The organism is uncultured Roseobacter sp. (assembly GCF_947499265.1).
In the GTDB taxonomy this organism is placed as follows: domain Bacteria; phylum Pseudomonadota; class Alphaproteobacteria; order Rhodobacterales; family Rhodobacteraceae; genus Roseobacter.
The window spans coordinates 504214-599337 of sequence record NZ_CANMNK010000004.1 but is presented as its reverse complement, the minus strand read 5'-3'; the positions used below and the strand labels follow the sequence as shown (position 1 = coordinate 599337).

The 95124-nt window shown below is 57.9% G+C and carries 95 protein-coding genes and 1 tRNA gene; 47 read left to right on the top strand and 49 right to left on the bottom strand.

Features of this window, described 5'->3' with window-relative positions:
• Nucleotides 1–164 precede the first annotated feature (164 nt).
• Nucleotides 165–1184: a LacI family DNA-binding transcriptional regulator gene (locus Q1A63_RS14005; protein ID WP_298972593.1), complete on the bottom strand. Its 1020-nt coding sequence runs from the start codon at nucleotides 1182–1184 to the stop codon at nucleotides 165–167.
• Nucleotides 1185–1219: 35 nt separating this feature from the next.
• Here Q1A63_RS14005 and Q1A63_RS25675 point away from each other — a divergent pair, with 35 nt between their 5' ends.
• The 8 genes from Q1A63_RS25675 to Q1A63_RS13965 are packed head-to-tail and all read left to right on the top strand — an operon-like array spanning nucleotide 1220 to nucleotide 7512.
• The gene (locus Q1A63_RS25675) at nucleotides 1220–1756 is read left to right on the top strand and encodes a TRAP transporter large permease subunit (RefSeq protein WP_366524359.1); all 537 of its coding nucleotides are present in this window, start codon (nucleotides 1220–1222) and stop codon (nucleotides 1754–1756) included.
• 11 nt (nucleotides 1757–1767) lie between these two features.
• The gene (gene hisD / locus Q1A63_RS13995; protein ID WP_298972590.1) at nucleotides 1768–3075 is read left to right on the top strand and encodes a histidinol dehydrogenase; all 1308 of its coding nucleotides are present in this window, start codon (nucleotides 1768–1770) and stop codon (nucleotides 3073–3075) included.
• 6 nt (nucleotides 3076–3081) lie between these two features.
• Nucleotides 3082–3834 (top strand): SDR family oxidoreductase, encoded by a 753-nt coding sequence (locus Q1A63_RS13990; RefSeq protein ID WP_298972588.1) that lies wholly within the window; start codon nucleotides 3082–3084, stop codon nucleotides 3832–3834.
• A complete protein-coding gene (locus tag Q1A63_RS13985; protein ID WP_298972586.1) occupies nucleotides 3831–4847 on the top strand; it encodes an alcohol dehydrogenase catalytic domain-containing protein in 1017 nt (338 codons plus the stop codon). The genes Q1A63_RS13990 and Q1A63_RS13985 overlap by 4 nt, the downstream gene beginning before the upstream one ends.
• Before the next feature lie 41 nt (nucleotides 4848–4888).
• Complete coding sequence (locus Q1A63_RS13980) at nucleotides 4889–5293, top strand: universal stress protein (protein WP_298972584.1); 405 nt, start codon at nucleotides 4889–4891, stop codon at nucleotides 5291–5293.
• Nucleotides 5294–5346: 53 nt separating this feature from the next.
• Complete coding sequence (gene comD, locus Q1A63_RS13975; protein WP_298972582.1) at nucleotides 5347–5853, top strand: sulfopyruvate decarboxylase subunit alpha; 507 nt, start codon at nucleotides 5347–5349, stop codon at nucleotides 5851–5853.
• Entirely contained in the window at nucleotides 5850–6404 is a 555-nt protein-coding gene (gene comE, locus Q1A63_RS13970) for a sulfopyruvate decarboxylase subunit beta (RefSeq protein ID WP_298972580.1), read from the top strand. Before comD ends, comE begins: the two co-directional genes overlap by 4 nt.
• Before the next feature lie 4 nt (nucleotides 6405–6408).
• A complete protein-coding gene (locus Q1A63_RS13965) occupies nucleotides 6409–7512 on the top strand; it encodes an alpha-hydroxy acid oxidase (RefSeq protein WP_298972578.1) in 1104 nt (367 codons plus the stop codon).
• A 9-nt stretch (nucleotides 7513–7521) separates the two neighbouring features.
• Here Q1A63_RS13965 and Q1A63_RS13960 read toward each other — a convergent pair whose 3' ends face one another.
• Together Q1A63_RS13960 and Q1A63_RS13955 are read right to left on the bottom strand one after the other, a co-directional pair.
• A complete protein-coding gene (locus tag Q1A63_RS13960) occupies nucleotides 7522–8202 on the bottom strand; it encodes an SGNH/GDSL hydrolase family protein (protein WP_298972575.1) in 681 nt (226 codons plus the stop codon).
• A 326-nt stretch (nucleotides 8203–8528) separates the two neighbouring features.
• Nucleotides 8529–9521, bottom strand: coding sequence for an AraC family transcriptional regulator (locus Q1A63_RS13955; RefSeq protein WP_298972573.1), 993 nt, complete (start codon nucleotides 9519–9521; stop codon nucleotides 8529–8531).
• Nucleotides 9522–9674: 153 nt separating this feature from the next.
• On the opposite strand from Q1A63_RS13955, the gene Q1A63_RS13950 reads away from it, so the two are divergent.
• The 6 genes from Q1A63_RS13950 (at nucleotide 9675) to Q1A63_RS13925 (ending at nucleotide 15712) form a co-directional block, all read left to right on the top strand.
• Nucleotides 9675–10115: a cupin domain-containing protein gene (locus tag Q1A63_RS13950; protein ID WP_298972570.1), complete on the top strand. Its 441-nt coding sequence runs from the start codon at nucleotides 9675–9677 to the stop codon at nucleotides 10113–10115.
• Between the two features lie 16 nt (nucleotides 10116–10131).
• A complete protein-coding gene (locus Q1A63_RS13945; protein WP_299632097.1) occupies nucleotides 10132–11619 on the top strand; it encodes an NAD(P)/FAD-dependent oxidoreductase in 1488 nt (495 codons plus the stop codon).
• A 42-nt stretch (nucleotides 11620–11661) separates the two neighbouring features.
• Nucleotides 11662–12288, top strand: a complete 627-nt coding sequence (locus Q1A63_RS13940; protein ID WP_298972565.1) for a hypothetical protein — start codon at nucleotides 11662–11664, stop codon at nucleotides 12286–12288.
• 22 nt (nucleotides 12289–12310) lie between these two features.
• The gene (locus Q1A63_RS13935) at nucleotides 12311–12760 is read left to right on the top strand and encodes a cupin domain-containing protein (RefSeq protein ID WP_298972564.1); all 450 of its coding nucleotides are present in this window, start codon (nucleotides 12311–12313) and stop codon (nucleotides 12758–12760) included.
• A gap of 168 nt (nucleotides 12761–12928) precedes the next feature.
• Complete coding sequence (locus Q1A63_RS13930; RefSeq protein ID WP_298972562.1) at nucleotides 12929–13885, top strand: TAXI family TRAP transporter solute-binding subunit; 957 nt, start codon at nucleotides 12929–12931, stop codon at nucleotides 13883–13885.
• 51 nt (nucleotides 13886–13936) lie between these two features.
• Entirely contained in the window at nucleotides 13937–15712 is a 1776-nt protein-coding gene (locus Q1A63_RS13925; protein ID WP_298972560.1) for a TRAP transporter fused permease subunit, read from the top strand.
• Nucleotides 15713–15790: 78 nt separating this feature from the next.
• On the opposite strand, the gene Q1A63_RS13920 is transcribed toward Q1A63_RS13925, so the two are convergent.
• Nucleotides 15791–16669, bottom strand: coding sequence for a PfkB family carbohydrate kinase (locus Q1A63_RS13920; protein WP_299632096.1), 879 nt, complete (start codon nucleotides 16667–16669; stop codon nucleotides 15791–15793).
• 112 nt (nucleotides 16670–16781) lie between these two features.
• Between Q1A63_RS13920 and Q1A63_RS13915 the strand changes: the two genes are divergently transcribed.
• The 8 genes from Q1A63_RS13915 (at nucleotide 16782) to Q1A63_RS13880 (ending at nucleotide 24712) form a co-directional block, all read left to right on the top strand.
• Nucleotides 16782–17672 (top strand): dihydrodipicolinate synthase family protein, encoded by an 891-nt coding sequence (locus tag Q1A63_RS13915; RefSeq protein WP_366524361.1) that lies wholly within the window; start codon nucleotides 16782–16784, stop codon nucleotides 17670–17672.
• Nucleotides 17669–18340: a GntR family transcriptional regulator gene (locus tag Q1A63_RS13910; protein WP_298972555.1), complete on the top strand. Its 672-nt coding sequence runs from the start codon at nucleotides 17669–17671 to the stop codon at nucleotides 18338–18340. Before Q1A63_RS13915 ends, Q1A63_RS13910 begins: the two co-directional genes overlap by 4 nt.
• 66 nt (nucleotides 18341–18406) lie before the next feature.
• A complete protein-coding gene (dctP, locus tag Q1A63_RS13905) occupies nucleotides 18407–19396 on the top strand; it encodes a TRAP transporter substrate-binding protein DctP (RefSeq protein ID WP_298972635.1) in 990 nt (329 codons plus the stop codon).
• Nucleotides 19397–19485: 89 nt separating this feature from the next.
• Nucleotides 19486–20049: a TRAP transporter small permease subunit gene (locus tag Q1A63_RS13900; RefSeq protein ID WP_298972552.1), complete on the top strand. Its 564-nt coding sequence runs from the start codon at nucleotides 19486–19488 to the stop codon at nucleotides 20047–20049.
• The gene (locus Q1A63_RS13895) at nucleotides 20046–21341 is read left to right on the top strand and encodes a TRAP transporter large permease (RefSeq protein WP_298972550.1); all 1296 of its coding nucleotides are present in this window, start codon (nucleotides 20046–20048) and stop codon (nucleotides 21339–21341) included. Before Q1A63_RS13900 ends, Q1A63_RS13895 begins: the two co-directional genes overlap by 4 nt.
• A gap of 199 nt (nucleotides 21342–21540) precedes the next feature.
• Nucleotides 21541–22956 carry a sulfotransferase family 2 domain-containing protein gene (locus Q1A63_RS13890; RefSeq protein ID WP_298972549.1) on the top strand — a complete coding sequence of 472 codons (1416 nt, stop codon included), beginning with the start codon at nucleotides 21541–21543 and terminating at the stop codon, nucleotides 22954–22956.
• Nucleotides 22957–22973: 17 nt separating this feature from the next.
• Nucleotides 22974–23876 carry a hypothetical protein gene (locus Q1A63_RS13885; protein ID WP_298972548.1) on the top strand — a complete coding sequence of 301 codons (903 nt, stop codon included), beginning with the start codon at nucleotides 22974–22976 and terminating at the stop codon, nucleotides 23874–23876.
• Nucleotides 23873–24712 carry a sulfotransferase gene (locus Q1A63_RS13880; protein ID WP_298972547.1) on the top strand — a complete coding sequence of 280 codons (840 nt, stop codon included), beginning with the start codon at nucleotides 23873–23875 and terminating at the stop codon, nucleotides 24710–24712. Before Q1A63_RS13885 ends, Q1A63_RS13880 begins: the two co-directional genes overlap by 4 nt.
• A 74-nt stretch (nucleotides 24713–24786) precedes the next feature.
• On the opposite strand, the gene Q1A63_RS13875 is transcribed toward Q1A63_RS13880, so the two are convergent.
• The gene (locus Q1A63_RS13875) at nucleotides 24787–25779 is read right to left on the bottom strand and encodes an aldo/keto reductase (protein WP_298972546.1); all 993 of its coding nucleotides are present in this window, start codon (nucleotides 25777–25779) and stop codon (nucleotides 24787–24789) included.
• Nucleotides 25780–25863: 84 nt separating this feature from the next.
• Here Q1A63_RS13875 and Q1A63_RS13870 point away from each other — a divergent pair, with 84 nt between their 5' ends.
• Both Q1A63_RS13870 and Q1A63_RS13865 read left to right on the top strand, forming a co-directional pair.
• Nucleotides 25864–26691 (top strand): LysR family transcriptional regulator, encoded by an 828-nt coding sequence (locus tag Q1A63_RS13870; protein WP_298972545.1) that lies wholly within the window; start codon nucleotides 25864–25866, stop codon nucleotides 26689–26691.
• A 181-nt stretch (nucleotides 26692–26872) separates the two neighbouring features.
• The gene (locus Q1A63_RS13865; RefSeq protein ID WP_298972543.1) at nucleotides 26873–27490 is read left to right on the top strand and encodes a methyl-accepting chemotaxis protein; all 618 of its coding nucleotides are present in this window, start codon (nucleotides 26873–26875) and stop codon (nucleotides 27488–27490) included.
• 139 nt (nucleotides 27491–27629) lie between these two features.
• Here Q1A63_RS13865 and Q1A63_RS13860 read toward each other — a convergent pair whose 3' ends face one another.
• From Q1A63_RS13860 to Q1A63_RS13815, 10 genes are all read right to left on the bottom strand, one after another.
• Entirely contained in the window at nucleotides 27630–28313 is a 684-nt protein-coding gene (locus tag Q1A63_RS13860) for an FCD domain-containing protein (protein WP_298972541.1), read from the bottom strand.
• Nucleotides 28310–29044, bottom strand: a complete 735-nt coding sequence (locus Q1A63_RS13855) for a DUF1028 domain-containing protein (RefSeq protein ID WP_298972539.1) — start codon at nucleotides 29042–29044, stop codon at nucleotides 28310–28312. The genes Q1A63_RS13860 and Q1A63_RS13855 overlap by 4 nt, the downstream gene beginning before the upstream one ends.
• Nucleotides 29041–30828, bottom strand: a complete 1788-nt coding sequence (locus Q1A63_RS13850) for a gamma-glutamyltransferase family protein (RefSeq protein ID WP_298972537.1) — start codon at nucleotides 30826–30828, stop codon at nucleotides 29041–29043. Before Q1A63_RS13850 ends, Q1A63_RS13855 begins: the two co-directional genes overlap by 4 nt.
• A gap of 10 nt (nucleotides 30829–30838) precedes the next feature.
• The gene (locus tag Q1A63_RS13845) at nucleotides 30839–31705 is read right to left on the bottom strand and encodes an ABC transporter permease (protein ID WP_298972536.1); all 867 of its coding nucleotides are present in this window, start codon (nucleotides 31703–31705) and stop codon (nucleotides 30839–30841) included.
• On the bottom strand, nucleotides 31705–32649 hold the full coding sequence (locus Q1A63_RS13840) for an ABC transporter permease (RefSeq protein WP_298972533.1): 945 nt from the start codon (nucleotides 32647–32649) through the stop codon (nucleotides 31705–31707). The genes Q1A63_RS13845 and Q1A63_RS13840 overlap by 1 nt, the downstream gene beginning before the upstream one ends.
• A 56-nt stretch (nucleotides 32650–32705) precedes the next feature.
• Nucleotides 32706–34211 carry an ABC transporter substrate-binding protein gene (locus tag Q1A63_RS13835; RefSeq protein ID WP_299632095.1) on the bottom strand — a complete coding sequence of 502 codons (1506 nt, stop codon included), beginning with the start codon at nucleotides 34209–34211 and terminating at the stop codon, nucleotides 32706–32708.
• Nucleotides 34211–35317 (bottom strand): dipeptide ABC transporter ATP-binding protein, encoded by a 1107-nt coding sequence (locus Q1A63_RS13830; RefSeq protein ID WP_298972529.1) that lies wholly within the window; start codon nucleotides 35315–35317, stop codon nucleotides 34211–34213. The genes Q1A63_RS13835 and Q1A63_RS13830 overlap by 1 nt, the downstream gene beginning before the upstream one ends.
• Complete coding sequence (locus Q1A63_RS13825; protein WP_298972527.1) at nucleotides 35314–36333, bottom strand: ABC transporter ATP-binding protein; 1020 nt, start codon at nucleotides 36331–36333, stop codon at nucleotides 35314–35316. Before Q1A63_RS13825 ends, Q1A63_RS13830 begins: the two co-directional genes overlap by 4 nt.
• 209 nt (nucleotides 36334–36542) lie before the next feature.
• Nucleotides 36543–36881: a hypothetical protein gene (locus tag Q1A63_RS13820; RefSeq protein ID WP_299632094.1), complete on the bottom strand. Its 339-nt coding sequence runs from the start codon at nucleotides 36879–36881 to the stop codon at nucleotides 36543–36545.
• A 2-nt stretch (nucleotides 36882–36883) separates the two neighbouring features.
• On the bottom strand, nucleotides 36884–37123 hold the full coding sequence (locus tag Q1A63_RS13815) for an Lrp/AsnC ligand binding domain-containing protein (protein ID WP_298972522.1): 240 nt from the start codon (nucleotides 37121–37123) through the stop codon (nucleotides 36884–36886).
• A gap of 139 nt (nucleotides 37124–37262) precedes the next feature.
• On the opposite strand from Q1A63_RS13815, the gene hisB reads away from it, so the two are divergent.
• Both hisB and hisH read left to right on the top strand, forming a co-directional pair.
• Nucleotides 37263–37850 carry an imidazoleglycerol-phosphate dehydratase HisB gene (hisB, locus tag Q1A63_RS13810; protein ID WP_298972521.1) on the top strand — a complete coding sequence of 196 codons (588 nt, stop codon included), beginning with the start codon at nucleotides 37263–37265 and terminating at the stop codon, nucleotides 37848–37850.
• 1 nt (nucleotide 37851) lies between these two features.
• On the top strand, nucleotides 37852–38490 hold the full coding sequence (gene hisH, locus Q1A63_RS13805) for an imidazole glycerol phosphate synthase subunit HisH (RefSeq protein WP_298972520.1): 639 nt from the start codon (nucleotides 37852–37854) through the stop codon (nucleotides 38488–38490).
• A 30-nt stretch (nucleotides 38491–38520) separates the two neighbouring features.
• Here the strand turns inward: hisH and Q1A63_RS13800 are convergent, their stop codons facing one another.
• Both Q1A63_RS13800 and Q1A63_RS13795 read right to left on the bottom strand, forming a co-directional pair.
• Nucleotides 38521–38922, bottom strand: a complete 402-nt coding sequence (locus Q1A63_RS13800) for a hypothetical protein (RefSeq protein WP_298972518.1) — start codon at nucleotides 38920–38922, stop codon at nucleotides 38521–38523.
• 226 nt (nucleotides 38923–39148) lie between these two features.
• Entirely contained in the window at nucleotides 39149–39535 is a 387-nt protein-coding gene (locus tag Q1A63_RS13795) for a DUF2147 domain-containing protein (protein WP_298972632.1), read from the bottom strand.
• Nucleotides 39536–39673: 138 nt separating this feature from the next.
• Here Q1A63_RS13795 and hisA point away from each other — a divergent pair, with 138 nt between their 5' ends.
• The 4 genes from hisA to Q1A63_RS13775 are packed head-to-tail and all read left to right on the top strand — an operon-like array spanning nucleotide 39674 to nucleotide 41964.
• A complete protein-coding gene (gene hisA, locus Q1A63_RS13790) occupies nucleotides 39674–40396 on the top strand; it encodes a 1-(5-phosphoribosyl)-5-[(5-phosphoribosylamino)methylideneamino]imidazole-4-carboxamide isomerase (protein WP_298972516.1) in 723 nt (240 codons plus the stop codon).
• Between the two features lie 5 nt (nucleotides 40397–40401).
• The gene (locus Q1A63_RS13785; protein WP_298972513.1) at nucleotides 40402–40890 is read left to right on the top strand and encodes a DUF2867 domain-containing protein; all 489 of its coding nucleotides are present in this window, start codon (nucleotides 40402–40404) and stop codon (nucleotides 40888–40890) included.
• 7 nt (nucleotides 40891–40897) lie between these two features.
• Nucleotides 40898–41659: an imidazole glycerol phosphate synthase subunit HisF gene (gene hisF / locus Q1A63_RS13780; RefSeq protein WP_298972511.1), complete on the top strand. Its 762-nt coding sequence runs from the start codon at nucleotides 40898–40900 to the stop codon at nucleotides 41657–41659.
• Nucleotides 41656–41964: a phosphoribosyl-ATP diphosphatase gene (locus Q1A63_RS13775; RefSeq protein ID WP_298972508.1), complete on the top strand. Its 309-nt coding sequence runs from the start codon at nucleotides 41656–41658 to the stop codon at nucleotides 41962–41964. Before hisF ends, Q1A63_RS13775 begins: the two co-directional genes overlap by 4 nt.
• On the opposite strand, the gene Q1A63_RS13770 is transcribed toward Q1A63_RS13775, so the two are convergent.
• The 3 genes from Q1A63_RS13770 to rlmB all read right to left on the bottom strand — a co-directional run bounded on the left by Q1A63_RS13770 (nucleotide 41961) and on the right by rlmB (nucleotide 43763).
• Nucleotides 41961–42428: a CoA-binding protein gene (locus Q1A63_RS13770; protein WP_298972505.1), complete on the bottom strand. Its 468-nt coding sequence runs from the start codon at nucleotides 42426–42428 to the stop codon at nucleotides 41961–41963. The genes Q1A63_RS13775 and Q1A63_RS13770 overlap by 4 nt on opposite strands.
• Before the next feature lie 218 nt (nucleotides 42429–42646).
• Nucleotides 42647–42961 (bottom strand): hypothetical protein, encoded by a 315-nt coding sequence (locus tag Q1A63_RS13765; protein WP_298972502.1) that lies wholly within the window; start codon nucleotides 42959–42961, stop codon nucleotides 42647–42649.
• A gap of 10 nt (nucleotides 42962–42971) precedes the next feature.
• Nucleotides 42972–43763 (bottom strand): 23S rRNA (guanosine(2251)-2'-O)-methyltransferase RlmB, encoded by a 792-nt coding sequence (gene rlmB / locus Q1A63_RS13760; protein ID WP_298972499.1) that lies wholly within the window; start codon nucleotides 43761–43763, stop codon nucleotides 42972–42974.
• A 110-nt stretch (nucleotides 43764–43873) separates the two neighbouring features.
• Here rlmB and Q1A63_RS13755 point away from each other — a divergent pair.
• Both Q1A63_RS13755 and Q1A63_RS13750 read left to right on the top strand, forming a co-directional pair.
• Nucleotides 43874–43957, top strand: a tRNA-Tyr gene (locus tag Q1A63_RS13755).
• Nucleotides 43958–44050: 93 nt separating this feature from the next.
• Entirely contained in the window at nucleotides 44051–45691 is a 1641-nt protein-coding gene (locus tag Q1A63_RS13750; RefSeq protein WP_299632092.1) for a tyrosine-type recombinase/integrase, read from the top strand.
• 54 nt (nucleotides 45692–45745) lie between these two features.
• Here Q1A63_RS13750 and Q1A63_RS13745 read toward each other — a convergent pair whose 3' ends face one another.
• The 3 genes from Q1A63_RS13745 to Q1A63_RS13735 all read right to left on the bottom strand — a co-directional run bounded on the left by Q1A63_RS13745 (nucleotide 45746) and on the right by Q1A63_RS13735 (nucleotide 48240).
• Complete coding sequence (locus Q1A63_RS13745) at nucleotides 45746–46975, bottom strand: three-Cys-motif partner protein TcmP (RefSeq protein ID WP_299632091.1); 1230 nt, start codon at nucleotides 46973–46975, stop codon at nucleotides 45746–45748.
• Nucleotides 46976–46985: 10 nt separating this feature from the next.
• Entirely contained in the window at nucleotides 46986–47765 is a 780-nt protein-coding gene (locus Q1A63_RS13740; RefSeq protein ID WP_299632090.1) for a DUF5131 family protein, read from the bottom strand.
• 73 nt (nucleotides 47766–47838) lie between these two features.
• Complete coding sequence (locus Q1A63_RS13735) at nucleotides 47839–48240, bottom strand: helix-turn-helix transcriptional regulator (protein ID WP_299632089.1); 402 nt, start codon at nucleotides 48238–48240, stop codon at nucleotides 47839–47841.
• A 175-nt stretch (nucleotides 48241–48415) separates the two neighbouring features.
• Between Q1A63_RS13735 and Q1A63_RS13730 the strand changes: the two genes are divergently transcribed.
• From Q1A63_RS13730 to Q1A63_RS13720, 3 genes are read left to right on the top strand one after another with little or no spacing between them, the layout of a single operon-like run.
• Complete coding sequence (locus Q1A63_RS13730) at nucleotides 48416–48619, top strand: hypothetical protein (RefSeq protein WP_299632088.1); 204 nt, start codon at nucleotides 48416–48418, stop codon at nucleotides 48617–48619.
• Nucleotides 48612–48932 carry a hypothetical protein gene (locus tag Q1A63_RS13725; RefSeq protein ID WP_299632087.1) on the top strand — a complete coding sequence of 107 codons (321 nt, stop codon included), beginning with the start codon at nucleotides 48612–48614 and terminating at the stop codon, nucleotides 48930–48932. Before Q1A63_RS13730 ends, Q1A63_RS13725 begins: the two co-directional genes overlap by 8 nt.
• Nucleotides 48929–49741, top strand: a complete 813-nt coding sequence (locus tag Q1A63_RS13720) for a heparin lyase I family protein (RefSeq protein ID WP_299632086.1) — start codon at nucleotides 48929–48931, stop codon at nucleotides 49739–49741. Before Q1A63_RS13725 ends, Q1A63_RS13720 begins: the two co-directional genes overlap by 4 nt.
• Nucleotides 49742–50200: 459 nt before the next feature.
• Here Q1A63_RS13720 and Q1A63_RS13715 read toward each other — a convergent pair whose 3' ends face one another.
• Nucleotides 50201–50389 carry a hypothetical protein gene (locus tag Q1A63_RS13715; RefSeq protein WP_299632085.1) on the bottom strand — a complete coding sequence of 63 codons (189 nt, stop codon included), beginning with the start codon at nucleotides 50387–50389 and terminating at the stop codon, nucleotides 50201–50203.
• A gap of 366 nt (nucleotides 50390–50755) precedes the next feature.
• On the opposite strand from Q1A63_RS13715, the gene Q1A63_RS13710 reads away from it, so the two are divergent.
• Nucleotides 50756–52060, top strand: a complete 1305-nt coding sequence (locus Q1A63_RS13710) for a hypothetical protein (RefSeq protein WP_299632084.1) — start codon at nucleotides 50756–50758, stop codon at nucleotides 52058–52060.
• A gap of 180 nt (nucleotides 52061–52240) precedes the next feature.
• A complete protein-coding gene (locus Q1A63_RS13705; RefSeq protein WP_366524358.1) occupies nucleotides 52241–53200 on the top strand; it encodes an SOS response-associated peptidase in 960 nt (319 codons plus the stop codon).
• Here Q1A63_RS13705 and Q1A63_RS13700 read toward each other — a convergent pair.
• Nucleotides 53197–53988 carry an abortive infection family protein gene (locus tag Q1A63_RS13700; RefSeq protein ID WP_299632083.1) on the bottom strand — a complete coding sequence of 264 codons (792 nt, stop codon included), beginning with the start codon at nucleotides 53986–53988 and terminating at the stop codon, nucleotides 53197–53199. The two genes, Q1A63_RS13705 and Q1A63_RS13700, sit on opposite strands and share 4 nt — an antisense overlap.
• A 260-nt stretch (nucleotides 53989–54248) precedes the next feature.
• The gene (locus Q1A63_RS13695; RefSeq protein ID WP_299632082.1) at nucleotides 54249–54821 is read right to left on the bottom strand and encodes a recombinase family protein; all 573 of its coding nucleotides are present in this window, start codon (nucleotides 54819–54821) and stop codon (nucleotides 54249–54251) included.
• Between the two features lie 307 nt (nucleotides 54822–55128).
• On the opposite strand from Q1A63_RS13695, the gene Q1A63_RS13690 reads away from it, so the two are divergent.
• Nucleotides 55129–58821, top strand: coding sequence for an SIR2 family protein (locus Q1A63_RS13690; protein ID WP_299632081.1), 3693 nt, complete (start codon nucleotides 55129–55131; stop codon nucleotides 58819–58821).
• A 345-nt stretch (nucleotides 58822–59166) separates the two neighbouring features.
• Here Q1A63_RS13690 and Q1A63_RS13685 read toward each other — a convergent pair whose 3' ends face one another.
• Nucleotides 59167–59838, bottom strand: a complete 672-nt coding sequence (locus Q1A63_RS13685; protein ID WP_299632080.1) for a hypothetical protein — start codon at nucleotides 59836–59838, stop codon at nucleotides 59167–59169.
• A gap of 366 nt (nucleotides 59839–60204) precedes the next feature.
• Between Q1A63_RS13685 and Q1A63_RS13680 the strand changes: the two genes are divergently transcribed.
• The 4 genes from Q1A63_RS13680 (at nucleotide 60205) to Q1A63_RS13665 (ending at nucleotide 63242) form a co-directional block, all read left to right on the top strand.
• Entirely contained in the window at nucleotides 60205–60954 is a 750-nt protein-coding gene (locus Q1A63_RS13680) for an RNA ligase family protein (RefSeq protein WP_299632079.1), read from the top strand.
• Nucleotides 60947–62095: an AAA family ATPase gene (locus Q1A63_RS13675; RefSeq protein ID WP_299632078.1), complete on the top strand. Its 1149-nt coding sequence runs from the start codon at nucleotides 60947–60949 to the stop codon at nucleotides 62093–62095. The genes Q1A63_RS13680 and Q1A63_RS13675 overlap by 8 nt, the downstream gene beginning before the upstream one ends.
• A gap of 76 nt (nucleotides 62096–62171) precedes the next feature.
• Complete coding sequence (locus Q1A63_RS13670) at nucleotides 62172–62543, top strand: hypothetical protein (RefSeq protein WP_299632077.1); 372 nt, start codon at nucleotides 62172–62174, stop codon at nucleotides 62541–62543.
• A 288-nt stretch (nucleotides 62544–62831) separates the two neighbouring features.
• Nucleotides 62832–63242, top strand: coding sequence for a hypothetical protein (locus Q1A63_RS13665; protein WP_299632076.1), 411 nt, complete (start codon nucleotides 62832–62834; stop codon nucleotides 63240–63242).
• A 74-nt stretch (nucleotides 63243–63316) separates the two neighbouring features.
• On the opposite strand, the gene Q1A63_RS13660 is transcribed toward Q1A63_RS13665, so the two are convergent.
• The 9 genes from Q1A63_RS13660 to Q1A63_RS13620 all read right to left on the bottom strand — a co-directional run bounded on the left by Q1A63_RS13660 (nucleotide 63317) and on the right by Q1A63_RS13620 (nucleotide 73723).
• The gene (locus Q1A63_RS13660) at nucleotides 63317–64846 is read right to left on the bottom strand and encodes a hypothetical protein (RefSeq protein ID WP_299632075.1); all 1530 of its coding nucleotides are present in this window, start codon (nucleotides 64844–64846) and stop codon (nucleotides 63317–63319) included.
• Nucleotides 64833–65159, bottom strand: a complete 327-nt coding sequence (locus tag Q1A63_RS13655) for a hypothetical protein (RefSeq protein WP_299632074.1) — start codon at nucleotides 65157–65159, stop codon at nucleotides 64833–64835. The genes Q1A63_RS13660 and Q1A63_RS13655 overlap by 14 nt, the downstream gene beginning before the upstream one ends.
• 862 nt (nucleotides 65160–66021) lie before the next feature.
• Entirely contained in the window at nucleotides 66022–67272 is a 1251-nt protein-coding gene (gene otnK / locus Q1A63_RS13650) for a 3-oxo-tetronate kinase (RefSeq protein WP_298972630.1), read from the bottom strand.
• Complete coding sequence (gene ltnD / locus Q1A63_RS13645) at nucleotides 67272–68168, bottom strand: L-threonate dehydrogenase (protein ID WP_298972496.1); 897 nt, start codon at nucleotides 68166–68168, stop codon at nucleotides 67272–67274. Before ltnD ends, otnK begins: the two co-directional genes overlap by 1 nt.
• A gap of 21 nt (nucleotides 68169–68189) precedes the next feature.
• Entirely contained in the window at nucleotides 68190–69131 is a 942-nt protein-coding gene (locus tag Q1A63_RS13640; RefSeq protein WP_298972495.1) for an SMP-30/gluconolactonase/LRE family protein, read from the bottom strand.
• Between the two features lies 1 nt (nucleotide 69132).
• Entirely contained in the window at nucleotides 69133–70086 is a 954-nt protein-coding gene (locus Q1A63_RS13635; protein WP_299632071.1) for an ABC transporter permease, read from the bottom strand.
• Nucleotides 70083–71048, bottom strand: a complete 966-nt coding sequence (locus Q1A63_RS13630) for an ABC transporter permease (protein WP_299632068.1) — start codon at nucleotides 71046–71048, stop codon at nucleotides 70083–70085. Before Q1A63_RS13630 ends, Q1A63_RS13635 begins: the two co-directional genes overlap by 4 nt.
• Nucleotides 71041–72570 (bottom strand): sugar ABC transporter ATP-binding protein, encoded by a 1530-nt coding sequence (locus tag Q1A63_RS13625; protein WP_299632066.1) that lies wholly within the window; start codon nucleotides 72568–72570, stop codon nucleotides 71041–71043. The genes Q1A63_RS13630 and Q1A63_RS13625 overlap by 8 nt, the downstream gene beginning before the upstream one ends.
• Nucleotides 72571–72643: 73 nt before the next feature.
• Nucleotides 72644–73723 (bottom strand): sugar ABC transporter substrate-binding protein, encoded by a 1080-nt coding sequence (locus tag Q1A63_RS13620; protein WP_299632064.1) that lies wholly within the window; start codon nucleotides 73721–73723, stop codon nucleotides 72644–72646.
• Between the two features lie 148 nt (nucleotides 73724–73871).
• On the opposite strand from Q1A63_RS13620, the gene Q1A63_RS13615 reads away from it, so the two are divergent.
• On the top strand, nucleotides 73872–74876 hold the full coding sequence (locus tag Q1A63_RS13615; RefSeq protein ID WP_299632062.1) for a LacI family DNA-binding transcriptional regulator: 1005 nt from the start codon (nucleotides 73872–73874) through the stop codon (nucleotides 74874–74876).
• Nucleotides 74877–75652: 776 nt separating this feature from the next.
• On the opposite strand, the gene Q1A63_RS13610 is transcribed toward Q1A63_RS13615, so the two are convergent.
• The 10 genes from Q1A63_RS13610 to Q1A63_RS13565 form a co-directional block, all read right to left on the bottom strand.
• Entirely contained in the window at nucleotides 75653–76096 is a 444-nt protein-coding gene (locus Q1A63_RS13610) for a hypothetical protein (RefSeq protein ID WP_298972486.1), read from the bottom strand.
• A complete protein-coding gene (gene rpoD / locus Q1A63_RS13605; protein WP_298972483.1) occupies nucleotides 76093–78075 on the bottom strand; it encodes an RNA polymerase sigma factor RpoD in 1983 nt (660 codons plus the stop codon). Before rpoD ends, Q1A63_RS13610 begins: the two co-directional genes overlap by 4 nt.
• 123 nt (nucleotides 78076–78198) lie before the next feature.
• Nucleotides 78199–80157: a DNA primase gene (gene dnaG, locus Q1A63_RS13600; RefSeq protein ID WP_298972481.1), complete on the bottom strand. Its 1959-nt coding sequence runs from the start codon at nucleotides 80155–80157 to the stop codon at nucleotides 78199–78201.
• 111 nt (nucleotides 80158–80268) lie between these two features.
• Nucleotides 80269–80592 carry a hypothetical protein gene (locus tag Q1A63_RS13595; RefSeq protein ID WP_299632059.1) on the bottom strand — a complete coding sequence of 108 codons (324 nt, stop codon included), beginning with the start codon at nucleotides 80590–80592 and terminating at the stop codon, nucleotides 80269–80271.
• Nucleotides 80593–80626: 34 nt separating this feature from the next.
• Nucleotides 80627–81172: a sarcosine oxidase subunit gamma gene (locus Q1A63_RS13590; protein WP_299632057.1), complete on the bottom strand. Its 546-nt coding sequence runs from the start codon at nucleotides 81170–81172 to the stop codon at nucleotides 80627–80629.
• Nucleotides 81165–84107: a sarcosine oxidase subunit alpha family protein gene (locus tag Q1A63_RS13585; protein ID WP_299632055.1), complete on the bottom strand. Its 2943-nt coding sequence runs from the start codon at nucleotides 84105–84107 to the stop codon at nucleotides 81165–81167. Before Q1A63_RS13585 ends, Q1A63_RS13590 begins: the two co-directional genes overlap by 8 nt.
• Entirely contained in the window at nucleotides 84104–84376 is a 273-nt protein-coding gene (locus Q1A63_RS13580; RefSeq protein ID WP_299632053.1) for a sarcosine oxidase subunit delta, read from the bottom strand. Before Q1A63_RS13580 ends, Q1A63_RS13585 begins: the two co-directional genes overlap by 4 nt.
• 65 nt (nucleotides 84377–84441) lie before the next feature.
• Nucleotides 84442–85695 (bottom strand): sarcosine oxidase subunit beta family protein, encoded by a 1254-nt coding sequence (locus Q1A63_RS13575; RefSeq protein WP_299632051.1) that lies wholly within the window; start codon nucleotides 85693–85695, stop codon nucleotides 84442–84444.
• Nucleotides 85696–85792: 97 nt separating this feature from the next.
• Nucleotides 85793–86374, bottom strand: a complete 582-nt coding sequence (locus Q1A63_RS13570) for a DUF6151 family protein (protein ID WP_298972464.1) — start codon at nucleotides 86372–86374, stop codon at nucleotides 85793–85795.
• Nucleotides 86375–86465: 91 nt separating this feature from the next.
• The gene (locus Q1A63_RS13565) at nucleotides 86466–87851 is read right to left on the bottom strand and encodes a Glu/Leu/Phe/Val dehydrogenase (protein ID WP_298972628.1); all 1386 of its coding nucleotides are present in this window, start codon (nucleotides 87849–87851) and stop codon (nucleotides 86466–86468) included.
• 370 nt (nucleotides 87852–88221) lie between these two features.
• Between Q1A63_RS13565 and Q1A63_RS13560 the strand changes: the two genes are divergently transcribed.
• The 3 genes from Q1A63_RS13560 to Q1A63_RS13550 are packed head-to-tail and all read left to right on the top strand — an operon-like array spanning nucleotide 88222 to nucleotide 91060.
• On the top strand, nucleotides 88222–89964 hold the full coding sequence (locus Q1A63_RS13560; RefSeq protein ID WP_299632049.1) for a pilus assembly protein TadG-related protein: 1743 nt from the start codon (nucleotides 88222–88224) through the stop codon (nucleotides 89962–89964).
• Nucleotides 89961–90497 carry a TadE/TadG family type IV pilus assembly protein gene (locus Q1A63_RS13555; protein ID WP_298972460.1) on the top strand — a complete coding sequence of 179 codons (537 nt, stop codon included), beginning with the start codon at nucleotides 89961–89963 and terminating at the stop codon, nucleotides 90495–90497. Before Q1A63_RS13560 ends, Q1A63_RS13555 begins: the two co-directional genes overlap by 4 nt.
• Complete coding sequence (locus tag Q1A63_RS13550; RefSeq protein ID WP_298972457.1) at nucleotides 90494–91060, top strand: hypothetical protein; 567 nt, start codon at nucleotides 90494–90496, stop codon at nucleotides 91058–91060. Before Q1A63_RS13555 ends, Q1A63_RS13550 begins: the two co-directional genes overlap by 4 nt.
• Before the next feature lie 13 nt (nucleotides 91061–91073).
• On the opposite strand, the gene Q1A63_RS13545 is transcribed toward Q1A63_RS13550, so the two are convergent.
• Together Q1A63_RS13545 and Q1A63_RS13540 are read right to left on the bottom strand one after the other, a co-directional pair.
• The gene (locus Q1A63_RS13545) at nucleotides 91074–91562 is read right to left on the bottom strand and encodes a hypothetical protein (protein WP_298972454.1); all 489 of its coding nucleotides are present in this window, start codon (nucleotides 91560–91562) and stop codon (nucleotides 91074–91076) included.
• A gap of 84 nt (nucleotides 91563–91646) precedes the next feature.
• Nucleotides 91647–92777: a DUF2235 domain-containing protein gene (locus Q1A63_RS13540; protein WP_298972451.1), complete on the bottom strand. Its 1131-nt coding sequence runs from the start codon at nucleotides 92775–92777 to the stop codon at nucleotides 91647–91649.
• 113 nt (nucleotides 92778–92890) lie between these two features.
• Here Q1A63_RS13540 and Q1A63_RS13535 point away from each other — a divergent pair, with 113 nt between their 5' ends.
• The gene (locus Q1A63_RS13535; protein WP_298972449.1) at nucleotides 92891–93607 is read left to right on the top strand and encodes a hypothetical protein; all 717 of its coding nucleotides are present in this window, start codon (nucleotides 92891–92893) and stop codon (nucleotides 93605–93607) included.
• Nucleotides 93608–93610: 3 nt separating this feature from the next.
• Here Q1A63_RS13535 and der read toward each other — a convergent pair whose 3' ends face one another.
• Nucleotides 93611–95089, bottom strand: coding sequence for a ribosome biogenesis GTPase Der (gene der, locus Q1A63_RS13530; RefSeq protein WP_298972446.1), 1479 nt, complete (start codon nucleotides 95087–95089; stop codon nucleotides 93611–93613).
• Nucleotides 95090–95124: the final 35 nt, after the last annotated feature.

Below are 95124 nucleotides of genomic sequence, written 5' to 3'. Positions count from 1 at the left end.
CCCCTCAAGGTTCACCTCCATCACCTGCAAAGGCTCCCCCGCAGCAACCGCAACCGCAGCTCGCGTTCTCATCATAACAATGGCTCCTCACGTGTTCATTCTGCCCGTCTCAGAGAACGGTCATAGGCTGTGTTGTCAAGCAAAAGCCAAGGCACTGCTCAACCTCAGGCGGGAGGCGGGGCCAGAGAGCCGCGGTGAATGAATTCCGTGTTCAGTTCCACGCTATCAACCTCGGGCGCGCCACTGAGGCGATCCAACAACACGCGGGCCGCCACGCGCCCCATTTCGATCTGGGGCACACGGACCGTCGCAAGCGGCGGCGTCACCACGGACGCCAGCCCGATATCATCGAACCCCACCAGCGAGACGCGGCCGGGCACATCAACACTCAGATCGCGCGCACGCATCAACGCACCCGCGGCCAGCACGTCATTCCCGCATATGATCGCTGTGGGCGCGGGGTTGGTGCGCATGATTTCCGCGAATGCTTCGGCACCATATTCAATGCGGTATTTTGCTTCCATCACCTGCAATAACTGGGCCCCCTGCCCGAAATCCGCGATTGCCGCCTGAACACCGTCGTACCGATCCTGCGCCCGGTCGTTGCCTTGGCGCAGACCACAGATCATCGAAATACGCCTGTGCCCTTCCGCCAGTATCCGCGAGGTCGCATCATAGGCGGCCTGCCGGTTGTCAAAGCCGACAAAAGTGCGCGCCGGGTCCTGCCTGAAACACCACGACAGCACATGCGGCACGCCGCGTTTTTTCAGAAAATCCTGCGTCGCCTGCGGACGCGCGCTGCCGATCAGGAGCAAGCCATCAGCACCATGCCCGACCAGCGCTTTGATCTGGCGCAACTCATGTTCGGGGTCATACCCGGTGCTCGCCACCAGCAGATTGACACCAGCCTCCGAAAGCACTTCCTGGAACGCCTGTACGCCGCTGGCAAACATCGCATTTGCCATGCTGGGGATGATCGCGCCCACGGTGTTCGTGCGGCTGAGCGCCAATACCCGCCCGCCAAAATGCGGTGTGTAGCCCAGCGCATCAATTGCCGCTTCAATCTTCTCGCGCGTGGGTTTTGAAACCTTGTCAGGATCGTTGAGCGCCCGCGAAATACTCGCGGTGGAAACGCCCGCCATGCGCGCGACATCTTCGAGAGTTGGAGCGGTGCTCTTGTTCATCTGCAAAATATATCGCCCCTTTGGCTCAAAGGCTCGTGCTTTCTTTAAGGCCAGTTTTCGCATGGCAATCCCCGCAGATCGTAAGCGCTTGCAAGAATCAATGTAAGCGCTTACACGACTTTAACGACCCCCATTTTCTGAATCGAATCCGTGGTCAGTTTCCAAACCTGATAGGGAATGACAATGCACAACACAGACTGCCAATTTTGGTCACACCGGCTGCCTTGCTTTCGGTGTTTTGCAAAGGCTGCTGCGGGCGCTTTCTGGCACGCGCGCTTTTTGCCAGGTGCAATTCGTGCCTGACCTGCGGACCGATCTTGAAACCTTCTGCAAATGAGGTCCGCATGACCGATTTCCAGTTCCGCATCACGAAGGTCACCGGATTGGGTGCGGGCACAATCGTACCGCCGCTTGGCCTGAACCGCGTTGTGATAACTGGTCTTACAGACACATCGCTTCTGAAGATTGCCAGCCGGGCCGTCCCGTTTGTAATCTTCTTATCACTGACTGTGCTGATGATTGCCGATGTAACGACTGTTTCACCACTTCTTCCAGACGACATCTATGAATAGGAACCTCTTCAATGGCTCGTGAGTACCTCAAAAAAGCTGCCAAAACGGCGATGACAGACGCCGGTGACGTGCGTGAAACCGTGCAAAACATCCTCAACGACATTGAGGCCGGCGGCGATGCTGCCGCGCTGAAATACGCTGAAAAATTCGATAATTACCAAGGCAGCATTATCCTCAACGAGGAGGAAATCGCAGCCGCCTCGGTCTTGGTGTCGCAAAAGCTCAAAGACGATATCGCCTTTGCCCATGACAATGTGCGCAGGTTTGCCGAGACCCAGAAATCGACCATGAGCGACGTAGAACTTGAAGTGGTTCCAGGCCTGATCGCAGGGCAAAAAGCGATCCCCTGTCGCGCTGCGGGATGCTACGTGCCGGGGGGACGCTACAGCCACATCGCCAGCGCCATCATGACCGTGACCACCGCCAAGGTGGCCGGATGCCAGCATATCACCGCCTGCTCACCGCCTCGCCCCGGCGTCGGGATCAACCCCGCCATCATCTACGCCGCCAATCTCTGCGGCGCGGATAATATCCTGTCGATGGGCGGCGTGCAGGGCGTTGCGGCCATGACCTTTGGTCTCTTTGGCCTGCCCAAGGCAGATATTCTCGTCGGCCCCGGCAACCAATTCGTGGCCGAGGCCAAGCGCATCCTCTTTGGCCGCGTCGGCATCGACATGATCGCGGGGCCTACCGACAGCCTGATCCTCGCCGACAAGGACGCCGATCCCTTCATCGCGGCCACGGACCTCGTAGGTCAAGCGGAGCATGGCTATAATTCGCCAGTCTGGTTGGTGACGGACAGCCGCGCGCTGGCTGAAAAAGTGATGGAAATCGTACCGGGGCTGATCGCAGATTTGCCGGAACTGAACCGCGCCAATGCCGAAGCCGCCTGGCGCGACTATGCCGAAGTCATTGTTTGCGCGGACCGCGAAGAAATGGCCGCCTGCTCAGACGACTATGCCCCCGAACACCTGACCGTGCAGGCCGCGGATCTGCCCTGGTGGCTGGAGCGGCTGCAGTGCTACGGCTCACTGTTTCTCGGCGAAGAAACCACCGTGGCCTTCGGCGACAAGGCATCCGGCACCAACCACGTGCTGCCCACCTCGCAATCGGCGAAATATACCGGTGGCCTGTCGGTGCATAAATACATGAAAATCGTCACCTGGCAGCGCGCAACGCGCGAGGGGTCGAAACCGATTGCCGAGGCCACCGCGCGCATCTCCCGTCTTGAGGGCATGGAGGGTCACGCACGCTCAGCAGATGCGCGGCTGCACAAATACTTCCCGAAAGAGAACTTTGACCTTTCCGCCAATGATTGACGTGACATGAACCAGCTCTTTGATGTGACGGGTAAAACCGTTTGCGTGACCGGTGCCAGCAGTGGCCTTGGTCGGCAGGCCGCGAGCCTGCTGGCCCGGGCCGGGGCTCGCGTCATCGGGCTGGCGCGGCGCGCCGACGCCCTGGCGGCCTGGCGCGAAAACACGCCCGGCGAGACGGCGAGCCTGACGGCGGACCTCTCCGACCGCGACAGCTTGCAGGACATCGCACGCGACGCGGCGCAACCCTTCGGGGCCATCGATATTCTGATCAATGCCGCGGGGATCAATACCCGTCAAAGCGCGGATGATGTGACCGATGCAGGCTGGGATGTGACGCTGAACCTCAACCTCGCGGCCCCGTTCTTTCTGGCGCAGGCCATGGTGCCCGCGATGAAGAAAAACGGTTGGGGTCGGATCGTCAACTTTGCGTCGCTTCAGTCGCGCCGTGCTTTTCCCGGCGGCATCAGCTACGGTGCTTCCAAGGGGGGTGTTGAGCAGATGACGCGCGCCATGGCCGAGGCCTGGTCACGGGATGGCATTACCGCCAACGCACTGGCGCCGGGGTTTTTCCGCACCGAGCTGACGGGGCCGGTTTTTGCCGATCCGGTGCTGGCGCAACGCAATGCCGATCAAACCTGCATTGGCCGCAATGGCGAACCTGTCGACCTGGATGGCCCGCTGATGTTCTTCTGCTCTGGCGCCTCGGCCTATGTGACCGGGCAAACCCTGTTTGTGGATGGAGGCTTCACCGCCAAATGAAGGCATTGATCTACACCGACGTCGAGGTCTTGACCTACATGGACCGCCCGATGCCTGAACCACAGGATGGCGAGGCGCTGGTGCGCATCATGTCCTCCGGCATCTGCGGCTCCGATATGCATGCTTACCTGGGACATGACGCTCGCCGCCCCGCCCCGCTGACGCTTGGTCACGAGGCCGCAGGCGTGATCGTGGGCGGGCCTGAGGATGGGCGCCGCGTGACAATCAACCCGCTGGTGGCCTGCCAGACCTGTGACTTCTGCAGGACGTTGCGCGAAAACCTCTGCCCCAATCGCCAGATCATCTCGATGATGCCGCGCGAAGGGGCCTTTGCGGATTATGTCGCAATGCCAGTGCGCAATCTGGTCACGGTGCCCGATCACGTGACCCTGTCTCAGGCCGCGCTTGCCGAACCCATTGCCTGCGGCTGGCACGCGGTACGGCTAGGCCGTGCCGTTCTGGGGGGGGATCTGTCGGGCATGCGCTGTGCCGTCATCGGTGGCGGTGCCATTGGCGTTGGTGCCGCCTTATCGCTTTATGCACAGGGTGCGCGCGACATCACAGTGATCGAGCCCAATGCGGTGCGGCGTGAACGGCTTGCCGATGTTGCCGGTTTTGACACCTGCGCCCCGGGGGGTGATGGCATGCCCGCAGATGGCAGCGTCGACATGGTGATCGATGGCGTGGGCTATGCCGCGACGCGGGAAACCTGCAGCGCTTTGGCGCGCGCGGGCGGCGTGATCGCGCATATCGGTCTGGGCGAAGCCACCGGGGGATTGGATGTCCGACGCATGACGCTGCAGGAGATCACCTTCATCGGCACCTACACCTATACCGCCGCAGATTTCGAGGCGACGGCAGCGGCCATCTTTGATGGCAATCTCGGGGCCCTCGATTGGGTGGAAGAGCGCCCGCTTTCCGAAGGCCACCGCGCCTTCAAGGACATTCGGGCAGGCTTGGTTGCAGCGCCCAAGATCATTCTCACACCGGATCACACGACCGCCGGACCCTAGGCCAGATCAGCCGGGGCCGCGCAGACAGGAAAGGACCTGACATGCACAAGAAAATCATCGTTTCACTCGCTCTGGATCACGGTATCAGCGCAGAAGCGCTGGCCATGGCGCGCCACCTGCGCGGTGAAGACGGCGAGATCATCGCGGTTCACGTTTATGAAACCCCACCCGGCATGGCGAATGCCTATTTGCCTGAAGACGCTGTTAAAAACGCCTTTCAGACCGCAAAAACCAAGCTGGAAGAAAAAGTCGCCGAAGCGGGCGATGTGGATGCCGTTATTCTGCAAGGGCACCCGGGTCGCGCCATCGTCGACTATGCCACAGAAATCGATGCGGATTGCATCATCATGGGCTCCCACAAGCCTGGTCTGAGCGACTACTTCCTGGGCTCAACGTCATCCCGGGTCGTGCGTCACGCGCCATGTTCAGTTTATGTGATGCGTTAAATACCACCTGTAAAATACTGAATTATAATACTTTCACCACAAGGAGTGCCTAGGTGTCCATCAATACCAGAATCGTGGATGACTTCGTTGCCAATGGCATCGAATTTGTCACCACAGTGCCATGCAAACAGCTGGCTGGCGTCATCGATGAAATCGAGGCGCGCGAGGAGATTTACCATATCCCCTCCAACAAGGAAGACGAGGGCATGGGGCTCTGCGCCGGGGCATTCATGGGGGGCAAGCGGCCTGCGATCATCATGCAGAACACCGCCATCGGCGTGACCATCAACACGCTGGCGACCCTGACCCAATTCTACCGCATGCCGTTGCCGATGCTGATTTCCTACCGGGGGGAGCTGCGCGAACCCGTGGCCTGTCAGGTGGAAATGGCCGTTCACACCAAGGCGCTGCTGCAACAGATGCTGATCCCCACCTACCACTTCCACAAGGAGTCGGATGCGGAGGAGTTGGACGCGATCCTGAAATACACCTTTATGTGCAACAAACCTGTGGCGATCCTTACGGATGCGTCTTTCTGGGGAGGCTACGGCGACCAATGATCCGTTCTGAAATCCTGCGCGACATCGCGCCAATCCTGCGTGACCACCTGGTTGTCTGTAACATCGGCCTGCCCAGCCAAGAGCTGCATATGATCGACGATCAGCCGACGAACTTTTACATGCTCGGCACCATGGGACTGTCGTCCTCCATCGGTCTGGGCGTGGCTCTGGCACAAGACAAAACCGTCATTTCCATCGACGGGGACGGCTCCGTTCTGACCAACCTCGGCACCCTGCCGACGATCGCGAATAACGTGGCCGACAACTACATCCTGCTGATCATCGACAATGGTAGCTATGGATCCACGGGAGACCAGCCCACCTATGCGGGCAAGAAAACCAAGCTGGAGAATGTCGCTTCAGCCTGTGGCTGCGAGAATGTCGTGACCTGCGACGCGAAAGACACTGGTAAAGCCTTGCAAGCGGCCATCGACAGTAAAAAGATGACCGTGATTGTCAGCAAATGCGAGAGCGGCAATATCAAGCTGCCGGTTATCACGATGGACCCCGTTGTGATCCGCGACCGCTTCATGAAGTCCGTTCAGGCCTGAGGTTTTGGGCGCAAGCGCCATCCATTCCTACAGCGACGCCCGGCGCCTCGCGCGTCGGCGTCTGCCATGGATGGTCTTCGATTATATCGACGGGGCCGCCGGCGAAGGCGTTGCAGAAGCGCGCAACCTGGCGGCCCTGCGCGAGATCGAATTGCAGCCACGGGTATTGGTCAATGTCAAAGATCGCGATTTGACGGTGCCGGTCTTCGATCATGCCGGGCACGTCCCTTTCGGGATCAGCCCGATGGGCATGTGCAATCTGTCAGGCCCCGGTGCCGATCTGATGTTCGCGCGGATGGCCGCAAAACACCAGGTCCCGCATGGCGTGTCGACCGTGGCGTCGACCACCATGGAGGAGATCATAGAGGAAGCCAACGGACACGCGTGGTTTCAGCTCTATTTCAGCGGTGATGGCAGCGGCACAAAGAAACTGGTGGAGCGCGCCAAGGCTGCGGGTTACCGCACGCTGGTCATGACCCTGGACGTGCCCGAGGTCGGACGTCGCCCGCGCGAGCTACGCCGCGGGTTCAAGATGCCATTCCGGATTGGTCCGATGCAGTTCGTTGACTTTGCGCTGCATCCGCGCTGGTCCATTTCAAGCCTGCTGGCGGGCGCACCGGATCTGGCGAATTTCAAGAAAGACGGCTTTGATTTTGACCGAACAGAAAGCCGTGCGCTGGCGGATTGGGATTTTCTCAAGCAGTTACGCGACAGTTGGGATGGCAATCTCGTGGCCAAAGGCGTGACCGATGTTGAAGACGCCAAGCGTTTGAAAGCCGAAGGGGTCGATGCCATTCAAGTGTCCAGCCACGGAGGGCGCCAGTTAGATGCTGCACCCCCACCGATCCTTGCCTTGGCCCGTATTCGCGCCGCGTTGGGCGCAGATTACCCGTTGTTCTACGATACCGGTCTGCGCTCTGGCGAGGATGTGGTCAAAGCCTACGCGATGGGTGCCAGCTTTGTATTTTTCGGGCGCGCCTTACAATTTGCCATTGCGGCAGGTGGCGAAGCGGGTTTGGCACAATATTGGCAGCTCATCACCGAAGAGATCAGCCTGACACTGGCACAGATGGGGCAAGTCGCCCTGCCCCGAAACGGAATTCTGTAGCGCCTGAGCTTATCGTGCGATGATGTTCGCGACACGCATCGCAATTGCACGGCTTGCCTTCTGAGAAGGGTGAATCCGATCCCCCGAATGGTACGACCGGTCACCGTAGGGCACGAGATCCTGCAGCGATACAAAATGCACGCCAGGGTCCGCCTTGGCCATCCGCGAAATACGGCTTTCCAACTCATTTCCCTCTTCACGGCAATGCTCGATGATCGAGCCCACACCTGGGCTGCGCAGATAGCCTACATAAATCACCTGCGCGCCGGTTTGCCGCATTTTTTTGACCATGCGGGCAATCTCACCGCTGCTGCCGTCTGCGCTGATCATGCGGTTCATCTTGCTGTCGCAGCGTGAGCATCCACAACCAAGCCAAAGGTCATTGCCGCCACCGTTAAGAACGACCCAGTCCCAATTTCCAGGTGCGTATTGCTTGGAAATGCTGAGACCCATCGCACCCGTAATTGGCAGGTGGTAGAGCACCCGTGCACCAACGACGGAGCGGTCAATGACCGGTTCGTTCAGGATTTGCTCGATGTTGTCCGAAATACCGCGATCATTGCCTGCATGCCAGGCCATCATGGAATCGCCCATCGCCAGAATGCGAGGAGACTGATCGTGTGGCACATATTCCCCACATCCAACCAGCACGAACATCAAAGCGTACAGTTTAAACAGCAAAAATCTCATTTTTACATCACCCACAGTGTTACCAACAAACATTCGAGCCGTCCGAATGTCCCCCAAGCCTCAAAATAAGGAAGCTCCCTTCAAAACTCGTTAACGCGCCGCAGATTCCTTCGGAAACCGCGCGTTGGGCAGGTGAAAATTACACGCAAGGCTTTGATTTCATTTTACTTTGAAGACCTGTGAGGTTCACAAAACCGACATCCGCACGGCAGTGTGATGGCAGCAATGGAAGCAATGGAAGCAATGGAAGCAATGGAAGCATTCAACTTGATGCACCGACCGACGCCAGACCCCGTCAAAACGCCCAAACCGCCAATTCAGGAAAATCAATTCATCTGGCTGGGCGAAACACCAAAGCGGGATTTGTAGTCGGCCGAAAAACGACCCAGATGGGAAAAACCATTGGCAAACGCGACACTCATAACACTGGGCTTGTCGCGCTGAACGGTCAGTTGGTAATGCGCCGCATCCAATCGCGCGTTTTTCAACACCCGCATCGGGGTCTGCCCCAAAACCCGTTGGAACCCTTTTTGCAGCGTTCGCACATTCATGCCCGCGTTTTGCGCGATGTCGTTCAACGTGATCGGCTCGGCCAGATTGGCATGAATAAATTCCACCGCAGCCCGGATCCCTTTTGGCATCGCCCGCCCGTCTGAGCGCTCGATAATATGCGAAATGTTGCTGCGTTGAAGCGTCAGGAGCGCAAGTGCCAGGTCATATTCCACGCGCATTTCCACGCCGCCGATGCCATTTGCAAGCAGTTGCCCGTGTTCGACGGCCCGGGCGCAGGACAAGAGCATGTGCTTGATCTGCGCCCCACCCGGTTTTGTCAGATCGACCTCCGCATCAAAGCGGATCGGCCCCGGCAAAGCTGTGCCAACAAGCCCGCGCGCGACCTCCGTCAAGTGCCGCTTGTCGATCTGCAAAATCAACTTTCGGCAATCAGCGCGCCAATCCATGTGGGTTTCACGATCCGGGTTGAGGATCGTTGCGGTGTTACGCGTGGCACAAACCTCCGATCCGCGGTGACGGACCCGTGCCCGCCCCGACAGCGGAATCTGCAGAAGGTAAAACGACCCCAACATGCCCGGATCAATGGTCACATCCGCGCCGTATTGCAGATAGTTGATCGATACATGACGGCCTGCGGCGTGGTTGTGATGCACATTCAGGGACGCGTTACGGGGCTGCGCCACCTCCAGCCGGTGATCGCAGAATTTTTGCGCCACCCGGTGGCGCGCCTCCTCCAGATCGCCGGTCCGCATGAGCGGGTGGTTGGGCAAATACTCCTGCCCAGCCGTCTGTGCGGTGTCTGTCATGGTTCCTCGCATTAAGGTTAGCAGCCTAGAGAGACGCCAATTTATTTCAAGCCTAAAGCATCTCCACCCAACAAAGGTTCGTTTTTTGGACAATCGAATCGCGCATTTCGACGCAAACTACCCGGATAATCCAAGAACGGGGAGATTCGGGTGATGGACAAAGGTGTGACCAAGGCCGCCGAGGGGCTTGAGGGACATAAATGGAATGTTGTGGGGCAAACCTATGTGCCCAAGCTGCTTAGCCATGACGCATTTGTCTGGCACGCGACGCTGCCCGCCGACACATTTGTGCCGCCGCATATTCACCCGACGCAGGACGAATGGATTGTCGTTCTGGAAGGCGCGCTCGACATCGAATTCCTCGGTGATCTTCATACTGCCGGTCCGGGCGATACCGTGCGCATGCCCAAAGGTGTCGCGCATGGTATCTTCAACCGCTCCGGCGCGGAGGCGAAATGCGTGTTTGGCGTCGCCCCGGCGCGCAAGCTCTTTGACCTCTTCATCCAACTCGACGGCGTGACAGATCCCGGCGAACTGGTGCGATTATCGGCCTTGCATGAGGTGGATTTCCTGCCGCCCCCGGACGCCGCGTGAAGGGGGAGGTCAAATGATGCCCGTCAGGAAAAAGGTCGCCGTGATCGGCGGCGGGGTCAGTGGTTTGGCCGCAGCCAAGGTATTTGACGCACAAGGCCACCGCGTCTTCGGGTTCGAACGCAGCCACGATTTTGGCGGGGTCTGGGAAGTGTCACGGTCCTACCCGGACGTGCAAACCCAATCGCCAAAGGATCTTTATTGCTACACCGATCATCCCATGCCTGAAAGCTATCCGGAATGGCCAAAGGGGCCGCAGGTGCACGCCTATCTGCATTCCTATGCCGCCAAGCATAAAATCGCCCGATTGTTTCGGCTGAACACCCGCATCCAGACCATGGCGCGACGGGCGGACGGGCAGCCCGGTTGGACGCTGACCATCGAGGCCGCTGGCAAGACATGGACCGAAGACTTTGATTTCGTATCTGTCTGCACCGGCCAGTTTTCGGAAAAGAACATCATCACCCACCCCGGTCAGGACGCCTTTGTCGCCCGTGGCGGTCAGGTGCTGCATTCCTCCGAATACACCGACCCGGGGCTGGTCGCGGGCAAGGATGTGGTTGTGCTGGGCGGGTCGAAATCCGCCACGGATATTGCAGTCAATGCCGTCAACAGCGGCGCGAAATCCGTCCGGCTGGTGTATTTGGAGAACGTCTGGCGGGTGCCCTATTACGTCGGCGGAATCAATTTCAAGAACCTGCTCTACATGCGCGCGCAGGAACAGCAATTCAATCAATGGGGCAAGAGCCCGCTGCAGCGGGTGATTGCCGCGGCTCTCAAACCGCTGGTCTGGGCCAATTTTCGCGGGCTGGAGACGCTGCTGAAACTGCAACTGGGGCTGAAAAAGCATAATATGGTCCCCAAGACCCCGATTGAGAAAGAGGTGTCCTGCTCTGTGCCGATTGTGACGCCGGGGCTGTTTGAGTGTTTGAACGCGGGGACCATCGTGCCCACCCTCGGCACCTTTGAAAGCTACGAGGACGCCGGTCTGAAGCTCAGCACCGGCGATGTGGTGCCCTGCGACATCGCTATCCTGGCCGTGGGCTGGAAACTCGGTGTGCCATATCTGCCGCAGGCGTATCAGGACAAGCTGATCGAGGCGGATGGCCAGTACCGGGTCTACCGCCTGGCCGTGAACCCCGATCTGCCGGACATGGGGTTTGTCGGGTTCAATTCCAGTTTTTGCACCGTGCTCTCAGCGGAAATGATCGCCAATTGGCTTGTGCGCTATGCGGACGGGCAATTGGCGCGGCAGCCCACGCCACAGGAGATGAATGAGAACATCGACATGATGCTGAATTGGAAACGCTCCGAGCGACCGGCGGCCCGGATCTATGGCGGTCTGTGTTCAGCGCCCTTTCATTTCAAGCATTTCGATGAGTTGCTGGCAGACATGGGCGCCACCCGGAGAAAGCGCGCCAACCCACTGGCGGAGCAATTCTCCTATCCGAATGCGGCGGCCTACGGCAGTTTTCTCGCCTCCACGCCGCAATACGAGGTGACCTGACCCAACACCCAAAACCCGAGAACACCCCAAAAGGAGAATACCATGGCCCGCGTCAAAATCTGGTCAACCGATCAAACCGACGACCCCATTATTCAGGAAATCTTTGCCTGGGTGACCGAGATGGAAGGCGATGTGCCAAACCATTTCAATGTGGAGATGAACTTCCCCGAATACCTCAAGGCAAAGCTGGGATCGACCAAAGTGCTGTGGCAGATGGGAGAGCTATCCTTGCCGGAAATCCAGCACGTGGGCATTCTGGTCTCCAAGGCGAACAAATGCCCCTATTGCACCGCCGCCTTTTGCACCATTCTGAACTACGGATTGGGCACCGAGGATGATTACGTGCGCGACCTCGCAGCGCAGGGGATCGATGTGGTGAATCCGGGGCGCCTGCGCACGATCCTGGAATTTGCACTCAAATCCAATCACAGTGGCGCGGATGTCACGGAGGCCGACATTGATGGGTTGCGTGCTGTTGGGCTGACCGACAAGGGAATCGTGCAACTGGTTCACCTGGTCAGCGACTTTGGCTCTTACAACCGCTTAAATCTGGCTCTGCAAACGGATTACGACTATCAGGACAAATGGCGCGAAGCCGCCTTCAACTGGAAGAACGACGGAAGCGCGCCAGCGGGAGACAATACCCGCGGCGTCCGGGTGCAAGCCTGAATTTTCGAACAAGGAGGACAAAATGAAAGATCTTGAAAAAGGCATTACCGAAAACGGCGTGGGCTATGCTGAAACCACATGGAATATCCTGGGCCAGACCTATTACCCCAAAGCCATATGCGAGAGCACCTTTGCCTTTGAAACCAATTCGGCGCCGGGCGATTTCGTGCCCGTACACATTCATCCGGGCCAGGATGAATTCATTCTGGTGCAGGAAGGCGAGCTTGACCTGAAGCTCGACGGCGTGTGGAGCAAGGCCCGCGAGGGCGACATTGTGCGTATGCCGCGCGGCATCCCGCACGGGTATTTCAACAAGTCGGACAAGCCCTGTCGCGCGCTCTTCTGGGTGTCCCCGATGGGCAAATTGAAAGACCTTTTCGAGGAATTGCACGACCTCACGGATGTGGAGAAAGTGGTGAAAATCTCGGCTGACCATGACGTGGACTTCCTGCCGCCTGAGGCCAACGACTGAGGTCGCTGCTTCAGGGGCATGCAAGTTGTCGATGCGGGTCGGGAGATCCGCCCTGCCCGCATTTCATCGCTCTGCGCCCAAATCACGCGCTCCATCTGCCATCGCATCAAATCTTGCGCTTTTTCGCTCGAAAGAGGATGTTCCCCCCATAGTGCAGGGAGAAGAGACATGACATTTCTGAAATCCATCAGCGTGATTGCCGCCACGGCCATTGCAATTGGCACGGCGGCCACCGCTGAAACGCGGGTCACCTACAAATCGGCCAAGGCCGGATCCTCCTATTACCAGATGGCCGTCCAACTGGCCGAAGCCATGAAAGCCGGAACGGGCGGCGATGTTTCGGTCACTGTGGAGGAAAGCCAGGGGTCGGTTCAGAACGTAATGGAGGTTCGGGCGCGCGGGGGCGATTACGTCTTCACCACCCCGCCCGCACTGATCGGACTGGCGCAGGACGGCAAGGCAATGTTCGAGGGCAAATCCGATCCGTCCTTCGGCGAGATCCGGGCGCTTTTCCCGATCCCCTCCCTGACCATGCATTTTGTCATGTCCGAGGCCAGCGGTGTGAAAAGCTTTGCCGATATGGAAGGCAAAACCATCCTGTTGGGCAGCGGTTCGTTTGGCGCGCGGGAGGGGGCGAAATATCTGGGGCTCTTTGGTCTGGAGGATAAAGTCACGCTGGCGGATTCCGAACTGTCCAACGCTGTGAACGCCCTGAAAAACGGCCAGATCGACGGGTTCGTCACCGCAGGGTCCTACCCTGCCCCGAATGTCATCGAGGCCGCCGCCTCAACGGGTGTGACCGTGATGTCGCTTGATGCTGATCAGATCGCCCTGACCAAACGCACCCGGCTGACAATCCCGGCAGGCACCTACGCGGGGCAGTCGCAGGACATCACCACAACCTCGCTGCCGGTGGTGGCCTATACAACGGCCAAAATGGACGAGGATACCGCCTATCTGCTGACCAAAACCTATTGGGAAAACAAGGCTGATATGGCCGGTGACGCCGCCTGGTGGGCCGGTGTGTCGGTTGATATGCTCAGCAACATCACCAGCCAGATCCACCCCGGTGCCATTCGCTATTACAAAGAGGTCGGTGCAACCTTAAGCGACGCGCATATGTAACTGACCCGCCATGTCCCGCCCAAGGGGCATGGCGCCCAAAGGCGAGCGGCAATGCAATTTCTCAAGGCGCGTCACTGCTGGATCGTTCTTGGCGCGCTCACCTGCGTCTTTCATATCGGTTTGATCTTTTACGGTCTGGTGCCGAACCTTGTGGCGCGGCCCTTGCATATGGCGCTGATCCTGCCGTGGGTTTTTGTCTTTGGGGCAAAGACGCGCTTTTCCACCTTCACCGGCAGTGTGATCGCGGCAATTGGGGTTGCCGGGTGCGTCTGGATCGCCGTCAACCATCAGATGCTGCGCAACCAATATGGTTTTCTTGAGGATGGGTTTCAGGTCACGCTGGCAATGGTTTTGCTGCTGATCGTGATGGAAGGTGCGCGCCGGATGATCGGCTGGCCCCTGCCACTGGTGGCGCTGGCCGCGCTGCTCTATGGGCTCTACGGGCAACACATCCCCGGCGAATTTGGCCATGCTGGCACGCCGCTGCGCAGTTTTCTGGGCACGCTTGTGGTTGCCGAAGGCGGCATCTGGGGCAGCCTGACAGGCGTTTCCGTTGGCGTGGTCGCCATCTTCGTGATTTTTGGCGCGGTGCTGAACGCGGGCGAGGCAGGCCAGGGCTTCATGAATGTCGCCTCCGCCGCGGCTGGACGGCTGGTGGGTGGCGCGGCCAAGGTGTCGGTTCTGTCCTCAGCGCTTTTTGGCTCCATCTCCGGATCTGCCTCGGCCAATGTCGCCTCCACCGGGGCCATCACGCTGCCTGCCATGACCAAACTGGGATACCCCAAACGGCTGGCCGCCGCAGTGGAGGCTGTGGCCTCTTCCGGGGGACAGATCATGCCGCCGCTCATGGGGGCTGGCGCCTTCGTCATGGTGGAGCTCACCGGGGTGCCTTACGCGCAGATCATGCTCGCCGCGCTGCTGCCAGCGATCCTATACTTCCTTGCGGTCTGGATGGGCATCAACGCCTATGCGCAGCGGTTTGAACTCAAGGCTGTGCCCGCAGATCAACGCCCGACGCGGCGCGCGGTTCTGATCACATCCGCTTTCTTCATGGTGCCTTTCTCCGTGCTGCTGCTGGCCATGTTTGCCTCCGGCTTTACCCCGCAATATGCCGCAGCCCTCGCGATTTTCGCGGCCATTGCCGCCCTGTTTTTCGATGCAACACCCCGCAGCAACTTCTCACAGGGGTTTGCCCGGCTGGGCGATGCCATGCTGACAGCGGGCAAGCAGGTTGCGATGATCGCGGCCATCATCCTTTGCGCCTCCATCATCATCGGCGTTCTGGGCATCACGGGTTTGGGCGTCAAGATCACCTCTGTCATCCTGTCAGGCTCCGGCGGGACGCTCTGGCCTGCGCTGCTGCTCACGGCCCTCGCCTGCCTGCTCCTGGGCATGGAAGTCCCCACAACCGCGGCCTATGTCATTTGCGTTTCCGTGGCCGGGCCCGCGCTGATCGAACTGGGGCTGGAGCCGTTGCAAGCCCATCTCTTCGTCTTCTGGTTCGCGCTGCTCTCGACGATCACGCCGCCGGTCTGCGGCGCGGTCTTCATCGCGGCTGGCATGATTGGCGAAAACTGGTTGCGCGTCGCAGTGACCGCCATGGCCCTCGGCCTCGGCCTCTACATCATCCCGCTCAGCATGATCGCCAACCCAAGTCTCATCCGGCTTGGACAGGAACCGCTGTGGGCACTGACCGCATTTTTGCATGTGGGGTTTGGCCTGTCGTGCCTGTCTTACGCGCTGATCGGCAAGGGATCGGCCCTGCTCCGTCTGGTACTGATCGGTCTGGGGTCTGCAACTACGTTCGCGGGTCTCTTTGCAAACTAGGATTTGCAAATATTCCATCGGAAAATCGGGGCGAAAGCCTGCGTCTGACGCGCTGTAAAACGGTACAATCCAAGTGCCTCACCTTTTCACTGCATCCGTTTCTGCGGCGGTCGGAAAGTGTTCTGACCGCACCGGTCGGCTGACCTTGAGAGATGCTGCGGCATTCGCCCATTTGACCGCATCAATCTCCCGTCGTCCCCGCGCCAGAGCCAGCGTGAAAGCCCCGTGCCAGACGTCCCCGGCCCCCAGCGTGTTTTGCACATTGGCGGGCACGGCAGGCGCTTCGATCTTCATGCGCCCATCGTGACACAAGACCGAGGACGCACCGCGCGTCACCGCACACCAGGTGCCCAGACGCAGGGCCGCTGCCTTGAGCGCCAGTGCGTCGCAGGCGCCGATATAATCCGTCAAACCCTGTTCTGAGAAGATGATATGCGTGGCCAGCCCCAGGGCCTCAGAGGCAATTTTGACCGGGGCTTCGGCATCGACAACACCCGGCTTGCCTGCCCGTTGGGCCGCCTCCAGAATACGCAATGCCCCATCCGGCCACCGGGTATCGACAAGGGCGGCGTCAAAACCAAAAGGCTCCGGCAGATTGATGTCAAAGGCGGAGAAAGCCTGGTCTCGGTGGTTGACGATTGTCCGATCGCCATTGGGTGTCAGCAGCACCGTGGAGCTAGGCGTGCGCACCCCCGGCAAGACCAGCACATGAGTGCTATCTATCTGACGTTCATCCATTTTCTTGCGCAGAAAGGTGCCAAACTCATCCCGTCCAACCGCACCCGCAAGGCAGACATCCGCGCCCAGACCCGCAATCGCAGAGGCGGCGTTCATGGCCCCGCCGCCGGGGATCAAATGCGCCGTCGATGCGCGGTTTTTGGTACCCGCCGTAGGGTATTGCGCGACCTCGAAAACCAGATCTACCGCGATCAACCCCGCACAAATAATCCTCGGCATTCCGGTCGCTTCCTTCGTCATCTTGCCCTGGGGCGTGCTAGACTGATCTGTGACATGTTAGATTGACAGTCAGCGTGTGGCCAGCAACAATTCCAACGAGTCGGCCTAAACGATATGTCGAAGAACGGGGGATACGATCAAGCATTTTGGGATCTCAGCCGCACTGCTGACGCCGTTTCAGGCAAACGGCAGCATTGATACCCCGCTTTTATGCGCGCATGCCAATGAATTGCTGGCGCAGGGGGTGCAGGGTGTGACCCTTTTCGGCACCACCGGCGAAGGGGCCTCGATCGGAGAGCAGGAAAGGTCAGCCACCATTACCGCCGCGATCACAAGCGGCATTGAGAGCGCCCGAATGACCGTGGGTCTCTGTGGCACCGCCGTAGATGATATCGTCAGACAGATCCGGCAAAGCGTCGACCTTGGGATCACGGATTTCCTGCTTTTGCCGCCCTTCTACTTCAAGGATGTGGCAGAGGATGCTTTACGTGATTGGCACATGCGCCTGTTTGAAGGGGCCGACCCGCGTGCCAGGTTCATTCTCTATCACATACCGCAAATCACCCATGTGCCGCTGTCCCGCGATCTGGTGATGCGATTGCGCCAACACGCCCCGGACAAGGTCATCGCGATCAAGGACAGCTCTGGCGTTTGGGACAACACCCGTGCACTGATCGACAGCGGCGATATTCCGGTTCTGGTCGGCGACGAACGATTGCTGCACAAAGCTGCGGCTCTTGGCGCGGCGGGCTCGATCTGCGGGATGGCCAACCTCTACCCGGACCGCGTGCGCGCAGTGTTCGACACACATAAAGAGGATAAAAAACTGTCTTCGGAGGTGGATTTGATCGTCTCCGAACCCGTCATCCCCGCCCTGAAACTGGCGATGGCGCAGAGCAGCGGCAACGCTGCCTGGGAATACATCCGTCCGCCCCTGCAAGCCCTGACCGGCACCGCCCGCACAAAGATCCTGACGGCCTATCCCGGAGAGGTTTTCGCATGAGTGCCTCGCCCGATCTGCGCCTGCGGGATCACGCCTACTCCAATTTCACGCAAAAGCTGCTGGCGCGCGACATCAGCCCCGGACAGATCGTGTCGCAACGCGAGCTGGTTGCGCTCACCGGCATGCCGCTGGGCGCCATTCGCGAGATGATCCCGCGGTTGGAGGCGGACGGGCTGATCAAAACAGTCCCCAAACGCGGCCTTCAGGTCCTGTCCATTGATCTTGACCTGGTGCGCAACGCGTTCCAGCTGCGCCACATCATCGAAGGGGAAGCCATCGCAGTGTTTTGCAAGGCCGCGACAACCGAGGAGATCGACCGGCTGACGGCACAGCACCGGGATATTCGTAAAGAGGCCATCGCCCATGTGTCACCGGATGTATTGCAGCGCGCCCAGCAAATCGACTGGGCCTTTCACGACCGGATCATCGACGCGATGGGCAATCCGATCATCTCGGACATTCACCGGGTGAACGCCATAAAAATCAGGCTTATTCGCAATTCCGACACGCGGATGCTGCCGGAATTGGTGGTGCCGGTTCTGGACGAGCATCTGGCCATTTGCGCCGCGCTGAGCGCCCGTGATGTCCCCGCGGCGGTGGCGGCCATCCACACACATATTGAAAGCGCCCGTCGGCGCGCCTTGGGATTACAGGAAGACTTTCGATGAGGCGTCAGCCTTGCGGAAAAGCAAGCGGTCCAAAACCGCATTCAAAACGGAGGAGACTTTAACATGATGAATTTGACACGGCGCACCCTGATGGCGCTCACCGCCGCGACACTGGCATTGCCCGCCTACGCGGCTGATCAGATCACGCTACGCATGTCCACGCCGGCATCCGAAACCGATCAGCGGTCCGTCGCGCTGGCCGAAGTTTTCGCGCCTGCCGTTGCTGAGTTCGCGACCTATGAGCCGCATTATAACGGATCACTGATCGCACAATCCTCGGAATTGGAGGCGATTGCGTCCGGCGATCTGGAAATGTCGATTGCCTCGGCGCAGGAGCTGGCGCAGTTCTTCCCCGAATTCTCGATCTTCGCCACTGGATATGTGCATCAGGATGCGGCGCATCAGGTGGCCGTGTTCAACGATCCGCTGATGGAGCCGTTCAAGCAAAAGGCCGAGGATGAGTTGGGCGTGAAGCTGCTGGCGGTCATGTATCTGGGCCGCCGTCATGTGAACCTGCGCCAGACCAAGGATGAGCTGACGGTCATGACCCCCGCCGATCTGGCCGGGGTGAACCTGCGGATGCCCGGCACGGATGCCTGGCAGTTTCTGGGTAAGGCTCTCGGGGCAAACCCGACACCGATGTCGTTTACCGAGGTCTACACCGCGCTGCAGACCGGATCGGTTGACGGACAGGACAACCCCCTGCCCACCGTTGTGGATGCCAAATTCTACGAGGTCACCAACCAGATCGCCCTGACCTCGCATTTGGTCGATCTGAACTATGTGGCCTTTTCCAAATCGGTCTGGGACGGTCTCACACCTGAACAACAGGCAACGGTTCAGGCGGCCGCCGAAGCGGCTGCAGAAAGCGGACGGATGAAGCAGTTGGAGAAGGAAGCCAATCTGGTGTCCTTCCTGAAAGAACAGGGGCTTTCGGTCTATGAACCGGATCTCAAAGCCTTCCGTGAGCATGTGCAGGGGCAATACGCGGGATCCGAGCTCGCCGCGAGCTGGCCCGACGGTGTGCTGGACAAGATCAACGCCCTTGGCAACTGATCAGGCAGGGTGGAGGGCGCGTTTTGCGCCCTTCGCCCTGTGATCTGCTCGACATCCGCTGAAGATCACAGGCCCGCGCGGAAACATCCATGAAACCCATCACATCCGCCCTCAGTCACTTTGCGCAGGCCGTGGCCGCCTTGATGATGGCGCTTATGTTTCTGACGTTCATCGTGCAGATTACCGTACGCTATTCCGCCCGTCTGGCATGGCTGCCAGCCCAGTTTCCGTTTCTGGATCCGTCACTTTACGGCTGGACGCTGGAGTTTTGCCTGCTGCTCTGGGTCTGGCTGATCTTCTGGGGCAACGCCTTTGTGGTGCGCGAACGCGATCACGTGACGTTTGATATCCTGTTCCTTTCGGTCCGACCCGCTGTGCGACGCTGGTTCATCATCATTTCCGGGCTGGCAATTTCTATCGGGCTGGTGGCCTCCATCGAACCCACCTGGTCAAAATTCTACATTCTGCGCCTTAAGAAGACCGCGACCCTCTCCAGCGTCTTCGGCGACTGGATCCGGATGCGCGACATCTATGCGATTTACATCTTCTTTCTGATCGCCGTTTCCCTGCGCTACGGGTGGTCGGTGTATCGTGCGATCCGATACGGCGTTGCAGACATCGAGGCTGACGCCGTCGGAGATGCCGATAGATGAGTGCCGAATTCCTCGTCTGCATCGGCTTGCTGTTCTTTCTGGCCGGGATCGGCGCGCCCATTGCCTATGCCATTCTGATCGCCTCTCTGGGGTACCTCACCATTTCCGGCCAAGGCATTGGCATTGCCGGCAAAGTCCTGATGGACGGGCTTTATCAGAGCTTCATCCTGCTAGCGGTACCGCTCTTCATTGTGGCTGCCAACATCATGAATGCGGGCACCATCAGCGACCGATTGCTGGGGTTCTGTGTCGCGCTGGTCGGACGGTTCCGCGGCGGGCTTGGGCATGTCAATGTGGTGGCCTCCCTGATCTTTTCAGGCATGTCGGGATCGGCGGTGGCGGATGCTGCAGGGATTGGCAAGATCATCATCGGGATGATGACCAAGAGCGGCCATTACACCCGTGGCTATGCCGCCGCCATGACCGCCGCCTCCGCCACCATCGGCCCCATTATTCCGCCCTCGATCCCCATGGTGCTCTATGCGCTGGTTTCGAACTCCTCCATCGGTTATCTGTTTCTGGGCGGCATCATCCCGGGGCTGATGATGGGGCTGGTGCTGATGGCGATGAACACTTTCCTGTCGCACCGGCGCGGGTTTGCGCTGGAAGAGCCTGTACCCCTTTCGCAACTGCCCGGACGCACGGTAAACGCCTTCCCCGCCCTGCTGATGCCCGCCATTCTGCTCTACGGCATCTACGGTGGGGTCACGACACCCACCGAAGCCGCCGCCGTGGCCGCTTTCTATGCCCTGCTGCTGGCGGCGCTCTTCTACCGTGCGCTCAGCTTTCACGCCCTCTATGGTATCCTGGTGGAAAGCGCGCGGTCCTCGGCGGCCGTGGGTTTGGTCATCGGCGGCGCGCTGATCCTCAATTTCGTTGTGGCCTCGGAAAACATCCCCAGCCTGCTGGCGGCACGATTGGTCGGGCTCGACATCGACCCGCTGCTGTTTCTGCTGGGGGTGAACCTCCTCCTGCTGCTGCTGGGCTGTGTGCTGGATGCCACAACCATCATCCTGGTCATCATTCCGCTCTTCTTGCCGACCTGTCGGGAGCTGGGCATCGATCTTGTGCATTTCGGTGTTGTCGCCGTGGTCAATTGCATGATCGGCTTGATCACCCCGCCCTATGGCATTCTGCTCTTTGTGCTGAACGCGGTCACACGCATCCCGCTGTCCGAAATCATCCGCGAAATCTGGCCCTTTCTGATCGCCCTGCTTCTCGCGCTGATGAGCCTGGTGATCTGGCCCGACCTGGTGCTCTGGCTGCCGCGGCAATTCGGCTACGCAGGTTAAACAGTGGGGCAGACCATCGCGACGGCGATGGCTAGCCGGGTGCACTGAGGCAAATGAACACTCATTCCGGAAAACCTGAGGGTGTTTTCAATGACACTATGGTTCCACCGGTGTGTTTCGGGCATTGTCTGCGGAGCCTTGGAGCAGCAAAATAGCAGCACGTTGACCATTCTTGCCATCCACAGAAAACAAGGGCGCGATGACGAACTTTATCCTGCGAAACCCTGACGTCGTTTTTATCCACATCCCCAAAACCGGCGGTACCTCTGTGCGAAAAGCTTTGAATGGCGGCATTGTACAACGGTACTTTGGCCACATTCCCGACCGGTATGATGGTCTCTTCCGGTTCACCATCATCCGCGACCCAAGAGAACGCTTTCTCTCTGCGTTTCGCATGTTCAAATACGGCAACATGCTCGAAGGGGATTACTATGCTCAACCGCGCTGGCCCGATCTGACGATAACGACGGCGCTGGATGTCATCGAAGACCCCTGGATTGGATATGACCGCAGTCAAAGGTGCCTGCCCTGGAACCTTAAACACCATATGCTGCCCCAAACGCATCCATTCCATTGCCTTTCGGCGGCCAATTTCGTGTTGCGGTTCGAAGATCTGGAGAGTGATTTTGCGCGCTTATGCGCACAGCTGGAAACGTCGGCAGAGCTGCCTAAACTACGTGAATCGTTGAGGCATGAGAGCTCAGAAGAGGTATGGACCGCGGCAGATGAGGATCGGTTTCAAGAGATTTTCCGAAATGACTATCAAGAACTGGGGTACGCGCCGGAAGGTGCACAAAAAGTAGACCAGCCTTTAGGCAACAGTTTTGCTGAACCCAGCACATCCGAGCCATCGGTTTTTGGACTTTGGCCTACATATTTTTCTGATCGCAAGGTTTTTTTAGATGCGCCTCAGGAGGCTCTGCCCAGTGAGGACTGCGCGCTGGAACCCTTTGTCGATGAGATCATTCCCGGCAAACCAAGCGAAAGCTGGGCTGGCAGATCCAGCGAATTCATGGAGCATTTCCGCCAGCTTCAACCAGAGTTCTGCGGCGCGTCGCGACTATCCCATCTGCTTGCCTGTACCATCGTCGTCCTGCGCAGAGACCCTGAATGCAAGAACGCGGTGACGCTCTTTTGGCGCATTCTGGATGAACAATTTGCCGCGATCCAATCTGAGCTTTCGCTCCGCTGGCTTGTGTCGGTATCCGACACCATTGCAGATTACGGGCGCACGGACACCGAGCGCGCAGTCGGGCTGAATGCGAGCATCCTGGCCAACACCACTAAACTGCACGAAAGCGAGCTCACCGTCTACTATCCCGAACGGCCATGGCCCCCGAAGAAACGGGTGGCGTCAGGTGGGGCGCTTTTCGACGGAATGCGCACGTTTTGGACAGAAAAAGGCGATATGATCGAAAACATGTTTGAGCGATCCGGCCACGTCGCCGACCTGTCACCAACCGCAGGGAAAGTCTTGACGGAAGTGATTGAACGGCTCAGGAGAGGGCCAACCGTTTATAGAAGGTTCGCCCGGATTTTTGGCAAACCTCAGGTACCCTTGCTGGAAGAGGACACCAAAAAGAGAATGCACCGCATGATGAGAAGGAAACTCTGATGGACGCGCGCAAATAAATGGTAGGCGCCTACAGTCACAGTTTTATTCTCGGGCCCCATACACCACTGTCGCTTCCCTTACAAAGGCTGCTGGCGCGGAACCCCGATCGGCTTTTGGAGGTGGGTGCTGAATTTCCGGCGGCAAAGATGCATCGCGAGGTGCTGAGCAGCATTTTGAAAAGTCCCGCCCATGAACTGGCCACGCCGGCAGCCTATCAATCCTATGTTGATACGGTTCTCGAATATGATGAAACCGAACGCGTGATCTACAACTACGATGCCTTTATCGGAAGCCGTAAAAACGCTTTGATGGACGGCTTCTTCTATCCGAGCATGGAGACCAAGATTGCGCTGCTGCGGCAATTGACGCTCGGACAGGAAATCGCGCTGTTTCTTTGTATCCGGCATTATACCGCATTTCTTGAAGTCGAATTGCAAAACAACGAACTATTTGGTGAACTTGTCACGTCTTATCCCGATCAAATCGACTTTTCCTGGACACATTTTATCTGGCGACTTCAGAAAGCATGGCCAGAGGCGTTGCTTGTGATATTGGATGCGGACACGCTACCGCAAAACTGGGCGCCAGTGGTTAGCCTGATCACGGGACATCCAGAAACACATCTCTTTCAAAACATCGGGAAGTATCCAGCCTCCTGCTTGGCCGACGCGGGGCGACGGCCCTATCTCAAATCCATGAAATCCAAAGCGCCCGACTCCATCACGGAATGGGCAGACAGGACCAGCGCGTTTTTTCAGGAGTTCGGCACTCAGGACGCTATCCTGAGAAAGGTGATCGCCAGTGCCTGGAAACCTGATCAGGTTCAACATTCCAAAGAGAAGTATGACGCGGATATGGTCGCGCTGCGCTCCCTGGAAAATGTGGTTCTGGCACGCGATCTGAATTGGGAGGCACAATGAACGCCGGACGCAAGCCGGAGATCGTCTGCATCGGTGCGCAAAAGGCCGGCACCTCGTGGCTGCATGTAACGCTGTCGGCGCGGTCCGACATCTGGGTACCTCCGTTCAAGGAGCTGCATTTCTTTGACCATAAATTCGTGCAGGAATGTCGCCGCTGGACACCGTGGCACGTCAAAAAGGGTTTAAAAGAAGCACGTGCACGTCACCTTGCCAAAACGGTACCGCCCAATGAGGACTATCTCAACTATCTGAGCCGTTTGGAGGAACGCCCCATTCTGAACGGAACGTGGTACAAGTTCGTGTTTTCACGCGCCGCGCCGGATCAGATGTGTCTGGACGTGACGCCTGAATACTCCTGTATTCCAGACGCGGGGGTCGATTTTTTCAAACGCTTCCTGCCTGAAGCGAAACTGATCTACATCATCAGAAACCCGCTGGACCGGTTGACGTCACAGCTGCGTATGGCAGCACAGCGCAAGAAGGTCCCCCCAACCAGTCAGACCGACTGGAACGAATTGCTGGAGATGCCCGCACTGAAAACACGCGGGGACTACAAGGCAAACGTCACCCGCTGGGACGCTCGGTTTGCGCCCGATCAGTTGCTGTATCTGCCGTTTGGCAGGATCAGGAAAGACCCGCTTGGCGTTTTGCGGCAAATCGAGAGCCATTGCGGTCTGCCATCGCAAGACTACAAAACCGCGCATCAGCAAGTGCATCAAACGGCACCTTTGATCATTCCGGATTTTGTGATCGAGCAGTTGCAAAACGCCACTGCCGAACAAGATCAGTTCCTGCAGGACAGGTTTGGTGCCGAATTCTTTGAGGCGTCTTCTTGAGTGGATTGACACTTCGGCCAGCCAGTCCGTGACCTGCGCGACGCGGCGCAGAGAGCCGCCATGGCAGTGATGATCTAACGTTCGCCCTCTGCGTTGGTGTCAATCTGATCGCGCTCTATTGCCTGTTCAATCTCCGCCATCACTAGCTCGGGCAACGGGCCAAAGGCCAGCGCCCCCGCGATACCGGTGATCTGTTCCACCGTCCGTGCGCCGGGAATGGGAACATTCCGATCGTTTTTGGCCCACAGCCAGCAAATCGCCCCCTGCACCAGGCTGCGGCCATCGCTCATGAGCAATTCGCGCACCTTTTCGAGCTGGGTCAGGAACGCGGGATTGGCCTTTGCGCCCTCAAAATACCTGATCATAAGATTGTCCGTCGCCCGGATGTCATCCGCGGATACCGCATCGTTTTTGCCATACTTTCCTGACAAAAGCCCCATGGCCAGAGGGGAGCGGATCAAGGCCGTCAGATCATGACGGTCTGCCACTTGCTGCATGTCCGGCGCATCCACAAAGACGTTCATCGCGTGCTGCACCGCGGTGAAATGTTTCCGTTTGGCGAGCGCAGATGCGCTTTCCGCAAAATCAGTACTCCACCCGTATGATCGGATCTTGCCCGCAGCGCGGGCTTTTTCCATCTCGTCAAAGACAGCTTCTGCCCGGTCAACGGCCAGTCCATTTTGGTGCAAGAGCATCAGATCAATGCGATCCCGTTGCAGGCGCGACAAGCAGGCATCGATCGCAGGCAGCACCGTTTCCGGCTCAGCGTCCTCAAAGGACAATTGCTTGCTGGTTTCATCAATCGTGATCCCGATCTTTGTGACCAACATTGCATCAGGGCGGTCTTTGAGCGCGCGGGCCAGCAGCCGCTCCGCATGCCCTGCACCATAGGCAGCCGCAGTGTCAAAAAGCGTAATGCCCGCGTCCAAAGCGGCGTGAATCGTTCGTATGGATTCCGCATCGTCGGAATTTGCGTAGCCCAGCGGCTGATCACCCGTAAACATGGCTCCGCCAATGGGCCAACAGCCCATTCCCAAAGGGGCGATCTCCTGATCAAGAAAATTCATATGCTATCTCCTGCGCTCGTGTTCTCCCGCAGCCTGCACCTACCGCCCCTTCACATCCATGAAATCTATTGCAATGATCGTTTCATGAATGAAACGAATTTCGATTGGGACGATTTACGCCTTTTCCTCGCCGTGGCCCGCGGCGGCGGTCTTGCGGCAGCGACGGTCGCAACCGGGAAGAGTGCGCCAACACTCGGCCGCAGGATACTTACCCTGGAGCGGCAGTTGGGGACGGAGCTCTTTCAGCGTCATGCCAGAGGCTACACCTTGACCGAAGAAGGGCAACAACTGCTGGTCCAAGCCACAGCGCTTGAAACCCGGATACAGCCGATTGTCGAACAGGCATCTGGGCATAGCATACCAATCGTTAAGGTATCCGCAGGCACCTGGGTGACACATGTGCTTTGTGATGCTGCGGCCAATCTTGTCGGGCAAACCCGGGTTCAGCTGCGTTTCGTCGCGGCGGACGATATGCTCGATATTGCCAGACGCGAGGTCGTGATCGGCGTGCGCAACAGGCGCCCGGAAGGATTGGGGTTGGCGGGTCGGCGGGTTGGTCGCATCCGGTTCGCCGTCTATGCCAAAGAGGCCAGTGTGCTGCCCTGGGCGCGGGTGATCGGGCGCACGCCCTCCGCGCAGTGGCTCAAGGACCAAAGTGCTGGCAGCCCTGCCATAGAGGTGACCAATCCGCGCAACGCATTGGACCTGACGCTCAAGGGAGAAACGCGCGCACTTCTGCCCACATTCATTGGCAGACGCTATGATGCGCTGAAACCGCTGACGCCGCCGATTGAGGAGCTTGATCACGAACAATGGCTTGTGACCCATCACGAAGACAGGTTTCTGCCGGAAGTACGCGCCGTAATTGATCGAACCTATAAGGTGTTGAAGGAAAACTGCGCGGACGGCTGAGCAGATTTCCCGGGCAGGCGGTGTTTGATCGATTCTTTTCGCGGTGGTCCATGTACCCAGCCGGATTGCGATATGTGGCGCATTTGCGCTCCATTTCATTCAAGTGATCCGATATTGTTCTCACTTCATAAACTTCTTGCGGATATGCGTTAGCCGCTCTGATGGATGAGAAGATGCGCATATGGAATTGAACCTCGACTGGGCCAAAGATCCGATTGTACAGCTGGAAGATGAAATCCTGCCAAGTCTATGGCTGCCTGTTGATTTCATCCTGCAAAAAGACGGGTCAGACGATCTTTCGATCCTTTCGCCCAAAATGGATCGCGCCGCTGATCTATTACGGAGCCATGGCAAGGAATATCTCGAACCGGCTGGCGCTGCGGTTGATGCGGAACGGTACAAGACCTGCGCAGCAGCTGCGGATGCTGTCGAAAAAGTGCATGCTGCCGTGAAAACCTTTGCGCGCGGCTCATCAGACGATCAGAGCGCCAAAGACCTGATGCAAATGGTGCAAAACGACATGCGCCCGCTGGTTCTCGAGGTGATCGATGTCTTTCGCGAAACCTTTCTGACGATGGTTCTGACGCGCCAGCATAAACATGCAAATATGTCCGAACACTCCATCGCGGAGCTGGATGTCATCAGCAAGAAGATCTTCTTTGTCGCGATCAACGCATCCGTTGAGGCCGCGCGCGTCGGTGATATGGGGGCCGGGTTTGCCCATATCAGCACCGAAATCCGCAGCCTGTCTCAAAGCGCGCAGGCTGCCATCCAAAACATGCGGATGGGAAAATCCTAGTGAACGGTCACGACGCTCTGACTTTCCCTGGCCTGCGCGTCTGATCAATTCGGTGGACCAAGCTCATCGCTATTTCCCACTGCAAAAAGTGTAGATAGATGAACCAGCGAATAGGCCGGGTGCCAAACGCGCAATAACCCTATTCGCTGACCTCACGAACGCCGCTTTCGAATTCCACTTTCAGGGCCGCAAAACGTGCCGAGAGGTGATCGTACATAGCCTGCCGGGCGGCGTTCGGGCTCCGCGCTGCAATCGCATTAATCAGTACCTCATGCTCGCTGTGGGGCACAGCCAGCGAGGACCGGCTCCGCGCCCTTGCCCGCACCGCCACCCACTCGGGGTTGGAGCGGATGCGATCCAGCAACGCAAACGCTGTCAGCAAGGGCCGGTTGCGCGCACATTGTGCGATCAGCCGGTGCAGCGCCCCATCCCAAAGTTCAATCGTCTGGGCATCCGCCGCAACCTGCCGTGAGGCCAGGGTGCGCAGGCGCGTGATTTCTTCGTCGGTCATGCGGGTGGCGCAAAGTGCGGCCAGCTCCGGTTCGATGCACAGACGCGCTTCCATCACCTGAATGGGATCGGTCTCGCCCGCGATGCGCGCTGCCAGATCGCCCGTCGGATCCGAAGGCTGACCCGCGTAGGTGCCCGACCCCTGCTTGCGCCAAACCAGACCCTCCACTTCCAGTTGGTCCAGCGCCTGCCGGATCAGCCTGCGCGACGTATCGAACCGCTCCGCCAGCGCGCGCTCGGTCGGCAGGCGACCATCCGCGGGCAGTTCGATCTCGATCAGGCGCATCAAGCGGTGTTTCAGCGGGTCGTTCATATGTCCACGGCGTGCGATTGACTGGGGCGACCTTCCGATATCCGACGCGCATCGGCTTCGGCAATAGCGCCGTCGATATGATCGCGGGTCGGGCTGCCCGAAAATGCCGCGCGCGTGGGCATCCCAAGCGTGAAATGGACATAGCGTTCCTGGGCCACCTGCCAGAGGCGGTCCAATTCACTCAGAGGATCGGCGTGGTCGTCCGCGCGCAAGGACAACCATGGGTGATCCTCACCGTGGTGAATGGTCAATCCCGCCGCCTGCCGCCCCCGCTTGTCACCGCCTGCTGCTTCACCGGCGCGCATCGCAGCAATCAAACGATCCGCGAAAGCGCCCGAAGCATTCTGATAGGCCTCAGACGTCGCCGCGATCACCTCGGGCCCGGTCAACATATTGCCCGCCACCGAATGATCCTCTCGGATAAGGTGTCCTGCCCAATCGACGCAGTCGTCCCCCGTAAAAGCCGCGAAGTTCCCCTGCGCATCCGTCATATGCGCCTGCCGGATCGCGCGCCCGTCATCGCGGGCCACCAGATCAGCAAGCACCTTATCGACGTTCTCGGCCTCCAACCGCAGGCGTCCTTCCGTTCCCCAAAGCGGATTGCAAAACGCTTGGCTCGCAACCGCGGTGCGCGCGCCCACATAGGGCACAACCGCGCCGCAAGCGAAGAACTTGGAGGCAACGATCAGGCCGATCTCTGCACCATCACGGGCAATCAAACTCCAGGTCATCGGCCCACCGCATAGGCTTGCATCAGGCGCGGGGTGGCAGCAGCGCGCAACACCCCATCCGGGTCACGAAGTGCCGCCGTCAAACGGCCCACGGACCAGGGTTCGGCGACGTGAACGATATGGCCCCGCCTGCGCAGATCATCGATCACTGCATCCCCGAACGCAGGCTCCAACATCATTTCGCCAGGCTTGGCGTCGCGCGGGTAGAAAGAACTTTGAAAATGCATCGAATGGAACAGCGGCGCATCGATACAGGCCTGCAATTCCATGCCCCAGTGCACAAACCGCAGGAACCAGATCAGCTGCCATTGGTCCTGCTGGTCACCACCCGGCGTCCCGAATACCATACGCCGACCATCTGTGTGGGTCGCAAGCGAGGGGGTGAGCGTGGTGCGCGGGCGCCTGCCGGGCGCGAGCGATGAGGGCAGCCCTTCTTCGAGCCAGAACATCTGGGCACGTGAATTCAACGCAAACCCCAGTCCGGGTACGACAGGGTTGGACTGTAACCATCCCCCAGACGGCGTGGCCGCGACCATGTTGCCCCAGCGGTCGATGATGTCGAGATGCACGGTATCGCCGCGTTTTTCGGTCAGATGCGCCATCGTCGGTTCCTGCGGTGCCGCATCCGCGACACCAAAATCGCGCGCCGCCCGCATCACATAGGCCTCGGCCAGATGTTCGAACCCGGGAACCAGCCCGGGGCGTTGCTCTAGGCTGGCGGAGGAGCCGATCATCTGCGCGCGCTTGCCGCTGTAGGCTTCTGAGAGCAGGTGATCCATTGGGATGTCACTGTGACGCGGGTCCCCGTAATAGGCCTCGCGATCCGCATAGGCGAGCTTGATGGCCTCAATGACCGTATGCACGAAATCTGCACCCAGCGGGTCCATGGTGGCGATCTCATGGTGTTTCAGGATGGCAAGCGCCTGCAACAGCACCGGCCCCTGCGACCACGGACCGGCCTTATGCACCGTCCATCCGTGATAATCGATGGAAAGCGGCGGCTCATAGCTGGCGCGCCAATCCGCCATGTCTGACTTGGTCAGAACGCCGCGATGCGTGCTGCCAGAGACATCCATGACCTCCGCCTCCCGCAGGTAGCTGTCCACGGCATCGGCCACAAACCCCTCGGCCCATTCCTCGCGGGCGGCATCGATCTGCGCTTTTCGATCATCGCTCTTTGCTTCTCCGGACACGACGAGCCGCTCGTAGGTGCCCGCCAAATCAGGGTTTTTGAACAGCGTGTGGGGCTCCGACGCCACCCCATCCGGCGTCCAGACCGCCGCGCTGCTCGGCCAATGGTCGGTGAAATACGCGGCCAGACCGGCAATGGTATGGGCGACGCGCGGCAACACCGGGTGGCCGTCTCTTGCATAGCCGATGGCGGGGGCCATGACCTCTTGCAGGCTTAGTGTTCCATGGTCCCGCAGCATCAACATCCAGCCATCGAATGCGCCCGGAATGACAGTCGCCAGCAGGCCGGAACCCGGGATCAGGGTCAGCCCCTGCGCACGGTAATGGGCAATCGTGGCCGCCGCCGGGGCCGGGGCTTGCGCGCAGAGGACCTGTACGTCTTCTCCGGCTTTCTGAAAAATCGCCGGCATATCCCCGGCGGGGCCATTCAGATGCGGCTCCACCACTTGCAAGGTCAGGCCGGTGGCCACCGCGGCGTCGAATGCATTGCCGCCCCGCTCCAAGATCGACATGCCGACCGCAGACGCAATCCAATGGGTTGAGGTTACAACGCCAAATGTGCCTCTGATCTCGGGGCGCGTGGTGAATGTCATCGGCTGCCTTTCAGTGTTCGCGCGGATCAAGCGCATCGCGCAACCCGTCGCCCAGAAGATTGAACCCCAGCACCACCAGAAAGATCGAGATGCCCGGGTAAAGCGCCATCCACGGCGCCTGATTGAGGAAGTTCTTGGCGGTGTTTAGCATCGAGCCCCAGCTGGGCGCGGGCGGTTGCTGGCCAAGACCCAAAAAGGACAAGGAGGCCTCGGCGATGATGGCGGTGGCAATGGTCAGTGTGGCCTGCACCAAGATCGGCGGCAACACATTGGGCAGGATGTAGCGCGACAGGATCAGGCGCGTGGGCAGGCCGATGGCGCGGGCGGAATCGACGTAATCCTCCACCTTGATGTTGATGACCTGGCCGCGCGTCAGGCGGATGAAAAGCGGTGTCGCTGAGATACCAATCGCGATCATCGCATTGGTCAGGCTTGGCCCCAGAAACGCGGCCAGGGCGATCGCGAGGATCAGGAAAGGGGCTGCCAAAAGCGCCTCGGTGCAGCGCGAGATGACCGCATCGATCCAACCGCCGAAATAGCCTGCAATGATGCCCAAAGGCACACCGACGGCCACCGCGATGCCGACAGAGACCACCCCTGCCAAAAGCGAGGCCTGCGCCCCCCAGATCATCCGCGACAACACATCGCGCCCAATCTCATCGGTGCCCATCCAATGCGCCGCCGAGGGCGCCTTGCGCACGGCCCCCCAGTCCGTCGCCGCCGGATCGGGGATGGGCAATAACGGCGCCAGGAGTGCAATCGCTATGAAAAATACCACGAGAAAACCGCCCAGCATGGCGGACTTGTGGGTGCGAAACTTCTTCCAGACCCGGTTTTCCGGCTTGGGCAGCGTGGCGGTATCGGCGGGGGCGACCATCACGCGTTCCTCAGGCGAGGGTTGAGCAGGAAATAGGCCATATCGGCCAGCAGGTTCATAACGATAAAGCCCACCGCCGTGACCAGAACAATACCCTGCACCACGGCGTAGTCGCGGTTGAACACCGCATCCACCACCAGTTTGCCAAAGCCCGGGATGGTGAAAATCTGTTCCGTCAGGACAGCCCCCGCGATCAACTCACCAAAGAGCAGCGCCGTCAGCGTCACGATGGGCGTCAGCGCATTGCGAAAGGCGTGTTTCAGCACCACCTTGCGCTCGGACAACCCCTTGGCGCGGGCCGTGCGGACATAGTCGGAGGTCAACACGCCCAGCATGGCTGAGCGGGTGTGCCGCATCAGCGTTGCCGCCAGCGCCGTGCCCAGAACAAAGGCAGGCATCAGCATGGTGCGGATCGATTGCCACAGATCCTCGCCCGGCGGGACATAACCGGAGGCGGGCAAGAGTTGCCATTTCACCGAGACAAGCAGGATCAACATGATCCCCAGCCAGAAATTCGGGATCGACAGGCCGGACAGCGCCACGACATTCGCCACGTAATCCGTCACGGTCCCCTTACGGTAAGCGGACAAAATTCCCGCCGGAATGCCGATCACCACGGCGAAGATCAAAGACATGACCGCAAGCTGGATCGTGACCGGCAGCTTTTGCGCGATCAGTTCTGTCACCGGCTGATTGGTCCGGAAGGATGTGCCCAGATCACCCTGCAGCGCGTTGCCCACCCACGTGAGGTATTGCACAGGGATCGGGTCGTTCAGTCGGTACTTTTCGCGCAGAAATTCAAGGACTTCGGGGTCACGCTCCTCGCCTGCAAGCACCAGCAGCGGATCCCCCGGCAGCAATTTCTGCAGCGCAAAGACGAACACCGAGATCAGCAGGATCGTCGGAAGTGCGATGGCGACGCGACGCAGGAAGAAACTGAGCATGCAGGGCCTCGAATTGGAGGATCCCGCCCCCTGGATCAGGGGCGGGAACGTGACGGTTACTCGGACAGGGACACGCCTTCGAGACGGATCATACCATCAGGATAGGGGGTGTAGCCTGTCAGTTTGGCGTCCATCGCGGTGATCCAGCTCTGGTGATAGAGATAGACCAGCGGCGCCTCGTCGATCAGGATCGCACGCGCGGCGTCATACTGCGCCTTGCGTGCGGCGGTATCGGCTTGCGACCGCGCCGCGTTCAGCGCCTCATCCACCGCCGGATGCGAAAAACCGCTGTCATTGATACCACCATCGGTGGTGACGAACTGATGGATGTTACCATCGGGATCGACCCGACCCGACCATCCGATCTGGCTCGCCTGATAGTCCCCTGCGGACTGGTCCGACAGCAATGTGGCGAATTCCTTGGAGACAATCTCGACACGAATGCCCGCCTCGGCCGCCATCGCCTGCACCACCTGCATCAGCTGCAAGGGGATCGTGGTATTGGGCACCTGCACGGTCAGATCAATCCCATCCGGGAAACCGGCTTCAGCCAGCAAGGCCTTGGCTTTCTCCACATCGCGCGCTTCGATCGGAAACTCGGCGTTGTACCATGGAGAGGTCGGTGGGAAAGACTGGTTGCCCGGCGCATATGCACCCTCAAACACCACCTGATTGATTGCTTCACGGTCCATGGCATAGCTGAAGGCCTGCCGCAGGCGCTTGTCATTGCCCCACGGGGTGTCGGATTTTTCACCATTGCCGACATTGAAGGTAACGCCCTGATATCCAAGGGAAACCGCAGAGACGACAGTGATGCCCGCATCCGCCTCAGCCTGCGCCAGATCGGTGGGGGCAAGACGCTCCAACATGTGAATATCACCCGATTGCAGGTTGGCCAGGCGCACAGTGGTATCCGGGATCGGCAGGAAGGTTACACTATCGAAATTGATCTGATCCGCATTCCAGTAATCCGCGAACTTGGTCAGGACAATCCTGTCCTGCGCTACCCGCTCACTAAAGCTGAATGGGCCGGAACAGACCGGCGCCAGCCCGAAATCGGCCCCCTTCTCTGCCGCCGCCGCCGGCGAAATCATCATGCCCGCGCGGTCCGCCAGTTGCGCCATCACCGTGGCATCGGGCGCTTTCAGGTTCAGCGTCAGCGTATAGTCTCCGGTGACCTCAACCGAGGAAATCGAGGACAGCTCGGATTTGCGCCGGCTTTCTTCAAGTGTCTGGGATCTCTCGATATTATCCGCGACGGCCTGCGCATTAAACGCCGTGCCGTCATGGAATACGACCCCTTCGCGCACGGTCATATCGATGGACATGCCATCCTCTGCCACCGTCCAAGCGGTCGCGAGCTGTGGAATGATCTCAAGGTCCGGTGTGATGTCCACCAGCTTGTCGCACATTGACGCATAGACGATGCGCCCCACGAAAGTCCGGGACTGGTCGGGATCCAGGATGTCGGCATCCGATTGCAGCGCGATCCGCAAATCTTGAGCCATAACGCCCGTGGCCAAAAGCGCCAGGGCAGCAGTGGTGAGGGTCAGGGTCTTCATCAAATTTCCTCTCTGTCAGGATTGGGTTGCGCGATCGGGGTGATCTTCGCCCCCTCCGTCGCTTTTCGGTAGAGTGCGAGCCGGGCTTCGGTGGCCGGGCTTCGGCTGATCAGGGTGATGGAACGGGCGCTTGCACCGATGTCTTTCCAATGATGGCACGCGACCATATGGCCATCGGGCGTGGTCTCGGCCTGCGGCACATCTTGCGAACAGATGCTGGTCGCATGGGGGCAGCGCGTATGGAATGCACAACCCGGCGGCGGCGCGAAGGGGCTTGGCATTTCCCCTTCAATCTGCGCGCGCTTCGCATCTGTCTGCTCGTCCGGGTCCGGGATCGCATCCAGCAGCGCGCGGGTGTAAGGATGGCGCGGTGTTTCAAACAGCGCGTCAGTGGTGCCCTGCTCGACGATCTTCCCCAAATACATCACAGCGACCCGGTCCGACATGTGCCGGATCACGGCAAGATCATGAGCAATCAGGATCAGCGTCAGCCCCAGATCCTTGCCAAGATCGCCCAACAGGTTGACGACCTGGGCCTGCACCGACACATCCAGAGCGGAAACCGGTTCATCCCCGATGATCAGGCGCGGCCCGGAAGCCAGGGCGCGGGCGATGCCGATGCGCTGGCGCTGCCCCCCGGAAAACTCATGCGGATAGCGGTCTGCGTGTTCCGGCCTCAGACCGACCTGAGGCAGCAATTCGGACACTTTGGCCCGGCGCTCCGCCTTGGACAACTCTGGCGCGTGCACTTCGATGGGTTCGCCGACCAGCTTGCCCACGGACATTCGCGGGTTGAGCGACGAAAACGGATCCTGAAAAATGAATTGCATGTCTCGGCGCAACGCGGACAAAGCGCGACCGGTCGCTGTGGTCACCTGTTTGCCGTCGAACAACACCTCACCCGCTGTTGCATCCAACAGCCGCATCAGCAGCCGCGCGAGCGTGGATTTGCCACAGCCGGATTCTCCGACAATGGCAAAGGTCTCCCCGGGTGTGACCGCAATGGAAACGTCGTCCACGGCCCGTACACACCCCTTTTTAGCAAACAAACCGCCACCGGTTTGAAAGTGCTTCGTCAGACCCTGCGCTTCGAGGATTGGTGTCATCCTGCCACCCTTAAGGTCTGTTCCAGAGGCGCGAAGTGACACGCGGCGCTGTGGTTTGGTCCGACCTTGGCCAACGCAGGCCGCGTGGCACAAAGATCCGACGCGAAAGGGCAGCGACTGCGGAACCGGCATCCTTGCGGCATTTTATCGAGCGTCGGTACCGTGCCTTCGATGGTTGTCAGCCGCGCTCGCGGACCAGAAAGCCGCGGGACCGAGGCCATCAAGCCGATGGTATAGGGATGCTGCGGGTTTGCGAATACTTCCGCCACAGGTCCGGTTTCGACCACCTGCCCGCCATACATGACGGCCACCGTATCGGCGATGTCGGCAACGACACCAAGGTCATGGGTGATCATGATCGTGCCCATGCCGGTTTCGCGTTGCAGGTCGCGGATCAGGTCGAGAATTTGCGCCTGTATGGTGACGTCAAGGGCGGTTGTCGGTTCATCCGCGATCAAAAGGCGTGGATCATTCGCCAGGGCCATTGCGATCATCACGCGCTGACGCTGACCACCTGAGAATTGGTGCGGGTACTGATCAAGCCGCTGCTCCGGGGAGGGCAAGCCGACGCGGCGCAGCATTTCCAACGCTCTTTCGCGCGCCGCCGCGCGGGTGCAGTCACGATGGCGCCGCACAGATTCCGCGATCTGCTCACCAACCCGAAATGCAGGATTCAAAGACGTCATCGGTTCCTGAAAAATCATCGCCATGCGCCCGCCGCGCAGATCAGACGAGATACGTTCTGATTTTAGATCAATGACTTGCCCATCGAACGCCAGCTTGCCGGATGAGATTTGCGCCGTGTCGAGCGGCAACAATCCCATCAGCGCCATGGCTGTCACACTCTTGCCGCAGCCCGATTCCCCTACGACGCAAAGGATTTCGCCTGTGCTGACAGACAAGCTGACATTTTCCACGACATTCGCAGCTTGCCCGCGAAATTGCAGGCTGAGATCGTCGAGAGACAGCAAGGGCGTCGTTTCTGACAAGAGGTATTCATCCAAGCTCTGAACCAATTACACATTGGTTCATCATTGGGCGTCCAGTGTCAAATAAAACCGGCCCGCTGCCCTGGATCATCTGCTGACATTCCTGCAAAGCTGCCCGATTGCTGTGCGATTCTACGGTGCCATCGATACGCAAAGATCCGTGGATCGACCGATGCGATGCCAAAGCGCTGCGCCTTAGATCTGAATCACATCGCCCCGTTTAACGACCAAACGCTCTAATTGATCGGGAACTGGCGCAGGCACTGGTTTGCAAACCGCTCAAAGTCATCGAAGGTTTCCAGCACATCACGCCGATCACGCACCACGCGAAGTGCCGCTTTTTTCTGCGCCCAGGTCCCGCTGACATGCTCCACCAGAATACGCACCGTGATGTCGAGCATCACATCCTTTTCCAAGGCCCCGATCCGCCCGGTTGATTCCAAGGCAACCGCAGTAAACGCCATGGTATTGGCGCAGCGCAGAGCCGCAGCCTCTTCCCCCTCATAGGTTTTCTGCTGTGCCGAGAGGGGAGCAGCCCACAGGGAAAGTGCCGCCAAGCTGCTGAGCCAGCGCAACGTCAAAAGACCTTGAACGTCATCGTCGTCAGCGACCGCTCAATCCCTTTGATATCCAATAGTTGATCGTTGATATATTTGCCGACATCCGCGTCTTGGGGGATGTAGACCTTCATCATCAGGTCGAAATCACCGCTGGTGGAATAGAGCTCCGAATGGATCTCGCGCAGCGCGATCTCTTCCGCCACCCGATACGTCGAGCCGGGTGTGCAACGGATCTGGATAAAGACGCATGTGGTCATGAATGCTCCTTGAACGGGCAGTACGCCCTGCCCCAAGCTGGCATATCCAACACGCTGCCCGCAATCCCGAATGTCGCGTCTTGGCCTGCGCGCGCGGACTGGTATAAGGGCGCGCAATTCCACTGGCCCGGAGGCCCCCATGCGCACCCACACGCTGACGCGATCCACATCAGAGACCGAGATCACCGTAACCATCGATCTAGACGGCAACGGGGCTTATGACAATCTGACAGGGGTCGGCTTTTTTGATCATATGCTGGACCAGTTGGCGCGCCATTCCCTGATCGATATGACCGTGCGTGCCAAGGGCGATCTGCACATTGATGATCATCACACGGTCGAAGACACCGGTATCGCGCTGGGTCAGGCGCTGGCGGCGGCGCTGGGTGACAAGCGCGGGATCAAACGGTACGGCGCCTGTCTGCTGCCGATGGATGACGCGCTTGTGCGCACCGCCCTGGATCTTTCTGCGCGCCCCTTTCTGATCTGGAATGTAGAACTACCGACAGCGAAGATCGGGACTTTTGATACCGAACTCGTCCGCGAGTTTTTTCAAGCGCTTAGCACCCACGGTGGCATCACGCTGCACGTGGACATGTTGCACGGGCTCAACAGCCACCACATTGCGGAGGCTGCGTTCAAATCCGTCGCCCGCGCGCTGCGAGAAGCGGTTGAGGTCGATCCGCGCAAGGCCGATGCCATCCCGTCGACCAAAGGCGCGCTCTGAGGTGCTCACGGCCATTATTGATTACGAAAGCGGCAATCTGCACTCAGCGCATAAAGCGTTTGAACGCATGGCCCGCGAAACGGATGGCGGCGACATCGTGGTGACCGGCGATGCCGATGTGGTCGCAAAAGCCGACCGTATCGTGCTGCCGGGTGATGGTGCCTTCCCGGCCTGCATGGCCGAACTCAAAGGCCATTCGGGGCTTTATGCAGCGATGGTCGAAGCGGTTGAGATTAAAGGTCGCCCCTTCATGGGCATCTGCGTGGGCATGCAGTTGATGGCCACCTGGGGGCGCGAGTATCGCGACACTAAAGGTCTGGACTGGGTTGGTGGCGAGGTCACCCAAATCCTACCGGATGACCCCACACTCAAGGTGCCGCATATGGGCTGGAATGACCTGATCCTCGATGCGCCGCACCCTGTGTTCGAGGGCATTGCAACGGGTGATCACGCTTATTTTGTGCACAGCTACCATATGGCGGTATCCGATCCTGCGCAGCGGCTCGCGCATGTCGATTACGGCGGCGACGTTACCGCGGTAATTGGCACCGGCACCATGATCGGCGTGCAGTTTCATCCTGAGAAAAGCCAATCCGCCGGGTTGCGGATGATTGCAAATTTTCTGAACTGGCAGCCCTGATGCTTGAGTGCTCAAGCGTTTGGCGCGCAGCTAGTCGCTAAGGTTCGACATCATGACCAGCGGCGGGGAGCCGAAAGACACGGTATTGCCCTCGTCATCCAGAATCGACCAGCGCGCGGCAAAAAGATAATAGCTGCGCGTTTCCCATCCGGTCTGATCTCTTCGAAACCTCGGCCTCCATGCCCCCTCAATCAGCACAGGCAAGCGGATATAGTCGATGTCCGGTGCATCCGCACCCGCGGCTGAAGATGCGCGAACGGCATTGGACAGCATCGCACGCAATCGGGCCTCCAAGGGCCCTGCTTCTTTCACCCGGCGACCCGCAAATGCGACCTCGATTTCGATCGTTCGATTGGCAAAGCCGCGCACAACCAGATCATTGCGCGAGTTACGCGTCATCTGAGGCACCAACTCCACGGAGATCTGGCCCACCTTGCTTTTGAACAGGCCACTATCTTCGTATTCAGGTGTCACTTCCGAAGCTGGTTTGCGACGTTGAGGCATTGTTGAACCAAAGCAGAATCAAATGAACACGCTCCCAACCTTTAAATGGGCGCGCGGAGACACCGCCTTCATAGTCCATGATCTGTTAATGAAGCGTTGAGCGCAGCGCACATCCACTCGCTGGAACGCAATGCGCCTCCGATGCGCTTGGTCGCTACTTTACCCGCGCCCAGCTTTGCTTTGAGCAGATCAGACCGCCAGCAACGCAGCCAGATAGTTTTATGGTATCGCCACTCAATGCAATCTTCCCCAGGTAGATCTTGTCATTCGACGGCCGCCAGACCTTGCCTTTGTAATTGCCGTCCCCCTGCGCGGCCATGTCGATGACGAGCGTTTTGCCAAGGTTTGGCGACTGATACTCACCGCTGCCGTTGAAGGTTTTCGCGATCTTTCCGCAGAAATTTGCACCGCAAGGCGCAATATCGACATGCGCGTAGGCCCCATCATCCGGTTCGGTTTGCCACAGCCCTTCCAGCGGATCGGCAAATGCCGCGCCGGACATAAATATGCAAGCTGCTGCTGCAATTATCTTCGTTTTCATGGTCATTCTCCCTATTTCGCGCACCTTCCCCTGTCTTGCGCGCGGCGTGCAAGTATGACCCTGCGTCGCGTTGCAAATGCAGATCGAAACGTGCATGAGACATCGTGACACCTGACCCTGCATTGATCGGAGCCCGCGATGATCCTCTACCCCGCGATCGACCTCAAGGACGGCAAGGCTGTGCGCCTGCTCCACGGCGATATGCAACAGTCAACCGTGTTCAACGACAACCCGGCAAATCAGGCGCGGGAGTTTGTGGACGCGGGATGCGAATGGCTGCATCTGGTGGACCTCAACGGGGCTTTTGCGGGTGAGCCGGTGAACGCGGCACCGGTTGAGGCGATTCTGCAATCCTGCCATTTGCCGATCCAGTTGGGTGGTGGCATTCGGGATATGGCGACCATCGAGAGATGGCTGGAAAAGGGGGTGACGCGCGTCATTCTGGGCACCGTGGCCGTTGAAAACCCGGACCTTGTGCGCGAAGCCGCCAGGGTATTCCCCGACCATGTGGCTGTCGGCATCGACGCACGCAACGGTTTTGTTGCGACCAAGGGCTGGGCCGAGGAAACCGATGTGCGCGTCACCGAGCTTGCAAAGTCCTTTGAAGATGCGGGCGTCGCCGCGATCATCTACACCGACATCCTGCGCGACGGTGCAATGGGTGGCCCCAACATCGCGGCCACAGCCGATCTGGCGCGCGCCGTATCGATCCCGGTGATTGCATCCGGTGGGGTTTCCTCGCTGGCCGACCTCATAGCCCTGCGCGATTGTGGCGCAAATTTAAACGGCGCAATTTCCGGGCGCGCCCTTTATGATGGGGCGATCGATCTCAAAGAGGCGCTTGCAGCCCTGGCAGCGTAAACCCGATGATGCCGCTTGTGACCAAAGCCCACCTGCCCCCCGAGAGCCCGTTGCACAAACGTGTCGGCATCGGTGACTTTCTCGATTGCTACAAGGTTGCAAGCGATCTGGCCGCCCCGGCGGCGGCGGAAATCATCGTTGATTTTCCCGGATGGGCCAAAGGCCTTGTCGCCCTGCGAAACCTGCTGACCGCGCCCTTTGGCCTGATGAAGGACGGGCCAGCAACGGACCGTAAACTGGGCCTGTTCCCGGTCGAGATGTCGACGCCGACGGAGGTCATTGTCGGGTTTGACGACCGGCATCTGGATTTCCGCGTCAGCGTTTTCAGCGCAGACAACACCGTCTACCTCGCCACCTGGGTGCATCCGCATAACATCGGCGGGCGCGTCTATCTGCGAGCCATTCTTCCGTTCCATATTCTGATCGTGCGCAACGCACTTGCCCGTGTTGCAAATGCCACGCAGCCGGGGCACAAGGCCCCCGTCCCGGAATGAGCGTAACATGTTGAAAACCCGTATCATCCCCTGCCTCGACGTTGCCGACGGGCGTGTCGTGAAGGGTGTCAATTTCGTCGACCTGCGCGATGCGGGCGACCCGGTGGATGCCGCCGTGGCCTACGATGCGGCGGGCGCGGATGAGCTGTGTTTCCTCGACATCACCGCCACTCACGAAAACCGCGCAACCATGTTCGATGTGGTCACGCGCACGGCAGAGCATTGCTATATCCCGCTGACCGTGGGCGGCGGTGTTCGCACGCCCGGCGATGTGCGCGCATTGCTTCTGGCCGGAGCAGACAAAGTTTCGTTCAACTCCGCCGCCGTGGCCAATCCGGATGTGGTGGCCGCCGCGGCTGATCAGTTTGGCAGCCAGTGCATCGTGGTCGCCATCGACGCCAAGACTGTCAGCCCGGGCAAATGGGAAATCTTTACCCACGGCGGGCGCAAATCCACTGGGATCGATGCCGTGGAATTCGCCCGGACCGTGGCCGCCAAAGGGGCCGGGGAAATCCTGTTGACCTCGATGGACCGGGACGGTACCCGCGCCGGGTTCAACCTGCCGCTGACGAAGGCAATTTCCGATGCGGTTCGGGTCCCCGTCATCGCATCCGGTGGTGTGGGCACCCTGGATCACCTTGTCGAGGGCGTCACCGAAGGGGGCGCCTCCGCGGTGCTGGCGGCCTCGATCTTTCACTTTGGTGATTTTACCATCCGTCAGGCCAAGGAACACATGGCCGCCGCGGGCATCCCAATGAGGCTGACATGACGCTGCAGGAGCTGTTTGAAACCATCGAGGCACGCAAGTCCGCTGATCCGGCAAGCAGCTGGACTGCGCAACTCTTGGCAAAAGGCCCGGAAAAATGCGCCGAGAAGTTCGGTGAGGAAGCGATCGAGGCGATCATTGAGGCCACCAAGGGAGATAAGGCCGCGCTGACCTCCGAGGCTGCCGACGTGATCTATCACCTGCTGGTGATGCTGGCCGCGCGCGATGTCACCCTGGATGCGGTGATGAGGGAATTGGCACGTCGTCAGAGCCAGTCTGGGATCGCGGAAAAGGCGAGCCGCTCCTAGAGCTTCGACGAAATCACACCGGTGGCAAATCCACCCATGCGCAGCTCGCCAAAGAGCCGTTGATATTCGATCTTCGGGCAGCGGTTCTGAATGACATCCACACCCTGCGCCTGAGCCTTTTCGGCGGCCTCAGCGTGGCTGACCCCGATCTGCATCCAGATCGTTTGCAGATCACCAAAACATTCCAGCGCTTCGTCCACAATCGGCGGCACCGCCTCTGAGCGTCGAAAGATATCGACCATATCCACGCCGGTCTTGATATCAGACAGCGCGCCTTGAACAGTCCGACCAAACAACTCCTTGCCCGCATGCACCGGGTTGACCGGCACCACCTCAAAGCCTTTGAGGGTCAGATAGCGCGCCACGTAGTAGCTCGGGCGCACCGGGTTCAGCGACACACCAACCACGGCAATGCGCTGCGTGCGTGTGAGGATCTCTTTCAAAAAGGCGTCGGTGTATTCCATGATGTCTGTCTAGCCGGTCACACCGCCGAAAAAAAGAGCGCCCGATGCTGCGAAGCATGGGCGCAAAAGGTACGGAACGAGGGACAGTCATGAGCTCAACAGGCGTTCCGGGCCCGTTGACATGACAAGTAGATAAGCACGAAATCGCGCATATCCAGACTGTCTCGCAAATCTGTGAACGAAGCGTTAATTTCTGGCGGCAAAAGGCTCGGGCTCACCTAATCGAAAATATCCTCGATCACATCGAAGGCTTCTTCAAAGAGGTGTTGAACGAACCCCTTCCGCCGCTTTTTGCTTTTCTTGTGGGGCTTTCGTTTCCGCTGCCAGTTTTCCTCGGTGCCCCTCGGTGACTTTCGAACCGCAGAAGGCCGCACCAATTCCGTTTTGCCCGGATGATCCCGCGGCAGGCGTTTCAGATCGTGCAACGGTGCCCCACAGCTGGAACAGGCCAGCTCATGCCGGTTGCGCCCCAGCACCAGCGCCGCGCGGGTGCCGCAATAGCAACAGGTTGCAATCTTGGTGGCGTATGCCATGCCGCTCCCTTCAGTCTTGTGCGCGGTCCACCGGCGCCTTGCTTGCATATAAGGCGATTGCAGCCGCATTCGAGACGTTGAGAGACCCAAATTGACCCGCCGCGTCAATCCGTACCAGCGCGTCGACCGTCTCCTTGGTCTTTTCACGCAGACCGGGTCCTTCTGCGCCCAGAACCAGCGCGACAGGGTGATCCCGTTTGCCCTCGACCGCCATTTCGATGGTCTGCGTCGCCTCGCCATCCAGACCGAGCACGAGGTATCCCATGTTTTGCAAGTCGCGAATGGCATCCGCCAGATTGCGCACCCGGATGTAGGGCTGGCGCTCCAGCGCACCGCTGGCGGTCTTTGCCAAAGCGCCGGTCTCGGGTGCAGAATGGTGCCGGGTGCCCACAACCGCTGAGGCGCCCAGCACTTCTGCGGAGCGCAAAATGGCGCCGACATTATGCGGGTCGGTCACCCGATCGAGCAGGATCACACGGGGCGACTTTGGCCCGATGCACACATCTTCAAGCCGCCCCCACTCAAGAGGTTTGACCTCCATCGCTGCGCCCTGATGTACCGACCCCGGATCGAGCGGCACCGAAAACCTGCGCGGATCCACGATCTCCGGCGTGATCCCCACCCCATCAATGGCATCGCTGAGTTTGTTGTGGGCATTCAGCGTCACAACCAACCGGATTTTCTGGCGGTCCGGGTTCATCAGCGCATCGCGCACCGCGTGCAATCCAAACAGCCAGACGGTCTCGCGCCCCTGCGCCTTCTTGTCCTGCTCTTTTTGCACAACCCACTTGGGCTTTTTCATCTGCTCGGTCCACCTGATTTAGCTGGCAAAAAGGTTCTGATTTCGCCTTGACGCCTCTTGGCACCGCTTGTAATCACGCCTTCACCGTTCATGCAATGCAAGAGCGGCGTGGGCGACAGGCCGCAAGGTGTGGCAGGGGACTGTAACTCCCTCGCGGAGACGCACGCCTGGTTCGATTCCAGGGTCGCCCACCATCCTCCTCAAGGTGCTGTATTTATTGGCTCTTATGGGCTATCTTGACCCCATAACGGGTCAAATTCGATACATCTGAGCAGCAATTCGATACAATGACGGGGCAGAAGAAGGTCAAATATCTCAAGATCGACCGTGGTCGATACTTCTACCAACGTCGTGTTCCGGACCGTTTCCAGAGACATCTGGGCCTCAAGAAATGGCTAATAGCATGTGGGAACGTAGATTACCCCAAAGCTGTACAGATGGTCGTGACGTGGGCGGAGGAACACGACCAACTCATCGCTGACCTGAAAAACCCGGAGACGCTGCGCAAGGCGAAGGTAGAAACCGTCCGTCGTGCCGTAGCACAGTCAAAGAAGAGTAGCGAGGACTTGGGGATTGATACTTGGTATGAGATGACGGAGCAGCGGGAAGGTGAAAAGAAGAGGTATAGACGCGAAGCCTTACCTCGTCCGTGGCAGGCTGCTGCGAAGATGCTCAATGATGCCGACGCCAGCTTTGCAGGCAAACCGGACTTGAGTAACGCAATCGCTGACATCGACTTCTGGGTTGCTGAGGCGCAGCGAGGCGATCCCCCCACTCGTGTACAAGAGTTCCCCGACTACGAAGAGATTGTCCGTCATCTTGCCCAGTATGACGCCTCAGTAATCAAAGCAGCGCGTATTACAATCGTGGACAAGGGTCCGGGGCTTCAACCTGAGAACTATCTTGATTGGCTACAGACAGCTTACGAGATCGGGTTCGGGCCGGACAGGAAACCGCCCGATGACCCGGATGACAAAGATGAGTTCGAGTTCATAAAGCGGAAGCTAGAACGAAAGATTTCTGGGCTGATGCCGGACCCCTCAACCCTTAGTGCCGTGATGCAGAAGTACTGCGACTTCAACTCGATCAGGCCAGGTACGAGGTCCAAGTACAGACGCGATCTGGCCCGTTTGATTGAGATCACGGGCGATGTTCCGATCAGTCACGTACGCACCGACGACTTGCGGCGGCTTCGCGACGATCTCATTGGTCGGGTCAAACCGGCATCGCTCCAGGCCATCTTCACACCGATCAAGGGCATCTTCAGCTTTGCCTTCGACGAAGACATCATTGGCAGCAATCCTATGATGGCGGTCAAGCTGCCGCCAGACAAACGACCCATAGAAGAACGGAAGTGGAAGTCGTTTGATCCTAGCGAGGTCAGCCGAATTTTGACAACAGCGGAGACCGAATGGGGTGATCAAGCTCGTGGCCTTACAAAGGAAAGGAGCGAGGCCATACTGATGGTAGTCCGTGTCTTGGCATTTACAGGGATGCGCCCGATTGAAGTTATCCGTCTTACACCAGACGATATCGACGACCGGTTGATCAGAATAAGGGGTAGCAAGACAGAAAGTTCGACGCGCGTCGTACCCCTTCACCCCGTGTTAGCCGAGTTCCCTGCTTGGGTCGCCGCCGGAGGTCTTACAACGTTCCAAACAATCAAGACCGATCCAGTGGGTTCTGTACGTCATAATTTCGGTCGTCTGATACGTGCAAAAATGAACCCGCCCATCAAGGACTCACAGAAGGCGCTCTATTCGTTGAGATCGACCTTTGTGAACGCCATGCGTCGTGCCGGTGCAGATATCCAGGTTCAAAGGGCGATACTTGGCCACAAGGAGGCCGGGGCCATACGTCACTACGACGACGGTCCAGAGTTCGCCGTGAAGAAGAAGTGGGTTGAAGCAACCGATCCACGCAGGTGAGTCAGCAACATAGGCGGGACGGCCTTTAGGTCTGCTCAATGGGCGTATCGAACATCAAAAGAGTTTGAAACTCATCTGCTTCTTCAGCCTGATCACGTCATCACGCCCGATGGTATGGGCCTTGCGGCGTTCTCCACCGCCCTCTGTGATCACTTCGAGGTCAGAGTTGTCCATGATCGCACTGTGGATGTCGTCACTGTGTGCAGGCGTCTGGTTATAGATTGACCTATAGAACTCACTAACCTGCATCACGTCGCCACCCTCAGATATGAGGCGGGCGATGTCATCTGGAAGCTCTTGTCGTGCCGCCGACCTGGCGGTCGTATCAAACAGGTAGAGTGAACCCTTCTCATGCTCAGGATTGAACGCCAACATCCTTAGGCCAGCCCGACCGAAGTGCGCCTGTTCGCTGCTGTTGTCGTGCAACACGTCATTGTAGACCTGACGGGCCCTGTCGGCGGTCGCGAAGTGTATGAACCAGTAACGCCACCCATCTGGGTTGTGGATAGAGAACGGGCTGACAAAAGGTGCACATCGCCGGAATACTTCGTACACCAGCCGTTCGATAGACCCTAGCCAATCGGTCTTGGTCACCAGCCCATCAGGTATCTCACGCCAGTCAATACCCTCACCAAGATGTCTCAGGTTTCGCCTAACGCTCTCCGGATCGGCCTGGTTGAGGTAGGTCAACAGCGATTGGATAGAGTATGTGTAGAAGAGTTCGACTGACTTCTCCGATGACATCAGATGATTGATCGTTTCCAGCGTGACCTGTGAGGTACCGCACTGGTCGAGATTGTAGATGATGTTGCCACATTTCGCTGACTTGATCGCTGTCTGAAACGCTGGAAGCATCTCTTCAAACTTTCCGCACTCATATCGGGTCTCAAGCTCAACGCCGGAACCCGATTGTTGGGCACAGTGGACCAGTGGTGCGATGTTTGACCGAAGCAGGTTTATGGCGTCTGGGCTTGCATCATTCATGAGGAACAAACAGTGGAGTTCGACTGTCGGCATTCCCTCTGCTGCACGGGACACATTGATCTCTGCCACCGTGTCCAGCATCGTTGAAAGGAATATCAGGGGTGATCCTTGCTCACCGTCACGATACAGTCCTGCCCCGGCAAAGCCATCCACGATTGCCAGCCGGAAATGCCGTGACAACGGGTTCTTGCAGCGTTCGAGTATGTACCGCCGGAAGTATTCTCGAAGAATCTTGTGCTTGCGTCGGGAGTGTTCTTCAAGAACAGCGCCATCTTTCCAGTTGTACGGTTTGCTTACCAACTACCTCACCTCAATGAGCTTCGACCCCGGTCGGCATCTGATCCCAGGTCCGACCGCGATAGGTTCGGCCATTCTGCTTCTTGGAACGCCGCTTGTTGTCTTTTCCCCAGGCTCCCCACTGCTTGAAGAAGAACGCCGTTCCGTAGGTCTCGCAGGCACTGTGCACTTCGTCTATCCACTCCTCTTTGATTGGACGTGCACGAGGCCCGCTTTCGCCGCCCACGATGGCCCAGTCGATGCCAGAGAGGTCAACTGGACCAACCGGGCCGATGAGTGGTTCGAATGAGATGAACCTGATCTTGGCCGGGATGCTCCTGAGTTCGTCAATGCGACCAATCACGTTGACATCTTCTACGCTGGTGCCAAGCCAAACGTTATCCAGAATGCCACCTTGCCAAGCCTTAGCGAACTCAGCCATGCGGTCCGGCCTCTTAGTCAGAATCTGGTAATGATGGTGCGGCGTCTCAGCCATCACCGACCAGACGCTGCCTATAAAATCCATCGATACTTCTGGGTGAAAGAGGTCACTCATGGAGTTCACAAAAATCTTCCGAGGCTTCTTCCAACTCTTGGGTATAGACAGGGCTTCATAGTCTTCCCGAACAATGCCCTTCCAGACGGACCGACCGCCAGATTTCCGCGTCAGATCATCGTATTTGCTAACGCCCATCCTTTCGAGACGATATGCCATCTGCATGGCATAGCAGTTGGTACATCCGGCTGACATGATGCTGCATCCAGCTACCGGGTTCCATGTCGCATCAGTCCATTCGATTGCTGTTTCACTCATGTCCTCACCCAGTCCTACATGATGCCAGAACTAGCCCGGCGAGAACAAAACAGCAACATTTTCCGGTTCGATCTCATTTGAACATTGCTTCTATAATCCCAAGATGTCTCTGAGGACTGAACTCGGCAGTTGCGTCATTGACGATGTAGTTGATCTCCAACCGATACAGTTCACTTACTGCCAGCGCCATCTTCTCTGGGGACGGGTTGGCACCTAAATCGTTCACCACCTCTTGAACGGCTTCCACGACCAGCTTGAGGCGATCCAGATCAATGGTGGATGGCCTAGTCACGATGCTGCCTGCAACCAGCGCCGAGGCGGACACGTCGTAAAGAGTGGCCAGCATTTCCAGTCGATCCATCGTGACTTTCGAAAGCCCGTTTTCCATGCGTGAGAAGCTGGCACCGCTGATACCGATGCACTCAGCCGCTTTCTCAAGCGTGAGTCCGGCCTGTTCTCTGGCCTGTTTGAGCATGTTGTGGAGTGCCACGGTCGTCGTCTCATCTGTGAAGCCTTTTGCAGTGTTACATTTTTTGTAAGGCAGGTGAAGCCCGCCAACAGCTGGAAAGCATCTAGCGAATCATTTACGAAATACGTAAGAACGTAAAGACATGAGGCTGCAAGATTTTCTGACTTCGAGAGGGATAACGATGGCATCTTTTGCCACCACAGTAGGGACGACGACAGCCACCATCAGCCGCGTCTCTGATGGTGTGGTTGTGCCGCGCAAGGAACTAATGAAGCGTATCTACGCCGCCTCGGACGGGCTGGTGACGCCTAATGATCTGGTTGGCCTCTATTGTGTCGAGCCATGTACCCAGACTGTGAATGCCAAGGATCACGGCGATGATTGAAACCCTGTTGATATCCTTCACCGGCCTGCAACTCATCCTCCTGCTCATCGTCACGGTTGTGGGCGGGCTGGGCATTGGGTTGTTGGCCTACAGCACATCCGAAGTGGTGATCGGCTGGGGTGTCGTGATCTTCCTACAGTTCATCCTGTTCTGGACCTCGGCGCACTTGGACACAGTGCTCTACGGCTATGAAGCCGGGATACTCGGAGTAAATCCTGACGCCTACGTCCTGCTGCATCATGGGGTGCAAATCGCGATCTTATGGGCAAGTTTTGCCGCAGGCCGGGCCTACGCATTCCGAAACAGCAAATGATCCACATCATGCATTCCGTTCCAAAATTCATCGTTGCCGCGTTGTACGCAGCGCTTTTTCTGAACGGTAGCCCATCGAGTGCGGAGAACTACAGAGTACCAGCATCAGTGGAACGCCAGGTATCTGGTATTCTGGGGGAGGCTATCGAGGCAACTCAACGGCTTGCTCGTCCGACTTCAATGCAAGCAATGCAACAGGGCGGCATCCTCTTCGTCCGTTTCACAATTGCTGATGGTGACATCGGCGGGGCACCGACAGACAACGATCCAACCCATAGTCGCATATTCGGTAAGCCGTACAGCGAACGCGCAGAAATACGGACTGAGGACGCCCTCCGCCGCGACTCAGTCTACGAGGTGAGCTTTCAGGTGCGGTTTGTTGAAGGCTTTTATGGGGACAATGAAACCTTTTTCCAAATACACACCGGTCAGAAACCGCCCTTGATGTTCTTCTTCCGCCAGTTTGGGCGAACCCATCTGCTGGCAAACTTTATGCAGGGCTGCACCCGCACCTGTGGGCACAATGATCGGCCTGACTATGTTCGTGTGAAGGAGTTCTATCCTGCGTCCGGCATGTTTGGACGTTGGCATCAGTTTCGGTTCCTGATCGACACGAGGAACCAGGGTCAGATGTCGATCTATGTGAACGAACAGCCATTCGCCACGAACCAGCCGGTCACATTCCCATCCCAACACCGCCCGTACCTGCGTTTCGGGGTCTATCGATCTGGCAGAGAAGACGGGAACCGTACCTCTGTTATTGATTACCGCAACCTCAGTATTCAGAGGGTTGGACAAGCCGGTCAGTGAGTTCTCGTCCGACGGTCCGTCCGCCAAGCGGCAGGTCTGGTCATGCCGCTACGCCAACAGGATGGATGATGTTTCGAAATGTTTCATTTCGGCGCTTTTCATTCTTCAAGAATGAAGCAGGTGCTCGTCATGTGTGACTGAAGGGGCCGTTCCCCGTTGGCCTTGCTTTGTTGATCTGACTGACCGCGAACCAATGCATTCGTGAAGAACAAAGCGTTCGTCCGGGCGGAGTAATTCGTTTATTCTTCAAGAACATACGTGAGATCACGATTTTCCAACCACTCTGCATTTTCATTGAATCACGTTAGCCATTCGCCTAGCTTTGGGATGCGCGGTGCAAACTCACCGCAGCCATCCATCAGGTCCGATTCCTGGTAACATCCTAGAGGAGTTATGCGATGTTCAAACGCGCAAACGGGGGCACTTCGCCTCCAAACACCACATCCAAATGCCACATCATCAGGCAGCGGACGACTGGCCACAAACGTGGTCCAGTTCATCTTCACGGGTCTCATGCTCGATCAGCAGTTCAATTGCGTCGCTGACCAGTTCGCCCAATGACCGGCGTCCGGTTTGCAGGACATGTACCTTGGCTTCGACCAGAAGCTCTGGGTCTAGGTTTCTGATGGTGTGACGGTTTCCTGACATCGTTTTTCTCCCGATTGGTGACACCAATATTTAGGGAAACAAGACCGTCACAGCATACGTAGCGGCCAACGTCGCCGGTCAGCGCAACCCAACCCTAAATACCTCGTCAGCCTGGTACGTCATGTCGGACCAGACCCACTTCGTGTGGATTGATGCCCCGTGGCTGACGCACATCAACTCGGAAGCGTCCAGCCCAGCGTCCGTCAAAGGGTGCCCAGGCTGATGCCAAGGCATATGAAGCAAAGAAACCAAACACGGCGGGTCAATCGCGATGAAATCGAAGTTGCCCGGAAAACATCCAAGAAGGGTCGTCTGCAACGCACGTTGAGCAAGACGATCTTCTCGGCAAGATACATTGCCTACGTCATGAGCAACCCAGAGGGCCTCCTACGGATGCCGTATCTGATCCGGGAACTCCAAGCCACAAAGCGCATCCTGAAGGCTCTCAAGAAGCGTATAGACGATCCCAAGTGCAAAGCCCTCTATGAGAAGATCAACATGCTGGATGGCAGCACAAAGCCGACATCGCCCCTCTGTGCCATTGCACGCCACCTGACAGCACGATCCATGCACCTCGATCTCGACAGCCTGTTCTTCGAGGATTGTATGGGGGAGTGGACGATGGAGACCATTATCCATGGCATCGCCCCCTTTACGGACGACCAGCGCGGAGTGGTTGGCGTCGCCCGTGAGAGCTTCAAGACGATCCAGAACGCCATGAAGGCCGCTGATGCTGGCTATGTCGAGGTTGGTGCCTTTGAGCCCGATCTGCGGTCCAGTGACGAGTTCTTCGACAAGGCCGCCCTGAAACGGCTTTGCATAGATCAGGGATGGGACTTCCCGGAAAACGGGGCCTTCGTTGTCTGTTCCCATCGTCTGGTCCGGGTCCAAAGCGATGATCTGTATCAGTCACTGCTAGACGCTGAGTTTCCAGGGTACCGCCGTGTTCACCGCAAACACATGGACCGGAACAAAACCTTGCAACAGAACTGGGAAGACATTCTGGATTACATCTGGAAACTCGAAGAACTGGTCAATGGTGCCAACGGTGATGCCGAGATCGCCGAGGGTGACTGCCGTCGGTGCATTCGTGTCACCGCACTGGGAACAACGACCGATGGTCTGAAAGGCCGTAAGCGTGAGGATGCTCTGTGCGACTTTGGCTTGTTTCTGGACGACCTGGGTCTGGACTTCTTCAAGATCAACCACGTGAATGTCTTTGCCAGAGCCTGGTACAACAAAGACGAGCGTATGATGTTTACTGCTCAGGGTATCGAACTTGCGGATGCGCCTGGTGTTCGTCCTCAGGATTTACACACCCACTGCAACGACGCTCCTCGCCGTCGTCTTCTTCAGGAAACACCGAAGTATCCGACGATGCCAGTACATGATCGGGCCCGGCTGCTATTCGCACAACGGGAGATGGAAACGTTGAATACGTCGCGTGAGGTGGGGCCGCTGATCCCATCAGGGCAGAAACTGGTGTTCACGGACCACACAGAGGGCTTTTCCATCCCAATCGTTGGGTATGGTGCCCGGTCTGAGCAGAACAGACGACGATCTGACCAGATGAATGCCGAGAGCAGAAGGTTGAAGGTGGAGCAACGACAAAGACGACGACAGCAAGCATCACACAGGCGTTCAAACACCCACCGAAAGCTCCCACCATAGAGACAACATAACAGAGCCTTCGCGTCTGGCTAGGTGAACACCTTAGCTACAGACTGTCCTGCTAGAGATTGCTCAAGGTTTTTCCTTACCATGCGTTCACATCGCTGATCACGAACTAGTGAAGCTTGACCATCAATCGTCTCTCGCATTATGTTCTCTATTTGTTCCCGTGGGGTGTACATGGTTAAACGGTCAAGCAATCGTAACAAGCTGGATGACACGGCCTACCCGATCCGGGTCAAGCTGAAGGTGCCAGACAACGGACATGGCATAGCTCTCGACCGCTACAACCAGTACCTGAACAGTCATATCGGCCCCGGCCAGTTTGCTTGGCACAGTTCAACGACACTCGGTGGACAGGCGTCAGCAGTCTATTTCCGTGACCTCGATGCAGCCAAGACGTTCTTGGCAGAGTTCCCCACACTGGAACTTGCAGACGCGACGGATCGATTGCCTTACAACGCGGTGTATAAGGACGAGTGGACCAGTGAGGACTTGTTATCAGTGTGTAATCTGTACCGAATGACTTCGGCCCAATCGGCCATCCGTGAACTGTTCGATGACCTCAAGGACGATACTGGCAACCTTCCACCCCTTGAGGGCATTTACCCCGACTACCCGGCACCTGTCATCTACAGGGCGGATAGCGCCCTCACGATGTCTATGTTCAGATGGGGTCTCCCTAGCCCCGCCTTTGCACTGAAGGGCAAGAAAACTGACCGTGGTGTTACTAATGTCCGCAACACTCGTTCACCTCATTGGCGAAGATGGCTGGGGGTCAGACATCGGTGCGTGGTGCCGTTCACTTCGTTTGCTGAGCCGCATAAGCCCACAGGCGGATCGTTTCAGAACGTTTGGTTTGAGCTGCCAGACCAAGAGATTGCATTTTTTGCAGGACTATGGACCCAGTGGACTTCAGTCAGGAAGCTCAAAGAGGGTGAGGTCACGGCCAACCTATTCGGGTTCCTAACAACCGAACCCAATGCGGAGGTCGCAGCAATCCACCCGAAAGCCATGCCCGTAATCCTTAGAACCAACGAGGAAATCTTGACATGGCTGAATGCACCGGAACCTGACGCACTGTCGTTGCAACGGTCTCTACCAGACGCATCACTTCGTATAGTAGGAAATCGAGTCTAGCAATCGCGACCCTGCCGCTCGTCAACTCTTGCTTGCCAGGTTTCGATCAAAAACAATGCCATGGAACCAGCTAGATTTACCGTCAAAGCGGCATGACGTGGCTTGAATGGGACTCGCAAGCGCCCCCCGGCATGGGCATCGCCACCTTTGTTACGTAGCGAACCAATACTCTGAACAACACTCTGACAGTTCCCTAAGATAGTTTTGAACAGTTCTTCTTGGTGCTGCGCTGGAGCGAGCTTCAAGACCTTTGAAGCTTCGGCATAAAGTTTCGGGACATTCCACTTTGCCTCCCATTCTCCTCCGCTGTCTTCGATGATGTGTTTGCATACCTCTTCAAGCAGTGTACTTGCAGCGGTAACAGCGCCGTCCGGGTCCAAGGTTCGCCGGTCCAGAGCCTTTGCCCAAAAAGCTTGGACTGCAGGAGCATCATACACGTCGAGGCCCTCTGTGATCGTTGCGTCTGCCGCACTTCCACCTGACTCCAGATAGGTCAACAAAGGTATGAAGGATTCGGTTACGTGGCCCCGGCGTATGGCCCAAGAACCTGAGCCACTTGCGACACTCGATAACGCTGACTGCACCGAAGCAGCATCATTTGAGAAACGCACAAAGTTTGGCAGAAGCCGTTTACTTTCCGGGTCGTCCATTAACATCCTTCTGGCACGTTTATACCCAGACTCCGAACCCCCTTGGGTCGTCAGGCCAATGATGTTGTTTCTCAGAAACAATGCGCATTCAAAAAGGTCATCGGGAATGTCTGGCTCATCGAAAAGGCCGTAGCTCATTTACCATCTCCGATTAAAAACTTCGCATCTGTAGTCCCACTAGAGAATTGCCAACACTGTCACAAACACGCGACTGTACGTAAACAGGACTTTAAGGGATTGTTCCACTGAGACGACATAGAGGTGCCGATACGGGCATTGCCGGAGGTCTAGACCTGACTGATACGATGCCTTCTTGATTGCACACAGCGGCCTTAGGGCTTGAGGACTGTGAAGTTCAAATATCTTACGCCCAAGACTGAAACCAAGTGCAGCAGAAATCAAGATTCAGAAGATCGTGAAGCACCAGGCAGCCATCGATATAGTGTCGGCACCGAGACGCCTACCGCAGCAGCCGCGTCCCTCACGGGCGTCCCGTTGGACAACAATTCGCGGACTGCGTTCACCTTGTCATCCGTCATCTTCTTAGGACGACCACCAACCCGTCCTTTTTCCCTGGCAGCCCTCAACCCCGCTTGGGTCCGTTCGATGATTAGGTCACGTTCAAAGGCGGAAATTGCACCCATCACATGAAACAACAGTCTGCCCCCTGGAGTGTTTGTGTCGATGGCTTCAGAGATGCTCTGGAACTCGATACCGTGCCTGTTCAAGTGATCCATGATCTCGATCAGATGTGGGAGGCTGCGGGCCATGCGGTCTAGCTTGTAAACCACTAGTTTGTCTTCAGCATGTGGACGAAGATAGGCAAGGACCTCGGCCAGCACCGGTCTATCCTTCTTTGCGCCAGATGCAACCTCAGTGAATACCTTTTGGCATCCTGCTGCCTCTAGTGCCGCGATCTGGGCGTCGATGACTTGGGTGTCTGTGCTGATACGTGCGTAGCCTATGTTCATTCGTTCTCCTTCTCAAAACTCATCTGCACTGTAGCGGTGTAAGTGATTCGTTTCGATAGGGGTTTATAAGAATCCTGCGATGTGTAATTTATGGTGGTGGCTTGGTTCTCCCAGTACCTGTATCGAGAATTGCACAAACGTTCGTTTTCGATAACCACCACGGATCGACGTTCCGCCGGTCAGGTCATATCGTAAGGATATGAGATTTCATGAAGATGGCCCCATCATACCAGACAGCCTACTTGACCGATGCGATCAAGGTCGTGTCGTGTTCCTATGTGGCGCAGGGGTATCCCTACCGTCAGGGATGCCGAGCTTCATCGGTCTGACGCAGCATGTGATTGAGTTCTTCGATCCGCCGGTGGACTCAGAGATCATGACGGCCTTTCAACCATGGCTAGACAATCCCTCCGGTTCGAACATGCCACTCGATCAGGTCTTCAACCTTCTTCACCAAGAATACGGCAAAGACGCCGTGAACGCCCTCGTGACAGAACGACTGCAAGCACCGTCAGTTGACGGGTCAGCAGGTGGTCATCATGACCTTATCAAGCGAGTGTCATCTAGCCCGAATGGTGTGCCACAGATCGTCACCACCAACTTTGATTTGTTGTTCGAGGCAGGAGGACCCACGACGGTTTATGTTCCACCCGCATTTCCCGATCTTGCATTTGGCTCGTCCATCGAGGGTATTACCTACCTTCATGGACGGCTTGCAGAGGTCGAAGCAGAACGGCACCCGTATGTCTTGAGCAGCGCAGATTTTGGGCGGGCCTATCTTTCTGAAGCCTGGGCAACAAACTTCATCAGGAACCTACTAGAACGATACACTGTGGTCTTGGTGGGCTACCAGGCGGAAGACCCGCCGAACAAATACCTACTTCAGGGTCTCAACCACGATGGTCAGTATGATCGGTCCCGCCTCTTCGCGTTTGACAGGGGGACACCAGAAGGCATTGAGGCGAAGTGGCGGGATCGAGGGGTCACAGCTATCGCTTACACCGATCACGACCATCTATGGCAGACCATGGAAGCCTGGGCTGTTCGTGCTGATGATCCGAGGGCATGGCGGGCATCTGTGATCGATGGTGCACAAAGGGACCCAAAGACACTTCTCGCCTACCAGCGGGGACAGATGGCACATGTGCTAAAGTCCGTGCCAGGTGCGAAGCTCTTCACAGAGGCCGAGCCGTCCGCACATCCTGAATGGGTCTGTGTCTTGGATGCCAATGTCCGATCTGCCCAGGAAGCTACTGGCTACGGCGATGATGCGGAGACCTTTGATCCACGGGATGCCTATGGCCTAGACGACGACCTGCCTCGCATCACAGATGAGGATTATCGACGTGGCGTCACAAACGACAGCCTGCTGGTTTGGCGTCACGGGGATGAGAACCCAAATGAGCCGCACCGTCTCGGAGGACGACAAGCCGAAGGATACGAAGCTGTCCCACCTCGGCTGTGGCATCTCCTCACCTGGATCGGGAAGAACGTTAACAGCCCCGTTCTGGCGTGGTGGGCGATCAGGCAGAACGGTCTTCACCCTCGCCTTCTACAGCACCTAGCGTGGCGGATCGCGCAGTTGCCAGACTTGCATGAGCAAGCCCGGCATACCTGGAACCTGATCATTGAACACCACAAAGACCCTAGGAATCGTCAGTGGGACGGCGATTGGTTTGATGTAAAGAAGCGCATAGACACTGAAGGATGGAACTCAAGCGTTCTGCGGGACTTCGGTCGGATTTGTGCGCCACGGATCGAGATCAAGCCACCCTACCGCCTTGGTGGTGTTCAGCCGCCTAGTGGAGAATGGGGCGACCTACGCCTCGGTGACCTCGGACAATTTGAGGTGAAGTTTCTTGAGCGGCACAACGAGGACTTACCCGTCCCAGATGACATGCTTGGGTCAGTGTGTGGCTTGTTGGAACAAGGGATGGTCGCGGCGTCCGGTATGTTGGCCGACATCGGCACAACCTACTTCGTCACACCGACCTGCTACCCTGGACGTGAAGTGGATGGCGAAGAGCGGGCTTCTGATGCTGGCGAGGTGATGGGGCTGTTTATCGAACTCTTCGATAGGCTGGCCGAGCATGACCAAGATACCGCCCTTGGGCATGTTCTTACCTGGCCGGAGATCGACAGATACTTCTTCCGCAAGCTGAGGCTATATGCATTCTCCAAGACAAAATTATTCACCGCTGATCAGGTCGCTTCTAGACTGCTGGCTTTGGACCAGGATATTTTTTGGGATACGGATGTCTCCCGCGAATTGATGTTCCTGATCGTCGATAGATGGCCAACATTTACCGATGATGACCGGATCGAACTGGCTGAACGCCTCCTGCGCGGGCCTGACAAGGCGTCATACTGGTCCGACGAGGAGTATCCCGGCATCCGCGACGAGTTTGCAGCAAGGTATGCTCGTTATCTCGAACTACAGGGATGTGTCTTGCCCGAAGCTCAAGGAGCACGGTTGGCGGAGATTATCTCTGGCATCGACAGATGGGGCGACGGATGGGCCACTTCAACGGTTACCCAGCGAGGCAGCCGTGTCGGATGGGTCGGTACTGATGAAACACCAGATGTCGTAATCGATCTCCCTGTGAGTCAGGTTGTTACCAGGGCCAAGCAAGACCTGGAGCGAGACTTCGACAACTTCACCGAAAGGCGGCCCTTCACCGGATTAGTGAAAGCGAAACCTGCAAAAGCACTGTCGGCACTTACTGTTGCTTCGAAGGATGGGGACTATCCTCAGGGGTTCTGGAGTGCACTGGTCAACGAAATGCCAGCCGATATCTCACCACGACTGCGGCAGGTCTTCTTGCACCGACTTTCCCGATTGCCGAATACGGTGGTTAAAGAGCTTGGACACACACTTGGGCGGTGGATTGAGCAAAACCTTGAGAGCATTCTAGAGTTCGACACTGATCTTGGGTGGTTGGTCTTCGATCATATCGTCGATGGGATCATAGACGGAGGACCTAACGCAGCAGAAAGCGGTCTTGGTGAAGTTCGTCGGGGCGGTCAGGTCATTGATCGGTCACGCCGCACATACGGCCATGCGATCAACGGCCCGTTGGGTATGTGTACAGGTGCTCTGTTCCGCGCTGTTCCCGGAGAACAGCAAGAAGCTGGTTCACTGGTTCCCGATTATATTAAGTCGCGACTGGAACGCCTCTTTGCTGCGCCAGGCGAAGGGTCGGACCATGCCGTCTCTATCACCGCAAGCAAACTGAATTGGTTGATGTTTGTTGATCCTGACTGGACCGAGGAACGGTTAGTGCCGATGCTGGCATTCGAACACCCGGCGGCAGAGCCCGCATGGAATGGATTTCTACATGGCCAGAGGGTGCCACGACCACAACTGGCTAGTCTGACTAAGCCACTACTCTTGGAGTTGGTGCCATGGGTCTACCAGCAGCAATGGGATCGTGACCTCTCGAAGGTGGCGGCGCAATGGCTTGGTTTCATGTGCATCTTCAATCGGGATGAGCCTCATGGGCTGACCAGGAATGAGATGCGTAACGTGTTGCGGAATATGTCTGAAGACACCCGTAACGACGTGATCTTTTGGCTTGGCCAGGTTGGGCAACGCAACGAGGATGGATGGAACGAACTGGTTATCCCATTCATCCAAGATGTTTGGCCCAGAGAGCGCACATATCGAACGGCTTCCTCGACCTCATCGTGGGTAAGTCTCATGGATGACACGGCCCAGGACTTTCCCGCCGTGTATGCAGCGATCAAGCAGTTCCTGGTTCCCGTGGAAACGGATCGACATCCATTCTATCGGTTTACCAGGGAGTTGGATGGCGAGACCCCACTGACAGCACAATTCCCAGATACGACCCTTGATCTAGTCCACACGGTGACACCACGAAAGCTCAGCAGGCCGCCTTATGAGCTACCGAAGATACTGGCAGTAATTGATGACACTGCACCGGAGCTTAGGTCGGACCATCGATACCTGCGACTCATTGATCTCGTCGAGAGCAACTGACCACTTCATTCAACGGGAATGTGTCACGACAGAACGGTACTAAGCTTTGACGACCCGTCGCTGCAAGCCTCTGTGGTACCCCAAAGTGCTTCGGGTCAGGGTAAGATCGCATCATGTCTGATAGCAGACCTTGCCCATGGTTCAACGCATCCTGTCATACCGACCTTCCTGGATTCTGCGCTTATCAGCATGGCACGGATCGACCGACATCTGTTGGTATTATCCTTCCACCTGCCGTCATGTAGAGCGGTGCTGCATAAGCACGACGCAGACCAGGTACGCCTTTTTCGGATGCGCCAAGGTCGGCGTTGGCCACGTCGATTGCACCACATGCTTCGTCTACAGTTACACTTGGAGGAATTGCAGCCAGAAGTGCGATGCGAATGGCGTCAGAATTAAGATGTGGAAGAGAACTCCAAGTGCAAATGCGGAACCGACCTTTAGGACTTGGTTAGATGAGATAGCCAACAAAACTCCAGAAGCAATGAAAACACCTGGTGCAAGGACTGAGTTAACAATGAAATTGCTCAATGTTGAGTAGAACGGTTCCGGTTCTCGCCAATCCTCCATCCATGCGTATCCACCGGATTGGGCGTACACGTAGTACTCAAGGAATAGTTGCAATCCTGCGACTATCATTTGACCGACCAAGAATGTCACAGCGATGTATTTGGCTATCTGGCCGAAGGAAACAGGAACGCTCATAATTCTCAGCAAGGCATAGATAATCATCGATATCACCAGCGTGGACAGTATCACTCCGTGAACGGTGACAATTAAACTCTGCTCGAAGAAACTCTCCGCGCTTGTGCTTTCATCTGCTGCAAAGAGCCTTGTCGAAATCCAGATAACGGCGGCTTGAAACTGAAAGTAGAACAACACCAAGGAGACAAGATTGATCTCAGCGACGACTACCCGGTAGAATTGCTGGGGACGTAAAACTGCTGCTCTTACAACTTCCCATGCGACGGTATAACTCTTTAAGAAGCTTTCCAATGCTTTGCACTCCGAGGACACGCGGACTGGCGTAATTGCAATCGTAAGCTAACCGTGTCGGTTAAAGTAGTCGAGATGAACGAATATAAGTTGGCTGCGATCAGCGCCAACGGCTACTTACAAAGCGGTTCGGTTGCGGACTGGAACAGGGCCTCACCTAGGCCAGGCTTGATTGGAATCAGCTATCAGACTATCCAGTCTATCTGTCTCAACCCCGAACCCCACGGAAGTCCGATGTAATCGCCGCGCACATGATCAAACCTACGCCCTGATAAATCCTGCCGGGCGTTTTTGTGTGACCAATCGATACATTGTGAGACTGTTATGACTATCCAGAAATACCCGCGTACGCGGCACATTGAAGGTTCGCGCCTTCAGGTCGGCGATATGGCGGATGACAAACCAATTAAAGAGCTTTCAGGCCAGCCCTTGATTGTCGAAGAAAAGCTCGACGGGGCCAATTCCGCTGTGTCCTTCGACGTGGATGGCAACCTGCTGCTGCAAAGCCGCGGGCACTATCTGACCGGTGGTGGCCGGGAAAGGCACTTCGCCTTGCTCAAGACCTGGGCTGCGGCCCATGCACATGTCCTGCACCCGGTGCTGGGGCACCGCTTCGTCATGTATGGCGAATGGATGTATGCCAAACATACGGTGTTCTACGACCGACTGCCCCATTACTTCATGGAGTTCGATGTGCTAGACCGGGACACTGGCCTGTTCCTGAGCACGGCGGCTCGTCGGGCTTTGCTGACCGGACTGCCGATCATGCCGGTGCCTGTCGTCCATGCAGGCGAGATCAGGTCCGTTGACCAACTGGTCAGCCTGATCCGGCCTTCGCCGTACAAATCGGAAGAGTGGCGTGACGCACTGGTACTGGCAGCAGAGCGGTCTGGCAGCCGCCCCGATATGGTTGACCAGCAGACAGAGGATAGCGATCTGGCCGAAGGACTGTATCTGAAGCAGGAAAGTGCGGACCACGTGGAGAACCGCTTGAAGTTCGTCCGTGCTGATTTCTTACAGGCGATTGAGGCGGCTGACGGACACTGGCATGACCGTCCGATCCTGGCCAACGGCTTGGCCGATGGCGTCGATATCTTTGCACCCACGCTGGGTATGGAGGGGGCCTACGATGCTTAAACCCGTCAAACCCGTCGTAACCCATGAAAACCTGCTGGACTTGGTGCCCTCTGGTCCAGTTTGGCAGGTGGACTGGGGCGAGATTTGGTCTCTGTGGCCGGAGCTTGTCGTACTCGACACCTGCCCGCAGGACCCGGTCCACCATGCCGAAGGTGATGTTGGCACCCATACACGTATGGTGGTGGAGGCTCTGGTAGCGGACCCTGACTGGCAGGCTCTTCCCGATCTGGACCGTGCCAACCTGTTCTGGGCCGCCGTCTTGCATGATGTCGGCAAGCCCGCCGTGACAAAGCATGAGGATGACGGACGCATATCTTCCCGTGGTCATTCCCGTGTCGGTGCATCCATCGCACGGGAACTGCTGTGGTATGCGGGGTCTCCGTTTGCCTGGAGTGAGGCGCTGTGCGGGATCATCGCCCAACACCAACTTCCGTTCTGGCTGATCGAACGCCCTGATCCGCAACGTTTGGCGATTGAGACATCGTGGCGATGCAGACCGGATCATCTGTGCCTCCATGCCAAGGCCGATGCGCTGGGTCGGATATGTCGCGATCAGCAGGCGATACTGGAGAGTGTTAGCCTCGCTACGTTGACGTTCCAGGAGGCCGGTTGCTGGGACCATCCGTTCACCTTCGCCAATGATGAAAGCCGTGTCGCTTTCTTCGAACTGGAGAACCGCGATCCACATTACACGGCACACGAGGCATTCCCGTGCACTGTCACAGTCATGTCCGGCCTGCCTGGAGCGGGGAAAGATACCTGGATCAATAAGCACCGCCCGGAACACCCGGTTGTTAGTCTCGACCTCATCCGGGCCGAACTGGGCGTCACTGCAACTGACAACCAAGGTCAGGTCATTCAAGCCGCACATGAACGGGCCAGAGAGCACCTGCGGGCAGGACGTGATTTTGCCTGGAACGCTACCAATGTGACACGACAGAACCGATCACGGGTTCTGCGGCTACTGCGGGACTACGGTGCCCGGATCGAGATTGTCTACCTCGAACCCGGCCCTGATCAACTGCGCCGTCAGAACCGGGATCGTCAGGATGCGGTACCTGATGCTGTGATTGATCACCTGGCGAAGAAGCTGGAACCACCACAGATGTGGGAGGCTCACAGCCTGCTTGTTGTATCATGACCGCCAATACTAACCGGCAGGGTAAATATCCTGGAGGATCGAGAACCTACTGGGCTCGGACCAAAAGGAACATGAAATGAGCAAACCAGATTATCGAGCAAACACGTTGTCGTCTGATCTACCCGACGCCCTGGAGTTTCTGAACCATGCCGGTGATGAGGAGTTACGTGCGTTTCTGCGGCGTTTGCCCATCTTCGCGGGCAATGATGGTGGCCCAATCACAATAGCCGATTTGGCTTATGAGATGCGGTTGCAGCCGTTTGTGATGGAGGCGTGGTCGAGAGTTGGTGGCAACCATGGCATCCCGGCCCGGCTACTACAGTTGAATAGGGTTTACAAAAAAGCCGAGGCTGAAATGGAACGGCACACAGGAGAGCGTCGGCGGCTACCGAGGGTCATTGACGTGCCCAGCTTCATTGAAGTGTATGCGGCGTTGGGACTGCCATAGCGGCTCTCTCAGTGCCTGATCGGTGCTCCCTGACCAGTCCACTAACCCTCTCCTAACCTCTCTGAAAGGCGCAGAAGGCTGGGTGGTGGCCGGTAGAATTGATCATACCTGTCGTGGTGTCTTAACCCCTTAAACCTGTCTCACCATTTTGACTGAAAGCCTATTGGAGCGACTAGCTGTTTGCTTCTTGCTTGCCATGACGCAGGTCACTTATCGACAGTCGCTTTCCAGGAGGGATACCTAAACCTGACACTGACAGGGTAGCGCCGGTCAAGCATCTGGGTCATCATGGAGGCCATGAAGACAGATACATTGATCTACGGCGAAATGTCTTGTGAGATTTCGAGCCGCGCAGACGGAAGCTACTCAGGCATCCTTAGGTACAAGGTATTTGAGAATGGTGAGTTCACCGGTTCAACTGTAGATAGCATCTCGCAGCAATTTAAGGCCGTTTGCGAACTCGTGGAGAACGGCGCTCAGGTTCGGCTTGGAATAGTGATGACCGGCTACCATGACGAAAAATACAAAGGGGACGTGTTACTGATCGACGGTGAGGTCATCGGGTCTTGGGAAATGCAAGATGACGATGAGTGGAGTGTGTTCACTGCCACTGGCGCATCTGAATGTACGCTTGAAGCACCATCTCCATGGATGCTGCACGATAGTATCGCAGAGTGGCACTCAGACTCTAGTAGTTGAAGATCAGCGTGTTTGACCTCACCTAGTAAACCAGAATAGACGAAGCAGCTATGACTGACAAATGGCGCACGCGACTAGAAGTGACGCATTACTGTATTCGGCCAACGCCCGTTCACCCGTCGACGAAAAACCTGTTCGCGGGGATGCCGTATCAGGTCGAGCATCGCGGGGCGATCTAGATCACCCTGCCGCCCGACTATTTCGTCAGCAGCATCGGAATGAGACTTCTTTTTAACTATGTTTGCCACGTCGCAAATCGCTGAAGCATAGCCAACCGGCACCGCCTCATCTTCAGGTCGGGGCGTCCAGTCATCGTGAAGATTAATTCTGAACCAACGCTCTGGAATCTTTTGGCAACTTGCCAAGAAGAATCCGTTTCCCGCCATCGGCCCAAATGTTTCGTGGATCGTCTCTTCAGATGGAGCTTCCGGCATGTGCCCTAGGCTACTAACTAACAACGCACCACGAGCTATGTGCACCGATCTGTTCGAGACACTGTATAGTTCTCCAGACTGGTTCGCCCTCTTCAGGTTTGACAGTGCGCTCTCGGATAAACCACTCCAGTAAGACAGAACGATGTCGGGAAGCGGGAGGGTCCGCTCCTTCATCGCCTGAACCGCCTCAACAAACATGAAACGCCGAAATCCAAGTGACGTGGGTTCATATGACACATTCGCGCTGGAACCGCGCACAGGGAGCCGAGGTAGGAGCCGCTTCAGGGCCATGAGCATTTCTGTGAACTCAAGCATTTCTACCACAACGAGCGCAGCTACGTCGGGCTCTACCCGCGCCTCGGACGCTGCGTGCGTCATTGCCACCAGTCCCAGCACATCAGAGAATGCCTCTCCTTGCTGAAGTTGCTTGAGATAGTCCCACCGATCTCTGAACTTGATCCCTTGGATTATGTCGCCACTGAAGACACCGTCGGCGTTGAATTTCTGCACACACTCCGGTTTCAAGAAGCGGATAGACTGACCAGGAGAATGCCTATTCGCTTCGCTCTCGTTATCTTCATAGGTGGCGGTCACCCATGCGGCTATTTCGTTCAGCGGCCCAGGCTTGTTCAGGGCGAGATGGCCGATCTCGTGCCCAGTAACAAAGGACAGCACCATGCCTGAAGTGAGCGCGTTGAAGGCTTCCTCGTTTGGTGCAATAGGCCGCGGAAAACGCGGGAAGTGCTTTTGTGAACGAGCGTAGCGCCGCAGCCTGTCGTTTGCCTTCTTAGCAACCAGCAGAGCCAGCCCCTTCTGGTCGGTGCTATAGAAGAATTCAGATGCCCGGACCATGAACTCGATATAAGGGAATATCGGCCTTTCGTGTAAGAAGCTCTTGGCCAAGAGGAAGCTCACAGCATTCGCCTGCTCCACGTCGATCAGTGCAAGCTGCTTGGAGCCGAACGACAAGGTGGTGCTTGACCACTCTAGTGTTGATACTGGCAGGGCATTTGGAGTTTCCTCGCCGAGGCCGAATACAGCACTCAGATAGCCGCTGGCTGCTCGTATCTGACGACGATCTCTCAAGATGACTGGATGCGCGACCTTTCGTCTGAAGAGCGACTTAACCTTCTGTCGTTCAGATGGGTCGAGACCACTAAAGGTGGTCATCAATTGCTGCCAAAAACTCTTTCAACTGCGAGGGTTTGAGGTTCTTCATCCGGATAGTGGTATCGCCCTTTTGAATCTCTAGCTCACCCCTTTTGGCCACCAGGTAGCCGAAGACCGCCGTTATGACGGGAGCGATGTAAGGAGAAATCGATACCACCCAAGCCGCTACCGCTGCTCCATCAAAATTATCGGATAGGATCGGCTCTCCTAGATCGATGTCCTGATCCAACGCCTCAGCGACTCTGAGGTCCTTCCAGAAGACCTGGAAGTCGCCAGCAACATCTGCGGGGACGCGGACTATAAACTCACTCATATCGACGGTCAGACCTTTTTCTAGCTTTGTTAGCTTACGTCACTTGCGTGGCCGTTACCATCGTCATCAAGAAGACCAATGTGTTAGGCTATCCAGACATGGGAAAGTGCAGGAATCTGCCGACCATATTGGCCCGCGCCTGACGCGGCGATACAGTGTTGCACCCATTTTCGTGTGCCAATAGAAAAGTAACTGCCAGTGAAGTTTCGATACATTTTTTGACTCTCTCGATACAATCATCCAGCCTTTCACACCAGAAACTCAGAAGTCTTCAATAACTACAGATACTCAGATGCTGCCTATACCTCATGCAGACTTCGATTCCAGGGTCGCCCACCATTTTTTCTAATATCCGTTTTTCGAGCGCAAAACCATCCGGTGCGACCCACTGGTGGGACATATTGCATGTGTCAAATAGTGTATCTAGTCGCACCCAGACAGGTTAGTTTTATTTCAAGCAGCCCATGATTTGCGCGCATACCGCGCCGCGTTTGTTGGAAAAGCCCCGCGCCGCGTTGCCCAACGCAAGATCACCGGGCCGGGAAAAAGGGGATGAGTTGGATCTTGCCCAATTCTTAAAGGCATAGGGCGCAAAGAGCGGTAGAAAAATTACTCGGCCACACCAGGCATCAAAGGCAAGGCAACTGAGTGACACATGGATAAATGCACCCCCGCACCAGAAGTGCAGCGGGAGGTACAGAATGCAGAAACGAGCAGCATTTTATTGGTCGGTTGGTCACCGTCGCTCAACTGACCTGCCCTGCCGAATCGCGAGAACCGTGCCGGATCAAGTCGTCCAAAGCTGGTGCATGTGTGCGACACAAGAAGGGCACCATCATTGGTTCGCGTGAGAAGGTTCCTGTCACCGGTCCCGATCAAGAATAACAGCCGCTTTCTCAAAATAGTCCGGCGCTCCAAAGTTACCGGACTTTAGCGCGATGACAAGCGTGTCACTTGCCCGCAAAGCAGGCACGCCTGGATCAATCTCCGGTCCAATTTCGAGCGCTTTCAGATTCAAACCTTCAACAACGGCACCCGATGTTTCACCACCAGCGGTGAGGATCTTACGAATACCTGCGTCAACCAATTGGCGCGCGACCTCTGCGAAAAACGATTCAAGTGCCTCTGCGCTTTTGTCCCGTCCGAATTGCGTTTGAATCTCCGCCACCACCGCAGGATCAGCCGAACTATATGCCAACGGAACGGCATCCGCATTGATCAGCCATTGGGATACGGTCGCAGGGCTCATTTGGCCTGTCATCACCATCGTCGCATCGATTTCATAGGTTGGGTTGGTCTTGCTGTGCAAAGCAACCTGCGCGCGCGTTGCGTTTGAGCACGACCCCGACAAAATGACACATTTACCGCTTTCGCCGCGCCACTGCGTTTTGTCAGATGTCATCTGGCCACGCTTTTCGAAATTGCGCGGCAGGCCAAGTGCTACGCCAGACCCTCCCGTGATCAGTGGCAAGCCATCAGCGGCAGCGCCTATTTCCATCAAATCTGCATCTCGCAACGCATCCACAACGATCAACCTGTGACCGGCGTCTTGTTCTGCCTGAAGCGCGTCCTTGATGGCCTTTTCACCGGACAGAACCGCCTCTGCATCGACGTGACCAACAGAATACTTGGTTTGCGGTCTGAGCCAACGCCGAATGTCGGGGTCTGTCATGGGTGTCAGCGGATGATCCTGCAAGCCGCTTTCGTTGAGCAACCGATCATGGACGAAAAGATGCCCCTTGTAGATCGAACGGCCCGTGCCGGGAAACGCGGGGCAGACGATGACCTGTTGCGCGCTCAAGGCATCTGCCAAAGCATCGGCAACCGGTCCGATATTCCCTTCGGGTGTAGAGTCAAAGGTTGAGCAGTATTTGAAGAAGATCTGCTCGCACCCTTGTGCCAGAAGCCAGTTTAACGCCTCCAAGGATTGGCTCACGGCATCCTCAGGCCGGATGGACCGTGACTTGAGGGCAATGACCCCCGCCTCAACGTCGCTTTGCGCAGGTGTGGATGGGACGCCGGTGTATTGCACGCACCGCATCCCCTGTTTGGACAGCGTGTTCGCCAAGTCTGACGAGCCGGTGAAGTCATCCCCGATACACCCCAACAACATCATGTGTCCCCCGGCAGCGTCAGACCCGCATTGCGGGCATAGACCTTGGCAACAGCTGCGTCGTCTTCATGCCCCAAGCCGGAGCCTGAGGCGGCTAAAAACTGTTGCAAGGCAGCAGCGGTAAGAGGTGCCCCGAATTTGGCGGACTTCGCCGCATCGAGGACAATGCCAAGGTCTTTTGGCCAGATATCAACCGAAGAATGCGGGGTGTAGTCGCCCGCCACGATATGCGGCGCGCGGTTTTCCAGCATCCATGAGGTGCCGGCGCATTGGCTGATCACCTCAACAAAGGTTTCGGGTGCCACACCTTGGGTTATCCCAAAGGTCATCGCCTCGGCCATTGCCGCGATGTGCACACCGGCAAGCAACTGATTGACCGCCTTCATTGCAGACCCCGCACCCGCGCTGTCACCCAGTTCAAAAACCGTGCTTGCTGTCGCATCGAGCACAGGCCGCGCGGCGGCGAAGGCTTCGGCAGACCCGGAGGCCATGATGCTGAGAGCCCCTTCGCCCGCTTTTTTGGATCCGCCAGAAATCGGGGCATCAAGATAAAGAACGCCCGCCTCGGCACATCGTGCCGCCATCTGGCGCGCAAACTCAGGTGCGACAGTCGCGCAGGCCATGACCGCCGCACCCGGCTTCAGCCGCGCCACGACACCTTCTGAGCCGAAGAGAACGCTTTGTGTCTGCTCTGCATTCAGCACCACGACGACCACGACATCCAAGGTCCCGGCAATCCCAGCAAGGGTTTCGGTCTCTCCGCCTTCGGCTTGAAACCGCTCTGCCGCTCGTGGGTTAACATCATACCCATAGGTCGCATGCCCCGCGCGCAGCAATGATTGCGCCATACCGTAACCCATGGAGCCCAACCCAATAACGGCGATCTTACTTTGCATCAAAAAATACCTCTCCTGATTTCAGGTTTGTGTTTTGCGCCTATGTGCCGCATCGCTTCGATTGGAACGGACCCGCCAGACCGAATCCGAAGAGGTGATAAACATCTCCGTTCCGGTGTCCCCACCAAAGCAGATATTGGAGGTCTGTGACGGGAGGCGTATCTTGCCCAGACAAGCGCCTGCCTGATCGAGACAATGGATACCGTCCAGGGCGCTGGTCCAGATGAGCCCCTCATGATCGACGCGAAACCCATCTGGCACCCCCGGCGTAATTTCAGCAAAGACCTGCCCGCCTGACAGCGTTGTGCCGTCCACCTCAAACACGCGAATATGGTGCGGCAGGCTGTGGTCTATCCCTGGAAAGCTGGCGCCGCGAATGGCCCCTGAATCGGCGATGTAGAGCTTGGTTTCATCCGGTGAAAACGCCAGCCCGTTTGGTTTGTCAAAATCGGTGACAACGGCCGTCAGGGCGCCATCAGGTGCTGCGCAAAAGACGTAGCACCCATCAAGCTCGCTTTCGGCCGGGTAGCCTTCGACATCGGAGTTGATGCCATAGGGAGGGTCCGTGAACCACACGGACCCATCCGATTTGACGACGACATCATTGGGTGAATTCAGGCGCTTGCCCTGATAGCGATCTGCGATCACTTCGACCGCTTGCGCGTCTTCGGGATCAAGCCGCCGAATGACACGTCGTCCGCCATGTTCGCATGAAACCATGCGCCCTTGTGCGTCTCGCGTATTCCCATTTGCGAATTCACTGTTTTGCAGCGCGATACTTGTGCCTTGCCCGTCTTGCCACTTCATCATGCGCTTGGCGGGAATATCATTGAAGTAGAGCGTGTCGTGGATCCAGACGGGTCCTTCTGTCCATGTATAGCCTTGGGCGATCAGTTCGGGCGGGTGGCTGGTGTCGACCATATCCGCAAATGAACGGTCAAAGCTTTCAAAGTACGCTCCCATATCAAGCCCCCTTTCTGCGCAGTGTCTGAAGCAAAAGCATCACAATGATGATCATGCCAAAAGTTATATTGCGCCAGGCATCCGAGATTTGCATCACCGACAGGATCGACGTCAGCAAGGTAATGAACAAGACACCGCCGATCGTGCCCACAAGGCTGCCGCGCCCGCCCAGAATTGACGTACCACCGATCACAACGGCCGCAATCGTTGGCAACAGGAACGGATCGCCCATCGACTGATAGGCCTGGTTTGCATAGCCCGCCAACAAGACACCACCCAGCGCCGAGCAGACCCCGGCAATCGCAAAGGCCGCAAAAATGACCGATGGCGTTGAAACGCCCGACAAGAACGTCGCCTTTTCATTGTAGCCAATAGCCGACAGGTAGCGACCAAAACCTGAGCGGGTGAGCACGAGAGCCATCATCCCCGCAACGAGCATCCAGACGAGAAAGGCCGCCGGGATCCCGGCCAACTGCCCTGTTGCAAGCCATATCATTGTGTCACTTGCTTCACCCTTGGGGTTGAACCCGCCGGTGTTCAGGACCGCGACGCCCAACAGCATCGAATTGACCGCCAGCGTCCAGACCATTGACGGAATGCGCAGGATCGCGACGCCAACACCGTTCACAATGCCGATCAGGCCGCCGAAGAGGAGCGCGGCCGGGATTGCCAGAGCGGTCAAAACCGCGTCGCCTGTTCCCGCAAGCGACGTCGAGAGAATTGCGGCGCCGCCCAGGATCCAGGGAACGGACAAATCAATATGACCCAGCAGGATGACCAGGGTCGCCCCCAGCGCAAGCAATCCAAGAAACGCCGAGATCTGCAGCTGCTGCGCGAGATACTCAAACCCGAGAATCTGAGGGTAAAAAACACTGCCCCCCAGGATGAGCAGGACGGTCCCGATGTAGGGCACCAGGCTGTCCATACCGGGCAGACGTTGCATCAGGCCACTCATCGTCCGAACACCTCCAGCTTGTTCTTCACGCGCAGGACATCCGCCCCGCCGATTGCGATTGCCGCGGCCAGGATCAGACCTTCGACGAAGGGTTGTGCCAGCGGTGGAAGTCCTGAGAAAAACATCAGCGCTCCGATTGTCTTGAGTATGAACGCCCCGGCAATAGCGCCGGTTAACGTGCCGACACCTCCCCGCAGCGCCACCCCGCCCAAGACAACAGCCGCTATCGAATTCAAGGTGAAATTCGGCCCGATCCCGGCATCGCCTGTCGTTGTGACCAGACTGAAGTAAAGCCCGGCAAGCCCCGCAAAAAGACCGCCCAAAGCAAAGGATGCCAGTCGAATTCTGGCAACCGGCATGCCCGACTGAAAGGCCGCCTGTTGAGAAGAACCAACCGCGTAGAGGCCCAATCCGAGCCCGGTGCGACGCAGGGGCACCCAAATCAACCCAATGACCGCCACTGTGATGATCAGCGCCGTCGGCACGCCAAGCACATCCAGGGTCAGCGCATCAGCAAGGTCATAGTCGATCTGCCCCCCGGGCGTGGGCCGCAACAGCAATGCAAGGCCAACAAACACGGAGGCCGTCGCGAGGGTCACGACGATGGGCTGGATACGGCCATAGACGACCAACAGACCGTTCAACACCCCGCATCCGACCCCGGCGGCCAGGACGACGATGATGCCAAACGTCATTTCGACACCGGTCCCTATGACCAGATAGGAGGCAATACAGTTGGTCAGCGCCATGATCGCCCCGACCGACAAATCAATACCGCGCACGATGACGGCAAAGAACTGTGCAATCGCGGCCAAAGCCAGGATGAGACACTGGTTCGCCCAGATTGTCATGACATAGGGGGTCGGGCCTGCGGGATGCGTTGCAAGATAGGACACCAGCAAAACCAGCAGAACAGAAAAGGCGATTGTCTCGCGCTGGTTCACGCGCATAAGATCACGCATGAGCGATCCCCTCGGCAGCAGCTGGCGTCTCATGCATGTTCAGCGAAGCGGCGATGATGTTTTCTGCCGTGATATCGGCTCCGGAAAGCCGGCGCACGACGCGTCCGCTGTAGAAAATATGCGCGTCGTCGCACAGGTGGATCAGTTCTTCGTAGTCTGTTGACAGCAGCAGGATGGCGACGCCGCTGTCTGCCAATCGTCTGAGCAAGGCGTAGATTTGGGTCTTGGTTTTGACATCTATTCCGCGGGTCGGGTCGGCGAGCAACATACATCGCGGGCCCAGCGACAGCCATTTGGTGAGCGCCACCTTTTGCTGGTTTCCCCCTGAAAGTTCGGAGACCGTCTGATCCAGACTGTCGCATTTGAGTTCCAGCGCGTCGAGGAAGGGTTGATAGATCGCGGGGTCGCCCGCATCGATACCCTCAACGCCCAAGGCGGCGAGTTCCATATTGTGCGCAATGCTTTGCTCCAGCACCAGACCTTCGGTTTTCCGGTCTTCCGGGACCAGAGCGATGCCAAGCTTCGGGGACTTGGCGGTCCTTGGGTGGTTTACCGTGATTTTCCGCCCATCCATCATGCAATCCCCTCGGGTGCCCTTGAGCAGCCCAAACAGACCTTGCAAAACCTCACTCTGGCCTTGCCCATCCAAGCCGCCAAGACCCGTGATGCAGCCCTTACGCAACACGATGGACACGTCATCCAACGTGTCGCCCCAACCGAAACCATTCAGGCTGATAACCTCTTCAGCGTCAGCAACCGGGTCGGGCTTTGCCGGGAACAGGTCATCAATGCGCTGGCCTACCATCTTGCTGATGATCGCGCCGTAATCATAGGCCCCGTTGTCAAAGGTCTCGACATGGGACCCGTTGCGGAAAATCGAGATGCGATCTGCAAGCGCTTCGATTTCGTGAAACCTGTGCGAAATGAACAAGACGCCGACGCCCGCGTCGCGTCTGGCCCGTATCAGACGGAATACTTTTTCCACCACGGATGCGTTCAGGGCGGAGGTTGCTTCATCAAGGATCAGAAGCCTTGGATTGCGCGAAAGCGCCTTTGCAATTTCGACCTGCTGGCGCTCGGCCAATGTCAGGTCAGCAACACGCGCCTTCATCCGGATGGCGTCGCCATCAATTTGCGACAGGATGCTCTTTGCGCGCTCTACCACTGCGGTATCCAGCCGCCCCAGGCCGCGTCCCGGCGCGCCCAGCATCAGATTTTCGCGAACCGTCAAATCCGGGACCAGTGAGAGCTCTTGGAACATGCAGATCAGGCCCCGCGCCATGGCATCGGCCGGTGAGGATAGATCGGTCCTGGCACCGTCCACATCGATATGTCCGGAGGTGGGTCGGATAACCCCGGATACCAGTTTCATCAGTGTTGATTTGCCAGCGCCGTTTTCGCCCAGAATGGCGTGAATCTCGCCCGCGAAACAGGCAAAGTCCACGTCTGACAACGCCCTGGTTGCGCCATAGATTTTGGAGACGCCAGACAGGCGCACAATAGCGGTCTCTGATCGCGGCATTTGAACCATCCGACTGTAAAACGGGATCGTAGACCCGGCGACATCGGATGCCGCCGGGATAAGTACCAGGCCCTTAGGTGTCGTCAGCGCTTTGGCCGATCAGCTCTTCGGGGGTGAAGGGCGCAATGCAATCCGGAAAACCGGTGCCTGTGTTGAAGGACTTCGGCAGATCGGGGAAGTAATTCACGCCAGCCTCCAGATCACTTGCCAGAACCTGCGGGATCGGCAGGAATACGGTTTGCGGCAGTTGGTTCCCCTGCAATAAGGCGACAGCAGCTTCGAGCGCGATCGCGGACATGGCCGGGGCCTGCGACGCAGAGATGCCGGGGATATCCAGTTCATCCATCAAGATCCGCACACCGTTTTCACCGTCAACACCCATCGGGACAATCGGGTGCCCCGCCGCTTGCATTGCGTTGATTGTGCCAGCGGCGCCGTGCTGCGATACGACTGCGTCAAATTCGCCGTGGGTGGCGAGTGCGTCAGCAACAACCTTTTGACTGGTGCCAGTGTCCCAGTTGCCGACCACTTCCACAATCTCAAGACCCTCAACTTTTTCGAGAACGCTCATCATGCCGAGACGACGGTCCCGATCAGTGGCATTGCCCGGCAAGCCGTTGACCATCAGAATTTTGCTGGCGTTTCCGCCCAGTTCATCCATCACCGTTTGTGCCTTCAGGCGGCCAAGCTCTAGCTGGCTTTCATTGATCTGGACCACCTTGTCAGTATCCAGAACGTTGTCGAAAGGTACCAGCACCGTGCCTGCACGATCTGCGCGGCGGATCACCGGTTCAAAGGCACTTGGGTTGACCGCAATAAAGGTAATGGCGTCATAACCCGCTGCGATAAAGTTATCGATTGCCGCGATTTGCGCAGCACTATCGTTGCCGACGGAAACGACCGTAAACTCTTCGATATTTGCGGCGTTTTCCGGCCGCGCGGCCCAGGCTTTTGACGCTTGAATGGCCGCGATACGCCAGTCGTTGCCAGCAAAACCGTTAACGAAAGCAATTTTGTAAGGTCCGTCCTTAGCCTCGCCCTGAATCGTGCTTGTCCCAGGCGCCGGGACAAAGCACTCCGGGCGGTAGGTGTCCGCATGGCCTGATGTCGCTAAGACAGCAGCCAAAGCCGTACCCAAAAGAAACTTATTCATTTTGATATCCTCCCAATTCGTCGAAATACTTATATGTTTACGTAAACATACTGGCCATCATTAACATGTTTACGTAAACATGTGTCAAGCCTTTCTCTCGTCCCGGTCGGACGTTGCCGCGCAACAGGCAGGAAACTAAATGAAAATTATGAATACTCGCCCAACCATGGATGACGTTGCCGAAAAGGCTGGCGTGAGCCAGATGACTGTCTCCAGGGTGATGAATGGCAAGGGCTACATCTCCGAAGAAGTCCGAGGCCGCGTCAGGGCCGCGGCGGCGGAAATTGGCTATGTGCAGAATCGTCTGGCACGCGGGCTCAGATCAGAAAAAACGCCACTTGTCGCGGTTGTTCTGCCAACGCTTGGGAACTCAGTTTTCAATGATGTGCTTAGCGGTATCACGGATGCCTTGACCCAAGCGGGTTGCAGGCCAGTCTTCGGCGTCACTGAGTATTCCGAAGAGAAAGAAGATGAACTCGTCCGTGACCTGTTGTCCTGGCGCCCCTCCGGGATCGTGCTGACCGGTTTGGAGCATTCTGACATCACACGGGCTGCAATTGCGGCGGCAGGTGTCCGGGTCGCCGAGATCATGGATATCGATGGCACACCGATTTCAATGGCTTTCGGCATGTCTCAGAGTGCTGCGGGTCATGCCACTGCAAAGCACATGTTGGCGCAAGGGCTCCGCAGATTTGCTTACGCGGGCAGCCATAGCGGGCGCGATCTGAGGGCTGGCAAGCGGCTCGAAGGTTTCCGGCGAACGCTTCGCGAAGCAGGGGCAACCTTGCTGTCAGAGAATATCAGTCCAAACCCATCCTCGATGATGGAGGGGCGTCGAATGACGGCAGAAATTCTTTCGCGCCCCGATAAACCAGAGGCGATCTACTATTCCAACGATGATTTGGCGACCGGCGGCATCATGCATTGCCTGTCAAACGGCGTCCGGATGCCCGAAGATATTGCGCTCGCGGGCTTTAATGGATTGCCATTTCTTGAGGCCTTGCCGGTGGGTCTGACGACTGTTGAAACCCCGCGCTATGAGATGGGAAAACAAGCGGGGCAATTCTTGTCGAGGCCAGATCCTGATCTCGCTGACGACACCGGAAAAGTGATCGACTTGGGGTTCAATCTCATCGCGGGGCAGACGTGTTAGCAATTGATGCCTCTTACAGGCCAGGCTAGCGGAAAGGGTCCGGCTGTCGATTACGTCAATCCTGTCGCTACACATTTATCGGATGACATTCGATCACGCCAAAAGTCCCGAAATAAGGGCTAAACCGCAACTATTCCCAAGGCTCCCAAGCTACCAGATCAACTCGAGAACGAACACGACTGGTGCGCCCCGTTTCGGCGTGAACCGAAAGCTGTGATCGCATCATAAACCCGATCAGCATCAACGTTCCTGCCCCCTTTCACTATTTTGCGCGAGCGTTGGATATGAGCAAATTGGCATTCCCTGCCAGTAGGAAATTCCGATTGTTCGATTTGATAAAATTCAGCAGACGCATAGCAATCAAATGGGTCTCATGAAGAACCATGTGGGTTGGGCTGCACCCTTGAACTGGCCTGCTCGCCGGTATGGTAACTCTGAAGGAAGAGGTGCTTGCAGGAAGTGTAAAGGTGATTTCCGACCCTGACTGCAAAGGAATTTCGCTACTGTATCGACGCCAATTCCGCGAACCGGCCGATGGTTTATCCAACCGTTTGTTCCCAACCTTGCGATGGCAAAGACAGAGCTGAAAGCGGCTATTTGCGGTGTGACCGCTCCAGCCCTAGCAAGCGAAAAGGATTCTGCTTCTTTGCCCCCTGGAATTTCTTACTCTCAGTATCAAAATCTCTAACTATTTGATTTCTCATAAAACGTAGTATCGCTATTGAATAGGTCCTGCGCGTGAAAAGGACGGACCAACTGGCGACAAGCGCCTGACATCACGCATCAAGGACTTCGCGGATCAACGTCGTAGCAGCTCCCCAACCTTCGAACGAGGCCGACAGGAGCCAAAACCCAATAACAGTCAGAAGAATGGCGAAGGCGGCTCCAAAGAACTGCCAAAATGATGTGCCCGCGCTCTTTTTTTCACGAGCACGGCGCACATCATGCAGTAGGAAAAATCCCAGAGCCATCAAAAGCGCCCCGACCCCCATGCCAAGAACAACACCCGACAGCCGGAAAAAGAAATCCGCCTCGATACGTCCATCACCGATATCGAATGCGGCTGCGAAATACTGAAGCGAAAACCCGTAGGCTACAAATGGAGACAATATCAGCGCGGCCAATCCCCCGGAAACGGTAGGGAGGTTGGCTTGGTTGGCTTCCGGAAGTCTGGAACGGCGGCGCGAGATTCTGAGGTTCAGCTGCTTGCGCCGCTTCATTGATCCAGGAAGGAGCGCAACTTACGTGACCGGCTGGGATGCTTGAGCTTGCGCAACGCTTTGGCCTCGATCTGGCGGATCCGCTCGCGGGTCACGCTGAACTGCTGACCCACCTCTTCGAGCGTATGGTCGGTGTTCATCCCGATGCCGAAGCGCATGCGCAGCACACGTTCCTCGCGCGGCGTCAGGGACGCAAGCACACGCGTCGTGGTTTCCTTGAGGTTCTCCTGAATGGCACTGTCCAGCGGCAGCACCGCATTCTTGTCCTCGATGAAATCACCCAGCTGGCTGTCTTCCTCGTCGCCAATCGGCGTCTCCAGCGAGATCGGCTCCTTGGCGATTTTCATCACCTTGCGGACCTTCTCCAGCGGCATCTGCAGCTTTTCAGCCAGCTCTTCCGGCGTCGGCTCGCGGCCAATCTCGTGCAGCATCTGGCGACCGGTGCGGACCAACTTGTTGATCGTCTCGATCATATGCACCGGAATGCGGATCGTGCGGGCCTGGTCCGCGATAGACCGGGTGATCGCCTGCCGGATCCACCAGGTGGCATAGGTGGAGAATTTATAGCCACGGCGGTATTCAAATTTATCGACCGCCTTCATCAGGCCGATGTTACCTTCCTGAATGAGATCAAGGAATTGCAACCCGCGGTTCGTGTACTTTTTGGCAATCGAAATCACCAGACGCAGGTTCGCTTCGACCATTTCCTTCTTGGCCTGACGCGCCTCTTTTTCGCCCTTCTGAACCTGCTGCACAATGCGGCGGAATTCGGAGATGTCGAGACCAACATACTGCCCAACCTGCGCCATGTCAGCACGCAGTTCCTCCACCTTGTCGGTCGAGCGTTCAATGAACATCTGCCAGCCGCGGCCGGGCTTTTCAGCCATCCGTTCCATCCAGTTCGGATCCAGCTCATACCCGCGATATTCATCAACGAATTCACGCCGGTTGATGCGCGCCTGATCCGCCAGTTTCACCATTGCCGAATCGATCTGCATGATGCGGCGATTGATGCCGTAAAGCTGATCGATCAACGCTTCGATACGGTTGTTGTGCAGATGCAGTTCATTCACCAATAGAACGATCTCGGCGCGCAATTTCTGATAAAGTGCTTCATCGCCATCGGTGAAACTACCATCTTCATTCAGCGTCGCCGAAATCCGGCTGTCCTGCATCTCGCTGAGCTTCACATAGTCGTCGGCGATGATGTCGAGCGCCTCAAGCACCTGCGGCTTCAGCGCCGCTTCCATGGCCGCAAGCGACATATTGGCCTGGTCGTCCTCGTCATCATCATCATCCTGGACAATCGGATTGCCGTCGGCATCCAATTCCGGGCTCGCCTCTTCCTTCTTTTCTGATGTTCCATCGGCGGCCACGACGGGCTCGTCCACGGCACCGTCTTCATCCATCTGGTTGCCAAAGGTGGCCTCCAGATCGATGACATCCCGCAGCAAAATCTCTTCGGACAGAAGTTCGTCGCGCCAGATCGTGATCGCCTGGAAGGTCAGCGGGCTTTCGCACAGGCCCGCGATCATGGTGTTGCGCCCGGCCTCGATGCGCTTGGCGATCGCAATCTCGCCCTCGCGGCTCAGCAGTTCGACCGATCCCATCTCGCGCAGGTACATCCGCACGGGGTCGTCGGTCCGGTCCAATTTCTCGGAGGTGCCGGAGCCGAGCGTAACCTCACGCGTGCCTTCCGTGGTGGTCAGCTCGGTGGAGCCCTTGGCCTCTTCTTCCTCGGCATCCTCATCTTCGATGATGTTGATGCCCATCTCAGACAGCATCGACATCACGTCTTCGATTTGCTCGGAGCTGACCTGATCGGGCGGCAAGACCGTGTTCAACTGGTCGTAGGTGATGTAGCCCTTTTCGCGCGCCTCACCGATCATCTTCTTGACGGCGGCCTGGCTCATATCAAGCGAATGGCCTGCATCCTGATCGTCGGGTTTGGCGTCGGTGTTGGTGTCTTTGGCGGCCATGCACTGCTCCTCAAAGGTCTCATCGATTCGCTTGCCCGAATCACTAGGGAATCATCTAGCGTTTTTGGGTGATTCGGCCACCCGTTTACCGTCTTTTTCTGGAGGTTTCCCGTTCAAATATGGTTAACCCTCCGGTTTCTGATGCTTAATAGCATCAAGTAAGGCGTCCAAGGCGCTCCGTTCCTGCCGACTGATTCGGGCACCATTCTCGCCCAGGTCGTATTCTGACGTGTCTTCCTGCCCGCTTCTGCGTGCCATATCCGCCGCCTTTGCGGCCTCCGACAGGCGCCACGTCACCCCTTCGTCGGCAACTCCGCTGAGGTCCTCCGCGGCTTCGGCAATCTCGGCGCTCAATCCGCGCGTGCTGTGCAGTTTGGCCAGTTCTTCGGCCACGGTCATGCGCGCCATATCGGCATCCCCCGGCGCGCGAATACAGGGCACGATGGCCACATGGCGCTGGTTCAGCAGATTTTCAAGAGCCTCCGCCCCCATCACCTCAGAAATTCTGCCCTGCAATGCCTCGGCGTCCAAATCCATGTGCCTCAGCAACGTTGCGCGCAAATCAGCATGGACAGGATCGGCGCAACGCATCTGCTCAATCCCGGATTCAAAGGGTTCAATCACTTCCGGACAGGTTACAAGCGCTGCCAGAATGACAGCTTCGCGCAGATGCTCGGTGCTTTGCGTGTCTCCGGAAGCCGCCAGCAAAGACGCCTTGGTGGAGGCCAAGGCCGGTGCCGGTGCCTTGTGCCACCCCCGTTGCCCACCGCTGCGCGGGCCGCCTGCGGGCTTGCGCTGCGGACGGAACAGCTGCCACCGTAAATCTTTGATTTCCTGACCATAATGGCTTCGGATCGAGGGGTCCCTGATCGTCATGATCTTGTCGCGCAGCGCCTTGTCCAAGGCCGCTTTGCGCTCCGGACTGTCAAAAACACGCCCCTCGGTCTCGCGCTGCCAGAGCAGCCGCACCATGGGCAGCGCCTCGTCGAGCAGCTTTTGCAACGCCGGCGCGCCCTGCTCGCGCAACAGATCATCGGGATCCTTGCCCGCAGGCATAATCGCAAACCGCAGCGACTGCCCGGCTTCCAGCAGCGGCAGCGCCAGATCGATCAGACGCATCGCCGCGCGCAGGCCCGCCGTATCCCCATCCAAAGCAATGATCGGCTCCGGCGCTATCCGCCAGAGCATCTGCAGTTGGTTCTCGGTAATCGCCGTACCCAGAGGCGCCACCGAGGCCTCGAACCCGGCAGAGGCCAGCGCAATCACATCCATGTAGCCTTCGGCGACAATCAGCGGCTGGCCCTTACCCGCGGCCGTCCGCGCGGGCCCCTGATTATAGAGGCTGCGCCCCTTGTCGAAGAGTTCCGTCTCGGGCGAATTGAGGTATTTGGCATTGTCGTTCGGGTCCATCGCCCGCCCACCAAAGGCAATTGCCCGCCCCCGCGCGTCCCGGATCGGGTAGATGATCCGCCCGCGAAACGTGTCATAAGGCTTGCCGCCTTTGGTCGAGGGCTTGGCCAGGCCGGCATCCAGGATCAGCTGGTCTTCAACACTCTTGGCCTTCAGATGATCCCACAGCCCCTGCCACTGATCCGGTGCAAATCCGATCTCCCAGCGCTCCAATGCGCCTGCGTCCAGGCCCCTGCGCTCAAGATACGCGCGGGCCTCGGCCGCAGCACCCGTGTTCAGTTGCAGGCGAAAGAATTTGACCGCCTGCTCCATCACCTCCGCCAACTGGCTGCGTTTGTCCGCCTTTTGCTGGGCTTGCGGGTCACGTGCCGGCATCGGCATGCCCGCTTCGCGCGCCAGAATTTCCACCGCTTCCATGAAGCCCACGTTTTCGGTTTCGCGGACAAAGGAGATGGCATCGCCCTTGGCGTGGCAGCCAAAGCAATAATAGAATCCCTTGCGGTCATCGACGTGGAAACTGGCGGATTTTTCCTGATGAAAGGGGCACGGCGCCCACATGTCACCCTTGGCCTGGTTGGATTTGCGCTGATCCCACATGACCTTGCGCCCGACCACCTGGGTCAGGCTCATCCGTGTGCGCAATTCATCCAAAAATCCGGGCGGCAGGCTCATGAACTATATATCGGCGCGCACCGGGGTAGAGTCCAGAGCGTGAGGGTCAGTTCACCCGTTTGATCCGCGCCCCATCACGCCTCTCGCCAGGTCAGAAGCGCCACAGGCGGCTCAGTTGCCCTGCGCCGCGCTAAGATCTGCCCCCATGCATTGCTCGAAGGTCGCGCCACGCCAATCGGTGTTGCGAATGTCCTTGCGTTTCAGCCCGTACAAATGCGGCGCAAGCACCGGGATCATCACGTTATAATTCTCAGGCCAGGTGGCGGTTTCTGCCAGCGCTTCGGGCAATTTACGCTCACTCACGCGATCCAGACGCGCTTGGGCAATGGCCGCCACGATATCCGCCTGATGCCCGCATAGGACTTCCTTGTCCTCCTGGGCCAGCACCGGAAAAGCAGTCCAGGCAAGCGCAAGAACCAGAGAATAACGCAACATATGAAGTCTCCGCATGGGTTGTTTCGCAGGCAGTTTAACCGCGTGCGGCGACGCCTTCCATAGCCTGTTTCAAATCGTGCACCAAAGTGCCGACCATGGACCGGAATACCAGGATCAGGAAGCTGTCCGCGCCAATCCGCGTGATTGAGCCGTTCATATGCATGATCAAAGACCGCACGGTATGGCCGCGCTTAAAATGCACCGCGCGCAGATCCACCGGGACCAGTCGCGCCAGCGCGTTCTCTGCGCCTTCACCAGTCAAGGCCACACAGGCCCAGGCATCCGATTGATCGGTCAATGCTGCGGGAGTCATCAGAGCCGCATCCGGAGCGGGGCCCGCCAGCAATGCCATCCCACGCCCAAACCAGATCGCCCGCGCGCCCTCCTTGCCCGTCGTCCGATTGGGCGCAGGAAACGCCATGCCATGCGCTGATTTCAGCGCCGTTGAGGCCGCCTCTTCCTGTCCGACGTAAGGTGCGATCGACGTCAGATGGCCCAGATCGACCTCTGCCAGGGTCAGCGCACCAACAGTGACGGGCAGCACCCCTGCGCCGGGGCTTTTTGCAACAAGATCAACCACGGGTTCTGCCTCCCTCCGGGTCAAAGAACACTGGCGAACAGATTTCCACGTCAGTCTCCAAATCGCGCATCTGGTCAACGATGCGCAGGGTCTCCCCCATCCGCTCCGACCCGCGTTTCACAAAGCCCATGCCGATGAAATGTCCCAGCGTCGGCGAGAACCCTACTGAGGTCACATAGCCCTGATCGTTAACCCGCGTGGCCTCATCCCTTTGGTTGAACACATGCGCGCCCGCAGTCAGTTCCTTTTTGGCGTTGATGGGTTTGAACCCGACAAGCTGTTCGCGCTCCGGATCGATCATGCCTTCGCGGGCGGCCATCGTCTTGCCGATGCAATCCTTCTTGGCACTGATCATCCGCCCGAACCCAATATCAAAAGCCGTTGTGCGGCCGTGGATTTCAGCATGGGTGATATGGCCTTTTTCGATACGCAGCACGTTCAGGGCTTCCATGCCATAGGCCCCACCGCCCATGCTTTCGGCCCGCGCCACCAGCAGCTTGAACAGACTCTCGCCGTAGCGCGCAGGCACCGCAACCTCATAAGCGTGCTCGCCCGAGAAGGAGATGCGGAAAAGCCTGCCCGCCACCCCCGCAACCGTGACCGTGACCGCGCCGCAGGCCATGAAGGGCCAGTTGTCATCGTCAACCGGCGTCTCCAGCAACTCGTTCAACAGCGCGCGCGATTTCGGCCCCGCGACAGCAAATTGCGCCCATTGCTCCGTGACCGAAGTGAATCGCACATCGAGGTCAGGCATCAACGCCTGATGCACAAATTCCAGATGGCGCATGACGTTGCCCGCCGCCGCCGTGGTGGTTGTCATCACGAAGTGATGCTTCCCCAGGCGCGCGGTGGTGCCGTCATCCATCACATGCCCGTCTTCGCGCAGCATCAGGCCGTAACGCACGCGCCCGACCTTCAGCGTGGAAAACATGTTGGTGTAGACAAAATCCAGCAACGCGGCAGCACCCGGCCCCTGAATGTCAATCTTGCCCAATGTGGAGACATCACAGACCCCCACAGCCTCGCGCACATAGCCCACTTCGCGGTCGCAGGACTGCCGCCAGGTCGTTTCGCCCTTGCGTGGGAAATAGCTGGGGCGATACCACAAGCCCGCCTCGATCATCGGCGCGCCCATCTCTATGCTGATGGCATGAGATGTGGTCAGGCGTTGCGGCGCAAATCCGGCCCCCTGCGCGCCCGCACCCATCGCCGCAATGGACACCGGGGTATAGGGGGGCCGAAAGGTCGTCGTGCCGGTTTCGGGGATGCCACGCCCGGTGGCATCGGCCAGGATCGCAAGGGCGGCAACATTGGAATTCTTGCCCTGATCGGTGGCCATGCCCTGCGTGGTATAGCGTTTCATATGTTCGACCGAGCGGAAGTTTTCAGTGGCCGCCTGTTTGACATCCTTCACGGTCACATCGTTCTGGAAATCAAGCCACGCCCGGCCTTTACCCGGCACGGCCCACAAGGGCGACAGCGCATAGGGGGTGTTATCCGCTTTCGGCAGGCTGGCGCGCGGGGCTTTCTGGCCCAGCTCTTTCAGCGCCGCCTTTGCGGCCTCGGCGCCCGCTGCCAAACAGTCCGCTGTGCTAAAGTCGCCGTTGCACGCCCCTGCCGACACAAGGCCCAGGACGGACCCTGGGGTCGGTACAAAGCTTGCAATATCCTCGCGCCATGTCGGGCGGCCGTTCATATGGCAGGTCAGATGCACGGTCGGGTTCCACCCCCCTGACATCGCCAGACAATCCACATCGATCTGGCGCTCGGAATTTGCGGTTTTGACCATCACCGAGGTCAACCCAAGCCGCCCTGTGCTGCCCGTCACCATCGCTCCGGCGAGGACCGGGAAAGACGCATCCGAAACCTGCACATCAGGGCGGCTGTCGATCAGGGCCGCAACCTCCACCCCCGCCGCCGCCAGATCCGTGGCCGTTCGATGCGCATCATCGTTATTGCCAAAGACCGCGACACGCTGGCCCGGGCTCACGCCCCAGCGGTTGAGGTAGGCGCGCACAGCCCCCGCGGTCATGATGCCCGGACGGTCGTTATTTTCAAAGGCGATGGGGCGTTCCAGGGCACCAGCCGCAAGGATCGCGCGTTTGGTGGCAATGCGCCAGAAGGTTTCCAGCGGGGCACCATCGGGGCGCAGGCGCCGGTGTGTGTTAACCCGTTCCAGCGCGGCATAGGTACCCTGATCATAGGCGCCGGTGACCGTCGTCCGGGTCATCAGGCGCACGTTGTCCATGCTTTGCAGTTCGGCCACAACGGCCTCCGCCCAGGCATGGCCCTGCATCCCATCGATCTCATAGGTCTCGGCATTCAGCCGTCCGCCCATCCGACTGTCTTCATCCACCAGGATGACGTCGGCGCCGGCGCGTCCTGCCACCAACGCGGCCATCAGGCCCGCAGGCCCCGCCCCGATCACCAAAAGGTTGCAGAACGCATAAGCACGTTCGTATTTGTCAGGGTTGTTCTGCCCGCTCAATCCGCCCAGTCCAGCGGCACGGCGAATGATCGGCTCATAGAACCTCTCCCAAAATCCGCGCGGCCACATGAAGGTCTTGTAGTAAAATCCTGCCCCAAGAAAGGGCCAGGCGAGATCATTTATCCCCATCAAATCCGTCTTCAGCGAAGGCCAGGCATTTTGCGACCGCGCCTCAAGCCCGTCGTAAACCTCCTGCATCGTCGCGCGCACATTGGGCTCCTGCGCGGCACCGCGGCCCACGGTCAAAAGCGCATTTGGTTCCTCGCTGCCCGCCGTCAACACGCCACGCGGTCGGTGGTATTTGAACGAACGCCCCATCAGGCGCTGCCCCTTGGCCAACAGCGCCGAGGCAACCGTGTCGCCCGCATAGGCGGTATGCCCGATGTCATCGAATTGAAAACGCACCGGTTTCGACCTGTCAATCAGGCCCTTGCCCTCAATTCTCATGACCGCGCCCTCGCCGCATCCTCGGCCAGGACGGTCGCCAGAACCTCATGTGTCACCGTGTTGCGCGTGACCACTACCCAGGCACCGCACCCGCCATCATGCTGCCAAAGATCGCGGGTCTCGCCCGCCGGATTATCCCGCAGATGCACGTAATCCGCCCAAGGATCATCGCCCGCATCAGGCGCCGGACGGCGCAGCGCCACCGCATCCCCCTGATAGTAAAACTCGCGCCGGTCCCGTTCGCCGCAGATCGGACAGGTCAGCCTCATTGCGACACCCCTTGTTTCTTCTGGCCCAAAATATCCCCGCCGGAGGCTCCCATCACTTGCCTCCCTCAGTGCAGGTTGTGTTGAGAGCCGGTGCCCTCTTCATCGATGAGCCCACGCCCGGTCCTGAACCGGTCCAGGCGGAAACCTCTCGCCGTTTCATGGCTCTCTCCCGTCGCCATCAGATGCGCCAGGGCATAACCAGACCCCGGCACGGCCTTGAAGCCGCCGTAACACCAGCCGCAATCCAGAAACAGCCCGTCCGTATCCGTCTTGTCGATGATCGGGGAGCCATCAGGGGTCATATCCATGATCCCGCCCCAACTGCGCAGGACCTTGGCCTTGCCGATCATCGGCATCAGCGTCATCCCCGCCTCCATCACATGCTCGGCCATGGGCAGATTGCCGCGTTGCGCATAAGACGCATGGAAATCCAGATCACCGCCAAAGACCAAACCGCCCTTGTCGGATTGGCTGATGTAGAAATGCCCCATGCCGAAACTGACCACGTGATCGATGCAGGGCTTCAACCCCTCGGTCACGAACGCCTGCAGGATATGGCTCTCGATCGGCAACCGCATGCCCGCCATGGCCGCCACCTGCCCGGAGCGACCCGCCGTGACAATCGCAACCTTCTTGGCCCGGATCGCGCCGCGACTGGTCTGCACCCCGCGCACCACACCGTTTTCGATGTCGATGCCGGTGACTTCGCAGTTTTGCACCAAATCCACGCCGCGCGCGTCCGCGCCCCGCGCATAGCCCCAGGCCACCGCATCATGCCGCGCCGTGCCCCCCCGCGGGTGCAGCAAACCGCCATAGATCGGGAACCGCACATTATCGAAATCCAGATAGGGCAGATATTTCCGCACACCGTCGCGGTCCAGCAACACAGCATCATCGCCCTGAGCCGCCATCGCATTGCCGCGCCGCACAAACGCATCGCGCTGCCCATCGGAGTGGAATAGATTGATCAGGCCGCGCTGGGAGTGCATGATGTTGTAATTCAACTCGTCCTCGAGCCCTTCCCAAAGCTTCAGCGAGTGGCTGTAGAATTCGGAATTGCCCGGCAGAAAGTAATTGGCGCGCACAATCGTCGTGTTGCGTCCGATATTGCCGCTGCCGATGTAGCCCTTCTCCAGCACTGCAATGTTGGTCATGCCATGGTTCTTGGCTAGGTAATAGGCAGTGGACAACCCGTGCCCGCCCCCGCCGATGATCACCGCGTCATAATCCGCTTTGGGTTCGGGGTCACGCCAGTGCGGCGCCCAGCCCTTGTTGCCTGTAAGGCCTTCCCTCAGAACACGCAGGCCCGAAAATCTCACGTGGTATACTCCATGCTTTTCAGCAAATCCTAACAGCAGTCATTCGGGGTGTCCGCGACCGAAACCGACCAAAGATGTCGCGGAAAGACTGGCATGCTCACTCTCGATACGCAGCGCTACGCTCTTCGGCGCTGATCACCTGGGGTGTCGCAACCGGTGCGCCTGCGGCGTCAAAGAAAGGGGTCTGCCGCGCCGTGCCATTGAGGTAGGCGGCAAGCGAACGTTTCAGAAGCCCGCCCAGCATGCGGCCCAGCCCCTTGTCCTTGCGCGGCCCCCCCGGCAAGGCTGCTTTTGTAAAGCCATAGGTCACAACAGGTCCAAAAACCTCCGACTGAGCAAAAATCGGCCGCCACATGCCCGCAAAAGGCAGGCGCGGGGATCCGGTGGTATTGGCCAAAGGGGTTTTGCAACAGGCCGCATACCAGCGATGCAACCCTTTGGCAGAGAGGCGCAGGCAGGCGATCTGCTCTGCGCCTTGGGTGATCTCAAGGCGGGCGGGTAGCACCTGAACGATCGGGCTGCCGCCGCCGGGTTCCAGCGCGTCCAATTGACCCATGTGACGGGCAAAGGCCCTGCAATCCTTGCAAAAACACATCAAGTGGCAGGCGGATGAGGGGGAGGCATCGTGCAACACCCCTTTCAGGGTGCCGCAAGAGCAAGAAAACGCAACATCGGTCATAGACGAGCCCTGAAAAATTGATGCTGCGCGGCCACTTCAGGCAGCCGCCAGCCTGCTTTTCAGGGTCGAGGGTACGCGTGGTTGATCCGGCTCACAACCCTTTCGCGCGGTAGCTTGCCGCAACTTTTTCGATGGCGACCAGATAGGCAGCGGTGCGCAAATCCTGGACATCATCGCGCGCGTGCCAGACCTCTGCCATCGACTGATAGGCAATGCGCATGGTGTCATCGAGACCGGAACGCACCAGCTCCAATTCGCCCGCCCCGCGCAGGTATTGTTCCTTGAAGCCCGGGCTCAATGTCCAGCCCAGCTCCTTGTCCTTGCTCAACCGTTCCAGCTCATTAATGATCAACTGGTGGCGCGATTCCTCCTGGCGTCGACCCATGCGGCCAAACCGGATATGGCTGAGGTTCTTGACCCATTCAAAGTAGCTCACCGTCACACCGCCCGCGTTGGCATACATGTCCGGGATCATCACCACCCCTTTTTCACGCAGGACCTGATCCGCCCCCGCCGTCACCGGCCCATTGGCCGCTTCGATGATCAAAGGCGCCTTGATCCGGTCAGCATTCTGCAGATTGATCACACCTTCCAGCGCCGCCGGGATCAGGATATCGCACTCCTCTTCCAGAACTTTCGCGCCATCCTTGACGCGGTGCATGTCGGAATAGCCCGAGATACCGCCATGTTTGGCGATCCATTCGCGCACCCGGTCCACATCCAGCCCCTCAGGATTAAAGAGCGCACCGTCCCGTTCGATGATACCTGTGACCGTGCACCCATCCTCTTCGGTGAGGAATTTGGCCGCGTGGTACCCCACATTGCCAAGGCCCTGCACGATCACCCGTTTGCCATCCAGATCACCGCTCATGCCGGCCTTCTTGACGCCAGTGTCATCGCGGAAGAACGCGCGCAGCGCGTATTGCACACCACGTCCCGTGGCTTCGACCCGGCCCGCGATGCCGCCGGCATTCGGCGGCTTGCCGGTCACACAGGCGTTGCCGTTGATATCTGTCGTTTGCATGCGCTTGTACTGATCCGCGATCCAGGCCATTTCACGCTCGCCTGTACCCATATCCGGGGCCGGCACGTTTTGGCTGGGATTAATCAGGTCGCGCTTGATGAGCTCATAGGCAAAGCGCCGCGTGATCTGTTCCAACTCATGTTCATCATATTCGCGCGGATCAACGCACAGCCCGCCCTTTGATCCGCCAAAGGGCGCTTCGACCAACGCGCATTTATAGGTCATCAGGGCCGCAAGCGCTTCGACCTCGTCCTGATTGACCCCCAGCGAAAACCGAATGCCGCCTTTTACCGGCTCCATATGCTCGGAGTGGACAGACCGGTACCCGGTGAAGGTCTGGATCTTGCCACGCAGCCGGACGCCGAACCGCACTGTATACGTCGCATTACACACCCGGATTTTCTCTTCCAAGCCCGGCGAAAGGTCCATCAGGCTGACCGCCCGGTTGAACATTTGGTCGACGCTTTCTCTGAAGCTTGGCTCGCTGCTGTGCTGGTTCAATGTCTTTCTCCTGCTGGCAGAACAGTGTTCTGGTTTTGACAACAATCTCACCCTATGGTGGTGAGTCGTTCATTGCCAGTTTTTTGAGCAGTTCATGAAAATGCGGTGAACGACGCAAATTTAGCGCTGTCGCCGAGACAGAAACAGTCGGCCCTCGATGCGGTGACCGTTTCCTGAAACCCCCGGAAATGTCTGATCTATAAATAAAAGTTTACCGATTTGCGGGGCTTCAGCGTCTTTCCGCCCGCTTTTCGCCACAAAACCCAGGGATAAACATCAGTCAGTTTCCGTGCCGCAGGGCACCACATCGCAATGAGTTGGTATGAACATGACACGTTTTTCGCCGGAGAACCCCGAAGTGAGATCGATGATCCGCAGGAGGCTCATCCGTTTTTCACGAGAAGAAGACGGGGTGCTGACAATTTTCACGATCTTCATGATGTTTATGCTGCTGATGGTCTGCGGCATCGCGGTGGATCTGATGCGCAATGAAATGGAGCGGGTGAAGGTCCAGAACACGTTGGATCGCGCCATTCTCGCCGCTGCGGACCTGCAACAGACGCAGTTGCCTGACGATGTGGTCAAAGACTATTTCAAGAAAGCCGGGATCGAAGAATACCTGGGCGACATCACGGTAACCCCAGGCGACAACCTGCCAACAAACTATTTCCGGACAGTGGAAGCCTTTGCCCGTGCCCGGACGGCGTCTCCCTATATGGCGATGACCGGCGTGGACGACCTGCCCCTCTATGTTGCGGGTAAAGCCGAGGAAGTGGTGAGCAACCTTGAGATTTCCCTGGTGCTCGACGTATCGGGCTCGATGAACAGCAACAGCCGACTGGTGAACCTGAAGGTTGCCGCGAAGGACTTCGTGGATCAGATCGTCAACAACAGCCAGGAAGGCCGTATGGCAATCTCGATCATCCCATACGCGACCCAGGTGTCCGTGCCCGACAACATTGCGGAGGCATTGGACCTGGAAGGTGTCAATGAGCACTCCAACTGCATCAACTTCGAAGCGGGTGACTTTGAAACCCCCGGCATGCGTGTCCCATCTGACGAAGCGGGTGCGCCAGCGGTTGTGCCCTACGAACGCACCATGCACTTCGACCCCTGGACATATAACAGCGCGCTGAGCTCCGGAGACGGACGTTATTCCGACCCGCATGAGCTTGTGCGCAGGCCGGTGTGCGAGGCAGACAGCAAACGCGAAGTCCTGGCTCTGCAGAAAGATCGCGACATTCTGAAGAACTACATCCAGGCGCTGACCGCACGCGGGAACACCTCCATCGACATTGGCATGAAGTGGGGCACTGCTCTGCTGGATCCCAGCCTACAACCTGTCGTCGACGATCTGATCGCGGATGGCTCGGTCTCAGCACAGTTTGACCCGCGCCCCGCTGCCTACAATTCCGACGAATACCTCAAAGTCATCGTTCTGATGACGGATGGCGCAAACACCAGCCAGTATTACATCGAAAATGGCTACCGCGTCGGCCAAACCGACATCTGGTGGAATTCCGAAGAAGAAACCTATTCCGTCTATGACGACGACGAGGAAGAGTTCTTCTACTCCAGACATTTTGACACCAATGGCGACGGCAACGTCTGGCAGAATGATCGCTGGGGCAACGCGCCTTATGGCTGCTACAACCCATCGGATTCCAAAGACCCTGAGGACTGGGATTGCAGCCCCGGCGTCGAAGATGGCGGTGCATATAACATCAGCTTCCCAAGCCTTTGGGCGCATACGCCGATCAAGGAAAACTATTACACCAACTACAGCCCTTGGATGTCTGGCGCGGCAACACCCTGGTACTACAATGTCTTTGACAGCGTTGGCTCGGGCACCAAAAACAGCCGCACCAATGACATCTGTGCTCAGGCGAAACAAAACGGCATCGTTGTCTTCACCATCGGCTTTGAGGCGCCGGAAAGCGGGCAGACCGTGTTGCGCAACTGCGCCAGCTCCGCCAGCCACTTCTTTGACGTGGACGGCCTGGAAATCGCGGATGCTTTCACAGCCATCGCCCATGAGATTACCCAGCTGAGGCTCACACAATGATACGTCAAACCAAAAAGCGGCTAGGGCGGTTCCGCAGGGAAGAGGATGGGCAGATCGCCATTGAATTTGTCATCCTTGTCCCGCTGATCTTCACGATCTTTCTCAGCTCCATCGAATTGGGCATCTACTCGATGCGCCAGATGTGGATGGAGCGCGGGTTGGAGATCGCGGTGCGCACAGTCCGTCTGAGCACCGGCAATGCGCCCCAGCACGACGAGTTGAAAACCATGGTCTGCGAACAGGCCCCTTTCCTGCCGGATTGTGAAAACCGCCTGAAGCTCGAAATGACGCCGATCACACCAACCGCCTTTGCCGGGCTACCGCCTGCTGCGGACTGCGTGGATACCAATGAAGAGGTCAACCCGCCACGGACCTTTGTACAGGGTGGCAACCACGATCTGATGTTGATCCGGGCGTGCCTGGTTTTCGATCCGGTCATTCCGACCTCCGGTCTGGGGTTCGAGTGGGATCAGAAAGAGGGTCTGCCACGCATGGTTGCAATGTCTGCCTTCGTACAGGAGCCAAACGAATGATTTACGCACTCAACACCGTTCGCGACTGGGCCCGGGATTTCGCACAGAACGAAGAGGGCAATGTCACGATGGAATTCGTGATCATCTGCCCGTTCATGTTCTGGACGCATATGGCGATGTACACCTATTTCGATGCGTTCAAGGAGCAGACGATCAATCAGAAAGCGGCCTTTACCGTTGCCGATCTAATCTCGCGTCAGAGCGCCGTGAACGACGCTTTCATCGACGGGTCACATGAGGTTTTCAACACGCTGGTGCGCTCCAACACCGCCACCGCCATCCGGGTCACAAGCGTCACCTATGATGCGGACGACGATGAGTATTCGGTGCTGTGGTCACAAGAGCGTGGCGCCGACGGGGTGCTGACATCAGAAGTCGTGCAGGACTGGCATGCCTATCTGCCCAAAATGTACGACACGGCAACTGTGGTGGTGGTGGAAACATGGTCTGGTTTTAGCCCGGTCTTCCAAATCGGCATGGAGGCTCGGACGCTGCATAACTTCACCTTCACCCGGCCGCGCTACGCACCTCAGGTGGAGTGGGAACCCAACATCGGCACCTGATCGCGCCTGCGGCTCAGGCGCCGTCGCGCTCCGCCAGCATCACCGCGATGATCTCGGACATGTATTTGGTCTGACGCCCCGGGGTCATGCCACCGACCCCGACACGGCGCCCAAAACGCCACCAAAGCCCCGGACGCCATTTGCGCGGTTCGGGGTTTTTCATGTGCAACAGGAACCCGTTGGACGGCTTGAAGGCAAATGCACCCCGATCAATGCCGGTGATGTCTTCCACCTTCGCGATGACCACGCCGCCGCTGTCGCGCAGCTCTGTTTTGGTCAGTTCCAGCACATGGGCGGTCGAGCGACGCATTGCATCTGCCATCATCAACGAGACAACGCCGAGGGCGATCAGGAAAACCTGCCAGCCAAAGGACGGTGGCGAGATAAAGGCCACATAAATCACCAACGCCCCCAGAAACCCCAACATGCCGATGCCGAGGAAGCGGCGCCCGTTTGACGCGGCAACTGTCGCTAGGACATCGGGATCGGCGGAGTTCTGCATCTGGCGGCGGCCCTTTTGAGGTAACCCCCGCGTCCTACCCTGCCCTGCCCCCGCCTCACAAGCGCAAAAGGACGCGCGATGAGATCAACTGTCGCGCAGCAGGCCGGGCATCAAACGGCGCAGGCTCGCAGGCCGGTAGGACGGCACACTCGCCAGACGCATGCGCGCGGTATTGTCCAGATCCAATGCCCGGTCAGGCCCCGCGCGCCATTGCAGCAACCGCGGAAGCAGCCGGTAGATCATGCCTGTATCCGCGATCTCCGTCGTTGCTGCACTTGGATTGGTCTTGATCTGTGGCAGAGCCAACCCTGATTTCAGCTGCAGACCGCAGGCCGCCGCCCCCTCCCAGATCCAGGCCAGGCTGATCTCGCTCAAGGCGCGGGTTTCAGCTGAGCCGCCCACGATCCCATGATCTCCGACAAACCATGTTTGCTGATAGGGGCGATCGTGGCTTTCGTCTCCACGGTTCAGCCCCGGATTTCCGTCCTGGCCTGTCAGGTTGTCCCATAGGCTGGGCTCGAAAAGCACCCGGCGTTCATCCAATGCAACCGCATGACGCGCGGATTCGACAAGATGCGACAACGTGGTGTCATGGAAGGTGTAGCGCGCGTTCCAACGCGCAGCGAGCCAACCAAAGACACTTTCGGGAATGCCCAGCGCACCAACCGTATCCCAGACCCCCAAATATGCGATGCGGACCAGACAGCTATCGTCGCCCCGCGCCAGCACATCCGTCTGACTGGTGGCGAATTTCGGCGACAGCAGGCGGCGTTCGGCGCGAATATGCGGGGCGTCGGGGCCATTTTGCGGACCGCGCCAGCGATAAAGGCTGAAAGCGCGGCGCAGATTGGCGGGGGTCGGGTCCGCCAGAATACCGCATTTGCGGATCATGCCCACCAGCGAACGCGCGGTATAGGCCCCGCGCGAAAATCCGAAAATCATGATCTTGTCGCCGGGTTGGTAGGTTTTGCACAGTTCGAGATAGGCCGCCTTGATATTGCGGTTCAGCCCCCAGCCAAAAAGGCCGCCGCCGACCTTGCTGATCCATCGGCCCACATCGCTGACCATCCCGGTGCCCGTTCCAACGCCCTCAAAATAAAGCACTTTTTGCCTGTTGCTGCGCGCACAGGCGGTAGACAGCCGTAAAACATGTGTTGCTGCACCTTTTCGTGCCGAATTCCATGTGCCGTCGCAGAAAATCGCGATATGAGCCATTTGCCAGTCCCCTTTTGCGTCCTAGACATGACACGAAGGGTGATGGCAGCCGCTTAATGCTGCGTGCGCTGTGGTAACGGGCCACGTGAACGGCCCCGCAAGGAAGAGGCGATATGACACCAAAACCTGTGGCCCTCGTGGCATTGCTGCTGGCCTTGTCCTTTGCTGCATCGCCCATTTTGGTCGCCGATTTCGACGGCTTTGCGCCGGATCAATTTCCGGTTCCGCAAAACGATCCACCGGTGCAACCGGCTGGATATGCCTTTGCCATTTGGGGGATTATCTACCTTTGGCTGATCGCTGGCATGGGATACGGCCTGCTGCGGCGCGTGGACGATCCTGAATGGCACGCCATGCGCAACCCCTTATGCATTTCACTGGCCATCGGTACGTTCTGGCTCGCGGTCGCAATACAAAGCCCGGTCTGGGCGTCCGTTTTGATTTGGGCAATGCTATTGAGCGCACTCATTGCCCTCTACCGCGCGCCGACCGGAGACAAGTGGTGGGCGGCCCTGCCCGTCGGCCTCTACGCCGGATGGCTCAGTGCGGCCAGTTCGGTTTCACTGGGCCTGATCACCGCCGGGTATGGCTGGCTGGACGCCGGGACGGCCGCGCTGGTGTTTGTCTTTTTCGCGCTTGTGCTTGCTTCTGCCATCCAATCCACCCTCAGACGTGCACCTACCTATGGGTTGGCTGCGATCTGGGCTCTGGTGGCCATCGTCGTCCACAATATGTCCGGCGATGCGACGGTTGCAGCGCTGGCAGGTGGCGGTGCCGGAGCGCTTCTAGTGCCAACCTGGCGCGCGGCACGCGCCGAATTCAGCGCCTGAAAATCAGTCCCTGCGCCGCCCATCGGTATGCTTGCGCAGCTTGGACGGTGCGGCCTTCTTGCGCCCCTTGTAGGGGTTGGCCTCGTTCTGACCGCGCATCCACAGCCGGATCGGCGCGCCCGGCATGTCAAAATCCAGTCGCAACCCATTGACTAGATAGCGGCTGTAGCTCTCAGGCACTTTATCAGGGTGCGAACACATGACCACAAACCCCGGCGGTCGGGTCTTGGCCTGGGTCATATAGCGCAGCTTGATCCGTTTGCCCTGTGGTGCGGGGGGCGGATGTGCCTCAACCATACCGGCAAGCCAGCGGTTCAGGTGGGCTGTGGGCACGCGCCGGTTCCAGACATCATAGGCGCGCATGATCGCAGCCTGCAAACGGTCCAGCCCGCGCCCGGTTTTCGCAGAAACCGTGATCAGCGGCGCGCCCCGCAATTGCGGCAGCAAGCGCTCGAAGCTTTCTTTCAGCTCCTTGAGCTTGCCCTGACGGTCCTCTTCAATGTCCCATTTGTTCACCGCGACCACCACCGCGCGACCTTCTCGCTCCGCCAGATCGGCGATGCGCAGGTCCTGCTGTTCAAAGGGGATCGCCGCATCCAGCAGCACAACCACCACTTCGGCAAACTTCACCGCACGCAGCCCGTCGCCAACGGAAAGCTTCTCCAGCTTCTCCTGAACCTTGGCCTTCTTGCGCATGCCCGCCGTGTCGAAAATCCGCATTGGAACCGGATCGCCATCAGGCCCCGCCCATTCGGTGCGCAGGGAGATCGCATCACGGGTGATCCCCGCCTCCGGTCCGGTCAAAAGGCGGTCTTCGCCAAGGATCTGGTTGATCAGCGTGGATTTACCCGCGTTCGGGCGCCCCACAACGGCCACCTGCAAAGGTTTGGCCTTTGTCGGCATGGAGATTGCGGCGTCCATGTCGCCGTCATCCTCATCCAGCGTTACATCCGTCTCCGGCGCATCTTCGGCGGCCCGTTCTGCAAACTGGTCAGCCAGCGGCATCAGATGTGTGTAGAGGTCGTTCAGCCCTTCGCCATGCTCGGCGGAGAGCCGGATGGGTTCGCCCAGCCCCAGCGAATAGGCCTCAATCACGCCCGCATCCGCCGCCGATCCTTCGGCCTTGTTGGCGGCCAAAATTACATGGGCGGCGCGTTTACGCAGGATGTCGGCAAAGACCAGATCGGACGGTGTAATGCCAACACGCGCGTCGATCATGAAAAGGCAAATGTCAGCCATATCCACGGCGCGTTCGGTCAGACGCCGCATCCGGCCCTGCAGGCTGTCGTCGGTGACCTCTTCGAGACCTGCGGTATCGATCACGGTGAACCGCAGATCCGCCAGACGCGCCGCCCCTTCGCGCAAATCACGCGTCACCCCCGGCTGATCGTCGACCAGCGCCAGACGTTTGCCCACCAACCGGTTGAACAGCGTGGATTTTCCCACATTCGGGCGCCCCACAATGGCAAGTGTAAAGGACATGTCACAGGCTCCGACATCCGGATTAAAGGCGCGCT

Excerpts from the sequence above, each read along its gene's own strand:
- Q1A63_RS13535 (WP_298972449.1), top strand. The coding sequence starts at position 92,891 with ATGACACCAAAACCTGTGGCCCTCGTGGCATTGCTGCTGGCCTTGTCC.
- Q1A63_RS13850 (WP_298972537.1), bottom strand. The coding sequence starts at position 30,828 with ATGACATTCACCACGCGCCCCGAGATCAGAGGCACATTTGGCGTTGTA.
- Q1A63_RS13630 (WP_299632068.1), bottom strand. The coding sequence starts at position 71,048 with ATGCGTGATCTTATGCGCGTGAACCAGCGCGAGACAATCGCCTTTTCT.
- Q1A63_RS13865 (WP_298972543.1), top strand. The coding sequence starts at position 26,873 with ATGGAATTGAACCTCGACTGGGCCAAAGATCCGATTGTACAGCTGGAA.
- Q1A63_RS13655 (WP_299632074.1), bottom strand. The coding sequence starts at position 65,159 with ATGAGTGAGTTTATAGTCCGCGTCCCCGCAGATGTTGCTGGCGACTTC.
- Q1A63_RS13860 (WP_298972541.1), bottom strand. The coding sequence starts at position 28,313 with ATGAACGACCCGCTGAAACACCGCTTGATGCGCCTGATCGAGATCGAA.
- Q1A63_RS13840 (WP_298972533.1), bottom strand. The coding sequence starts at position 32,649 with ATGCTCAGTTTCTTCCTGCGTCGCGTCGCCATCGCACTTCCGACGATC.
- Q1A63_RS13940 (WP_298972565.1), top strand. The coding sequence starts at position 11,662 with ATGGCCCGCGTCAAAATCTGGTCAACCGATCAAACCGACGACCCCATT.
- Q1A63_RS13570 (WP_298972464.1), bottom strand. The coding sequence starts at position 86,374 with ATGACCGATGTTGCGTTTTCTTGCTCTTGCGGCACCCTGAAAGGGGTG.
- Q1A63_RS13835 (WP_299632095.1), bottom strand. The coding sequence starts at position 34,211 with ATGAAGACCCTGACCCTCACCACTGCTGCCCTGGCGCTTTTGGCCACG.
- Q1A63_RS13640 (WP_298972495.1), bottom strand. The coding sequence starts at position 69,131 with ATGGGAGCGTACTTTGAAAGCTTTGACCGTTCATTTGCGGATATGGTC.
- Q1A63_RS13960 (WP_298972575.1), bottom strand. The coding sequence starts at position 8,202 with ATGAGATTTTTGCTGTTTAAACTGTACGCTTTGATGTTCGTGCTGGTT.
- Q1A63_RS13610 (WP_298972486.1), bottom strand. The coding sequence starts at position 76,096 with ATGAAGCGGCGCAAGCAGCTGAACCTCAGAATCTCGCGCCGCCGTTCC.
- Q1A63_RS13565 (WP_298972628.1), bottom strand. The coding sequence starts at position 87,851 with ATGTTCAACCGGGCGGTCAGCCTGATGGACCTTTCGCCGGGCTTGGAA.
- Q1A63_RS13775 (WP_298972508.1), top strand. The coding sequence starts at position 41,656 with ATGACGCTGCAGGAGCTGTTTGAAACCATCGAGGCACGCAAGTCCGCT.
- rpoD (WP_298972483.1), bottom strand. The coding sequence starts at position 78,075 with ATGGCCGCCAAAGACACCAACACCGACGCCAAACCCGACGATCAGGAT.
- ltnD (WP_298972496.1), bottom strand. The coding sequence starts at position 68,168 with ATGCAAAGTAAGATCGCCGTTATTGGGTTGGGCTCCATGGGTTACGGT.
- Q1A63_RS13895 (WP_298972550.1), top strand. The coding sequence starts at position 20,046 with ATGAGTGCCGAATTCCTCGTCTGCATCGGCTTGCTGTTCTTTCTGGCC.
- Q1A63_RS13930 (WP_298972562.1), top strand. The coding sequence starts at position 12,929 with ATGACATTTCTGAAATCCATCAGCGTGATTGCCGCCACGGCCATTGCA.
- Q1A63_RS13660 (WP_299632075.1), bottom strand. The coding sequence starts at position 64,846 with ATGACCACCTTTAGTGGTCTCGACCCATCTGAACGACAGAAGGTTAAG.
- Q1A63_RS13990 (WP_298972588.1), top strand. The coding sequence starts at position 3,082 with ATGAACCAGCTCTTTGATGTGACGGGTAAAACCGTTTGCGTGACCGGT.
- comE (WP_298972580.1), top strand. The coding sequence starts at position 5,850 with ATGATCCGTTCTGAAATCCTGCGCGACATCGCGCCAATCCTGCGTGAC.
- Q1A63_RS13635 (WP_299632071.1), bottom strand. The coding sequence starts at position 70,086 with ATGAGTGGCCTGATGCAACGTCTGCCCGGTATGGACAGCCTGGTGCCC.
- Q1A63_RS13890 (WP_298972549.1), top strand. The coding sequence starts at position 21,541 with ATGACGAACTTTATCCTGCGAAACCCTGACGTCGTTTTTATCCACATC.
- Q1A63_RS13740 (WP_299632090.1), bottom strand. The coding sequence starts at position 47,765 with ATGAGTGAAACAGCAATCGAATGGACTGATGCGACATGGAACCCGGTA.
- Q1A63_RS13770 (WP_298972505.1), bottom strand. The coding sequence starts at position 42,428 with ATGGAATACACCGACGCCTTTTTGAAAGAGATCCTCACACGCACGCAG.
- Q1A63_RS13710 (WP_299632084.1), top strand. The coding sequence starts at position 50,756 with ATGAGCAACCCAGAGGGCCTCCTACGGATGCCGTATCTGATCCGGGAA.
- Q1A63_RS13670 (WP_299632077.1), top strand. The coding sequence starts at position 62,172 with ATGAGCAAACCAGATTATCGAGCAAACACGTTGTCGTCTGATCTACCC.
- hisA (WP_298972516.1), top strand. The coding sequence starts at position 39,674 with ATGATCCTCTACCCCGCGATCGACCTCAAGGACGGCAAGGCTGTGCGC.
- Q1A63_RS13560 (WP_299632049.1), top strand. The coding sequence starts at position 88,222 with ATGAACATGACACGTTTTTCGCCGGAGAACCCCGAAGTGAGATCGATG.
- Q1A63_RS13830 (WP_298972529.1), bottom strand. The coding sequence starts at position 35,317 with ATGACACCAATCCTCGAAGCGCAGGGTCTGACGAAGCACTTTCAAACC.
- Q1A63_RS13580 (WP_299632053.1), bottom strand. The coding sequence starts at position 84,376 with ATGAGGCTGACCTGTCCGATCTGCGGCGAACGGGACCGGCGCGAGTTT.
- Q1A63_RS13880 (WP_298972547.1), top strand. The coding sequence starts at position 23,873 with ATGAACGCCGGACGCAAGCCGGAGATCGTCTGCATCGGTGCGCAAAAG.
- Q1A63_RS13540 (WP_298972451.1), bottom strand. The coding sequence starts at position 92,777 with ATGGCTCATATCGCGATTTTCTGCGACGGCACATGGAATTCGGCACGA.
- Q1A63_RS13900 (WP_298972552.1), top strand. The coding sequence starts at position 19,486 with ATGAAACCCATCACATCCGCCCTCAGTCACTTTGCGCAGGCCGTGGCC.
- Q1A63_RS13675 (WP_299632078.1), top strand. The coding sequence starts at position 60,947 with ATGCTTAAACCCGTCAAACCCGTCGTAACCCATGAAAACCTGCTGGAC.
- Q1A63_RS13625 (WP_299632066.1), bottom strand. The coding sequence starts at position 72,570 with ATGCCGCGATCAGAGACCGCTATTGTGCGCCTGTCTGGCGTCTCCAAA.
- rlmB (WP_298972499.1), bottom strand. The coding sequence starts at position 43,763 with ATGAAAAAGCCCAAGTGGGTTGTGCAAAAAGAGCAGGACAAGAAGGCG.
- Q1A63_RS13980 (WP_298972584.1), top strand. The coding sequence starts at position 4,889 with ATGCACAAGAAAATCATCGTTTCACTCGCTCTGGATCACGGTATCAGC.
- dctP (WP_298972635.1), top strand. The coding sequence starts at position 18,407 with ATGAATTTGACACGGCGCACCCTGATGGCGCTCACCGCCGCGACACTG.
- Q1A63_RS13870 (WP_298972545.1), top strand. The coding sequence starts at position 25,864 with ATGAATGAAACGAATTTCGATTGGGACGATTTACGCCTTTTCCTCGCC.
- Q1A63_RS13715 (WP_299632085.1), bottom strand. The coding sequence starts at position 50,389 with ATGTCAGGAAACCGTCACACCATCAGAAACCTAGACCCAGAGCTTCTG.
- Q1A63_RS13720 (WP_299632086.1), top strand. The coding sequence starts at position 48,929 with ATGATCCACATCATGCATTCCGTTCCAAAATTCATCGTTGCCGCGTTG.
- Q1A63_RS13555 (WP_298972460.1), top strand. The coding sequence starts at position 89,961 with ATGATACGTCAAACCAAAAAGCGGCTAGGGCGGTTCCGCAGGGAAGAG.
- Q1A63_RS13620 (WP_299632064.1), bottom strand. The coding sequence starts at position 73,723 with ATGAATAAGTTTCTTTTGGGTACGGCTTTGGCTGCTGTCTTAGCGACA.
- Q1A63_RS13615 (WP_299632062.1), top strand. The coding sequence starts at position 73,872 with ATGAATACTCGCCCAACCATGGATGACGTTGCCGAAAAGGCTGGCGTG.
- Q1A63_RS13730 (WP_299632088.1), top strand. The coding sequence starts at position 48,416 with ATGGCATCTTTTGCCACCACAGTAGGGACGACGACAGCCACCATCAGC.
- Q1A63_RS13750 (WP_299632092.1), top strand. The coding sequence starts at position 44,051 with ATGACGGGGCAGAAGAAGGTCAAATATCTCAAGATCGACCGTGGTCGA.
- Q1A63_RS13955 (WP_298972573.1), bottom strand. The coding sequence starts at position 9,521 with ATGACAGACACCGCACAGACGGCTGGGCAGGAGTATTTGCCCAACCAC.
- Q1A63_RS13765 (WP_298972502.1), bottom strand. The coding sequence starts at position 42,961 with ATGGCATACGCCACCAAGATTGCAACCTGTTGCTATTGCGGCACCCGC.
- Q1A63_RS13920 (WP_299632096.1), bottom strand. The coding sequence starts at position 16,669 with ATGCCGAGGATTATTTGTGCGGGGTTGATCGCGGTAGATCTGGTTTTC.
- Q1A63_RS13815 (WP_298972522.1), bottom strand. The coding sequence starts at position 37,123 with ATGACCACATGCGTCTTTATCCAGATCCGTTGCACACCCGGCTCGACG.
- Q1A63_RS13885 (WP_298972548.1), top strand. The coding sequence starts at position 22,974 with ATGGTAGGCGCCTACAGTCACAGTTTTATTCTCGGGCCCCATACACCA.
- Q1A63_RS13695 (WP_299632082.1), bottom strand. The coding sequence starts at position 54,821 with ATGAACATAGGCTACGCACGTATCAGCACAGACACCCAAGTCATCGAC.
- Q1A63_RS13550 (WP_298972457.1), top strand. The coding sequence starts at position 90,494 with ATGATTTACGCACTCAACACCGTTCGCGACTGGGCCCGGGATTTCGCA.
- Q1A63_RS13910 (WP_298972555.1), top strand. The coding sequence starts at position 17,669 with ATGAGTGCCTCGCCCGATCTGCGCCTGCGGGATCACGCCTACTCCAAT.
- otnK (WP_298972630.1), bottom strand. The coding sequence starts at position 67,272 with ATGTTGTTGGGGTGTATCGGGGATGACTTCACCGGCTCGTCAGACTTG.
- Q1A63_RS13545 (WP_298972454.1), bottom strand. The coding sequence starts at position 91,562 with ATGCAGAACTCCGCCGATCCCGATGTCCTAGCGACAGTTGCCGCGTCA.
- Q1A63_RS13945 (WP_299632097.1), top strand. The coding sequence starts at position 10,132 with ATGCCCGTCAGGAAAAAGGTCGCCGTGATCGGCGGCGGGGTCAGTGGT.
- dnaG (WP_298972481.1), bottom strand. The coding sequence starts at position 80,157 with ATGAGCCTGCCGCCCGGATTTTTGGATGAATTGCGCACACGGATGAGC.
- Q1A63_RS13700 (WP_299632083.1), bottom strand. The coding sequence starts at position 53,988 with ATGAGCTACGGCCTTTTCGATGAGCCAGACATTCCCGATGACCTTTTT.
- Q1A63_RS13665 (WP_299632076.1), top strand. The coding sequence starts at position 62,832 with ATGGAGGCCATGAAGACAGATACATTGATCTACGGCGAAATGTCTTGT.
- Q1A63_RS13595 (WP_299632059.1), bottom strand. The coding sequence starts at position 80,592 with ATGTTGCGTTATTCTCTGGTTCTTGCGCTTGCCTGGACTGCTTTTCCG.
- Q1A63_RS13950 (WP_298972570.1), top strand. The coding sequence starts at position 9,675 with ATGGACAAAGGTGTGACCAAGGCCGCCGAGGGGCTTGAGGGACATAAA.
- Q1A63_RS13925 (WP_298972560.1), top strand. The coding sequence starts at position 13,937 with ATGCAATTTCTCAAGGCGCGTCACTGCTGGATCGTTCTTGGCGCGCTC.
- Q1A63_RS13680 (WP_299632079.1), top strand. The coding sequence starts at position 60,205 with ATGGCGGATGACAAACCAATTAAAGAGCTTTCAGGCCAGCCCTTGATT.
- Q1A63_RS13785 (WP_298972513.1), top strand. The coding sequence starts at position 40,402 with ATGATGCCGCTTGTGACCAAAGCCCACCTGCCCCCCGAGAGCCCGTTG.
- Q1A63_RS13985 (WP_298972586.1), top strand. The coding sequence starts at position 3,831 with ATGAAGGCATTGATCTACACCGACGTCGAGGTCTTGACCTACATGGAC.
- Q1A63_RS13935 (WP_298972564.1), top strand. The coding sequence starts at position 12,311 with ATGAAAGATCTTGAAAAAGGCATTACCGAAAACGGCGTGGGCTATGCT.
- Q1A63_RS13795 (WP_298972632.1), bottom strand. The coding sequence starts at position 39,535 with ATGAAAACGAAGATAATTGCAGCAGCAGCTTGCATATTTATGTCCGGC.
- Q1A63_RS13705 (WP_366524358.1), top strand. The coding sequence starts at position 52,241 with ATGGTTAAACGGTCAAGCAATCGTAACAAGCTGGATGACACGGCCTAC.
- hisD (WP_298972590.1), top strand. The coding sequence starts at position 1,768 with ATGGCTCGTGAGTACCTCAAAAAAGCTGCCAAAACGGCGATGACAGAC.
- hisF (WP_298972511.1), top strand. The coding sequence starts at position 40,898 with ATGTTGAAAACCCGTATCATCCCCTGCCTCGACGTTGCCGACGGGCGT.
- Q1A63_RS13845 (WP_298972536.1), bottom strand. The coding sequence starts at position 31,705 with ATGGTCGCCCCCGCCGATACCGCCACGCTGCCCAAGCCGGAAAACCGG.
- hisB (WP_298972521.1), top strand. The coding sequence starts at position 37,263 with ATGCGCACCCACACGCTGACGCGATCCACATCAGAGACCGAGATCACC.
- Q1A63_RS13875 (WP_298972546.1), bottom strand. The coding sequence starts at position 25,779 with ATGAATTTTCTTGATCAGGAGATCGCCCCTTTGGGAATGGGCTGTTGG.
- Q1A63_RS13690 (WP_299632081.1), top strand. The coding sequence starts at position 55,129 with ATGCCGAGCTTCATCGGTCTGACGCAGCATGTGATTGAGTTCTTCGAT.
- Q1A63_RS13725 (WP_299632087.1), top strand. The coding sequence starts at position 48,612 with ATGATTGAAACCCTGTTGATATCCTTCACCGGCCTGCAACTCATCCTC.
- der (WP_298972446.1), bottom strand. The coding sequence starts at position 95,089 with ATGTCCTTTACACTTGCCATTGTGGGGCGCCCGAATGTGGGAAAATCC.
- Q1A63_RS13735 (WP_299632089.1), bottom strand. The coding sequence starts at position 48,240 with ATGCTCAAACAGGCCAGAGAACAGGCCGGACTCACGCTTGAGAAAGCG.
- Q1A63_RS13585 (WP_299632055.1), bottom strand. The coding sequence starts at position 84,107 with ATGAGAATTGAGGGCAAGGGCCTGATTGACAGGTCGAAACCGGTGCGT.
- Q1A63_RS14005 (WP_298972593.1), bottom strand. The coding sequence starts at position 1,184 with ATGAACAAGAGCACCGCTCCAACTCTCGAAGATGTCGCGCGCATGGCG.
- Q1A63_RS13855 (WP_298972539.1), bottom strand. The coding sequence starts at position 29,044 with ATGACCTGGAGTTTGATTGCCCGTGATGGTGCAGAGATCGGCCTGATC.